At 34.5% G+C, this 115,343-nt stretch carries 130 protein-coding genes, 1 other RNA gene and 2 pseudogenes (2 of these 133 only partly in view); 101 read left to right on the top strand and 32 right to left on the bottom strand.

Annotated features, from left to right (window positions below):
- The 6 genes from O1A01_RS14935 to spoVK all read left to right on the top strand — a co-directional run.
- Positions 1-186, top strand: partial view of an outer spore coat protein CotE gene (locus O1A01_RS14935; RefSeq protein ID WP_066416530.1) — the final stretch only. It extends 354 nt beyond the left edge of the window; 186 of the gene's 540 nt are visible here — the last part of the coding sequence; the start codon falls outside the window, past its left edge; the stop codon is at positions 184-186.
- A gap of 154 nt (positions 187-340) precedes the next feature.
- Complete coding sequence (gene mutS, locus O1A01_RS14930) at positions 341-2,941, top strand: DNA mismatch repair protein MutS (protein WP_270064439.1); 2,601 nt, start codon at positions 341-343, stop codon at positions 2,939-2,941.
- Between the two features lie 12 nt (positions 2,942-2,953).
- Positions 2,954-4,834: a DNA mismatch repair endonuclease MutL gene (gene mutL / locus O1A01_RS14925; protein WP_270064438.1), complete on the top strand. Its 1,881-nt coding sequence runs from the start codon at positions 2,954-2,956 to the stop codon at positions 4,832-4,834.
- A gap of 246 nt (positions 4,835-5,080) precedes the next feature.
- Entirely contained in the window at positions 5,081-6,040 is a 960-nt protein-coding gene (gene miaA, locus O1A01_RS14920) for a tRNA (adenosine(37)-N6)-dimethylallyltransferase MiaA (RefSeq protein WP_270066420.1), read from the top strand.
- A 14-nt stretch (positions 6,041-6,054) separates the two neighbouring features.
- Complete coding sequence (gene hfq, locus O1A01_RS14915; protein ID WP_066416541.1) at positions 6,055-6,279, top strand: RNA chaperone Hfq; 225 nt, start codon at positions 6,055-6,057, stop codon at positions 6,277-6,279.
- 257 nt (positions 6,280-6,536) lie between these two features.
- A complete protein-coding gene (gene spoVK, locus O1A01_RS14910; RefSeq protein ID WP_235858135.1) occupies positions 6,537-7,466 on the top strand; it encodes a stage V sporulation protein K in 930 nt (309 codons plus the stop codon).
- Positions 7,467-7,594: 128 nt separating this feature from the next.
- On the opposite strand, the gene O1A01_RS14905 is transcribed toward spoVK, so the two are convergent.
- Positions 7,595-8,206 carry a trimeric intracellular cation channel family protein gene (locus O1A01_RS14905; RefSeq protein WP_066416543.1) on the bottom strand — a complete coding sequence of 204 codons (612 nt, stop codon included), beginning with the start codon at positions 8,204-8,206 and terminating at the stop codon, positions 7,595-7,597.
- A 262-nt stretch (positions 8,207-8,468) separates the two neighbouring features.
- Here O1A01_RS14905 and hflX point away from each other — a divergent pair, with 262 nt between their 5' ends.
- From hflX to O1A01_RS14880, 5 genes are all read left to right on the top strand, one after another.
- Entirely contained in the window at positions 8,469-9,713 is a 1,245-nt protein-coding gene (gene hflX, locus O1A01_RS14900; RefSeq protein WP_270066419.1) for a GTPase HflX, read from the top strand.
- 20 nt (positions 9,714-9,733) lie between these two features.
- Complete coding sequence (locus tag O1A01_RS14895; RefSeq protein ID WP_270064437.1) at positions 9,734-11,002, top strand: methionine gamma-lyase family protein; 1,269 nt, start codon at positions 9,734-9,736, stop codon at positions 11,000-11,002.
- 156 nt (positions 11,003-11,158) lie between these two features.
- Positions 11,159-11,563, top strand: coding sequence for a MerR family transcriptional regulator (locus O1A01_RS14890; protein ID WP_066416547.1), 405 nt, complete (start codon positions 11,159-11,161; stop codon positions 11,561-11,563).
- Between the two features lie 71 nt (positions 11,564-11,634).
- Positions 11,635-12,969 carry a type I glutamate--ammonia ligase gene (gene glnA, locus O1A01_RS14885; protein WP_270064436.1) on the top strand — a complete coding sequence of 445 codons (1,335 nt, stop codon included), beginning with the start codon at positions 11,635-11,637 and terminating at the stop codon, positions 12,967-12,969.
- Positions 12,970-13,099: 130 nt separating this feature from the next.
- The gene (locus tag O1A01_RS14880) at positions 13,100-13,720 is read left to right on the top strand and encodes a hypothetical protein (protein WP_270064435.1); all 621 of its coding nucleotides are present in this window, start codon (positions 13,100-13,102) and stop codon (positions 13,718-13,720) included.
- 207 nt (positions 13,721-13,927) lie between these two features.
- On the opposite strand, the gene lexA is transcribed toward O1A01_RS14880, so the two are convergent.
- Complete coding sequence (gene lexA / locus O1A01_RS14875) at positions 13,928-14,545, bottom strand: transcriptional repressor LexA (RefSeq protein WP_270064434.1); 618 nt, start codon at positions 14,543-14,545, stop codon at positions 13,928-13,930.
- Between the two features lie 136 nt (positions 14,546-14,681).
- Here lexA and O1A01_RS14870 point away from each other — a divergent pair, with 136 nt between their 5' ends.
- The 7 genes from O1A01_RS14870 to O1A01_RS14840 all read left to right on the top strand — a co-directional run bounded on the left by O1A01_RS14870 (position 14,682) and on the right by O1A01_RS14840 (position 22,424).
- Positions 14,682-15,356, top strand: coding sequence for a YneB family resolvase-like protein (locus O1A01_RS14870; protein WP_270064433.1), 675 nt, complete (start codon positions 14,682-14,684; stop codon positions 15,354-15,356).
- Positions 15,357-15,473: 117 nt separating this feature from the next.
- A complete protein-coding gene (locus O1A01_RS14865) occupies positions 15,474-15,704 on the top strand; it encodes a DUF896 domain-containing protein (RefSeq protein WP_066416558.1) in 231 nt (76 codons plus the stop codon).
- A 70-nt stretch (positions 15,705-15,774) separates the two neighbouring features.
- Positions 15,775-17,778 (top strand): transketolase, encoded by a 2,004-nt coding sequence (gene tkt, locus O1A01_RS14860; RefSeq protein WP_066416561.1) that lies wholly within the window; start codon positions 15,775-15,777, stop codon positions 17,776-17,778.
- Between the two features lie 152 nt (positions 17,779-17,930).
- Positions 17,931-18,368 (top strand): sporulation inhibitor of replication protein SirA, encoded by a 438-nt coding sequence (gene sirA / locus O1A01_RS14855; RefSeq protein ID WP_066416563.1) that lies wholly within the window; start codon positions 17,931-17,933, stop codon positions 18,366-18,368.
- Between the two features lie 146 nt (positions 18,369-18,514).
- Complete coding sequence (locus tag O1A01_RS14850) at positions 18,515-18,733, top strand: YneF family protein (protein ID WP_066416564.1); 219 nt, start codon at positions 18,515-18,517, stop codon at positions 18,731-18,733.
- A gap of 141 nt (positions 18,734-18,874) precedes the next feature.
- Positions 18,875-20,623, top strand: coding sequence for an ABC transporter transmembrane domain-containing protein (locus O1A01_RS14845; protein WP_270064432.1), 1,749 nt, complete (start codon positions 18,875-18,877; stop codon positions 20,621-20,623).
- A gap of 4 nt (positions 20,624-20,627) precedes the next feature.
- Positions 20,628-22,424, top strand: a complete 1,797-nt coding sequence (locus O1A01_RS14840; protein ID WP_270064431.1) for an ABC transporter ATP-binding protein — start codon at positions 20,628-20,630, stop codon at positions 22,422-22,424.
- 124 nt (positions 22,425-22,548) lie between these two features.
- Here the strand turns inward: O1A01_RS14840 and O1A01_RS14835 are convergent, their stop codons facing one another.
- The gene (locus O1A01_RS14835) at positions 22,549-22,713 is read right to left on the bottom strand and encodes an aspartyl-phosphate phosphatase Spo0E family protein (RefSeq protein WP_270064430.1); all 165 of its coding nucleotides are present in this window, start codon (positions 22,711-22,713) and stop codon (positions 22,549-22,551) included.
- Positions 22,714-22,908: 195 nt separating this feature from the next.
- Between O1A01_RS14835 and O1A01_RS14830 the strand changes: the two genes are divergently transcribed.
- The 3 genes from O1A01_RS14830 to O1A01_RS14820 all read left to right on the top strand — a co-directional run bounded on the left by O1A01_RS14830 (position 22,909) and on the right by O1A01_RS14820 (position 24,604).
- Positions 22,909-23,631 carry a cytochrome c biogenesis CcdA family protein gene (locus O1A01_RS14830; protein WP_066416571.1) on the top strand — a complete coding sequence of 241 codons (723 nt, stop codon included), beginning with the start codon at positions 22,909-22,911 and terminating at the stop codon, positions 23,629-23,631.
- Between the two features lie 32 nt (positions 23,632-23,663).
- Complete coding sequence (locus O1A01_RS14825; protein ID WP_066416574.1) at positions 23,664-24,026, top strand: response regulator; 363 nt, start codon at positions 23,664-23,666, stop codon at positions 24,024-24,026.
- A gap of 104 nt (positions 24,027-24,130) precedes the next feature.
- Positions 24,131-24,604: a CcdC family protein gene (locus tag O1A01_RS14820; RefSeq protein WP_270064429.1), complete on the top strand. Its 474-nt coding sequence runs from the start codon at positions 24,131-24,133 to the stop codon at positions 24,602-24,604.
- A 42-nt stretch (positions 24,605-24,646) separates the two neighbouring features.
- Here O1A01_RS14820 and O1A01_RS14815 read toward each other — a convergent pair whose 3' ends face one another.
- Positions 24,647-25,078, bottom strand: a complete 432-nt coding sequence (locus O1A01_RS14815) for a DUF2621 family protein (RefSeq protein WP_066416576.1) — start codon at positions 25,076-25,078, stop codon at positions 24,647-24,649.
- A 128-nt stretch (positions 25,079-25,206) separates the two neighbouring features.
- Between O1A01_RS14815 and O1A01_RS14810 the strand changes: the two genes are divergently transcribed.
- The 3 genes from O1A01_RS14810 to O1A01_RS14800 all read left to right on the top strand — a co-directional run bounded on the left by O1A01_RS14810 (position 25,207) and on the right by O1A01_RS14800 (position 27,337).
- The gene (locus O1A01_RS14810) at positions 25,207-25,998 is read left to right on the top strand and encodes an ATP-binding protein (protein ID WP_270064428.1); all 792 of its coding nucleotides are present in this window, start codon (positions 25,207-25,209) and stop codon (positions 25,996-25,998) included.
- Positions 25,999-26,549: 551 nt separating this feature from the next.
- Positions 26,550-27,038, top strand: coding sequence for a hypothetical protein (locus O1A01_RS14805; RefSeq protein ID WP_066416580.1), 489 nt, complete (start codon positions 26,550-26,552; stop codon positions 27,036-27,038).
- A gap of 59 nt (positions 27,039-27,097) precedes the next feature.
- Complete coding sequence (locus O1A01_RS14800; protein ID WP_270064427.1) at positions 27,098-27,337, top strand: spore germination protein; 240 nt, start codon at positions 27,098-27,100, stop codon at positions 27,335-27,337.
- Positions 27,338-27,415: 78 nt separating this feature from the next.
- Here the strand turns inward: O1A01_RS14800 and O1A01_RS14795 are convergent, their stop codons facing one another.
- A complete protein-coding gene (locus O1A01_RS14795) occupies positions 27,416-27,559 on the bottom strand; it encodes a small acid-soluble spore protein P (RefSeq protein ID WP_066416584.1) in 144 nt (47 codons plus the stop codon).
- A gap of 122 nt (positions 27,560-27,681) precedes the next feature.
- Between O1A01_RS14795 and O1A01_RS14790 the strand changes: the two genes are divergently transcribed.
- Positions 27,682-27,936, top strand: coding sequence for a DUF2524 family protein (locus tag O1A01_RS14790; protein WP_066416587.1), 255 nt, complete (start codon positions 27,682-27,684; stop codon positions 27,934-27,936).
- A 62-nt stretch (positions 27,937-27,998) separates the two neighbouring features.
- Here O1A01_RS14790 and sspO read toward each other — a convergent pair whose 3' ends face one another.
- Complete coding sequence (gene sspO / locus O1A01_RS14785) at positions 27,999-28,148, bottom strand: small acid-soluble spore protein SspO (protein WP_066416589.1); 150 nt, start codon at positions 28,146-28,148, stop codon at positions 27,999-28,001.
- A 259-nt stretch (positions 28,149-28,407) separates the two neighbouring features.
- Here sspO and acnA point away from each other — a divergent pair, with 259 nt between their 5' ends.
- From acnA to O1A01_RS14750, 7 genes are all read left to right on the top strand, one after another.
- Positions 28,408-31,113, top strand: a complete 2,706-nt coding sequence (acnA, locus tag O1A01_RS14780; RefSeq protein ID WP_270064426.1) for an aconitate hydratase AcnA — start codon at positions 28,408-28,410, stop codon at positions 31,111-31,113.
- A gap of 196 nt (positions 31,114-31,309) precedes the next feature.
- Complete coding sequence (locus tag O1A01_RS14775) at positions 31,310-31,819, top strand: redoxin domain-containing protein (RefSeq protein ID WP_066416593.1); 510 nt, start codon at positions 31,310-31,312, stop codon at positions 31,817-31,819.
- A gap of 177 nt (positions 31,820-31,996) precedes the next feature.
- Positions 31,997-32,128: an FbpB family small basic protein gene (locus tag O1A01_RS14770; protein WP_270064425.1), complete on the top strand. Its 132-nt coding sequence runs from the start codon at positions 31,997-31,999 to the stop codon at positions 32,126-32,128.
- Positions 32,129-32,196: 68 nt separating this feature from the next.
- Positions 32,197-32,349: an acid-soluble spore protein N gene (locus tag O1A01_RS14765; protein WP_066416596.1), complete on the top strand. Its 153-nt coding sequence runs from the start codon at positions 32,197-32,199 to the stop codon at positions 32,347-32,349.
- 150 nt (positions 32,350-32,499) lie between these two features.
- On the top strand, positions 32,500-32,739 hold the full coding sequence (gene tlp, locus O1A01_RS14760) for a small acid-soluble spore protein Tlp (protein ID WP_270064424.1): 240 nt from the start codon (positions 32,500-32,502) through the stop codon (positions 32,737-32,739).
- Between the two features lie 343 nt (positions 32,740-33,082).
- Positions 33,083-33,499 carry an acyl-CoA thioesterase gene (locus O1A01_RS14755; RefSeq protein ID WP_066411101.1) on the top strand — a complete coding sequence of 139 codons (417 nt, stop codon included), beginning with the start codon at positions 33,083-33,085 and terminating at the stop codon, positions 33,497-33,499.
- Positions 33,500-33,512: 13 nt separating this feature from the next.
- Positions 33,513-33,821 (top strand): hypothetical protein, encoded by a 309-nt coding sequence (locus O1A01_RS14750; protein ID WP_066411100.1) that lies wholly within the window; start codon positions 33,513-33,515, stop codon positions 33,819-33,821.
- A 29-nt stretch (positions 33,822-33,850) separates the two neighbouring features.
- Here the strand turns inward: O1A01_RS14750 and O1A01_RS14745 are convergent, their stop codons facing one another.
- Positions 33,851-34,138, bottom strand: coding sequence for a HesB/YadR/YfhF family protein (locus O1A01_RS14745; protein ID WP_066411099.1), 288 nt, complete (start codon positions 34,136-34,138; stop codon positions 33,851-33,853).
- A 97-nt stretch (positions 34,139-34,235) separates the two neighbouring features.
- Between O1A01_RS14745 and O1A01_RS14740 the strand changes: the two genes are divergently transcribed.
- Positions 34,236-34,730, top strand: coding sequence for an NUDIX hydrolase (locus O1A01_RS14740; protein WP_066411098.1), 495 nt, complete (start codon positions 34,236-34,238; stop codon positions 34,728-34,730).
- 70 nt (positions 34,731-34,800) lie between these two features.
- Here O1A01_RS14740 and O1A01_RS14735 read toward each other — a convergent pair whose 3' ends face one another.
- Entirely contained in the window at positions 34,801-35,973 is a 1,173-nt protein-coding gene (locus tag O1A01_RS14735; RefSeq protein WP_270064423.1) for a CapA family protein, read from the bottom strand.
- 169 nt (positions 35,974-36,142) lie between these two features.
- On the opposite strand from O1A01_RS14735, the gene O1A01_RS14730 reads away from it, so the two are divergent.
- Entirely contained in the window at positions 36,143-37,930 is a 1,788-nt protein-coding gene (locus O1A01_RS14730) for a S9 family peptidase (RefSeq protein WP_270064422.1), read from the top strand.
- Between the two features lie 75 nt (positions 37,931-38,005).
- On the opposite strand, the gene plsY is transcribed toward O1A01_RS14730, so the two are convergent.
- Positions 38,006-38,590, bottom strand: a complete 585-nt coding sequence (plsY, locus tag O1A01_RS14725) for a glycerol-3-phosphate 1-O-acyltransferase PlsY (protein ID WP_443081787.1) — start codon at positions 38,588-38,590, stop codon at positions 38,006-38,008.
- 160 nt (positions 38,591-38,750) lie between these two features.
- Here plsY and O1A01_RS14720 point away from each other — a divergent pair, with 160 nt between their 5' ends.
- The 17 genes and pseudogenes from O1A01_RS14720 (at position 38,751) to O1A01_RS14635 (ending at position 57,152) form a co-directional block, all read left to right on the top strand.
- Entirely contained in the window at positions 38,751-40,502 is a 1,752-nt protein-coding gene (locus O1A01_RS14720) for a glycosyl hydrolase family 18 protein (RefSeq protein ID WP_270064421.1), read from the top strand.
- A gap of 74 nt (positions 40,503-40,576) precedes the next feature.
- A complete protein-coding gene (locus O1A01_RS14715; protein ID WP_066411091.1) occupies positions 40,577-40,990 on the top strand; it encodes a CoA-binding protein in 414 nt (137 codons plus the stop codon).
- A gap of 252 nt (positions 40,991-41,242) precedes the next feature.
- A complete protein-coding gene (gene parE / locus O1A01_RS14710; protein WP_169714885.1) occupies positions 41,243-43,213 on the top strand; it encodes a DNA topoisomerase IV subunit B in 1,971 nt (656 codons plus the stop codon).
- A 3-nt stretch (positions 43,214-43,216) separates the two neighbouring features.
- Positions 43,217-45,652, top strand: a complete 2,436-nt coding sequence (parC, locus tag O1A01_RS14705) for a DNA topoisomerase IV subunit A (RefSeq protein WP_270064420.1) — start codon at positions 43,217-43,219, stop codon at positions 45,650-45,652.
- A gap of 230 nt (positions 45,653-45,882) precedes the next feature.
- Positions 45,883-46,488: a phosphatase PAP2 family protein gene (locus O1A01_RS14700; RefSeq protein ID WP_270064419.1), complete on the top strand. Its 606-nt coding sequence runs from the start codon at positions 45,883-45,885 to the stop codon at positions 46,486-46,488.
- A gap of 268 nt (positions 46,489-46,756) precedes the next feature.
- Complete coding sequence (locus tag O1A01_RS14695) at positions 46,757-48,373, top strand: ABC1 kinase family protein (RefSeq protein WP_270064418.1); 1,617 nt, start codon at positions 46,757-46,759, stop codon at positions 48,371-48,373.
- Positions 48,374-48,521: 148 nt separating this feature from the next.
- Positions 48,522-48,980, top strand: coding sequence for a hypothetical protein (locus O1A01_RS14690; protein ID WP_270064417.1), 459 nt, complete (start codon positions 48,522-48,524; stop codon positions 48,978-48,980).
- A gap of 203 nt (positions 48,981-49,183) precedes the next feature.
- On the top strand, positions 49,184-50,227 hold the full coding sequence (locus O1A01_RS14685; RefSeq protein ID WP_270064416.1) for an ArsR/SmtB family transcription factor: 1,044 nt from the start codon (positions 49,184-49,186) through the stop codon (positions 50,225-50,227).
- A 14-nt stretch (positions 50,228-50,241) separates the two neighbouring features.
- On the top strand, positions 50,242-51,465 hold the full coding sequence (locus O1A01_RS14680; protein ID WP_270064415.1) for an MFS transporter: 1,224 nt from the start codon (positions 50,242-50,244) through the stop codon (positions 51,463-51,465).
- Between the two features lie 72 nt (positions 51,466-51,537).
- A pseudogene (locus O1A01_RS14675) lies at positions 51,538-51,885 on the top strand (DNA topology modulation protein FlaR); the annotation flags it as partial.
- A 125-nt stretch (positions 51,886-52,010) separates the two neighbouring features.
- On the top strand, positions 52,011-52,541 hold the full coding sequence (locus O1A01_RS14670) for a transposase (RefSeq protein ID WP_270064414.1): 531 nt from the start codon (positions 52,011-52,013) through the stop codon (positions 52,539-52,541).
- Between the two features lie 133 nt (positions 52,542-52,674).
- Positions 52,675-53,928 (top strand): DDE-type integrase/transposase/recombinase, encoded by a 1,254-nt coding sequence (locus O1A01_RS14665; protein ID WP_270064413.1) that lies wholly within the window; start codon positions 52,675-52,677, stop codon positions 53,926-53,928.
- On the top strand, positions 53,921-54,721 hold the full coding sequence (locus tag O1A01_RS14660; protein WP_270064412.1) for an ExeA family protein: 801 nt from the start codon (positions 53,921-53,923) through the stop codon (positions 54,719-54,721). The genes O1A01_RS14665 and O1A01_RS14660 overlap by 8 nt, the downstream gene beginning before the upstream one ends.
- Entirely contained in the window at positions 54,718-54,978 is a 261-nt protein-coding gene (locus O1A01_RS14655; RefSeq protein ID WP_270064411.1) for a DUF5348 domain-containing protein, read from the top strand. Before O1A01_RS14660 ends, O1A01_RS14655 begins: the two co-directional genes overlap by 4 nt.
- A gap of 420 nt (positions 54,979-55,398) precedes the next feature.
- On the top strand, positions 55,399-55,794 hold the full coding sequence (locus O1A01_RS14645) for a DUF4304 domain-containing protein (protein WP_270064410.1): 396 nt from the start codon (positions 55,399-55,401) through the stop codon (positions 55,792-55,794).
- A 561-nt stretch (positions 55,795-56,355) separates the two neighbouring features.
- Positions 56,356-56,721: a MerR family transcriptional regulator gene (locus O1A01_RS14640; protein ID WP_066411074.1), complete on the top strand. Its 366-nt coding sequence runs from the start codon at positions 56,356-56,358 to the stop codon at positions 56,719-56,721.
- Complete coding sequence (locus tag O1A01_RS14635; protein WP_333482912.1) at positions 56,700-57,152, top strand: SRPBCC family protein; 453 nt, start codon at positions 56,700-56,702, stop codon at positions 57,150-57,152. Before O1A01_RS14640 ends, O1A01_RS14635 begins: the two co-directional genes overlap by 22 nt.
- Positions 57,153-57,297: 145 nt before the next feature.
- Here O1A01_RS14635 and O1A01_RS14630 read toward each other — a convergent pair whose 3' ends face one another.
- The gene (locus tag O1A01_RS14630; protein WP_066411071.1) at positions 57,298-57,693 is read right to left on the bottom strand and encodes a VOC family protein; all 396 of its coding nucleotides are present in this window, start codon (positions 57,691-57,693) and stop codon (positions 57,298-57,300) included.
- Between the two features lie 447 nt (positions 57,694-58,140).
- Between O1A01_RS14630 and O1A01_RS14625 the strand changes: the two genes are divergently transcribed.
- The 12 genes from O1A01_RS14625 to O1A01_RS14570 all read left to right on the top strand — a co-directional run bounded on the left by O1A01_RS14625 (position 58,141) and on the right by O1A01_RS14570 (position 69,978).
- A complete protein-coding gene (locus O1A01_RS14625; protein WP_066411070.1) occupies positions 58,141-58,920 on the top strand; it encodes a nitroreductase family protein in 780 nt (259 codons plus the stop codon).
- Between the two features lie 147 nt (positions 58,921-59,067).
- The gene (locus O1A01_RS14620) at positions 59,068-59,952 is read left to right on the top strand and encodes a TIGR01777 family oxidoreductase (protein ID WP_270064409.1); all 885 of its coding nucleotides are present in this window, start codon (positions 59,068-59,070) and stop codon (positions 59,950-59,952) included.
- Between the two features lie 149 nt (positions 59,953-60,101).
- Positions 60,102-60,524 carry a DUF1801 domain-containing protein gene (locus O1A01_RS14615; RefSeq protein WP_066411068.1) on the top strand — a complete coding sequence of 141 codons (423 nt, stop codon included), beginning with the start codon at positions 60,102-60,104 and terminating at the stop codon, positions 60,522-60,524.
- A gap of 168 nt (positions 60,525-60,692) precedes the next feature.
- The gene (locus tag O1A01_RS14610; protein WP_270064408.1) at positions 60,693-61,571 is read left to right on the top strand and encodes a PhzF family phenazine biosynthesis protein; all 879 of its coding nucleotides are present in this window, start codon (positions 60,693-60,695) and stop codon (positions 61,569-61,571) included.
- 175 nt (positions 61,572-61,746) lie between these two features.
- Entirely contained in the window at positions 61,747-62,631 is an 885-nt protein-coding gene (locus O1A01_RS14605; protein ID WP_270064407.1) for an AraC family transcriptional regulator, read from the top strand.
- A 496-nt stretch (positions 62,632-63,127) separates the two neighbouring features.
- The gene (locus O1A01_RS14600; RefSeq protein ID WP_270064406.1) at positions 63,128-64,288 is read left to right on the top strand and encodes an acyltransferase family protein; all 1,161 of its coding nucleotides are present in this window, start codon (positions 63,128-63,130) and stop codon (positions 64,286-64,288) included.
- 146 nt (positions 64,289-64,434) lie between these two features.
- Positions 64,435-64,893, top strand: a complete 459-nt coding sequence (locus O1A01_RS14595; RefSeq protein WP_270064405.1) for an NUDIX hydrolase — start codon at positions 64,435-64,437, stop codon at positions 64,891-64,893.
- A gap of 84 nt (positions 64,894-64,977) precedes the next feature.
- On the top strand, positions 64,978-65,448 hold the full coding sequence (locus tag O1A01_RS14590) for a GNAT family N-acetyltransferase (protein ID WP_066411058.1): 471 nt from the start codon (positions 64,978-64,980) through the stop codon (positions 65,446-65,448).
- A 280-nt stretch (positions 65,449-65,728) separates the two neighbouring features.
- Positions 65,729-66,748, top strand: a complete 1,020-nt coding sequence (gene spoIID / locus O1A01_RS14585) for a stage II sporulation protein D (protein WP_270064404.1) — start codon at positions 65,729-65,731, stop codon at positions 66,746-66,748.
- A gap of 278 nt (positions 66,749-67,026) precedes the next feature.
- On the top strand, positions 67,027-67,605 hold the full coding sequence (locus O1A01_RS14580) for an alpha/beta fold hydrolase (protein ID WP_270064403.1): 579 nt from the start codon (positions 67,027-67,029) through the stop codon (positions 67,603-67,605).
- A 370-nt stretch (positions 67,606-67,975) separates the two neighbouring features.
- Entirely contained in the window at positions 67,976-68,995 is a 1,020-nt protein-coding gene (locus tag O1A01_RS14575; protein WP_235858031.1) for a serine hydrolase domain-containing protein, read from the top strand.
- Positions 68,996-69,141: 146 nt separating this feature from the next.
- Positions 69,142-69,978, top strand: coding sequence for an MBL fold metallo-hydrolase (locus O1A01_RS14570; RefSeq protein ID WP_270064402.1), 837 nt, complete (start codon positions 69,142-69,144; stop codon positions 69,976-69,978).
- 88 nt (positions 69,979-70,066) lie between these two features.
- Here O1A01_RS14570 and O1A01_RS14565 read toward each other — a convergent pair whose 3' ends face one another.
- Entirely contained in the window at positions 70,067-70,489 is a 423-nt protein-coding gene (locus O1A01_RS14565) for a hypothetical protein (protein ID WP_066411052.1), read from the bottom strand.
- 279 nt (positions 70,490-70,768) lie between these two features.
- On the opposite strand from O1A01_RS14565, the gene O1A01_RS14560 reads away from it, so the two are divergent.
- The 6 genes from O1A01_RS14560 to O1A01_RS14535 all read left to right on the top strand — a co-directional run bounded on the left by O1A01_RS14560 (position 70,769) and on the right by O1A01_RS14535 (position 74,360).
- Complete coding sequence (locus O1A01_RS14560; RefSeq protein ID WP_270064401.1) at positions 70,769-71,185, top strand: hypothetical protein; 417 nt, start codon at positions 70,769-70,771, stop codon at positions 71,183-71,185.
- Between the two features lie 170 nt (positions 71,186-71,355).
- Positions 71,356-71,883, top strand: coding sequence for a histidine phosphatase family protein (locus tag O1A01_RS14555; RefSeq protein WP_270064400.1), 528 nt, complete (start codon positions 71,356-71,358; stop codon positions 71,881-71,883).
- Positions 71,884-71,970: 87 nt separating this feature from the next.
- Complete coding sequence (locus O1A01_RS14550) at positions 71,971-72,285, top strand: hypothetical protein (RefSeq protein WP_270064399.1); 315 nt, start codon at positions 71,971-71,973, stop codon at positions 72,283-72,285.
- Between the two features lie 123 nt (positions 72,286-72,408).
- Complete coding sequence (locus O1A01_RS14545) at positions 72,409-72,627, top strand: hypothetical protein (protein ID WP_157076570.1); 219 nt, start codon at positions 72,409-72,411, stop codon at positions 72,625-72,627.
- Positions 72,628-72,805: 178 nt separating this feature from the next.
- Positions 72,806-73,177: a DUF3221 domain-containing protein gene (locus O1A01_RS14540; protein ID WP_066411044.1), complete on the top strand. Its 372-nt coding sequence runs from the start codon at positions 72,806-72,808 to the stop codon at positions 73,175-73,177.
- Positions 73,178-73,451: 274 nt separating this feature from the next.
- Positions 73,452-74,360 (top strand): hypothetical protein, encoded by a 909-nt coding sequence (locus O1A01_RS14535; protein WP_443081813.1) that lies wholly within the window; start codon positions 73,452-73,454, stop codon positions 74,358-74,360.
- Positions 74,361-74,538: 178 nt separating this feature from the next.
- Here O1A01_RS14535 and O1A01_RS14530 read toward each other — a convergent pair whose 3' ends face one another.
- Together O1A01_RS14530 and O1A01_RS14525 are read right to left on the bottom strand one after the other, a co-directional pair.
- Positions 74,539-75,045: a GrpB family protein gene (locus O1A01_RS14530; RefSeq protein ID WP_066411042.1), complete on the bottom strand. Its 507-nt coding sequence runs from the start codon at positions 75,043-75,045 to the stop codon at positions 74,539-74,541.
- A gap of 29 nt (positions 75,046-75,074) precedes the next feature.
- Positions 75,075-75,534 (bottom strand): annotated as a pseudogene (locus O1A01_RS14525) (IS1595 family transposase); the annotation flags it as partial.
- Between the two features lie 405 nt (positions 75,535-75,939).
- Between O1A01_RS14525 and O1A01_RS14520 the strand changes: the two are divergent.
- The 6 genes from O1A01_RS14520 (at position 75,940) to O1A01_RS14495 (ending at position 79,565) form a co-directional block, all read left to right on the top strand.
- Positions 75,940-76,086, top strand: coding sequence for a hypothetical protein (locus tag O1A01_RS14520; protein ID WP_169714884.1), 147 nt, complete (start codon positions 75,940-75,942; stop codon positions 76,084-76,086).
- A 248-nt stretch (positions 76,087-76,334) separates the two neighbouring features.
- The gene (locus O1A01_RS14515; RefSeq protein ID WP_066411039.1) at positions 76,335-76,796 is read left to right on the top strand and encodes a GNAT family N-acetyltransferase; all 462 of its coding nucleotides are present in this window, start codon (positions 76,335-76,337) and stop codon (positions 76,794-76,796) included.
- A gap of 157 nt (positions 76,797-76,953) precedes the next feature.
- Complete coding sequence (locus O1A01_RS14510) at positions 76,954-77,358, top strand: hypothetical protein (protein ID WP_270064397.1); 405 nt, start codon at positions 76,954-76,956, stop codon at positions 77,356-77,358.
- Positions 77,359-77,470: 112 nt separating this feature from the next.
- Positions 77,471-77,920, top strand: coding sequence for a hypothetical protein (locus O1A01_RS14505; RefSeq protein WP_270064396.1), 450 nt, complete (start codon positions 77,471-77,473; stop codon positions 77,918-77,920).
- Positions 77,921-78,341: 421 nt separating this feature from the next.
- On the top strand, positions 78,342-78,878 hold the full coding sequence (locus tag O1A01_RS14500) for a nucleotidyltransferase domain-containing protein (RefSeq protein ID WP_270064395.1): 537 nt from the start codon (positions 78,342-78,344) through the stop codon (positions 78,876-78,878).
- 240 nt (positions 78,879-79,118) lie between these two features.
- Positions 79,119-79,565, top strand: a complete 447-nt coding sequence (locus O1A01_RS14495; protein ID WP_270064394.1) for an OsmC family protein — start codon at positions 79,119-79,121, stop codon at positions 79,563-79,565.
- A gap of 214 nt (positions 79,566-79,779) precedes the next feature.
- On the opposite strand, the gene cydC is transcribed toward O1A01_RS14495, so the two are convergent.
- The 4 genes from cydC to O1A01_RS14475 are packed head-to-tail and all read right to left on the bottom strand — an operon-like array spanning position 79,780 to position 85,647.
- Positions 79,780-81,504 carry a thiol reductant ABC exporter subunit CydC gene (cydC, locus tag O1A01_RS14490; protein ID WP_270064393.1) on the bottom strand — a complete coding sequence of 575 codons (1,725 nt, stop codon included), beginning with the start codon at positions 81,502-81,504 and terminating at the stop codon, positions 79,780-79,782.
- The gene (cydD, locus tag O1A01_RS14485) at positions 81,501-83,234 is read right to left on the bottom strand and encodes a thiol reductant ABC exporter subunit CydD (protein ID WP_270066417.1); all 1,734 of its coding nucleotides are present in this window, start codon (positions 83,232-83,234) and stop codon (positions 81,501-81,503) included. Before cydD ends, cydC begins: the two co-directional genes overlap by 4 nt.
- A gap of 17 nt (positions 83,235-83,251) precedes the next feature.
- Positions 83,252-84,295 carry a cytochrome d ubiquinol oxidase subunit II gene (locus O1A01_RS14480; RefSeq protein WP_270066416.1) on the bottom strand — a complete coding sequence of 348 codons (1,044 nt, stop codon included), beginning with the start codon at positions 84,293-84,295 and terminating at the stop codon, positions 83,252-83,254.
- Between the two features lie 14 nt (positions 84,296-84,309).
- Positions 84,310-85,647, bottom strand: coding sequence for a cytochrome ubiquinol oxidase subunit I (locus O1A01_RS14475; RefSeq protein WP_270064392.1), 1,338 nt, complete (start codon positions 85,645-85,647; stop codon positions 84,310-84,312).
- 241 nt (positions 85,648-85,888) lie between these two features.
- Between O1A01_RS14475 and O1A01_RS14470 the strand changes: the two genes are divergently transcribed.
- The gene (locus O1A01_RS14470; RefSeq protein ID WP_270064391.1) at positions 85,889-86,359 is read left to right on the top strand and encodes a helix-hairpin-helix domain-containing protein; all 471 of its coding nucleotides are present in this window, start codon (positions 85,889-85,891) and stop codon (positions 86,357-86,359) included.
- Positions 86,360-86,829: 470 nt separating this feature from the next.
- Here O1A01_RS14470 and O1A01_RS14465 read toward each other — a convergent pair whose 3' ends face one another.
- A complete protein-coding gene (locus O1A01_RS14465; protein ID WP_270064390.1) occupies positions 86,830-88,014 on the bottom strand; it encodes an ABC transporter permease in 1,185 nt (394 codons plus the stop codon).
- A 312-nt stretch (positions 88,015-88,326) separates the two neighbouring features.
- Here O1A01_RS14465 and O1A01_RS14460 point away from each other — a divergent pair, with 312 nt between their 5' ends.
- From O1A01_RS14460 to fosM, 13 genes are all read left to right on the top strand, one after another.
- Complete coding sequence (locus O1A01_RS14460; protein WP_066411027.1) at positions 88,327-88,668, top strand: hypothetical protein; 342 nt, start codon at positions 88,327-88,329, stop codon at positions 88,666-88,668.
- Between the two features lie 54 nt (positions 88,669-88,722).
- A complete protein-coding gene (locus O1A01_RS14455; protein WP_066411026.1) occupies positions 88,723-89,109 on the top strand; it encodes a VOC family protein in 387 nt (128 codons plus the stop codon).
- Between the two features lie 252 nt (positions 89,110-89,361).
- Positions 89,362-89,907, top strand: coding sequence for a hypothetical protein (locus O1A01_RS14450; protein ID WP_066411022.1), 546 nt, complete (start codon positions 89,362-89,364; stop codon positions 89,905-89,907).
- Positions 89,908-89,942: 35 nt separating this feature from the next.
- Positions 89,943-90,389: an LptM family lipoprotein gene (locus O1A01_RS14445; RefSeq protein WP_270064389.1), complete on the top strand. Its 447-nt coding sequence runs from the start codon at positions 89,943-89,945 to the stop codon at positions 90,387-90,389.
- Positions 90,390-90,446: 57 nt separating this feature from the next.
- Positions 90,447-90,662, top strand: a complete 216-nt coding sequence (locus tag O1A01_RS14440) for a hypothetical protein (RefSeq protein ID WP_066411020.1) — start codon at positions 90,447-90,449, stop codon at positions 90,660-90,662.
- 189 nt (positions 90,663-90,851) lie between these two features.
- Positions 90,852-91,526, top strand: a complete 675-nt coding sequence (locus O1A01_RS14435; protein WP_270064388.1) for a hypothetical protein — start codon at positions 90,852-90,854, stop codon at positions 91,524-91,526.
- 31 nt (positions 91,527-91,557) lie between these two features.
- Positions 91,558-92,208, top strand: a complete 651-nt coding sequence (locus tag O1A01_RS14430) for a Type 1 glutamine amidotransferase-like domain-containing protein (RefSeq protein WP_066411018.1) — start codon at positions 91,558-91,560, stop codon at positions 92,206-92,208.
- Positions 92,209-92,823 carry an HAD family hydrolase gene (locus O1A01_RS14425; RefSeq protein WP_270064387.1) on the top strand — a complete coding sequence of 205 codons (615 nt, stop codon included), beginning with the start codon at positions 92,209-92,211 and terminating at the stop codon, positions 92,821-92,823.
- Positions 92,824-92,847: 24 nt separating this feature from the next.
- Complete coding sequence (locus tag O1A01_RS14420; RefSeq protein WP_270064386.1) at positions 92,848-93,210, top strand: hypothetical protein; 363 nt, start codon at positions 92,848-92,850, stop codon at positions 93,208-93,210.
- 98 nt (positions 93,211-93,308) lie between these two features.
- Positions 93,309-94,118 (top strand): aminoglycoside adenylyltransferase domain-containing protein, encoded by an 810-nt coding sequence (locus tag O1A01_RS14415; protein ID WP_066411015.1) that lies wholly within the window; start codon positions 93,309-93,311, stop codon positions 94,116-94,118.
- Positions 94,119-94,958: 840 nt separating this feature from the next.
- Entirely contained in the window at positions 94,959-95,522 is a 564-nt protein-coding gene (locus tag O1A01_RS14410; protein ID WP_270064385.1) for a nucleoside/nucleotide kinase family protein, read from the top strand.
- A gap of 1 nt (position 95,523) precedes the next feature.
- Positions 95,524-96,297 carry an arylamine N-acetyltransferase family protein gene (locus O1A01_RS14405; protein ID WP_270064384.1) on the top strand — a complete coding sequence of 258 codons (774 nt, stop codon included), beginning with the start codon at positions 95,524-95,526 and terminating at the stop codon, positions 96,295-96,297.
- A 16-nt stretch (positions 96,298-96,313) separates the two neighbouring features.
- Positions 96,314-96,733 (top strand): FosM family fosfomycin resistance protein, encoded by a 420-nt coding sequence (gene fosM / locus O1A01_RS14400; RefSeq protein WP_066411011.1) that lies wholly within the window; start codon positions 96,314-96,316, stop codon positions 96,731-96,733.
- 5 nt (positions 96,734-96,738) lie between these two features.
- Here the strand turns inward: fosM and O1A01_RS14395 are convergent, their stop codons facing one another.
- Genes O1A01_RS14395 through O1A01_RS14385 form a run of 3 tightly spaced genes read right to left on the bottom strand, consistent with a single transcriptional unit; the run spans position 96,739 to position 98,426 of the window.
- Positions 96,739-97,329 carry a hypothetical protein gene (locus O1A01_RS14395; protein ID WP_066411010.1) on the bottom strand — a complete coding sequence of 197 codons (591 nt, stop codon included), beginning with the start codon at positions 97,327-97,329 and terminating at the stop codon, positions 96,739-96,741.
- A gap of 50 nt (positions 97,330-97,379) precedes the next feature.
- Positions 97,380-97,952 (bottom strand): hypothetical protein, encoded by a 573-nt coding sequence (locus O1A01_RS14390; protein ID WP_066411009.1) that lies wholly within the window; start codon positions 97,950-97,952, stop codon positions 97,380-97,382.
- A 33-nt stretch (positions 97,953-97,985) separates the two neighbouring features.
- A complete protein-coding gene (locus O1A01_RS14385; protein WP_066411008.1) occupies positions 97,986-98,426 on the bottom strand; it encodes a PH domain-containing protein in 441 nt (146 codons plus the stop codon).
- A gap of 291 nt (positions 98,427-98,717) precedes the next feature.
- Here O1A01_RS14385 and O1A01_RS14380 point away from each other — a divergent pair, with 291 nt between their 5' ends.
- The 10 genes from O1A01_RS14380 (at position 98,718) to O1A01_RS14335 (ending at position 106,171) form a co-directional block, all read left to right on the top strand.
- Positions 98,718-99,212, top strand: a complete 495-nt coding sequence (locus tag O1A01_RS14380; RefSeq protein WP_066411007.1) for an immunoglobulin-like domain-containing protein — start codon at positions 98,718-98,720, stop codon at positions 99,210-99,212.
- A gap of 126 nt (positions 99,213-99,338) precedes the next feature.
- Positions 99,339-99,731 (top strand): hypothetical protein, encoded by a 393-nt coding sequence (locus O1A01_RS14375; protein WP_066411006.1) that lies wholly within the window; start codon positions 99,339-99,341, stop codon positions 99,729-99,731.
- 72 nt (positions 99,732-99,803) lie between these two features.
- On the top strand, positions 99,804-100,328 hold the full coding sequence (locus O1A01_RS14370) for a GNAT family N-acetyltransferase (RefSeq protein WP_270064383.1): 525 nt from the start codon (positions 99,804-99,806) through the stop codon (positions 100,326-100,328).
- Positions 100,329-100,409: 81 nt separating this feature from the next.
- The gene (locus tag O1A01_RS14365; RefSeq protein WP_270064382.1) at positions 100,410-100,550 is read left to right on the top strand and encodes a hypothetical protein; all 141 of its coding nucleotides are present in this window, start codon (positions 100,410-100,412) and stop codon (positions 100,548-100,550) included.
- A gap of 55 nt (positions 100,551-100,605) precedes the next feature.
- Entirely contained in the window at positions 100,606-101,088 is a 483-nt protein-coding gene (locus O1A01_RS14360; RefSeq protein WP_270064381.1) for a DUF2975 domain-containing protein, read from the top strand.
- Between the two features lie 10 nt (positions 101,089-101,098).
- Entirely contained in the window at positions 101,099-101,323 is a 225-nt protein-coding gene (locus O1A01_RS14355; RefSeq protein WP_270064380.1) for a helix-turn-helix domain-containing protein, read from the top strand.
- A gap of 26 nt (positions 101,324-101,349) precedes the next feature.
- Positions 101,350-102,168, top strand: coding sequence for a DUF817 domain-containing protein (locus tag O1A01_RS14350; protein WP_270064379.1), 819 nt, complete (start codon positions 101,350-101,352; stop codon positions 102,166-102,168).
- Between the two features lie 12 nt (positions 102,169-102,180).
- Positions 102,181-102,873 (top strand): undecaprenyl pyrophosphate synthase, encoded by a 693-nt coding sequence (locus O1A01_RS14345; RefSeq protein WP_066410997.1) that lies wholly within the window; start codon positions 102,181-102,183, stop codon positions 102,871-102,873.
- A gap of 67 nt (positions 102,874-102,940) precedes the next feature.
- Positions 102,941-103,429 carry a hypothetical protein gene (locus O1A01_RS14340; RefSeq protein ID WP_270064378.1) on the top strand — a complete coding sequence of 163 codons (489 nt, stop codon included), beginning with the start codon at positions 102,941-102,943 and terminating at the stop codon, positions 103,427-103,429.
- A 345-nt stretch (positions 103,430-103,774) separates the two neighbouring features.
- A complete protein-coding gene (locus O1A01_RS14335) occupies positions 103,775-106,171 on the top strand; it encodes a S8 family serine peptidase (RefSeq protein ID WP_270064377.1) in 2,397 nt (798 codons plus the stop codon).
- Between the two features lie 473 nt (positions 106,172-106,644).
- On the opposite strand, the gene O1A01_RS14330 is transcribed toward O1A01_RS14335, so the two are convergent.
- Both O1A01_RS14330 and pheA read right to left on the bottom strand, forming a co-directional pair.
- On the bottom strand, positions 106,645-106,800 hold the full coding sequence (locus O1A01_RS14330) for a hypothetical protein (protein WP_157076569.1): 156 nt from the start codon (positions 106,798-106,800) through the stop codon (positions 106,645-106,647).
- A 107-nt stretch (positions 106,801-106,907) separates the two neighbouring features.
- The gene (gene pheA / locus O1A01_RS14325; protein ID WP_270064376.1) at positions 106,908-107,780 is read right to left on the bottom strand and encodes a prephenate dehydratase; all 873 of its coding nucleotides are present in this window, start codon (positions 107,778-107,780) and stop codon (positions 106,908-106,910) included.
- A 182-nt stretch (positions 107,781-107,962) separates the two neighbouring features.
- On the opposite strand from pheA, the gene O1A01_RS14320 reads away from it, so the two are divergent.
- The gene (locus tag O1A01_RS14320) at positions 107,963-108,943 is read left to right on the top strand and encodes a DMT family transporter (RefSeq protein WP_066410990.1); all 981 of its coding nucleotides are present in this window, start codon (positions 107,963-107,965) and stop codon (positions 108,941-108,943) included.
- Between the two features lie 33 nt (positions 108,944-108,976).
- On the opposite strand, the gene trhO is transcribed toward O1A01_RS14320, so the two are convergent.
- Complete coding sequence (gene trhO / locus O1A01_RS14315; protein ID WP_270064375.1) at positions 108,977-109,936, bottom strand: oxygen-dependent tRNA uridine(34) hydroxylase TrhO; 960 nt, start codon at positions 109,934-109,936, stop codon at positions 108,977-108,979.
- 303 nt (positions 109,937-110,239) lie between these two features.
- Here trhO and O1A01_RS14310 point away from each other — a divergent pair, with 303 nt between their 5' ends.
- Entirely contained in the window at positions 110,240-111,160 is a 921-nt protein-coding gene (locus tag O1A01_RS14310; protein WP_443081812.1) for a DMT family transporter, read from the top strand.
- A gap of 43 nt (positions 111,161-111,203) precedes the next feature.
- On the opposite strand, the gene O1A01_RS14305 is transcribed toward O1A01_RS14310, so the two are convergent.
- The 8 genes from O1A01_RS14305 to O1A01_RS14270 form a co-directional block, all read right to left on the bottom strand.
- Positions 111,204-111,674, bottom strand: coding sequence for a hypothetical protein (locus O1A01_RS14305; protein ID WP_066410988.1), 471 nt, complete (start codon positions 111,672-111,674; stop codon positions 111,204-111,206).
- Positions 111,675-111,886: 212 nt separating this feature from the next.
- Positions 111,887-112,071, bottom strand: a non-coding RNA gene (gene ssrS / locus O1A01_RS14300) — 6S RNA.
- A gap of 41 nt (positions 112,072-112,112) precedes the next feature.
- Positions 112,113-112,391 (bottom strand): DUF6509 family protein, encoded by a 279-nt coding sequence (locus O1A01_RS14295; protein ID WP_066410987.1) that lies wholly within the window; start codon positions 112,389-112,391, stop codon positions 112,113-112,115.
- A 19-nt stretch (positions 112,392-112,410) separates the two neighbouring features.
- Positions 112,411-112,875, bottom strand: coding sequence for a branched-chain amino acid aminotransferase (locus O1A01_RS14290; protein WP_270064373.1), 465 nt, complete (start codon positions 112,873-112,875; stop codon positions 112,411-112,413).
- A 38-nt stretch (positions 112,876-112,913) separates the two neighbouring features.
- A complete protein-coding gene (locus tag O1A01_RS14285) occupies positions 112,914-113,183 on the bottom strand; it encodes a DUF1292 domain-containing protein (protein WP_270064372.1) in 270 nt (89 codons plus the stop codon).
- 101 nt (positions 113,184-113,284) lie between these two features.
- Entirely contained in the window at positions 113,285-114,235 is a 951-nt protein-coding gene (locus O1A01_RS14280) for an ArsA family ATPase (RefSeq protein WP_412766332.1), read from the bottom strand.
- A gap of 13 nt (positions 114,236-114,248) precedes the next feature.
- Positions 114,249-114,512: a cory-CC-star protein gene (locus O1A01_RS14275; protein ID WP_066410982.1), complete on the bottom strand. Its 264-nt coding sequence runs from the start codon at positions 114,510-114,512 to the stop codon at positions 114,249-114,251.
- 64 nt (positions 114,513-114,576) lie between these two features.
- Positions 114,577-115,343: the final stretch of a carbon starvation CstA family protein gene (locus O1A01_RS14270; RefSeq protein WP_270064371.1), read on the bottom strand. Its footprint extends 982 nt past the window's final position; 767 of the gene's 1,749 nt are visible here — the last part of the coding sequence; the start codon falls outside the window, past its right edge; the stop codon is at positions 114,577-114,579.

Genomic DNA, 115,343 nt, shown 5'->3' with positions numbered 1-115,343 from the left:
GCTGATAACGGTGATAGCGTAACAGTACAAGTAGAGAGAGAATTTTTAGCAGAAGTAATAGGTGAAACAAAAGTATGTGTAGAAGTTCATCCAGACGCTTTATCAGAAGAAACTGATTGGGATGTTGACGATGAAGAATTTGAAGAATTAAATCCAGACTTTATTGTGGATGGGTATGAAGAATAGTCAAAAAGCTAGGGAGATTACTTCCTAGTTTTTTTCTTTTGTTAAGGATGCGATATTGTTCAGGAAGTACATGACTATTTAAGTAATTCGTCGAAATATGTTATAATTGATTAGAATAACAGAACGAATATTTATTATTAGTTGGGGGTTTACGATGGCAGCTTATACGCCAATGATTCAACAATACTTAAAGGTAAAGGCAGACTATGAAGATGCCTTTTTATTTTTTCGACTTGGTGATTTTTATGAAATGTTCTTTGAAGATGCTATAAAAGCATCTCAAGAATTGGAAATTACGTTAACAAGTAGAGAAGGTGGCGGAGATGAGAAAATTCCGATGTGTGGGGTTCCTTATCATTCTGCACCTAACTATATTGAACAATTAATTGAAAAAGGATATAAAGTAGCAATTTGTGAACAAGTAGAAGATCCTAAACAGGCGAAAGGAGTAGTAAAGAGAGAAGTAGTTCAGCTTATTACTCCTGGTACTGTTATGGATGGAAAAGGACTAACGGATAAGCAAAATAACTTTTTATTGTCTACAACACAGTTTGAAGATAATACACTTGGTTTTACTTATGCAGATTTATCAACTGGTGAAATTTATGTAACAGTATTAACGGGTGGTATGAATCAATTATCGAATGAGGTTTATTCAATCGGTGGGAAAGAAATAGTTGTTGCACCAAATTTTAATACAGAATCTTTACTACCTTTACAGGAACGAATGTCTTTAACTATTTCTTATGAGGAAAACTGTGAACCTTTAAACAATATGCTTCCTATTACAGAAGTACTAGAACAAGAAAAACTAAAAGTTACAGTAAATAGACTTCTTCATTATTTAGTAAAAACGCAAAAAAGAAGTTTGGATCATTTACAACCAGCTCAATTTTTTCAAATAGACGAGTTTATGAAAATGGATTTATATTCTAAGCGTAACTTAGAACTTACAGAAACAATTCGTTCGAAAGGTAAAAAAGGATCGTTATTATGGTTGTTAGACCAAACGGTTACAGCAATGGGTGGAAGGTTATTAAAACAATGGATTGACCGACCACTTATAGACTTAAAAGTAATTACGTACCGCCAGGAAATGGTTGAGGTACTAATAGAACAATTTTTTGCTAGAGAAGAAATTAGAGAACTATTAAAACAAGTTTACGATTTAGAAAGGCTAGCTGGAAGAGTGGCTTTTGGTAACGTGAATGGTAGAGATTTAGTTCAATTAAGAAAATCTCTTCAACAAATACCAATTTTGAAAGAAAAGTTAACGGAACTACCGGCTAATATGGACGAGCTCCTTCAAAAGATGGATGATTGTGAAGATTTAGCCAATCTCCTGCAAAATAGTTTACTAGAACAACCTTCTATCTCAGTTAAAGAAGGAAACATTATTAAAGATGGGTATAATGAGGATTTAGACCGATACCGTGATGCTAGAAGAAACGGGAAAACTTGGATAGCAGAGTTAGAGAAAAGAGAACGAGAAGTTACTGGCATTAAATCATTAAAAATCGGATACAACCGAATTTTTGGTTACTACATTGAGGTCACTAGAGCTAACATTCACTTATTAGAAGAAGGCAGATATGAACGAAAACAGACATTAGCGAATGCTGAACGGTATATAACAGAAGAACTGAAGGAAAAAGAAACATTAATTTTAGAAGCAGAAGAAAAAATAATTCAGCTGGAATATGATTTATTTGTAAGTTTAAGAGAAAAAGTAAAAACATTTATTCCGAGAGTACAGCTTCTAGCAAAAGCAGTTAGTGAATTAGATGTACTGCAATGTTTTGCGACAATAAGTGAAGAGCGTCAATATGTTCGTCCTCAGTTTAGCCCGGAAAGAGTTTTAGCGATAACGGACGGCAGACATCCAGTCGTTGAAAAAGTATTAAATTCGAACGAATATGTTCCGAACGATTGTTTCATGAACAACGAACGAGAAATATTACTTATTACTGGACCGAATATGTCTGGTAAAAGTACGTTTATGCGTCAAATTGCTTTAACAGCTATTTTGGCACAAATAGGTTGCTTTGTACCTGCGAAATCAGCAGTGTTACCTATTTTCGACCAAATTTTCACGAGGATTGGAGCAGCGGACGATTTAATATCTGGACAAAGTACGTTCATGGTAGAAATGTTGGAGGCGCGCAATGCGATTGTTCATGCAACGCAAAATAGTTTAATTTTATTTGATGAAATTGGCCGAGGTACATCTACGTATGATGGAATGGCGTTAGCGCAATCTTTAATCGAATATATACACAATAAAATAGGGGCAAAAACGTTATTTTCGACCCACTACCATGAGTTAACGTCACTAGAAACTGCTTTAGGGAAGCTGCTCAATATTCATGTGAGTGTCGTAGAGAAAAATGGAAAAGTAGTATTCCTTCATAAGATGAAAGAAGGGCCTGCTGATAAAAGTTACGGTATTCATGTAGCGGAATTAGCTAACTTACCAAAAGAAGTAATTGTTAGAGCTGCGGAAATATTAAAAGCATTGGAAACGCCAAGTAGCGAGAAAAGTCCAAAAATACAAGAGGGAACGAAAGTTTTTGAAGATGATAGCCAACTATCCTTTTTTGAAATGAATGATAGTAAGTCTAAAACAAGTACACCAACTATCGCGAAAAAAGAGCAAGAAATTATTCAAACAATAAAAAATATAGATATATTAGACATGACACCTATGCAAGCACTAAATCAACTATACGAATTGCATAAGGTGCTAAAAAAGTAGGAGGGAAAAGTAGTGGGGAAAATCATCCAGCTCAACGAACAGTTATCAAATAAAATAGCAGCTGGAGAAGTAGTCGAACGTCCGGCCTCTGTTGTAAAGGAACTAGTAGAAAATGCAATTGATGCAAATTCAACCATTATTCAAATTGAATTAGAAGAAGCTGGACTAACGAAGATTCGCATATTAGATAATGGAGATGGAATGGAAGAGGACGATGTTGCTAAAGCATTTTATCGTCATGCTACTAGTAAAATAAAAGATGAAAATGATCTTTTTCGTATTAGAACACTAGGATTCCGTGGAGAAGCATTGCCAAGTATTGCTTCTGTTTCAATATTTGAGCTAACGACGAGCACTGGTGAAGAAGCTGGAACTTATGTGAAATTAAAAGGCGGTATAGTTGAACTTACCGAGCCTTCTAATGCTCGTAAAGGTACAGATATTACAGTATCTCACTTATTTTACAATACACCTGCTCGTTTAAAGTATATGAAAACAATAAATACAGAGCTCGGTAATATTACAGATATCGTGTACAGGTTGGCGTTGGCTCATCCGGAAATTGCATTTCGTTTGTCACATAATGGGAAAAAAATATTCTCCACGAACGGAAATGGACAAACATTGCATGTATTAGCTTCCATTTATGGAATGTCTATTGCGAAAAAAATGATTCCGATCGACATATCATCACTAGATTTTAAAGTTACTGGTTTTTTAGCGCTTCCTGAAATAACGAGAGCGTCTAAAAATTATATATCTACTATTATTAATGGTCGTTTTGTGAAAAATTTCGTCCTAAATCGTGCAATACAAGCTGGTTATCATACGTTACTTCCGATTGGTCGTCACCCAATTGTGTTTTTACAAATTGAAATGGATCCATTATTAGTGGATGTGAATGTACATCCTGCAAAACTAGAAGTGAGAATAAGTAAAGAGGATGAACTTTACGAACTTGTTGTTGAAGGTATTAAACGAACATTTCAATCAAAAGAGCTAATTCCAACTGTAACTCCTTCTAAATCTTTTAGTACTGTAAAAAGCGAAACAGAGCAACATTCCTTTAATTTTGATGCAGCACCAGCAGTAAAGAAGGAAATCCATTTAACATCACAAATTAAAGAAGATGGTAACGAGAACTTTTTGCCAGACTATGATCAACCTTCACAGTTTCATAGTGATAGCACGATTAAAGAAGAGATAAAATGGACAACAAATGAAGAAACGGATATTATAAACGAAATAGAAGTTGAAACATTTTCCGATGATAGACTTCCTGCTTATGTTCAAGAAGAGGAACGTTTAAGTAGAGTACCGACGATGTATCCAATTGGGCAAATGCACGGGACTTATATTATTGCTCAAAATGAAAAAGGGCTATATTTAATTGACCAGCACGCAGCTCAAGAACGTATTAATTATGAATACTTCTATGATAAATTAGGTGATGTTGACCGTTCTGTACAACATTTATTAGTACCGATAACGATTGAGTGTTCGCCTGAAGAATATATGTTTCTAGAAGATAATCTACACTTATTTTCCGAATGTGGTGTTTTCTTAGAGTCTTTTGGTCATCAAACATTTATTATTCGATCACATCCTGTTTGGTTTCCAAAGGGTGAGGAAAAAGAAATAATTGAAGATATGATGGAACAAATCTTAAAAACAAAAAAAATTAATGTGGCAAAACTTAGAGAAGAAGCAGCAATTATGATGAGCTGTAAAGCGGCAATTAAAGCAAACCATCATTTAAGGGAAGATGAAATATTTTCCTTGCTAGAAACATTAAGAAAAGTAAAGGATCCTTTTACTTGCCCGCATGGTAGACCAATTATTATACATTATAGTACGTATGAATTAGAAAAAATGTTTAAACGTGTAATGTAATATGACTTTATTCACACATAAATATCGAAATAGAAGATTAATAAAATGAGCTAAAAGAAAAAGATAATAAATAAGACAACCTATTTTGAAAAAAATAATAAATCAAGTAAAATATATATTAATAAAAGTGCTATAAAAGTATGTAATTATGGGAATAATAAGTTCTTGTTACAACTAATTATGCACTTTTTGTTTTACCATTATTAATGACGTATGTTTAAAGAGAGAAAAGAGTGATATATGGGAATGGGAGAAAAGGTAATTGTTATTATAGGACCAACCGCTGTAGGTAAAACAAAACTTAGTGTAGAACTAGCAAAAATCTTAAATGGTGAAATAATTAGTGGAGATTCGATGCAAATTTATAAAGGAATGGACATCGGTACCGCAAAAATAAAAGAGGAAGAGAAAGATGGCATAACACATCATTTAATTGATATTATCGAGCCTGATGAGTCATACTCTGTAGCCCAATTTCAAAAAAGTGTTAGAGAGTTAATATCTAAAATACACAAAAGAGGTAAAATGCCTATCATTGTAGGTGGTACAGGCCTCTACATACAATCAGTACTTTATGATTATCAGTTTTCCGAGAAGGGCCAAAATGAACAAATAAGAATAAAATTAGAACGTGAGGTTCAACAACTTGGGAATGACTACTTATATCAAAAACTCAAAGAAGTGGATCCAAAGAGTGCCGAACTAATACACCCTAACAATGTGAGGCGGGTTATTAGAGCGTTAGAAGTATACGAGAGTACAGGAATAAAATTTACTGAAGCTACTAATGAGCGTGAAGAGAAATTATTGTATGATGTCGCATTAATTGGTTTGACAATGGATAGAGATAAATTGTATGAACGGATTAATATGCGTGTCGATATAATGCTAGAAGAAGGCTTACTACAAGAAGTAAAGGGTTTATATAATATAGGTATTAACGATTGTCAATCAATCCAAGCGATTGGCTATAAAGAATTATATTCCTACCTTGATGGGAATATCTCTTTTGAGGAAGCTATTCAACAATTAAAACAAAATTCACGTCGCTATGCTAAACGACAATTAACATGGTTTAGAAATAAAATGGAAGTAACGTGGTTTGATATGACGGAACATAGTGTAGATGAAAAATTATCGGAAATTTTGACATTTGTGGCAGGAAAGCTGCAACTTGAAGCGAATATAAAGCATTATAGAGATTAGAGGAGGACAAAGATATGAAACAATCTATTAACATTCAGGATCAATTTTTAAATCAATTACGGAAAGATGGAACTAACGTTACCGTATTTTTATTAAATGGCTTTCAGTTACGTGGGCTAGTTAAAGGATTTGATAATTTCACAGTTTTACTGGAAACGGAAGGTAAGCAACAACTTATTTATAAACATGCTATTTCAACTTTTTCCCCACAAAAAAATGTTCAGTTTGATATGGAATAAAAACCAGCGACTTCGCTGGTTTTTTTATTTAGTTTGTTCATATATACAAGCTCCATCATCATATATATGTGAAATAGGTGAATCATTAAAATGACCAAAGTATTATTTCCAATATTTCTTGGGAAAGCGCATAATATGACAAGTGTGAGCAAATATTGTAGAAATGTCCGTTAATTGCGCGAAAATTCAGAAGTTATGACATTTAACTTCCTTTAAATGATATCATCAGTGCGAGGTGAACACTGTTGGATCCGTCAATGAGAACAGAGAACGGAAAGATAAATATAGTTTTAAATGGACAAAAAAAGCATTTAAAAGTAAAACACGTAAATCCTCCTATTGTAGAAAGAAAAGAACCAAGCTCTCAACATAAGGTGTTATTAGATATTGAAAAAGAGTTAGGTACACTAGTAGGCTTATCAGAAATGAAAAAAATCGTGCAAGAAATTTATGCGTGGATCTACGTAAATAAAAAAAGAGAAGAACAAGGTTTGAAAGCGGAGAAGCAAGTTTTGCATATGATGTTTAAAGGAAACCCAGGGACAGGCAAAACAACTGTTGCTCGATTAATTGGTAAACTATTTGTAGATATGAACGTCTTATCAAAAGGGCATTTGATTGAAGCAGAAAGAGCGGACCTTGTTGGAGAATATATCGGTCATACCGCTCAAAAAACGAGAGATTTAATAAAAAAAGCACTTGGTGGTATTTTGTTTGTTGACGAGGCATACTCACTAGCCCGAGGTGGAGAAAAAGACTTTGGTAAAGAAGCAATTGATACGATGGTAAAACATATGGAAGACAAACAGCATGAATTTATTTTAATTTTAGCTGGGTATAAAAATGAGATGGAAGAATTTTTACGAACTAATCCAGGCTTAGTTTCAAGGTTTCCGATAATAATTGATTTTCCTGATTATACAGTAGACGAATTAATGGAAATAACAATTCGTATGCTAAAGGAAAGAGAATATACATTGAGTAAAGAAGCGGAATGGAAATTAAGAAATCATTTAATCCAACTAAAAACAACCCTATTTCCTTCTGCATTTAGTAATGGTCGGTATGTTAGAAATATTATCGAAAAATCAATTAGGTCCCAAGCGATGAGGTTATTAAAAGAAGATATATTTCGCAGAGAAGACTTAATCACGCTCGAGAGTAAGGATATTGTAATAAATAGTTAAGTAAGCAAAAGAGCGTTAATCGGTTGAAATGAATTAACTGAACATAAAAACTATCCAACATCTATAATGGATAGTTTTTTGTTTACGACATATAGAATAATAGAATAATAACAAAATAGTTTGATCTATTAATAGCTACGTGCTTTAAGTGTTCGATTTGGTAATCTCCATTTATATGTGTATGACAACACTCTAAATGTAACGATGATTGCAAACAGGACGTATAACTGTATAGGTGACTTTGCAATTCCAAGCCCTATTGCCAGCCCAGCAAGTATAGCCCATGCTGCATAGATTTCAGATCTTAGTACGAGTGGTTTTCTTCCGGCTAAAACATCTCTAATAATTCCTCCACCACTACCAGTAAGTACTGCCGCAACAATTACCGCGCTTAGTGGATGGTTCATATTAGTGGCATACAATGCCCCTTGAATAGCGAATGCTGCTAATCCGATAGCATCTGTAAAGTTACCCCATTTTGTCCAATGTTTTAATACATTATTAGGGAAAAGGAACACTGCTGTCATGACAAATAAAGCAAGTTGGAATAATACACCTTGCTCCCATATTGCAGAAACAGGGACTCCTATTAACAAATTACGAACTACTCCGCCACCGAACGCTGTTACGATTCCTAATATATATACACCTAATATATCGTACTCTTCTTCCATTGCTACAATTGCCCCACTTATCGCAAATGCAATCGTACCAATAACATTAAATACTTCCCATGTCAAAATAACCACTCCGTTTAATCATTCAATAAAAAATATAAACATAACTGATTTTATAGTGGTTTATCAAATAAATCAATACATTTTTAGCACTTTAATGTATTAATGTTATACTTCAGTTTATAAAATGAATCTTCAATAAAAAGTTTGGTAAATGGAAAAAATGATATGAAGAAAGTAGTACTTTATTTACTTTTTTTGATATGATGTACGTATTGACTAAAAACGTAAAAGTAAAGGAGTTTACCGATTGAACGATATACATATTAATGATAAAGAAAGAGTTTTATTACTCGGTTGTCAGTTACCATATATAGATGATGAGCATTTTCAATATTCTATGGAGGAACTCTCTTCCTTGACGAAGACTGCAAATGGTGAAGTTGTCATGGTAGTAACACAGAAGCGAGATAAAGTACACTCCGCCACTTACATAGGGAAAGGGAAAGTAGAAGAATTAATTACATTGGAAGAAGAGTTAGAGTTTGACGTGATAATCGTCAACGATGAGCTTTCTCCAAGTCAAAACCGAAATTTATCTTCTATGTTGAATGCTCGTGTTATTGATCGAACTCAACTTATATTAGACATTTTCGCACAAAGAGCACGTTCTAAGGAAGGGAAGCTACAAGTTGAACTCGCCCAATTGCAATATTTACTACCAAGGTTAGGTGGAAAAGGGATTGAACTATCACGACTAGGTGGTGGGATCGGTACGAGAGGACCTGGTGAAACCAAATTAGAATCGGATCGCCGTCACATTAATAGAAGAATTGATGATATTAAAAGGCAATTGCAAAATATCGTAAAGCATCGTGGACAATACCGCGAAAGACGAAAAAGGAATCAAGTGTACCAAATTGCGCTCGTTGGTTATACGAATGCTGGTAAGTCCACCATTTTTAATCGATTGACAGAAGCCAATACATTTGAAGAAAACCTTTTATTTGCTACACTGGATCCGACGACTAGACAGTTAACACTCTCCAATGGATATCAAGCATTACTTACCGATACAGTAGGGTTTATACAAGATTTACCTACTTCATTAGTGGCTGCGTTTCGCTCGACATTAGAGGAAGTGGTGGAAGCTGATTTTATTCTACATGTTGTAGATAGTTCGGACCCGGATTATATGAATCATCAAAAAACAGTACATTCCTTATTAAATGAGCTTGGCGTTAAGGATGTACCATCGTTAACTGTTTATAATAAAAAGGATAGAATGCCGGATTCATTTATTCCTTCTACTAATGAAGAGAGTATAGTAATTAGTGCTCTAAATAAAGAAGATCAACTCCTGTTAGTTAGGAAGATTGAAGAAGTAATGAAACAGAAAATGGAACCATATAATATTTCTTTACCATCTGACTCAGGGAAGTTATTAGCAGAACTAAAAAAAGAAACGATACTTGAAAAAACGACGTTTAATGAAGAAAAAGAAGCTTATGAATGTAAAGGGTTCTATTTTAAGGATTCTCGACTTTCAGAGACAATAGAAAAACTATAGAAACATTAAAGGAGAAACATATGTTAGAAAATTTGCAACATGGGGATACGTTAAAACCGATTGTACAAAAAATTGAAAGAAAGATTCAAGATGTTTTAAAAGAAGCAGATCAAGTTAGTGAATCGAACCAATTTCGTGTTCTTCAAAGTTTCCAGCAACATAGAATTAGCGATGCCCACTTTATGCCAACTACTGGCTACGGTTACGATGATATGGGGCGAGATGCATTAGAAAAAGTATATGCGGATGTTTTGGGTGGAGAAAGTGCACTAGTTCGTCCTCAAATAATTTCTGGAACACATGCCATTTCCATTGCTCTATTTGGTATTTTGCGACCTGGGGATGAATTGTTATATATTACAGGAAAGCCTTATGACACGTTAGAAGAAATTGTAGGTATACGTGGTTCTGGAGTAGGTTCTTTGAAAGATTTCCATATTAATTATAAAGCGATTGAATTGAAAAATAATAAAAGTATTGATTGGGAAGCTGTCAGTAACGCAATTACACCGAAAACAAAAATGATTGGGATACAGCGTTCCAAAGGTTATGCTACCCGACCGTCGTATACGATTGAAGAAATTGAAGAAATGATAAACTTTGTTAAGGAAATTAAATCAGATGTTATCGTTTTTGTCGATAATTGCTATGGTGAATTTATTGAATTTAAGGAACCTTGTCATGTTGGTGCTGATTTAATGGCTGGTTCATTAATCAAAAATCCAGGTGGAGGATTGGCGAAAACAGGAGGTTACATTGTAGGGAAACAAGAACTAGTAGAAGCATGCTCATACAGAATGACTTCACCAGGGATTGGTGCAGAAGCTGGTGCCTCTCTATATTCTTTACAAGAAATGTATCAAGGCTTTTTCCTTGCGCCTCATGTTGTTGCACAAGCTTTAAAAGGAGCGGTATTTACCGCGGCATTTTTAGAGGAGTTAGGTATGAATACATCTCCAAGCTGGGATAGTAAAAGGACCGATTTAATACAATCTGTACAATTTGATGACCGAGATAAAATGGTAGCATTTTGCCAAGCAATCCAATTTGCGTCCCCGATTAATTCTCACGTAACTCCATATCCAAACTATATGCCTGGATACGAGGATGACGTTATAATGGCTGCCGGCACATTCGTCCAAGGGGCAAGCATTGAATTAACGGCAGACGGTCCGATTAGACCTCCATACGTTGCCTATGTTCAAGGTGGCTTAACGTATTCCCATGTAAAGATTGCTGTTTGTACTGCAATAGACACGTTACTAACAAAAAACTTAATAAAGATTTAACAAAAGACAGTCAATAGACTGTCTTTTGTTATGTAAAAATATTATTTTACTATTTAATAAAAACGATGTTAGAAAACCTAACATTTAGTTGACAGTTAATCTAACATCGTTTAAGATAAAAATATCTTAAAGAATATTTTTATTGGAGGGTTTGTAATGAGTGATCAGATGAGAAGGTCGATGCCATTGTTCCCAATGAGTATTGTAATGAAATTAACTGAACTATCAGCTCGACAAATCCGATATTATGAAGAACATGGATTAATTACACCTGAAAGATCAGAAGGAAACAGAAGATTATTTTCATTTAATGATGTGGATCGTTTGTTAGAGATTAAAAGTTTACTAGAGCAAAAAATAAACATTGCTGGAATTAAACAAATTATGCAACTAAAAGAACAAGCGGCGATCATGACCGTTAAAGAAAAAATGAAAACAAAAGAAAAACGAGATTTATCGAATGAGGAGTTACGAAAAGTACTTCGAGCCGAAATGTTACAAGCTGGTAGATTCAATAAAACTAGTTTAAACCAAGGAGACATGTCTCGATTTTTCCATTAATTAGTTAGCTTAAAAATTAATATAAAACACCAAGATTAAATCTGAGAGAAAAAATTAGGGAGGAAATAAAAATGGCAAAATACGTGAAAGAAGATATTGTGCGCATCGTACAGGAGGAAAATGTAAAATATATTCGTCTTCAATTTACAGATATTTTAGGCACAATTAAAAATGTGGAAATCCCTGTAAGTCAATTAGAAAAAGCGTTAGATAATAAAATGATGTTTGATGGGTCTTCTATCGAAGGATTTGTACGTATTGAAGAGTCTGATATGTATTTATTCCCTGACCTAAATACATTTGTAGTATTCCCTTGGACATCGGAAAAAGGGAAGGTTGCGAGATTCATCTGTGACGTTCATAAAGCAGACGGTACGCCATTTGAAGGTGATCCTAGAACGAACTTAAAGCGTATATTGAAAGAAATGGAAGATTTAGGATTCACAGATTTTAATCTTGGACCAGAACCGGAATTCTTCTTATTTAAGTTAGATGAAAAAGGAGAACCAACTTTAGAATTAAATGATAAAGGCGGTTACTTTGACTTAGCTCCAACAGACTTAGGGGAAAACTGTAGACGTGATATCGTATTAGAACTAGAGGAAATGGGCTTTGAAATTGAAGCATCTCATCATGAAGTAGCACCAGGACAACATGAAATTGATTTTAAATATGCTGATGCTCTTACAGCTTGTGACGAAATTCAAACGTTTAAACTTGTTGTAAAAACAATTGCGCGTAAACACGGTTTACATGCAACGTTTATGCCAAAACCTCTATTTGGGGTGAATGGATCTGGAATGCACTGTAACGTATCTTTATTTAAAAATGGAGTAAATGCGTTCTTTGATGAAAAAGCGGAACAACAACTTAGTGAAACGGCAAAACAATTTATTGCTGGAATCATCAAGCATGCGCCGCATTTTACAGCTGTTACAAACCCAACGGTAAACTCATATAAACGTTTAGTGCCAGGTTACGAGGCTCCTTGTTATGTAGCGTGGTCAGCGCAAAATCGTAGTCCTTTAGTTCGTATTCCTGCATCTCGTGGCATAAGTACACGTGTGGAAGTGCGTAGTGTAGACCCAGCGGCTAATCCATATTTAGCAATGGCTGTTCTATTAAAGGCAGGACTAGATGGTATCAAAAATGGTTTAACTCCACCTGCGCCAGTAGATCGTAACATTTATGTAATGAACAAAGAAGAGCGTTTGGCAGAAGGTATTGTAGATTTACCGGCAACATTAGCGCAAGCTCTTGAATTATTAAAAGAAAATGATGTTATTCAATCAGCATTAGGTGATCATTTATTGGAGCACTTTATTGAAGCTAAAGAGATTGAATGGGATATGTTTAGAAGTCAAGTTCACCCATGGGAACGTGACCAATATTTAACTCAATATTAATTAGTTTAACCCCTTGATACCTATGGTGTTGAGGGGTTTCTATTTTGTGTATTGAAAAAGTAGGTAAGTTTCTTTACCAAGTTTGTCGAATGCAGTATAATCAATCATATAAATAAGGGGGACAACTATAATGAAAATTATCAAAACATTGTCAATTGCATTATTTTTAAGTTTACTTATTACGGCATGTTCTAACGATAATGCAGATGTGGCGAACACAGAAGATGAACAGCAAAAGCAAGATCAACAAGTAGCTGATGAAGAAGAACAACAATGGCAATCTAAGCCTGGTGATGTAATGGATACAGAAGGTGGTAAATTTACACTTGTTGCTCGCAACTATAAAGTAGGTAATGTTGAGGTTGGACCGTTATCCTTTCACATCCCACAAGTAGCAACATTAAGCGGGGAACTTTATGACGATTTTAAAGAATTTGTTGGTGAAGATTATATTGAATATGTGCAAATAGATATGGAAGTAGTGAATTCCTCTGAACAAGATGTTGTTATTCAAGCAGGTGATATAAAAATAACAACGAGTAATGGAGAAAAAGTCTCACCTAGTGAAAAATTGAGTGTTATAATCGATAGTGAATTTGAAAAGAGTGAAACGAAGCAAGGGTCGTTATTCTTCTTATTAGAGACTGGAAACGTCGAAGAATTAGAATGGGTAGAAGTAAAGATTCCTGCTCCAACTGATGGTAGCGGAAATGAAATTGGTGAAGAGAAGTCTTTTAAAGTAGAACTATAATGAAGTATGAAAATCAGTGGGGTGAATATCCTGCTGATTTTTTAGTTTGTATTAGCTACTACAAAATGATGTCGAATTAGCTAATAAAGCAATATCTATGTAAATAAAATATGAGTTTGTCAAAAAAAGACAGTGATAAAAACTAATTGTTTTAGTCACTTAAGAGGGTTCAAAAAGTCGATTGCTATGACTTTTTGAACCCTTTTTTTAATGTATATTTCGATAAACGCCAATAACTTTACCTAGAATGGATACATTTCGCACTATAATAGGCTCTAGAGAGGAGTTCTCTGGTTGTAATCGAATATAATCCTTTTCTTTAAAGAATCGTTTCACAGTTGCTTCGTCGTCTTCTGTCATCGCTACAACAATATCTCCATTATTAGCTGATTGTTGTTGACGAACAATAACTAAGTCTCCATCCAAAATTCCAGCTTCAATCATACTGTCTCCCATAACTTCCAACATAAATACATGCTCGTCAGGAGCAACATATCGATCAGGTAGTGGAAAATAGTCATCGATATTTTCAATTGCTGTTATTGGTTGACCAGCAGTTACTTTACCGACAATCGGAACATTCACTGCATTTACTTTAGGAATTTGCTTGTCATCTAAACTAATCACTTCAATTGCTCTCGGTTTTGTTGGATCTCTTCTAATGTATCCTTTACTTTCGAGTCTAGCTAGGTGACCGTGAACAGTTGAACTGGATGCTAACCCAACAGCTTCTCCAATTTCACGTACAGAAGGTGGATAGCCTTTTGCTTGTACTTCTTGCTTAATGAAATTTAAAATATCTTCTTGTCTTTTAGATAGTTTCATTTCCCCGCACCTCTATATGTATTATTAAGAATATTATAGCATAATTACCTATAGTATACAAACATAAGTTCGAAAAATAGCAGAATATATGTTTGCATGATAGAATAATAATAAATTTATTTGAAATGGTGATAAGATGAAAGGCGTTATTTACTGTAGAGTAAGCACAAATAAGGAAACACAAGAAACTTCTCTTGCTAGACAGAAAGAGGAGTTAAAGTTATTAGCTCAAAACAACAATATAGAAGTAATATCTGTCATTGAGGAACAAGCTAGTGGTTATAGCTTAGAGAGAGAGGGAATATATAATCTAATGGATTTGTTAGCTACCGACCCATTTGATGTACTGTTAGTACAAGATGAAACGAGAATTGGGAGGGGACATGCCAAAATAGCTTTTTTCCATTTACTAAAAAAACATAATGTACTTATTTATTCTATAATCGACAACGGTAAATTAACTTTATCAGAATCAGATTCAATGGTTTTGCAAATTGTTTCTATTGTAGAAGAATACCAAAGAAAACTACATAATTTAAAAATAAAAAGAGGAATGAAAAAAGCAGTAGAAGAAGGATATAATCCGCTGAAAAACTTAAAAAATAATCATTTAAGTCCAGGGAGAGAAAGAAAAGAAGTTCCTGTAGAAGAAATAGTGCGATTACGTCATAACAAATTAACTTTCCAAGAAATCGCCGCTACTCTTAGAGGGCTTGGATTCGATATATCTAAAGCAACGGTTAATAGAAGATATAAAGAGTACATGTTGCAGAAAGAAGATAGTACTCTTGCTAACAAAAGTGAGCTCTAGTAAGATGGAAAAGTAGCAAATTAAGAACTGTTAACTGGGGTTAGAGACATTTAATAAACCCAAAACAAAAAGGAAAATTATTTAAACTATTACGTAAAAGATAAAAGGAGTTTTAATATGCTTTCACAAGATAAAATGAAAAGAATTAATCTACTTGCAAAAAAAGCAAAATCAGAAGGTTTAACAGAAGAAGAGGCTAAAGAACAAAAAGAATTAAGAGCGGAATATGTAAAAACGTTTCGATCTTCTATGGTAGATACATTGAAATCAGTAACAATCGTCGATCCAAACGGAAATGATGTAACCCCTCAAAAATTAAAGGATGAGCAAAATAAAAAATTTCATTAAACATCCGAGTGTATTTTGTACATACTATAAATAGCATGACTAAAGAAAAGAAGAAAGAAGGTATATACGAATGACTTTAAATGTAGATCAATTATCAATTGCAACGATCCGTACATTATCTATTGATGCAATTGAAAAAGCAAAGTCTGGTCACCCAGGAATGCCGATGGGAGCAGCGCCAATGGCTTATACGCTTTGGACTAGTTTTATGAACCATAATCCAAAAAATCCTACATGGTTTAATCGTGATCGTTTTGTTCTATCTGCTGGTCATGGTTCCATGCTATTGTATAGTTTATTACATTTATCAGGATATGACGTAACAATGGACGATTTAAAGCAATTTCGTCAGTGGGGTAGTAAGACTCCTGGTCATCCAGAATTTGGTCATACACCAGGAGTAGATGCGACTACTGGACCGCTCGGACAAGGAATTGCAATGGCAGTTGGTATGGCGATGGCCGAACGCCATTTAGCTCATACATATAATAAAGAAAACTTTGAGCTAATTAATCATTTTACATATAGTATATGTGGTGATGGTGATTTAATGGAAGGTGTATCCGGAGAAGCTGCTTCTTTAGCTGCACATTTAAAACTCGGTAGATTAGTTGTCCTATATGATTCGAATGATATTTCGTTAGATGGAGATTTGAATCGCTCCTTCTCAGAAAGTATAAAGGATCGTTTCAACGCATATGGATGGCAATATGTTCGTGTAGAAGATGGTAATGACCTAAACGAAATCTCTAATGCATTGAAGGAAGCCCAATCAGATCTTAACCGTCCTACATTAATAGAGGTGAAAACGACAATTGGTTACGGGTCTCCAAATATGTCCGGTACTTCTGATGTACACGGAAAGCCACTAGGTGAGGATGAAAGGAAGTTAACAAAAGAAGCTTATAAATGGACGTTTGAAAATGATTTCCACGTGCCTGAAGAAGTATATGAGCACTTCCGAGCTACTGTTGAAGAGAAAGGTAACCAACTTGAAAATGAATGGAATAACCTCTTTGCTCAATACAAGGAGAAATATCCGGAAATCGGTAAACAACTTCAAGGTGCGATAGAGGGTAAACTTCCGGAAGGATGGGACCAAGATATACCTGTATATGAAGAAGGGAAAAGTCTTGCTTCTCGAGCATCTTCGGGTGAAGTAATGAATGCGATAGCAAAGAATATGCCACAATTACTCGGAGGGTCAGCTGATTTAGCAGGATCTAACAATACGATGATTAAAGGCGAAAAAGATTATACACCAGAAGATTATAGCGGTAGAAACATTTGGTTTGGGGTTCGTGAGTTCGGAATGGGCGCTGCTATGAACGGAATTGCGCTTCATGGTGGATTAAGAATATTTGGTGGAACGTTCTTCGTTTTCTCCGATTATTTGCGTCCTGCCATTCGATTAGCAGCCCTTCAACAATTGCCTGTTACGTATGTGTTTACTCATGATAGTATAGCTGTTGGTGAAGATGGTCCAACGCATGAGCCAATTGAGCAACTACCTTCTTTACGCTGTATGCCTAATTTATCTGTCATTAGACCAGCTGACGGAAATGAAACCGCTGCTGCATGGAGAGTTGCGATGGAATCAACACAAACACCTACTGCATTAGTATTAACTCGCCAAAACTTACCGACTATAAAAGATACGGACAAAAATGCATATGAAGGTGTTTCAAAAGGTGCTTACGTGATTTCTCCTGCGCAGAAGGAAACTGCCGATGCGTTACTTCTTGCTACTGGTTCAGAAGTCGGTTTAGCAGTTCAAGCTCAAGAAGCATTACGCCAAGAAGGAATTGAAGTTTCAGTTATTAGTATGCCATCTTGGGATCGATTTGAAAAACAATCAAAAGAGTATAAGGAATCAGTAATACCTAAAAGTGTGAAAAAAAGGTTAGGAATTGAAATGGCAAATCCACTAGGTTGGGAGCGCTATGTAGGTGATGAAGGAGATATTGTAGCCATTCATACGTTTGGCGCATCAGCACCAGGAGAAAAAATAATGGAGGAATACGGCTTTACTGTTCCGAATGTAGTAACAAAAGTAAAACAATTATTGTCTTAACTTTGAAGGTAGCACACAAAAGTGCTACCTTTTTTGTAACTTTTATATTGTTTCGACAAAAATAGTTCTTTCATGCTCCACTAATAGACAAACATTTTTTCTACTATTTTCTATACTTATAATAGAGTGAAATAGAAATAGGAGTGGGCCAAATGAGACAATATACCATTTATTTAATGAAAGAAGAGATTGTGGAATATTACGTTGGACAAGAGTATAAGCTATTTCAACTTTTTCAAGAATATGAGCAAAGCAAAAACTTGCAACCAATAATAAAAAAACAAATCGAATATATAACTTTACCAATCCAAGAATACTCATTATCCCAATTATTGAAACAAACGTTAAGTAAGCGGAAAGACTATGCTTTTAAAGGACATGAGCATACAATATGGATCCCTAAAGTTAAATCAAGCGCAAAATTATCTTTATACGAAAATTATATTGAATTATCCGCAACGGGCTCCTTTGAAGCAGAATCCATTTTATTTGAAGTGATTCGTAAAGATGCCCCATACTATTTAGCGATTGATATAAAGGCGGAGCGTTACGGTTGGCTTCAACCAATTAAACAAAGAAATTTTGTATAAAAGATTATACTATCAATCGCATTATATTACTAATAGAACATAGGAAAAAAATAAATAAATTTAGAAAATGAAAGGGAGATGTTGTATAATATAAATTTGTTTAGTAAACTACATTGGTAGACATGTTTTAAGGAGGAAATAGCAAGATGAACACTTGGATTTGGATACTATTAATTGTTCTTGCACTTATTGCAGGTGTTGCTCTTGGATTTTTCATCGCACGTAAGTATATGATGACTTACTTAAAGAAAAACCCACCAATCAACGAGCAAATGTTAAAAGTAATGATGATGCAAATGGGTATGAAGCCTTCACAGAAGAAAATTACTCAAATGATGAAAGCAATGAACAACCAAATGAAATAATAGAGGACAAGCATCCGTTATGGGTGCTTTTTCTTTTTTTGTAAAAATGATCTCGAATCTTCTAAGAAAAATATTTGTTTCTAAAAATTAGAAAATTTGCTAAAATATTATGAGTGAAAAAGAACATCTGGGGGAGAAATTATGAGCGTTTTTAAAGATTTATGGTGGTTCTTTAAATCAGAGAAAAAAGCGTATGCTTTTGGAGTAATTCTTTTAGCATTTGTAGCTTTATTAGAACTTGTACCGCCGATGATAGTAGGGAAAACAGTTGATTTTATTGCTGACGGGCAAGTTACAACAACTTTACTCGTTCAATTAATGCTAATCTTATTAATTTCTGCATTAGTAGTTTACGGACTACGATATTTATGGAGAATAATGATTTTTGGTGCATCCGTCCGATTAGCGCGGTTATTACGGAACAATTTATATAAACATTTTACAAAAATGTCTCCCAACTTTTATCAACGGAAAAGAGTTGGAGATTTAATGGCGCATTCAACAAATGACATTCAAGCCATTCAACAAACTGCCGGGGCAGGAGTACTAACATTAGTCGATTCTGTTATGACTGGTGGGTTTGTTATTATTGCAATGGCAACAACCATTAGTTGGAAACTCACTTTAATCTGTTTAATACCATTACCATTCATGGCGATATCTACTAATTATTATGGAACACTTTTACATAAAACTTTTCATAAAGCACAGGCTGCATTTTCTAGTTTGAATGATAAAGTTCAAGAAAGTGTAAATGGAATAAAAGTAATTAAAACGTTTGGACAAGAGAAGGAAGATATTGAAGAATTTGAAAAACAGTCTAATGATGTTGTGAAGAAAAATATTACAGTCGCGAAAATTGATTCTTTGTTCGATCCAACAATCGGACTAATCGTTGGAATTTCTTTCTTTTTAGCTGTTTCCTTTGGATCTTATTTTGTAGTAAATGAAGAAATGACAATAGGACAGCTAGTAGCATTTACGACCTATTTAGGACTATTAGTATGGCCAATGTTAGCTTTCGGCTGGCTATTCAATATTGTAGAGCGTGGAAGAGCTTCCTATGATCGAGTAACGGCATTATTAAAAGAAGAAGTAGATATTGAAGACATTAAAGATGCAAAAGCAACTATTCCGACAGGGGATATAGAATACAACCTTAAAGATTTTTATTATCCTACAAAGAAGGAAGTTGTTTTAGAAAATATACATTTCCAACTTCGACAAGGTGAAACGTTAGGTATCGTTGGGAAAACGGGAAGCGGTAAAACAACCCTTTTAAAATTATTAATTAGAGAATTTGATGGATATGATGGAGAAATAACGATCGGCAATCAGTCGATTAAATATTTTCAATTAGATTATTTGAGGCAGGCTATTGGTTATGTACCGCAAGATCATTTCCTTTTTTCTTCTACAGTAAGTGATAATATTTCATTTGCGGTGCCGACTGCATCTTATAACGATATTATCAATGCAGCAAAATTAGCTAATATACATGAAGACATTGTACAGTTTACAGAAGGGTACGAAACGATAGTAGGAGAAAGAGGAGTCTCTTTATCAGGAGGTCAAAAGCAAAGAATTTCTATTGCAAGAGCACTTTTAATGAATCCGGAAATATTAATATTAGATGATTCACTCTCGGCGGTAGATGCAAAAACGGAAGAAACCATCTTAAGTGCATTAAAAAGAGAGCGGCTAGGTAAAACGACTATCATTACTTCTCATCGATTAAGCGCGATACAACATGCGAACATCATTTTAGTTCTAGATGAAGGAAAAATCGTCCAAATAGGTATACATGATGAGTTAATGAAAGAAGAAGGATGGTATAAAGATATGTACCATCGCCAACAGCTAGAATCTCTTGTAGAGCATGGAGGTTAATTCGATGAATAATCAATCTATATCAGCGAAAGAGCAAAGAGCGGTATTAAAGAGGCTTTTGTCGTATGGATCTAATCATAAGAAACAATTTGTTATCGCTTTTTCGTTATTATTATTTGCTACTTTAGGAGAAATTGTAGGACCATTATTAATACAAATCTTTATTGATGATTATTTACAGCCAAGAAATATTGAAACGGGACCAATTGCAACGTTAGCAATTGTTTATATTAGTGTTCATATCGCTAAAGTAGTTTTTCAATATTTCCAACTATTAAAGTTTCAAGAAATCTCCTTGAATATCATTCAAGAGCTACGTATTGATGTTTTTTCAAAAGTACAGAAGCTAGGTTTAAAGTTTTTTGATAAAACACCGGGTGGAAGTATTGTTTCCCGTGTTACGAATGATACAGAAGCAATTAAAGATATGTTTGTAAGTGTTATATCCACTTTTGTACAAAACATTGTATTGCTACTAGGTATTTTCATTGCAATGTTTTACTTGAATGTACAATTAGCGCTGTTTTGTTTATTGATTATTCCGATAATCTTTTCCATCATGGCAACGTATCGTCATTTTAGCTCCCGTTACTATGCAGATTTACGGGAGAGGTTAAGTCAATTGAATGCGAAACTGAATGAAAGTTTACAAGGTATGTCCATCATTCAAGTATTCCGACAAGAGAAACGTTTGAGAAAAGAATTTGAAGATATTAATGAAGGGCATTATCAAGCTGGATTAAAAAATATTAAATTAGACGGATTATTGTTACGTCCTGCAATTGATCTAGTTTACATTTTTGCTCTTATGCTAGTATTAAGTTTCTTTGGTTTTAACTCGTTGAATAGTCCGATAGAATTAGGTGTTTTATATGCTTTTGTTAACTATCTCGGTCGTTTCTTTGAACCAGTAAATGACATGATGATGAGATTGTCCTTATACCAACAAGCAATTGTTTCTGCATCCCGAGTTTTTGAAGTGTTAGATGAAACAGAGCTGGCACCAACTAAAATAGGGACAGAACATAATGGAATAACCGATGGAAAAATTGAGTTTAAAAATGTAACGTTTTCTTATGATGGGAAACGAGATGTGTTAAAAAACATTTCATTTACGGCGAATCCAGGTGAAACGATTGCCCTTGTTGGACATACTGGAAGCGGAAAAAGTTCTATTATAAATCTGTTAATGAGGTTTTATTCGATAGAAAAAGGTGACATCTTAATCGATGGTTCTTCTATTAAAGAAATAAATGATGAAGAGCTTCGTCATAAAATGGGATTAGTTTTACAGGATCCATTTTTATTTTACGGTACGATCAAGCATAATATCCGATTGCATAATTTAAATATAACGGATGAGGAAATGGAGCAAGCAGCTTCTTTTGTGCAAGCAAATCATTTTATAGAAAAATTACCACAAAAATATGAAGAGCTAGTAGTGGAAAGAGGGTCGACATTATCAAGCGGGCAACGTCAACTCATTGCTTTCGCTAGAACTATTGCAACTCAACCTAAAATTCTAGTGCTAGATGAAGCAACAGCTAATATTGATACGGAAACAGAGGATGCAATTCAAGTTGCTCTTGAAAAAATGAGAACAGGAAGAACGACGATCGCCATTGCTCACCGTTTATCTACTATTCAAGATGCAGACCAAATTTTAGTGTTACACCAAGGTGAAATAGTGGAAAGAGGTACACATCAACAATTATTAAGCAAGGAAGGTTTATATTATAAAATGTATTTATTACAAAATGGAAATGCAGAAAATTTAAAAACTGTAGTAGGAAATCAATAAATATCAGTTTATCTACAACTAGATAAAACAATCATTTGTAGATTACTCTGTAAAATAAAGAAGGGAGCTGTATACGAAAAGTAACAGTTCCCTTTTATTTATAATTTGAAACAATTTATCGGTTTTATTTAGTAATAACAAATTGATTGTATTGGTTTAGAAGAGAGTCTAGCTCTTGACTAATTTTTAACGTAGTGGACGAGGACATTCCCTTTTTTTTGACTACTTCTAGCAGCTCGGAACGTTTGTTTTCAATTAAGGTAAGTAGCATTTCATCTTTGTTTGTCAATGTTCTAGTTCCTTTCCCTCTTTAGGTAATATTATTATACTAAATAATTGGAAATAATTAAAACTATTTATTCCATATTTATACCAATTTTTAATAGTATGTCATTAGTTTGTCAAAAAATTTAAATACTTAGTAGGCGATAAAATCTATATAATTTGATAAGATAGTAATAGTTGTTTACAAGGAGGGAAAAAAATGACTGGTGATTCTACTGTTGACATAAATTTATTTCTAGCGTTTGGAGCTGGATTTTTATCGTTTATTTCACCGTGTACGCTTCCTATATATCCTGCATTTTTATCGTACATAACAGGAATGTCAGTTAGTGATATTAAAGAAGAAAAAGGTATGCTTCAAAAAAGGAGTATTTTACATACGTTATTTTTCTTACTAGGATTTTGTTTAATCTTCGTTGCACTAGGATATAGTACTTCATTCTTTGGCCAATTTTTTAGAGAATATAATGCGCTAATTCGCCAAATTGGAGCGATATTAATCATATTCTTAGGATTTGTCATTCTAGGAGTTTTTCAACCGAAATTCCTAATGAAGGATAAAAAGTTTAGTTTCAAAAACCGTCCTTCTGGCTATTTTGGTAGTACATTAATTGGATTAGCGTTTGCAGCTGGTTGGACTCCGTGTACTGGACCAATATTAGTAGCAGTTTTATCACTTGCTGCATCAAATCCAGGGTCTGGTATGATTTACATGATTTTCTATTCACTCGGTTTTGCTATACCTTTCTTTATATTATCTTTCTTTATAGGAAGATTGAATTGGATTCGAAAGCATCATGTGAAAATTATGAAATTCGGTGGAACGATTATGATTATCGTAGGTATTATGCTGTTTTTTGATATGATGACGCAAATCATCGTCTTCTTTACAAGAATTACAGGTGGTTTCACTGGTTTTTAATTTTTTGTTGTTGCATAGGGGGAACTTCTACAGTGTCGAATGTGTTAGTTGTTGATGATGCGAAATTTATGAGATTAACTCTTACTAACATTTTAACGAAAGGGAAATATAATGTTGTGGGTGAAGGTACGGATGGCGAGCAAGCTATTAAACTATATCGAGAGTTAAAGCCGGATCTCGTTACGATGGATATTACAATGCCTCATATGAATGGAATTGAAGCAGTACGTGCTATTATAAAAGAAGATTCAGATGCAAAAATCATTATGTGTTCCGCTTTAGGGCAACAAAAATTAATAGTAGAAGCAATAGAAGCCGGTGCCAAAGATTTCATTGTTAAACCGTTCGATGAATATCGTGTAATAGAAGCTGTGAAGCGTGTACTTGGACAATAACAACACAAACAACTACCATCTATATTTCTAATAGTAGATGGTATCTTTTTTTTCTTTTTTTGTTTATGATAATTGTTACATAACGGAAAGTTTAGGTGAACGACATGACAACGATATTACCAACAACCTTAGCTATATTAATGGCAATAGCCGTTTATTTTTTAAGATTAAAATTAGCTAATAGACCTTCTAGTGTGAAAAAAATTATACTTCCACCTTTATTTATGAGTACAGGCGCACTAATGTTTTTATTTCCCCCATTTCGAGTGGCACCTTTACAAGTAATAGAGGCTTTATTAGTAGGATTCATTTTTTCTATCTTTCTTATTAAAACATCAAATTTTGAAATTAAAAATGATCAAATCTTCATGAAAAGATCGAAGGCTTTTCTTTTTATATTGCTAGGGTTGTTAGCTATTAGGATCGTAGCTAAAATAGTATTTAGTGCCCATTTTGATATTGGAGAATTAGCAGGAATGTTTTGGATACTAGCTTTTGGAATGATTGTCCCATGGAGAATAGCAATGCTTTTAAAATATAAGAAATTAGAAAGCAGCTTACATAATGTTTCTCATTAAGTTGCCCTTATAGAAACACAATAAGGACCTACTATTAGGTCCTTATTGTGGAAAATATTGCTTATACGGTGTAATATCGATGTTTTGTTCGTTTAATTTTTTCACTAAAAATTTGTGATCTCTCTTAGGAGTTGCAATTATGTATCCTTTAATAACATGATCCTTCGTAATCTTTTTGGCCTTTTCATTGTATGCTAATTCGCCAATCTTCCCAGCGATTTTTTGTCTAGCAATATCTCTAAAAAGTTCTGGAACAGGTTCAACTAGTTCTTCAAGTAATAATTTTAAGTCTGTCGGCCATAAATGCTTTGTTTTCTTTATATAATAATCTTGCCAATCTAGTTCTGACATTCCATCCTCTTTTGGCATTCTTTTCAAAAATTTCCGAAACATAAAAAAGCCACCGATTGCTAAAAGGCCAATCATAGTGACGACCCAAAATAAAATAAACCATAAAAACCAACCATTAAGCATTTCTTTTTCCCTCCGTTGATTTTAACATCCTTGTTTTATTATACATAAAAAGTTTATAATTGCACTAGATAACCGTTTTATTTATAATTGGATATCAAATAAAATTAGTTGCCTTGGAGGTGTAAGTCATGCAAAAAATAGGTAACTTAATTGGTAACATGGGGAAAATGGAAGTTTTATCTTCAAAAATATGCCCTAAATGTAATCGAGAAGTTAAAAGAGTGAAAATGCAAATTTTAGGTGGGGAAAATAAAGGGCAATGGCAAGTAATAGAGAATGAGTGTGATTGTAGGCTTGCTAAGGAAACGCTAGAGGCTGAAAAGCAAAAACGATTAAAGTTCTTTGAACAGTTCTGTATTATCCCACATGAATTAGAAAATGCAACACTTGAAAACTTTCAAGTGAATTATGAAAGTCAAGCAGAGGCACTAGAAAGAACGCTTGATTATATTGATCGATTTACTGGAAGTGAAAATTTATACTATTATGGTCGTACTGGAAGAGGTAAAACTCATTTAGCGGTGGGCCTTTATAAATTAATAAAAGACGCTAGCCTTACGGCAATGTTTTTTGACGTTCCTAAATTAATGGATACAATTGTAGCTTCCTGGGAAAAAGATGCAGGATATTCCGAGAGTAAATTTATGAAAGCAGTCGCAGAAGTAGACGTGTTAATACTAGATGATTTAGGAGTGGAACGAATTAGCGAATGGGTTGACCAAACGCTATATTCTATTTTAAATCAACGACAAGGAAAAAGTATTATTTTTACGTCCAATATTCATCCAGCCGACTTAACGAAGCGTTATGGAGAACGTTTAGCTGACCGTATTAAAAATAAAATGACACAAGATCAATTAATTTCTATTAGTACGCCAGAAAGCTATCGTACGAAAGATTTAACGATGTATAAAGATTAAGGCGCATCAATTTAGCGCCCTTTTTCATGTCTTTTTAATAAGACCAAGGAAAGAAGTTGTTATTAACCATGCTTTCAAATTGCCGATATAACCAATAAAACTCATCGAGCTGCAAAGGATAATCCCCGGGCACATCTAGATGATATCTAGAAATAACTCTAGTAAATAATCATTTGTAAATGATGAAGCTTTTTTCCTCCTTTTCTATTATTTTTTTCAAAAAGATCGATAAATATGTAAAGTTAGTTGAAAGTACAAATTTAATAAATTGAGACAAACGTTGTATCAAAATAGAAAAAAATTAATAGATTAATAGAGAAAGGAGGAAGTACCAAGGTTTCCTGCATAACCATTGATTACTCCTTACACATTCCTATTTCCTCTTTCTAATAGGGAACGCCTTTATCCTTTATGGATAGAGGTGTTTTTTGTTTAAAGTTTCATCAATCTTTTCTCGCGTTACTCCTGTTTTAAACGTAGGTAATTTCGTTGTATCGAGCACAGTTTTTCCGTTATAATCAAAATAACCATTTCCTTGGAGGATAGATCATTTGGAATTATATTGTACTAAGCATAAAAAGAAGCTTTCAGAACGGCTAACGGACGGGGAGTATATATCATTATATTGTGTTCATTGTAAAATGGATAAATTATCAAATGAAAAAGAAGCACAACAGCGAATAGTATTAAATAAACTTTCTATTTTCAGTCACATGCTTATCGTTTCTATTACTGTTATAGTTTTTTACTTATTAAACAAAGTTATTTATTTCTTCCTAGCGTTACTATTAATAATTCCGGTATTTAATTTTGTTAGAAGAACAATTAGACAACTAAAGGTTTGGACCTTTCAATCTGATGACCAGTCTAAAATTAACTTATTACGTGCACAAATATTAAATGAAAGTAGCATTCAAGCAAATAAAGTAGAACAGAAGAAGCGCCAATGGAAAAAAGAATATATGCAACATAATTGCTTAAAAAAACTTGATATGGAAAAGTGGGAGATATATTTAAGACGATTTTATGAAATAAGATAGTCACATACCTATACAAGCTTTTGTTCCTTTCATATTTTATCGTAAGGGGTGTGATGAAAATGGCCTGTTTGATAAATCAAATAGTTATTGAAAACGTAGAAGGTGGAATTATTAATTTTGGTAACATTTTTAAAGTTGCACCAATTTCAATAGAGGACGGAATTGTAGGTGCAGGAGGTAGTAACTCTGGAGACTATATAAATACACATACTAAGTGTAGTATGGTCAATGTTTCAAGAAAAAGTAGATCTCTGACGACAAATGAAGATTCCGTGTCAGAAGTTGCGGACCAAGAGTGAGTAATCAACTTTCTTGTTATTTTAAAGTAATTCCTCTTTCATCGCTTATAGAAGGAGGAATTACTTCTTTATTTTATATTACATACCGTGGTGTGGGTTGTTTTTTTGCCTTGTATGGTTTCTATTCTTCACTTTTTTGGAACCACTTAAAGGTTCCGGTTGCCCAGGATTGTTCCCTTTAGGAGCATTTTTACGCATATCTTTTCCATCATTTTTATTCATTTTGTTTCCCTCCTTTGATTCCTATTATCTGATATTAAGCCAAATTTATTCTTTATAGTGGCATAGTTTAATTCTTTATGGGAAGTATAAATGACAGATATTCATTATAAAGGAGAAAAAATATGCCGTATCATAAAGACAAACAACAAGCATTTCAAGCAGCGCAACAAGGTGTAGAACAAGCAAAAGATGTTTATCATGAAATAGTAAAAAATGATCCAGATTATGGTCAGCATTTTAAAAGGTTACAAAACGAAGTGAATGAAGCTATGGAGCAAATTAATAACGCTCTTGAGGTAGCATCTGAAACGCAAAGAGATCAACTAGCACAATTTCAAGAAGACTTACAACAATTAATAAATGAGGCACATGAATAAATGAAAAAAGAGCTGTCCCGATATAGGACAGCCCTTTTTCATGTTATATAATATGGAAAAACTTATTGATTCTTTTTACGCTTTTTATTATTTTGTTTTTGTTCCTCTGTTAGAGGTTCGTTTGAAAATTCTTCGTTATAACCTGCACCTTTGCCTTGTGCAGAAGCAGCATTCATACCAGGAATAACATGATTAGCTTTTCTTTTTCCCATCGTATTCACCTCCACTTTTATTATCTTCTAATGCCTTTCGTACATGTATTGTTTCAAAATTTCGAACTATAAGTGTTTCTTATAGTAATTAATAACTTTATTGTTATTTACTTATGTTAAATGTTGTATTAAGATAATATCGTAAGGTAAATTATTGGGAGAAATAGCTCGAAAAATGAAAGCTATTTCAATGTATAGTTAGATGGAGCATTTCTTTCTACTATACTTACTAATCTATGAACACTAGGGGGTAATACATATGGCGAATCATGATGTTTTTAACGCTCGTGCATCCTTTGATGTGAACGGTAAAACGTACCATTACTACAATTTAAAAGCGTTAGAAGAAGCGAATATCGGTAATGTTTCTCAACTACCATATTCTATTAAAGTTCTTTTAGAATCTGTTTTACGTCAAGTAGATGGTCGTGTTATTACGAAAGAGCATGTAGAAAATTTAGCAAAATGGGGAACGAATGAATTAAAGGAAATCGACGTTCCATTTAAACCATCACGTGTAATTCTTCAAGATTTCACAGGTGTTCCAGCTGTTGTTGATTTAGCTTCTTTACGTAAAGCAATGGCAGATTTAGGTGGAAATCCTGATAAAATTAATCCTGAAATCCCTGTTGATTTAGTTATTGACCACTCTGTTCAAATTGATAGAGCTGGAACTGCTGATGCATTAGATTTCAACATGAAGTTAGAGTTTGAACGTAATGCAGAACGTTATAAATTTTTAAGTTGGGCAAAAAAATCGTTTGATAACTATCGTGCAGTTCCACCTGCAACAGGAATTGTTCACCAAGTCAACTTAGAATATTTAGCGAACGTTGTTCATGCTGTTGAGCAAGACGGCGAATTAGTAGCATTCCCTGACACACTTGTTGGAACAGACTCCCATACTACGATGATTAATGGTATTGGTGTTCTTGGATGGGGTGTAGGTGGTATCGAAGCAGAAGCTGGTATGCTTGGTCAACCTTCTTACTTCCCGGTTCCTGAAGTAATTGGTGTTAAATTGACAGGAGCTTTACCGAACGGTACTACTGCAACTGACTTAGCGTTAAAAGTAACTCAAGTGTTACGTGCACATGGGGTTGTAGGTAAATTTGTTGAGTTCTTCGGTCCTGGTGTTCCAGAACTTCCGTTAGCTGACCGTGCTACAATTGCAAACATGGCACCAGAATATGGAGCAACTTGTGGTTTCTTCCCAGTTGATGAAGAAGCACTAGACTATTTACGTTTAACTGGTCGTGACGAAGAGCAAATCAAAATAGTGGAAGAATATTGTAAAGCAAACGGCTTATTCTTTACAACTGATGCTAATCCAATTTATACAGAAGTGGTAGAAATTAACTTAGCAGAAATCGAGCCTAACCTTTCTGGACCAAAACGTCCACAAGACCTTGTGCCACTATCTATGATGAAGGATACATTCCGTAACGCACTTGTTGCACCTCAAGGTAACCAAGGTTATGGATTAACGGAGACAGACATTAGTAAAGAAGTGGAAATTACATTAGCATCTGGTGATAAAACTACGATGAAGACTGGTTCTATCGCTATTGCTTCTATCACTTCTTGTACAAATACATCGAACCCTTATGTCTTAATTGCAGCTGGTTTAGTTGCGAAAAAAGCAGTAGAGTTAGGTATTGAAGTTCCTTCTTTCGTTAAAACATCTTTAGCACCTGGATCAAAAGTAGTAACTGGTTACTTAGCTGAATCAGGACTTCAACCATATTTAGATCAATTAGGATTTAATATCGTTGGTTACGGTTGTGCGACGTGTATCGGTAACTCTGGTCCGTTAGCAGATGAAATTGAAGAAGCGATTGCTAAAAATGACCTATTAGTTACTTCAGTATTATCTGGAAACCGTAACTTTGAGGGACGTATTCACCCACTTGTAAAAGGAAACTACTTAGCATCACCACCTTTAGTAGTTGCATATGCTTTAGCAGGTACGGTAGATATTGATCTACAAAATGATGTTATTGGTAAAGGAAAAGATGGTCAAGACGTTTTCTTTAAAGATATCTGGCCTTCTATGGACGAAGTTAAAGAACTTGTGAAAACAACTGTTACTCCGGAGTTATTCCGTAAAGAATATGATAAAGTATTTGATGATAATGAGCGTTGGAACGCAATCGAAACGTCTGACGAAGCTTTATATACTTGGGACGATAACTCAACGTACATCCAAAACCCTCCATTCTTTGAAGGGCTATCTCCAGAAGCTGGGACAGTTGAGCCGTTATCTAATTTACGTGTTGTAGGTAAATTTGCGGATTCTGTAACGACAGACCACATTTCACCTGCTGGTTCTATCGGTAAAGATACTCCTGCGGGTCGTTACTTACAAGCTAACGGAGTAGAACCTCGCGACTTTAACTCTTACGGTTCTCGTCGTGGTAACCATGAAGTAATGATGCGTGGTACGTTTGCAAACATTCGTATTCGGAATCAAATTGCTCCAGGAACAGAAGGTGGATGGACTACTTACTTACCAACTGGTGAAGTAATGTCTATTTATGATGCTTGTATGAAATATAAGCAAGATGGTACTGGTCTAATGGTTATCGCTGGTAAAGATTACGGGATGGGAAGTTCTCGTGACTGGGCTGCAAAAGGTACAAACCTACTAGGTATTAAAACAGTTATTGCAGAAAGTTTCGAGCGTATCCACCGCAGTAACTTAGTACTAATGGGTGTTTTACCATTACAGTTTAAAGACGGTGAAAATGCTGAAGTTTTAGGCTTAAATGGTAAAGAAACTTTTGAGGTACATGTAGATGAGTCTGTAAAACCACGTGATATGGTTAAAGTAGTAGCAACAGATGAAGAAGGAAATAAGAAAGAATTTGAAGCATTAGTTCGCTTTGACAGTGAAGTGGAAATTGATTACTACCGTCATGGTGGAATCCTTCAAATGGTACTTCGTGATAAATTAAAAGCATAAGAACAATAGTGCGAGCGCTACACATAAAATGAAAACACGGACAATTCCTAGGAGTTGTTCGTGTTTTTTAGGTTGAAAATGTAAATGTGTAAAGGGAAAATGTTGAAAAATTGACACAAGCAAAATGATAGGAAACGGTGACATTGTATGTTTAAATGGTTATATACAATTACGATTATAAAAGGATGAGAATGTTTTGATTAAAAAATTATTGGCTGTGGGCTTACTTTTATGTTTAGTTGGTGTTGCCTTAGTGCAAGTATTTGCTGAAAAGGATCCTAACGTTGGAGCGTCAGTTGGTGATCAAGCATATGATTTTGATCTCGCAGTCTTGTCTGGGGACCAAGTAAAATTATCTGATTACAGAGGAAAGAAAGTGATTGTAAACTTCTGGGCAACATGGTGTGGTCCTTGTAAAGATGAAATGCCAGAGATGCAGCTTTATTATGAGGATTACAAAGATGAAGTAGAAATTTTAGCTGTAAATATAACATCTTCTGATACGTTAGAAAATGTAGAAAAATTTGTAGAAGCAGGTCAATTCACATATCCAATTCTCTTAGATGAGAATCGAATATTCGCCTATTATGAAGTGCTAAACATGCCAGCTACTTTTTTTATCAATGAAGAGGGTGTAATTTCTGCACGACATGAAGGGCCATTAACGTATAGTATGTTAGATAATTATGTCAATAAAATAAAATAGTGTAAAATACATCTAGTCGGAGGAATGGAAAAAATACCATTCCCCGGCTTTTTTTTGTGTTTTTACGAAGATTTTAAGTTTTCTCATCAAATTTTAATTAATTTTTCGAAAAGTTATCATAATTTTGAAGTTTATTGGACATTAATACTATTACAATAGTAATAAGTAGGTGATATTATGGGAAAATTCAAAAAACGTTCATTTGAGGAGCTAGTTCTTGAAAATAAAAAGCAGTTGTTACAAGATGAAGAAGCTCTTAAAAAAATTGAAGCGCGATTAGAAGAAAAGATTTTGAAGAAGGTAGAATAGTTTTACTAAATTTTTCTTCGTTTACTCTCTCCCCTTATGACGGATGCTACGTATAGGAGGGGATATAAATGAGTAAAAGCAAACACTACAAAAAAAATAGTGAACATTTCGTACCGAATCATTTGGGTACACAACCAAGAAGTGCTGGTGGAAATAAAGGAAAACAAATGCAAGATAAATCTGGCCAGCATGCCCAAGTTATCCAAACAAAAGGAGAATAACATTGTATGAAGTCCTGTTATATGTAGCAGGACTTTTTTCTGTATTAGTTACTAAGTGGAAAAATACAATAGGCAAGTTTTACATGTGATATTGATTTTTATTAGGTAGAAAATATATCTGTAGTACTTATATTTAAGGAGGAATGAAAGATGACACGTCATAACCAACCAAAACCAGATGATCGAAGCGATAATGTAGAAAAGCTGCAAAGCATGGTTCAAAACACAATAGAAAATATTGAAGAATCTCATGAGACTTTAGCATATGCTAGTAGTGAAGAAAGAGCTAATATTGAAGCGAAAAACCATCGACGTGAAGAGAGTATAGCTGCTATGAGGGAAGAAATAAAAGACGAAGCAGCAGCAAGAGAAAACGGATACCAGTCCTAAAACAAAAGCAATCGGTTATGTACCGATTGCTTTTTCCTTGTCGTTTAGGAAATTATAAAAGTGGAAAGTTGTGGATAACTACTAACTTTGTGTTGCTACGTCTAGCTCCGGTGCTTAGGCCCTATCAAACTTCCCTTATCCGAAGTACATAAGTCAACATCGGCTCCTCCGTCGCCGTGTTTCCTTTATCACAACCGTAACAGTCCAGTTTGCACGGGCCTGAACGAAGCGCCTGCGCTTTTGTTCTTTTGCAACATGTTGGATATAGACTTATTTAGTGAAGCTATTTTCCAAAATGTGATATGATAGAAAAATAAAACAATGAAGTTAGGGGTATAAAGTAATGTTAGTTTCTACAAAGGAAATAGAAGTAAGATATGCAGAGACAGATCAAATGGGTGTCGTTTATCACGCGAATTATTTAGTTTGGATGGAGTTAGGAAGAACACAAATAATAAAGGATTTAGGATTTTCGTATGCGGCTATGGAAGAGGATGGAATTATTTCCCCAGTTATCGATATTCAAGTTTCTTATAAAAAACCTTTACGCTACGGAGAAATGGCCACTATTAAAACATGGATTGACCAATATGATGGATTTAGAGTCGTTTATGGTTATGAAATATTTACTCCAACAGGAGAAACTGCGCTAACTGGAACCTCCTCACATGTATGCGTAAAAAAAGATACGTTCAGACCTATCATTATTCGAAAAGTGTATCCAGAGTGGCACGCAGCTTATGAGCAAGCAAAAAAATAAGGGGAAATACTAAATGGCTTTTGGAATAAAAAAAGACGAATTAAATGAGTGGAAATCAAAAGTACGTAATGGAGAGATTGCTTTTTTAACTCATTATTGGATTCACCCAAAGTTTGAAGGAATTACTACTGTAACAAAAGTAGGTTGTTCCAATGTAGAAAAATTAGTTGATTGGGGGAAAAAGTACGATTTGCGAAAAGAATGGATACATAATCGCCAACAATATCCTCATTTTGATCTTATTGGAGAAAAACAACTAGAGATATTACAAGCTGAACATCAATGGGAACAATACAATAAGTTTATTAACAAGGAGAGGTGATGTTGTATCTACAACATCACCTCCATCTATTACTCATAATTAAATACAGGTTCATCTAATTTTGAATCGTAAGAAATAACGAGGTCGTGCCCTTCGAAATACCATGCCTCTTTTTCTTCTACATAAAAAGTAATCCCATCTATTTCTACTTTTGCAATAGGACTTTCAGGTTTTTCTTTCTCAATTCCCAGGGAAAAACCTTTTTGAATGTTACTACAGCCACCATAACGAACGTGAAATCGGAGGGAATCACCTGTATGAAGGTCTAATTCTTCTTTATACCAATCAAAAGCTTCTTTTTCTAATTTAATTTGCATTTTAAATAAACTCCCTTCTTGTACCTAAACAAGGACTTATTATTATTATATATAAATAATAAATAGAAAACCAAAAAAAAGAACCGGAGGAAGTAGAATGATTTTACGTTACACGATTTGCTTTATCGAAAAAAACGGGCAACTCTTACTCTTATACCGAAACAAAGCACCAAATCAATTTAAATGGAATGGTGTAGGGGGAAAAATAGAAAAGGACGAGACACCTTATGAAAGTATTAAACGGGAAATTGTAGAAGAAACCGGATTAGAGGTAAAAAACGTTTCTTTTCGAGGTATCGTGACATGGAATAACGAAGGTGGTATGTATGTATTTGTTGGAAATGGGGTTCATGGTGATTTAATAGAAGGGCCAGAGGGTAAGCTGGCTTGGAAAAGTATAAACTGGCTAAATGAATCAGAAGAAGCTGTATCAAACATAAAATATTTTATTAATGATATTTTACATGGGGACAAAGTTATAGAACATTCATTTCAATATACTTCTGAAGGTGAAATAATACTGTATGAACAAAAGCCACTAACAACCGATTTTACTCAGTCTGTTTATAAGCAAAAACTTGTAAAAAGTTAGTTTACATAATAATTTTATTATTCGTAAACATACCTAAAAAAAGGCAGCTAATTAGCTACCTTTTTTTATTTTATTGTCCATCATTAATCCATTGGAACATATGGTCCATCATTTCGTTATTTTTAGCTGCCGCGTTAGAAAAACCGTAGTCGCCAGCATCTGATAATGGAACAATATGATACTTTGCCGAGCGTAATTGAGACACATACGTAGGAATAAATTGATCCACTTCGATATTAACACTAGAACCGTCCTTATCGATTGTTTTTGCAATACGTAACTGAACAATTCCACCAATGTCTTTATAATTCCCTACTTGTGCAGATAAGAAATTACCTAATGAGTACACAACAAACATTTTTCCGCCATCTTTTTTCTCTATAAATTGCATTGGCTGTAATACATGAGGGTGATGGCCAATGACAATATCTGCACCAGCATCCGCTAAAAATTGGGCAAGACTTTCTTGCTCCTGATTTGGATATAAAACATATTCAACTCCCCAATGCATACTTACAATGACAATGTCGGAATGTTCCCGTGCATGTGCAATATCTCCTTCTATTCTTTCGCGGTCAATAAGATTAACTAAATAGTCTTTTCCTTGTGGTATAGGAATTCCATTTGTTCCATATGTATAGGAAAGAAATGAAAAGACTAATCCATTTTTAGTTATCGTTCTTAAAGTATCACGATCTTCTTCATCTTTATAACCGCCAGTATATTGCATCCCGATTTTTTCGTAATGCCCTATTGCGTTCATGATAGCACGTTCCCCACGATCTAACGTATGGTTATTAGCAATACTCACTATATCGATACCTGCGTCTAATAAGGCGTCAGCAACTTCAAAAGGGCTATTAAAAGAAGGATAGTTAGAAAGCCCAATTTCCGTTCCTCCGATAATTGTTTCCTGATTCGCGATGGAAATGTCCGTTTCCATCAAATATTGTTTAACAGGGTTTATCATTGGTTTAAAATCATATCCATCTGCTGTTTCGGCAGTATGATAAACAGAATCATGTATAAGTAAGTCTCCTACAGCAGAAAGTGTTACTTCTGTTGTAACAGTTCTATCGAACGATACAACCGATTTAGCACCGTGTGTGTGAACGATTTGAGGTTCGTTCGATGATGGTACTGTACTTGAAGCTGATTGTTGATAAAAAATATAAGATAATAAAGCGCTACCTAATAATAAAAAAATAAGAACAGGTAAAATGAATCTCCAATTGTTCTTCAAGATGTATTTCCCCTTTTTTAGCTAATATGTTACATATATCTCACTATAATACATTTTACCTATAAATGGTGAACCTTTTGAAAAAAAAGTCGAAAAATTTTAAATAGTAGAAGGTGATAATAATTCGAATATCGAAATAAGAAATGGAACGAAAAAGGAGGATGAAACAATGAAATTTAACAAGCCTAGTGTTGAGCAGTTTTTTCGTGTATATTTTATTCAAAACTTTGCAGTAAGTCCAGACGAATCACAGTTAGTGTTTAGTAGTAATTTTACAGGTCATTACAACTTATGGGCAATGGATTTACCGAGTCAATTCCCGTATCAATTAACATTTCATAACCAAAGCTGTCATAGCCTTCAGTATAGCAAAGATGGATCTTATATTATGGCAAGCTTCGATGATGACGGAAATGAATTAACCCAATTATATGCGCTACCGAACAATGGAGGCGAGCTAAAAAAAGTTCGTTATGAGGCGGAAAGTAGACATATGAATCCTATTTTTTCTGAGGATGGTAAGACGCTATACTATACAAGCACAAAAAATAACCCAACATACTTAAATGCCTACAAATATGATGTTGATACGGAAGAAGAATCGTTGCTTTTAGAAGGAGAAATTGCTCCTACGTATTTAGCAGACGTTTCAAAAGATGGCCAAAAAAAATTAGTAATTAAACATTTTGCTAATACATATACGTTAGCGTATTTAGTAGATGGGGAATCAGTAAAGCAAATAACACCTCAAACAGAAAAACAACATACCGTTAGTGACATCGTTTTTGCTTCTAATAACACTATCTATTTAACAACTAACTATGATGACGATTTTAGTTATTTAGCTAAGTATGATATGGAAACAGGAATTTTTACACGTCTAACGCATGAAGATCATCTAGATTTTGAGGCAATAAAGTTAGATAAGGATAGAAACTTATTATACTTAACTTCAACAGTAGGTGTAGAAGACGAGCTATACAGTTACGACCTCGAGTCTGAAATGCTAGCAAAAGTGGACATACCAGTAGACATCGTTGATAAAGTAGTCGTAGCAAAGAGTGGGACTGTTTATTTATTAGGACGTACGGCTATTAAACCATTTAATATATTTAGAAAAAAATTAAATGCTAGTGAATGGGAGCGGTTGACAAATTTAAATGTTCCTGGAGTTACAGAAGAGGAGTTATGTGATCCAGAAGTATTAAAGTATCCTTCCTATGATGGATTGGAAATAGAATCATTGTTTTTCCGTGCAAGAGAAGAGGTCTCCAATGGTCATGTTATCCTATGGCCACACGGTGGTCCACAAGCGTCGGAACGTAAATTTTTCCGATCTTATTTCCAATACTTAATACACCGTGGGTACAGTATATTTGCACCAAACTTCAGAGGATCATCTGGCTACGGCCTATCGTTTATGAAAATGGTAGAAGGAGATTGGGGACATGGGCCAAGACTAGATAACATTCAAGGATTAGAGTGGTTAATTGAAAATGGATATGCACAACGAGATAAAATCCTATTAATGGGTGGAAGCTATGGTGGTTACATGGCACTATTATTACACGGGCGACACCCAGAATACTTTAAAGCAGTTATTGATATCTTTGGTGTAAGTAATTTATTTTCATTTATTGAGTCAGTACCAGAACATTGGAAGCCTGCAATGAAGCAATGGGTCGGTGATCCGGTAGAAGATAAAGAGCGCTTAACCGTTGATTCTCCAATTACGTATTTAGATACAATGACACAACCGATGCTTATTATTCAAGGAGCAAACGATCCACGGGTAGTAAAGGCAGAGTCAGATCAAATTGTGGAAGCATTAAAAGAAAAAGGTAGAGATGTTCAATATTTAGTATTAGACGATGAAGGGCATGGTTTCACAAAAAAGGAAAATGAAATAACAGTGTATAAAACAATACTAGAGTTTTTAGATAATTATATTAAATAAAACACGAAAAAAGGCTTCCCGTAAAGGAAGCCTTTTTAGCATAATAATTTGCGCTACAAGCTTATTTACTTTAGGTTAAAGCCATTTTATTTTAGGTTCTGTCTTATTCGCTATTCTTTTAATGTTTGCCCTATGCTTAAAAATGACGAATGCTGAAAGAATGGACACAACTATAATTAAGGCACCATCTCCTTGAAACAAGCTGTATAGGGTTGCAACAACTGCTGTAATCATAGAAGATAATGAAACGTATTTCGTTAAATAAAGACATAAGAAAAAGCAAGCAAGCATAATGACGAATAATAATGGTGAGTAAAAGAGTAATACACCACCTGAAGTTGCTACTGCTTTCCCACCCTTAAATTTTGCGAAAATAGGATATACATGTCCAACAACAGCGAACGAACCTACTAGTAAAGGATGTACGTCAGCAGCAAAAATGATAGGGAGTGCAGTTGCTACCGTACCTTTTAAAATATCTGCAATGGTAACAATTAATCCTGCTTTGACTCCGAGTGTTCTAAAAGTATTAGTTCCACCTAAATTTCCGCTTCCGTGTTCTCGAATATCGATGCCATAACCAACTTTACCGACAATTAAGGCGGATGGAATGGAACCAAGTAAATAAGCAAGTATTATAACAATAATAATTTCAATCATTCCAAAACTCCTTTATGTATAGCTTAATTTTAATATATGTCAAATTTGAAAAAAAGCAAAGAAGTTTTTGCAATCTAAACTACCGATTTTATACAATTTCGAGAAAGTTATACTAATTTTGTGGAACCTCCTTTAAAATGTAATAGGGGAGGAATCTAACATGATGCATGATGTAAAAACAAAAGAAAAAAACAAAAGTTTAAAAACAATAGGTATAGTAGGAATCTTATTTGCTTGTACTGTTATTATTACAATTATTTCTCTTTTTCCTTTTCCATCTAATGAAAAGCTGCAATATACCGACTTAACAAATCCAATTATTTATAAAGGGAAAATATATGAAAAAGAAGCATTAATTCAAGAAGACGTAATCTACTTTCCTCTCTCTTTTTTTATGGAACACATTGATAGAACGTCTGTTTATGATGAGCAAAGTAAATCAGTAATTATTACAACGAAAGACAAAGTTTTTCAGTTTCCAATAAACTCTTTAAACTATTTTTTAAACGAAGAATCATTTTCATTTCAAGTCCCTACAATTATTAGTGAAGATAATGAAATATATGTGACTGTTGAACCTCTATTAGATCTTTATGACAAAGAAATTAATAGAAATACATCTACAGGAATTATTATGGTGAGAGATACGAGTGATATACTTGTTTTAGGTAAAACATTACCGAGTAAAGAGCACTTAAAATATTTAAGAAATGAACCTTCCTTACAATCACCATATACAAGTGAATTACAACAAGGAGAAGAAGTAATTATAGAAAGTGAAAAAGATGGTTATTATTTCGTTCGGCAATCAAATGGAATTGCTGGTTATGTTAAAAAAGAAGTTATTGAAATAACGTATCAACAATATGTAGCAGAGCAAAAAGAGGAAAAAATTGATACGAATCGAGTTCAATTACCATGGCCTATTCAATTAACTTGGGAGGCTGTTTATAGTTATAACCCAGACACATCAAAACTTCCTAACATGCCTGGGGTCAATATAGTTTCTCCAACTTGGTTTCATATTCAAAATGAAGAAGGCGATATTTCTAATTTAGGTTCTTTAGAATATGTGAATTGGGCAAAGGAAGAAGGATATCAAATATGGGCTTTGTTTGCTAATGATTTTCAAGATTTAGATATGACTCATGAAGTATTCAGTAGTTTCGAAAAGAGACAAAAAATGATTCGCCAATTACTACAGTATAGTGATATGTATGACTTGGATGGAATTAATTTGGACATAGAAAACGTTCGCTTAGAGGACGGACCATTCATTACGCAATTTGTTCGTGAAGCAGTTCCTTATTTTCATAGAGCAGGGCTAGTTGTGTCTATGGACATAACGTTTATTTCTACTAGTCCTACTTGGTCCCTATTTTATGAACGGGAGGAGCTTGCAGAACTAGTCGATTATTTAATTGTAATGGCTTACGATGAACATTGGGGTACTTCCCCAGTTGCAGGAAGCGTAGCAAGCTTACCGTGGGTGGAAAGCAATTTAAAAACTTTATTAAAGGTCGTACCACATGATCGCCTTATTTTAGGTATTCCACTGTATACGAGACTTTGGAAAGAGGAAGTAACGGAAAATGGGAACATTCAAGTTACATCACGTGCTCTTAGTATGGATGCTGCAAATGAGTGGATAGAGGAAAATGAATTAACTCCTAATTATGAAGAGAAAACAAAACAAAATTATGTAGAATTTGTAAATGAAGAAGAAAATGCAACGTATAAAATGTGGCTAGAAGATGAAACGTCGTTAGCGAAAAGAGTTCAGCTTGTTCATCAATACCAATTAGCAGGAATGGCTACTTGGAGTAGGGTATTTGCAAACGATTCTGCATGGGAAGTAATGTCTAAAAATAGTCAGCACATTGAAGTTGTTTCAGATTCAAATGGAGATTAGACTTTTATCTTGAATATATTTATGAGACAATAACAAGTATATATAAGTAAGATGGTTTAAAAGGAGCGATTTTCATGAGCATTGAAATCCCTAGTAGAGAAGAAATTGGACAACTATTAAAAAAGAGTAAAAGAATAGCGGTAGTTGGCTTATCTAACAATCCAGAGAGAACTTCTTACATGGTATCAAAAGCGATGCAGGACGCAGGTTACGAAATAATCCCTGTTAATCCTACTGTTGACGAAGTGCTCGGAGTGAAGGCAGTTTCCTCACTTGCTGAAATCGAAGGACATGTGGATATCGTTAACGTGTTCAGACGATCAGAGCATTTAATGGATGTCGCGAAAGAATTTGTTAACATTGATGCAGACATTTTTTGGGCACAATTAGGTTTAGTAAATGAAGAAGCGTACCACTTCTTAAAAGAAGCAGGTTATACAGTCATTATGGACCGTTGTATAAAAGTAGAGCATGCTTTAACCAAATAAAAGTCTCTCACGTCCTTGTTTACAAAACAAGGGCTTTTCTATCTCTTTTATTAGAAGAAAACAAGCGAATGTTTTGCTAGTCAGTACGTATGTCTGTAGGGAAGAAGAACAGACTAATTTTAATCCTTCGTCTATTTTCTTGCTAGACAAGCAATAAATGTGTGTTAATATAAATACGAATATTTGTATAAATGAAATATCTACCGATACATATAGGTAGATGGTTGTTAGATTGAAAGGGGTATGTTTTTTGTGGCAAACAATAACAAGTTTGAATATAACGACGATGCCATACAGGTACTAGAAGGTTTAGAAGCTGTTAGGAAACGTCCAGGAATGTACATCGGTAGTACCGATAGCCGAGGGTTACATCATTTAGTCTATGAAATTGTAGATAACTCCGTAGATGAGGCTTTAGCAGGTCACGGTAATCAAATTACTGTTACAATACATAAAGATAATAGCATTAGTGTTGCGGATAAAGGTAGAGGTATGCCTACTGGAATGCATAAAATGGGAAAACCGACCCCGGAAGTTATTCTAACGGTTTTACACGCTGGGGGTAAATTTGGTCAAGGCGGATATAAAACGAGCGGAGGTCTACATGGTGTAGGTGCTTCCGTTGTTAATGCGCTTTCAGAATGGTTAAAGGTTACCATTAAGCGTGACGGGTATATATACGAACAAACATTCGAAGGTGGCGGAAAGCCAACATCGACACTTGAAAAGATAGGAACTACGAAACAAACAGGGACTACTATTCACTTCAAGCCAGACACAACTATCTTTAGCACGACTACTTATAATTACGAAACATTAAGCGAGCGTTTAAGAGAATCAGCTTTTTTACTAAAAGGCTTAAAGATTGAACTTATTGACAAACGTCATGATCAACAAGAAGTTTTTCATTATGAAAATGGAATTGAGGCATTTGTTGAATATTTAAATGAGGAAAAAGATAGTTTACATCCGGTCGTTTATTTTGAAGGTCAACAAAATGGGATTGAAGCGGAATTTGCTTTTCAGTTTAATGATGGCTATTCCGAAACGATTTTATCTTTTGTTAACAATGTTCGTACTAAAGATGGTGGTACGCATGAAGTTGGAGCCAAAACGGCAATGACACGTATTATAAACGAATATGCCAGAAAAGTAGGCTTGTTAAAAGAAAAAGATAAAAATCTAGATGGCACGGACATTCGCGAAGGATTAAGTGCAATCGTTTCTGTCCGTATACCGGAAGAAATACTTCAGTTTGAAGGGCAAACGAAAGGTAAACTAGGGACAAGTGAAGCTAGATCAGCCGTAGATGCCATTGTATCTGAACATTTAGCTTACTTTTTAGAAGAAAACCCTGAGACAAGTACGATGCTTGTTAAAAAATCAGTAAAAGCATACCAAGCGAGAGAAGCTGCTAGAAAAGCTCGTGAAGACGCTAGAAGCGGGAAAAAGCGTAAACGTTCTGAAACATTGTTAAGTGGAAAACTAACACCAGCTCAGTCTCGTAATCCGCAAAAAAATGAACTTTATTTAGTAGAGGGAGATTCTGCCGGAGGATCTGCAAAACAAGGGCGTGACCGAAAATTCCAAGCAGTTTTACCACTAAGAGGTAAAGTTATAAATACAGAAAAAGCTAAATTAGCAGATATTTTCAAAAACGAGGAAATAAATACGATTATTCATGCAATTGGTGGTGGAGTCGGAGCTGATTTTACAATCGATGATATTAATTACGATAAAATTGTTATTATGACGGATGCTGATACAGACGGAGCTCACATTCAAGTTCTTCTGTTAACATTCTTTTATCGCTATATGAAACCGTTAATAGAGGCAGGAAAAGTATTTATTGCGCTTCCACCACTATATAAAGTTAGTAAGGGCACTGGAAAAAAATCGGTCATTGAATATGCTTGGTCAGAAAAAGAATTGCAAGCAACAATCGATAAGGTTGGCCGTGGCTACACGTTACAACGTTATAAAGGATTAGGTGAGATGAACGCAGATCAATTATGGGATACGACGATGAATCCTGAAACTAGAACGTTAGTTCGCGTTCGTATCGATGATGCTGCAAGAGCAGAACGCCGTGTTACAACACTAATGGGTGATAAAGTAGAACCGCGTAGAAAATGGATAGAAATGAACGTAGCATTTGGATTAGAAGATGACCCTAATATTTTGGAAAATGATAATGTGTTGGTCGCAGCAGAGGAGGTATAACGAATGACAGAGATAGAGAAGTTTCATGATTTACCGTTAGAAGAAGTGTTAGGTGATCGCTTCGGCCGATATAGTAAATACATCATTCAAGAACGTGCACTTCCAGATGCACGTGATGGTTTAAAACCAGTACAACGCCGTATTTTATATGCAATGTATGCGGAAGGTAATATTGCAGACAAGCCGTTTCGTAAATCTGCTAAAACAGTCGGTAACGTAATAGGTAACTATCACCCGCACGGGGATTCATCCGTTTATGAAGCGATGGTTCGTATGAGTCAAGATTGGAAAGTCCGTAATGTATTAGTAGAAATGCACGGTAATAACGGTAGTGTGGATGGAGACCCACCTGCAGCGATGCGTTATACCGAGGCGAGACTTTCTGCCATATCTTCAGAATTACTACGTGATATCGATAAAAACACGGTAGAATTTATTCCGAACTTTGATGATACGAGCGAAGAGCCAGTTGTATTACCAGCAATGTTTCCTAACCTTTTAGTCAATGGATCAACAGGAATTTCTGCAGGTTATGCAACAGACATTCCTCCTCATCATCTAGGAGAAGTGATTGATGCCACGATAATGCGAATAGACAAGCCTAGCTGTACAGTCGACGAGCTTATGCAAGTAATAAAAGGTCCAGATTTCCCTACTGGCGGAATTATTCAAGGGGTAGACGGAATAAAGAAAGCTTATGAAACTGGTAAAGGGAAAATAATCGTTCGCGGTAAGGCGGACATTGAATCGGTTCGCGGTGGAAAGCAACAAATCGTAATTACCGAAATTCCTTACGAAGTGAATAAAGCAAATCTAGTGAAAAAGATGGACGAGCTTCGATTAGATAGAAAAGTAGAAGGGATTTCAGAAGTACGGGACGAAACAGATCGTACAGGACTTCGAATCGTTATTGAACTAAAAAAAGAGGCCGATGCGAACGGGATACTTCACTTCTTATACAAAAATACAGATCTTCAAATTCCGTATAATTTCAATATGGTAGGTATTTTAAATAGACGTCCTACACTAATGGGATTACATCATATGTTGGATGCGTATATTAACCATCAAAAAGAAGTGGTTACGAATCGCTCCAAATATGAGTTGGAAAAAGCAAAAGAACGCCAGCATGTTGTAGAAGGATTAATGAAGGCTCTATCTATTTTAGATGAAGTGATCGCAACAATCCGTGCTTCAAAAGATAAAAGAGATGCAAAAGATAATTTAATAAAGGAATTCGATTTTACGGAAGCTCAATCGGAAGCAATCGTATCGTTACAACTTTATCGTTTAACAAACACGGATATAACGGCATTACAAGCAGAAGCAGAAGAGCTTCATAAAAAAATTACGGAACTAGAGGCTATTTTAGGTAGTGAGAAAAAGCTTCTTTCTGTTATTAAACAAGAGTTAAAACGCGTGAAAAAGACGTATGCCGATGAACGTCGTACGATTATTGAAGCGGAAATAGAAGAAATTAAAATTAACTTAGAAGTGATGATTCCTTCTGAAGACGTAATTGTTACGGTTACGAAAGATGGTTACGTAAAAAGGACGAGTTTACGATCATACAGTGCATCAAACGGGAAAGATTTCGGTATGAAAGAAACAGACCGAATTCTCCACAAATTAGAAGTAAATACAACGGAAACAGTCCTACTATTTACAAACAAAGGGAATTATTTATTTATTCCTGTTCACGAACTCCCAGATATTCGCTGGAAAGATATGGGGCAGCACGTAGCGAATATTATACCAATTGATCGCGATGAAGAAATAATTAAAGCTATCCCAGTGAGTAATTTTGAGGAAAATAAATATTTATTGTTTATGACGAAGAACGGTATGGTCAAGCGTACGGAGCTCTCTCATTATAAGGCACAACGATATTCGAAATCGTTAGTTGCTATTAATTTAAAGGGAGACGATTCGGTCGTAGCTGTATATTTAACAGACGGGCATTTTGATATTTTCTTAGCAACACGTACTGGTTATGGTTTATGGTTTGGTGAAGAAGAGGTAAATATTGTTGGTGCAAGAGCTGCAGGTGTGAAAGGTATTAATCTTAAAGATAACGATTATGTCGTTAGTGGACTAGCTTTCGAGCCGAATAAACATCAGCAATTAATGATTACAACCCACCGTGGTTCGGTGAAAAAGGTGAAAATTACAGAGTTTGAAAGAGCGTCACGAGCAAAACGAGGCTTAGTAATGCTACGGGAAGTAAAAACAAATCCACATGAAATAGCCTCTGTTGTTGCCGTTTCGGACGAAGTAATTGTACACATAGAAACAAGTAAAGGCATTGTAGAAGAAATCGATCCAATTAATTATAGAAATAACGATCGGTACAGTAACGGATCTTTTGTTCTGGACCAACAAGAAGCAGGAGAAGTAGTGACTGCTTGGACGGTACGAAAAGAAGAAGAGAGTAAGTAGTTCTAGTCTAGTGGCAGAAAAAAACAAATAAACTGTTTTAACAAGCGAATTAGTATTCTAATTCGCTTGTTTTTTGTTAGGAGAAGTTTAAAAAGTTTCTGTATAAAATACACCCTATAATAAATACTTAAATTAACATGATGCAATGGAAATCTGTAGAGAAAAATAATAAAGTTGGTGGAAAATTGAGTACTAAATACAACTACCTAATAATACTAAGTGTTCTCAGTTTGACTTTTTTTATCTTTTTAGCTAATACATATGATTCAAATATTGTAGAAAAAATGGATATACAAACAATAAAATATATTCAAGGTTTAGAGCATCCAAACATCACCTCCGTAATGAAGTTTTTTAGTTATATCGGCGATACAATCCGAGTAATAATTATTTCCATCATTATATTATTTGTTCTATACAAGGTCTTTCGCCAACGAGTGGAATTAATTCTCTATATTATTGTGTTAATTGGTTCCACAACGATTAATGTGTTGTTAAAGAATTTTTTCCATAGAGAACGCCCAAATTTTTATAGAATGCTTATAGAAGAGGGGTACAGTTTTCCTAGTGGGCATTCAATGGCAGCATTATCTTTGTATGGTATAATTAGTTTTTTGTTGTGGAGACATATACCTAAACACAGTGGACGAATCTTGTTAGTTTGTATAAGCGCATTTTTTATTCTCATTATTGGGGTAAGTAGAATATATTTAGGTGTTCATTTTCCGAGTGATATTATGGGTGCTTATTTAGTAAGTGTGTCTTGGCTTACGTTCACAATATGGGGATTTATAAATGTAAAGGAAAGGATTATAACTAAATATAAAGCAAATTAACAGCGCTTTATTAAAAATTAGTCGAGACAATGAGTTATAAACTCAAAAAAGCAAATCAAAAAAATAAGTGTGGATCCAAGAGAAGGGTTAGCACTTTTTATGTAGAATTTATTAATCGAACGAAGAAGTGTGAAGTTACTCCGTTACCTCATGCTTCTTTTTTTGGGTTACTAAATAAATTTTTACATTATAGGGGCTGGGGCAGACTTAACCAATATGTACAACCCGTGTCACTATTAGGAGGGAAATAAGTAGTATTATGGTATTTATGAGCAATATAAAACGAATGTCAAAAGTACTGTCGATGGCATTTGTCATTTTTATTCAAATTTATTGGTATAAAGTAACTAAAAAAACGGAAGCAGATTGGGAAACACTGTGGGTGAAAATAGGGAGTAGATTTCGGAAAACATTATTTGAATTAGAAGGGTTACTTATTAAAGTTGGACAATTGCTAAGTATTAGAGCGGACTTACTTCCCAATGGATTTATACGACAAATTCAAGGTCTTACAGATCAAGTTCCTCCTTCTAAATGGGAAGAAATTAATAGTATTGTTGAAGCGGAATGGGGAGCTCCGTTAGACAAGTTTTTACTTCACATCGAAAAAAAAGCGATAGCATCTGCTTCCATAGGGGAAGTTTATAAAGGTGTTTTAAAAAATGGTGAATCAGTTGCTATTAAAGTACAACGTCCTAATATTCAATCCATCATACAAACAGACTTCCGTACGTTAAGTATTATAATTTGGTTTGCTCATCATTTTGTTCCAATGCCAAAAGGATTTATAAACTTAAAGGTTTTATTTAAAGAGCTTAAGGAAGTTATTGTACAGGAACTCGATTTTTCGCAGGAAAAAAATAACCTACATCAATGTCAAGAACATTATAAATCTGTTGATGTGGTGAAAATTCCTACCGTGTATTCTGAACTATGTACACCAAATGTCTTGGTTATGGAATGGGTCGATGGAATAAAGTTGACAGATGAAGAAGGGATTAGTCAATTAGAAATTACTAAATTACAATTGGCTGAACGTTTGATGGAAGTTTTTCTTCCCCAGTGGCTAGAACCAGGTATGTTCCATGCAGATCCCCATTCAGGAAACGTTCTTGTATCAAAAGAAGGACAAATCATATTATTAGATTTCGGTATGATAGGGAACATTTCCAAAAAGGATGCTACCAATTTTCAAACATTAATTGAAAGTTTATTATCAAAAAATTACCCTAAAGCTGTAGAGTGCTTAACGAACTTAGGATTTTTACTACCTGAAGCAGATCCAAGAACGATGGAGAAGTTGATGGCTGAATTACTGTCCTATCAATCTACTACACAATTAAAAGAAATCGATCTTATAGCCTTAAAATTGGAGATAAATGACATCATTCAAGCACTTCCAATTCAAGTGCCAACTAAATTTGTTTTCTTAGGTCGATCTTTCATTACAATGGAAGGAATGCTTCGTAGCCTGGCATCAGATGAGGAACTAATGAACGTCTTAAAAACTGTATTTATGAGTTGGTTAAGTAAAAAAGGTAATAACAGTTGGTCGTTTCTTTCGTTTTGGTTACAATCACAGCCTTTATTTAAGACTATCCATTCTTTTACAGAATTTCTAAAACTACCTCAAAAACTAGAGGTTATAAAAGAAACCGAGCAACGTAGACATTTTCAATTTACTATCTATGAAAATAACAAAAAGAAGCTATTTCAAATAGTATTCTTAGGGATTATAGGAATTGGGATAGGTATCCATACGTCCCATCAACTTTTCTTACAGCTTTCAGTCGGAGTATCTATCGTCTCCGGTGTCGGCTACTTTTGGACCAGTTTTAAGTTAAAAAGATGGATGAAATTCATGCATGAAAAACGAAGAGGATAAATTAGATTTTTTTCTATAAGCTTTAGTGGGTGACTATACCAGGCAGCGATGATTCTAGAAGGATTATCGCTTTTATTTGTTGAAGGTAATAAACTTACGTATTAAGTTTAGTTACATTAAGATAAGAATATATGTGGAGGTGCTATATTTGAGACTGTTGATAATTGGATTATTACTATTGACAATAACTGGTTGTGGTAATGTGAAAGAGGAAGAGATGATAGAACATTTAGTTTCTTCGCATTCTGATTTTTATATGCTATATGCCATTCCAGGAAAGGATAAAGAGAATTCTGACTCGCGGGAAATACAAGATTATTATAGTGTGAACTTTAATCAATTTTTAAGTAAAGAAAGTTTAGATACCCTTTTATATGGGACATATATTTGGTTAGTACCAGGTGAATATCCTGGTATTGAATCTTTTGAATATGTAGAGAAACTTGAATTTAACGAGTTTCCCTCGTTTGTAATTTTTGATTCAGAGACGTTGGTCTTTAAGTCATCCAACATTGAAGAGGTTGATGAATTCCTGTCAGCAAGGGAGGAAACGCCAGGAATAAAACTAAGAAAAGAGCAAGAAATTGATTACCACACTGGGGAGTAGAGTAATCCAAAAAAACAGGAAAACCAAATTAAAGGTAGTTGAACTGATGGAATGCATTTCATAAAAAATAGAAATGCATCTTTTTATTTTGATTAAGTTACTATATTTGTTCAGAATTTATAGAACAATATATTCAGTATTTATTGAATATAAATTTCAGTTTATGTATAATATAACCAAATTAACATTAAAGAGGTGATCGGATGGAAGTTTTTCACGTAACAAGTAGGAAAAGAGAAACGTATGACGTTCAGGTGGCTTATTCACCGCTATGGGAATGTGCCCTTGGAATTGCAGCAGTAACGAACTCCCGATTAATTGATACTTTGGAAAGACCAAAATCATATTGGGAAGAACTTAGAGGTTCATTGTCCACGACTCTTATAGATCATTTAGATTATGTCGAGGAGCACAATACTTGGAAGGCACTTTTACAACTGCTACATCAATGTAAAAGTAATAACTTGAAAGAATTCTGTTCTAGTATTGAATCGTTACAAAGTTTGAAATTTAAATTTACATGTCTGCCTTATATTGGAGAGAAGTATCAACAATTGAGGGAAGCGGCAGCTGCTGGAGAAGAGAGTGCAGTCATGGAACTGAAAGAGAAAACGAGTGAAAATCCCTTTTTCCCTCAATACATACAATTCATTAGTAACAGCAACACAGATGAACTTAAAGCTCACCTAATAGAAGTTATGACATTATGGTATGAAGCAGTAGTAAGTCCAGAGTTAGAAAAGATAAATCAAATTTTAAAGATAGATTATGAGTCTAAAAACGAAATGAGAGAAAAGCTGTCCCCGGAAGAACTTGTTCAGTGGGCAACTGGTGGAGTTAATTATCTCCCCGAGCCAAGTGTTCATAATGTATTACTCATTCCACAGTATATCTATCGTCCTTGGAATATTGAAGCAGATATAGAAGACACAAAAGTATTTTACTATCCGGTCGCAAATGAAAGCCTTTCACCAAATGACAAATATATGCCAAGTAACTTCCTAGTTCAAAAGCATAAGGCGTTAGGAGATGAAACAAGGCTTCGAATAGTCAAGCTTTTATCGGAATATGACCGATCGCTCCAAGAACTAACAGAAATATTAAATATGGGGAAAACGACGATTCATCACCATCTAAAAATATTACGTGCCGCTAAATTAGTTGAAATGAATGGTGCGAAATATTCCTTGAAAGCGAATGTAGTAAAATTGCTTTTCAAGGAACTAAATCAGTACTTAAAACGGTAAGGATAGGTGACCTTATGAACTCTTCTTTATTAAAGAATCGCTCGTTTGTTAGTACATGGGTAGGAAATGGAATATCAGAGCTTGGTGGCGCGTTCGGAACCTTCTGTAATTCTATATTAATCTATCAACTTACAGGTTCTACTCTAGCACTTGGGAGTATGTGGCTTCTATATTTTTTACCATCTCTAATTCTTCAACTTTTTATAGGCCCCTATATTGACCGTTGGAGCAGAAAATGGATTATGGTACTCTCGCAATGGACAAGGGGAGTCGTATTTCTTATTCCACTAATGGCATTAATAATAGGTAACCTAGAAGTTTGGCACATTTATGCTGTACAGTGTATCGTTGGATTAATCACACCTCTTTATGTACCTGCAAACCATGCGATTATCCCCACTATAGTAGAAGATAAACATCTACAGTCAGCAAATGCATACATTGACGGAACTGCCCGCTTAATGACTTTTTTATCTCCAATCATTGCTGGAATAGTAATTGAGTATACGAGTGTTACAGTTACTCTTACACTTGTGAGTTCTTTTATGATTATTAGTGGATTTACTTTACTTTTTATTCGAGAACAGAGAAATAGACCAGATGTAAGAAAAACATGGTTAGCCGATTTTTCGGAAGGAATTTCTTTTTTCTTCACTCAGAGAGTCATAGTGTGGTTAGGTATTTTTTTAGCATTTGTCCAATTCGGAGTAGGAGTAACGATGGTAACAACTCTTCCATACATTACAGAAGAATTAGGAGGGACTTTTGCTGAATATGGGTATTTTATGGCGGGCTTTCCTATCGGATACATTATCGGTGCTTTACTGGTGTCAAAATTAAAATATAAGAGTCGTAGATTTCTCATGTTGGGATCTCTTTTTATAGGAGGCTTAACATTTATAGCGCTTTGTTTTACCTATAGTATTCCATTAGCAATAACAACCGAGGTAATTGGTGGAATAGTAATGGCTATTTTTAGTGTACATAATACAACGATTTGCCAACAAACGGTCCCTAATCAACTAATGGGGAAAGTGTTCTCAGTGCGTTTACTAATCATAAGAGGTGCAATGCCATTGGGAGTACTTGCTGGTGGTGTATTAAGTGAAATGTTAGGGGTAAGACCGTTATACCTTTTTATTGGTTTCATCATTAGTTTAGTTTCACTACTAGGAATGTGTTTACCATATTTTAAGTTTATTGATGAAAGAAACAGTCAAGAAAGAGTTGCTTCGTAATATTAAGAGGAAATTCATTACCTTAAATAGAATATTTTTAGGGAGTAAAATTATTATGAATTAGGTGGTATTATGAACAAAATTATTCCGAAAAGGATACACATTATTGGCTCTGTTGGAAGTGGTAAAACAACTTTAGCAAAAGAATTATCTTTAAAGTTAGATATACCATATTATGAATTAGATAATGTAGTTTGGATTAGGAAAGAGTCTGGCGATATTAGAAGAACTGAACAAGAAAGAGAAGAGTATTTAAATAGAATAATACAATCAGAAAGTTGGATAATAGAAGGGGTTCACAATGAGGATTGGGTAAGCAACTGTTTTCAAAGTGCAGATTTGATTATTTTTTTAGATACAAAATACTCATTAAGAACCTATCGGATAATAAAGAGGTTTCTCAAACAAAAACTTCGATTAGTGTAAACAGTCACTTTTTCTCCTCCAATATACAACTAAATTTTGCAAATTTCTCCGGAGTAACATCTATACTTCTCTAAAATAATGTGCTAAATTTTTTGCATATTACAAGGGGAGGTTTTTTTATGATCATTTCTTATGATTTTGGCATTGGATTAGTGGAATATGGTGAAAGAGGGATAGAGAACGAGTTTCCTTTATTGGATGAATGCTCAAATTGCCATTGCCCTGCACATGGAAATCTTCATCGTAACGGATATTATTGGCGTTATGGGATAACCGACGATGTTACATTACGAATCCCTATTTGTCGCATTAAATGTTTACAATGTAAAGTGAATATTTCTATTCTACCAGACTTTCTCCTACCATATTTTCAACATACTGTTCATACGGTTTTAGATAGGGTAAAACATGTGCTTCAAAAGAAAAAAGCAAAGGGCAGTCGTCAACTAGTAAGTTTTTACTACAAGCGTTATCTTAAGGGGATAAATTGGATACATAGCTTCTTTATCGATATCGGGCTGGTTAGCGCAATGTCAGGAAACATTATAAAAGAAGCCACAAAATATATGAAAATGATCTCTGATTTTGGCGAATCACCTTTCTTGCGAAGGTCACAAGGTCATTTATCAACATACTTTATGGCAAATTAATTCTATCATATTTGAGTGATTTAGAAAATATTGTTTATCCCACATACCTTTTTCATAGTCAGAAAATATCGAAAAAAGTAGAATAAGAATCATGGATGACCGGTCGTCCTTCTATAAAAAGGAGGAAGATTCCATGAATGAAAAAGAACGTGAACAGGTGGCCTTATTTCGATATGGGTTGATTTCCCCATTATTTAATGAACAAGTTGATCCGAAGGAATATTTTAAAGGCTTGGAGGGTAAGCTTCATTCCATTCCTTATTATGGGGAAAGGAAAGTGGCAGAAAAAACAATAAAAGAGTGGCTGCTTCATTATCGCCGACATGGGTTCGAGGCATTAAAGCCAAAGAAACGGGCAGACCAGGGGAATTCTAGAAGATTATCTCCTGATGATCAAGATCAAATTCTTGAAATACGAAAAAAATTTCTCCATATGCCAGTGAGTGTTTTCTACGAACATCTCATCGAGCTAGGAGAAATCAACAAAAATCAAATATCTTACTCTACTATAAACCGATTACTGAAAAAACACAACTTAGTAGGGAAAAATATTTTGGCTACTCCTGAACGGAAAAGGTTTGCCCATGAACGAGTCAATGTTTTGTGGCAGGCAGATTTGTCTCATGGCCCCTATATACCAATAGATGGCAAGAAGAAAAAGACATTTCTCATTGCCTATATAGATGACTGTTCACGCCTCGTTCCCCACGGTCAATTTTTCTCGTCAGAAAAGTTTGATGGGTTAAGAGTCGTGACAAAAGAGGCACTCCTCAGGAGAGGAAACCCCACCATCATTTATGCGGATAACGGGAAAATTTATCGTTCGGAAACACTTCAATATGCGTGTGCACAATTAGGAATTACGTTAGCCCATACGCAACCGTACGATCCTAGGGCGAAAGGAAAAATAGAAAGGCTTTTCAAAACGATTCAAACAAGGTTTTATCCCCTACTTCAGGCAAAGCCAGTTCATTCCTTAGAAGAACTGAATGAAAGGTTTTGGAGATGGTTAGAGGTAGATTATCACCGAAGAGTTCACGCTTCCCTGGATGGAAAAACGCCACATGAAGTCTATCAATCTCAATTAGAAAATGTGAAATTCCTAGACAACACGTCTATTTTGGACTCCATCTTTTTGAAACGGGAACATCGAAAAGTAAAAGCAGATAGTACCATTACATTAAATAAACAACTTTATGAAGTACCTCCTCGTTTCATTGGTCAATCAATTGATGTCCGATTCGATGAAAAAGGAATATTTATTTTTGAAGATGATAAAAAGGTAGCTGAAGCTATACCAGTATCTATGAGTGATAATGCCCATGTCAAACGGGTTCGGTCTCCTTTTACGTTATCAGCAGGAAAGGGGGAAGTCATAGATGTATAAGTCTTTTTATTCCTTATCCCAAGCTCCCTTTTCAAAGGAATTACGTTCAACAGATGCCTTCGCTTCCACAGACTATCAAGGTGCCATAGGGGCCCTAGATTATCTTAAAAAGTCAAAAGGAATGGGTATTCTCATTGGAGATCCAGGTGCAGGAAAAACTTTTACATTGCGCACCTTTAAAGAATCTTTAAATCCCTCGTTATATCATGTAGTCTATTTTCCACTCTCTACAGGGGGAGTAATGGATTTTTATCGAGGCTTAGTTTATGGCTTAGGAGAAGAACCAAAGTTTCGTAAGGTGGATTTATTTAGGCAAATACAACAAGGTATTGAACGAATGGCTCAAGAGCGTAAAATCACTCCCGTCTTTATATTAGATGAAATGCATATGGCGAAAGATGCCTTTCTACAAGATTTAGCGATTCTCTTTAACTTCCAGATGGATTCAACGAATCCTTATATTCTAGTTTTAGCTGGACTGCCACACTTAAAAACACGAATCGCCCTTAATCATCATCGACCTCTAGCACAACGAATGATTATGAAATACGAGATACAGCCTTTATCAAAAGAAGAAGTAAGAGAGTATATTCAACACCATATGAAGTTAGCAGGAGCGAAAATGCCGATTTTCACGGACGAAGCCATTGAGGCTATCGCTTCCCGTTCACAGGGGTGGCCACGAGTAATTAATTCATTATCGATAAATAGCTTATTATTCGGGTCACAACTAAAAAAAGAACAAGTAGATGAAGAAGTTGTACGTCTGGCAATTGAGGATAGTGGCTTATGATGAAAAAAGGGATACTAATCTATGATCATGAGGTACAGGAATGGAGATTGTGGATTGAACATAAAGCCTATTGGTTACAGCAAGGTGATTCTTTTGAGTTACTCGTTCAAAATCAATATTTTCAAGCATACCTTGAGAAGGACTTTGATTGGTTTGTCACCTTAGAGGGAGAAGTAATGTTTGTATTACATGTTCAACATATATATAAGGTACAAGTGAATCCACAAAATTATTTGGAAGTCGAGGACCCGTTTTAGGGTCTTTTCTTTATCAATAAAATCTGAAATAAAATGAATAAGATTTTGCACATTCCGAAATATAATGGAAAAACGAGCACATTATCTCAGATTATGTTCTGAATTAATTTGAAAAAGAGGTGCTGAAACAATGTGCTCGTTTACACGATTAGAGAAATCAAACTACAAACCAACCTTAAAAATATTTTTCAAAATGTTTAAGTGGAACCGATATTTTGAAGACGTGGGGAAAGTTAATTTTTTCAAAAAATATAGCATGCATAAAAACAAGACAGAAATTATTAAGGACACAAATAGTATTAAGCAATTATTCACTTAGTGGGAATGCTTCTGTAAAGGGGAAATTTGCTATTAGTGATATTAACAGAGTAGTTTAGCTTAAATAGTCAAGTTAAATTAATAGTAGGTGGTAGAATGTCATTGGAGAGAAATAAAATGATTACCGAATTGAAGAAGATAGTTATCCCTGAACTTAGAATAAGAGGATTTAAAGGTTCTTTCCCCCATTTTCGTAGAATTAGCAAGGACAAAATAGACTTGATGACTTTCCAGTTTGACAGGTATGGAGGAGGTTTTGTAATTGAAGTGGGGGTATGTCCATCTGAAGGAATTACTCATTCATGGGGGGAGAAAGTGCTACCCAATAAAGTAACAGCACATGACTTACATAATAAGTTCAGGTTGAAAGAAACGAAGGGTCAATGGTTTAGATACGATGTTGAATATGAATCTAAAAACATTTATGAAGAGGTTGCAAATGAAGTGTTGGAACATCTATACGAGGCTGAAGATTATTGGAATATGTCTATCTTATAATCTGAGAAAGGAATACGTTAACACTTGTTAGGACTATTATTACCAATAATTGTGTGGACGACCATCCTATTGCTTGTGTCAACAAAAATATTATAAATTACAACCAAATGACAAATTTTCAAAAAAGCAAGCGTTAAAAACGATATAACCACGTAAGTATGACATGTTTCAATCTCCAAGAGCTTAACGCTAAACATATAGTAAAGTGCCGATATTAAAGAGAAATTGGCGCTATTTTTTATGTAATTGGAAACTATAAAACCATTATATTAGTAGGTAATTGTTCGGTATAATGTTCGCATAATTTTATAATGGTGATTCAATTGAAACGGATAATACTAGCATCATAAAACCAATATTGGAATATTGAAAGAGATAGTTATGGGAAAATTTATATTAGCTCTTATCCAGAAAGGTATCAAAATGATATAAAAGATGCTGTTATAAAAACTAACTAAAAAAGTAGCTGGAGTTTTTATCACTTTTTGAAATATCTTCCTAAAAAAAGATTGACTATGTGGTGCACAACACAGTTTATTATATATCCGAGGGAGGATAGGAATGTATAAAGTAAGTGAGTTTTCCGAATTAACAGGGTTAAGTAAAGAAACGTTACGATATTATGCAGAGGTGAAATTATTGGAACCAGCTTATATTGACCCTAGTAATAAATATCGTTATTACGATGATGGAAGTTATTTTCTTGCCATATTATTAAGTAAATTAAGGGGATTTGGTTTTACCGTACAAGAAATGATTACTGTAATGGAAGATGAATCCTTCTCTCATTTGGAAGAGTTGCTAATAGAAAAGAAAGAAAAGATAAAGATGCAAATTGAAGAACTTCATCAGAGTGTTGAAGAAATCAATGACTTTCTTGCATCTGGGAAGGAGGAAAGCGAATCATGCAATGGAAAGAAGAAATAGTGATTTCAACGAATATAGAAAAAGTGTGGGATCTTTTCGCCGATAAAAATATAAAAAGAATTATGCCCAAAGTAGAAGAGCATCAATTAGTGGAGAAGAAGGAGGGGGAAGTAGGAGCAAAGCACCAGCAAAAATATCGCGAAGGAAAACGTGTCGAAACGTACATAGTCGAAACATTAGCGTATGAAAATAGTGAGAATAGGAAAATGAAAAAAATCTCATTTGTTTTAGGAAAAGCATTTGAAATTACTCTCACATTTACACTAGTTAAGCTAGACGATACCCACACGAAGTTTATATATGAGGGCCAAAATAAAGGAGTTAATTTTGTTGGTAGAGCGATGTTAAAGCTTAGCGGACAGAAAAATAACCCTTCCGTCGTACAAGAATTTATGCAGAGGGTCGAACAAGAAGCAAGGAAATCCATATAATAGCAGACTGCTAGTGCTATAACAAGAAGACTTTGCAACAAAGACTACTTAGGCAGAATCCAATTATATTGAGAAGATGCACATCGTTCATCAAAAATGTAGAAAAGGCACAATATTAGTGCCTTTTCCAGATCCAGAAAGTATTCTATTTTGCGTATTCATCCGGCTGATGAATACCAAAGATATTTCCTTCTGTATCCTTATAGTAACCTTGCCACGCCATGCCAGGTAGCGCGTATTTCGGTAACGCTACAATGCCACCTTTATCAAGAATTTTTGCTTCAATTGCGTCGTAATCGTCTACTCCTATGGTACATGCATAACCGTTAAGAGGTTGGTTTTGTTCTGGGGGAGGACTCTGACGTTGCATTAACGCACCGTTAATTCCTGGCCATTCTTCACTGCCAGTTACTGCCCCGAAATACGGCATTCCAGCATATTCGCTCCAATCTTCAAATGTCCATCCAAATACTTCCCCATAAAACGTTTTCGCCCGGTCCATATTATCAACGTGAATTTCAAAATGCACTATTCTACTCATGATTCCCTCCTATTTTTTAAGTATTTTGATAATTATTCCTCATTTGTATTTTCTACAAATCTATTGTTACTCCTGCTTCATTAATGATGAAATAAAGAAATAAATATATATATAATTCCATTAATATATGTTCAAGCTTTTTTGTAAACTCCATATTTGGATGATAATCCTACTGGAAAAATGTCTAGAACATTCTCTTATTGAATCTTACGTAATAGTAATCTATCAGTTTCAAAAGTAGGCAAATTCCGAAAAAAATCTTCCATGATAGTACCTTCACATGCAATTTTCCATTATTTTAACATTAAATTTCTGAATATTAGGAGTAATAGTTTATAATATAAACGGTAGGAAGTAAGATTGGATATTAATTACGAACCACTTACGAAGAGATTACTAGCTATTTATAAATGAATGAATCAGGTATAAAAAAAGGAGTTGTTACAATTGGAACTAAATGATGTAATACATGGGCACAAATCAATACGACAATACGAGGATAAAGAAGTAAGCCAAGAACTACTTAACCAAATATTAGATTCGGGCATTCGCGCCTCATCGAGTGGTAATATGCAAACGTACTCAATTATTGTGACAACAGATAAAGAGCTTAAGGAAAAACTGTACAGCGCACATATGGAGCAATCGATGGTAGTTGACGCCCCAGTACTCATAACTTTTTGTGCTGATTTTAACCGGATGAGAAAATGGTTGAAACTGAATGATGCACCTGTTCAGTTTGATAACTTTATGAGCTTTATGATTGGGGCTATCGATGCAACTCTTGCTTCTCAAAATGTTGCATTAGCTGCAGAAAATGCGGGACTAGGCATTTGCTATATGGGCTCTACCTTAGCAAACTGCGATCAAATTGGGAAACTATTAAACTTACCAGCAAATGTTGTGCCAGTAGTAGGTTTTTCGTTAGGTTATCCTGCTGAAAATCCAGCGCCTCGTGATCGTCTGCCGAGACATGGACTAGTTCACTATGACCAGTATCATGATTATTCGGATGAGGATATTGTAGAAATCTATAAAGAGAGAGATGAAAAAGGTTGGCAGCGTTACATGGACGTTCCTAAGCTGAAGGAAATGACAGAACGCCTAGGTTTAAAAAATCTTGCCCAAATTTATACGATTGCAAAATATACGAAAGAGTCTCATCAGGAGTTCTCCCAGACAGTTTTAAACTACTTAGAGAAGCAAAACTTTATGGAAAATGAATGAGGAAAAGAAAAATTTTTAGGCAGGTAAGTGAGAGTGAATTACGTCCTGTTTCAAACGTTATAAAAAAGTACAACATGGACTTTGTTACATTTTATTAGTGGATGAAAAAAGCTGAATTAAGGATCCAAAATAGATTGGAGTTTTTATATGAAAAAAATAGTTTTAGCTGGAGGAACAGGCTTTATCGGTGAATACTTTAAGGAAAAATTCAAGGAGTTAGGATATGAGGTGAAAATAATATCAAGGCAAATGCAACATATTTCTTGGGAAGATAAAGACGGCATTAAAGAGGCATTAGAGGATGCTGAACTTTTAATCAATCTTGCGGGGAAATCTGTGAATTGTCGATACAATGAGACTAATAAGAATGAAATTATGAATTCTAGGATTAGGACAACTACATTGCTTGGAGAGGCTATACAGGCATGTGAAAATCCACCTGAAATTTGGATGAATTCAAGTACAGCAACCATTTATCGCCATGCAGAAGATCGTCCAATGACGGAAGATACAGGAGAGATTGGAACTGGTTTCTCAGTTGATGTTGCAACAAACTGGGAGCAAACCTTCTTTTCCTTTGATTTACCAAATACAAGGCAAATAGCATTACGCATTGCTATTGTATTAGGCAAGGGCGGCGGAGTAATGACTCCTTATCAAAATTTAGTGAAGTTTGGACTTGGAGGTTTTCAGGGAACAGGAAACCAAATGTTTAGTTGGATACATATTGAAGATTTATTCAAAATCGTACTCTTTTTGAAAGAGAAAGAAGAGCTAACGGGTGTGTTTAATTGCTCTTCACCACAACCTGTTAGTAATCGTGAATTAATGAAAGAACTTAGAAAAACGATGAATGTTCCAGTCGGATTACCTTCGCCCAAATGGATCTTGGAGATTGGCTCACTGTTGATCAAAACAGAAACAGAATTAGTGTTAAAAAGTCGGTGGGTTCTTCCGGAACGGTTAGAACGTGAAGGTTACACATTTACTTTTGAAACACTTGAAAAGGCATTGCAAGACATTCTTAACTAATAAATGTTGTAAGTAAGCAAATATATATTACATAGTCAATAAACTTGAGACTTTAAAAAATCCCCTCAAGAAGAGGGCTTGTATCTATAATGAAATACCATTGACAATAATGAAACAAGTATTAACTCAGAGATAAGGAGAGCGTATATATGTCTGAACCGAAAATGAAAGAAAACGACAATAGTGTAATTGAATTCATTGAACGTGTGGAAAATGAGAAGAAGAAGGCAGATGCCTATAAGTTATTAGAGATTTTTGAAGAGGTAACGGGTTATGAAGCGAAAATGTGGGGTTCTAGTATTATAGGTTTTGGTAGCTATCACTATAAATACGCGTCAGGACGTGAAGGGGATGCCCCTTTAGTCGGTTTTTCACCAAGAAAGGCAAAAATTAGTCTTTATTTGGCCTATGAAGGAGAGGAAAGAGAAAAGTTATTAGAAGGCTTTGGTAAACATACGAAGAGTAAGGCTTGTATTTATGTTAATAAACTAGCTGATATCGATACTAATGTTTTAAAGGATTTAATTAAGTATACAGTAGAAACATATCAGAATCTTTATCCAAAGGAATAATGTTATTACTGACGCTTACTGGAGTATTTAAATATTTCAAAACTAAAAAATAAGATTAGGGATAAAGTTTTATAAAACTATTAGATTACCTGCAAGACGATTAATTGTGAGCTAGTGTATTGAAAAACTTAGCGATTAAAGTTACTGCCCAGTCGGAGGAAAGAAATAATGGAGAAAATTAATTATTCAATTGTGGATGTTTTTTCACAAGGGAAATATACGGGAAATCAACTAGCTGTGTTTAAGAATGCTGAAAACCTGTCTGATAATCAAATGCAACAAATAGCGAAGGAAATTAATTTTTCGGAGACTACTTTTATTTTATCAAATACCCCCAAAAATGATGGATATGATGTTCGTATTTTTACACCTAATGAAGAGATTCCTTTTGCTGGACACCCAGCTTTAGGAACTGCCTATATCATTCAAAATGAAATAGAGGAAGAACCAAAAGAGAAACTTATTTTAAATTTTAAAGCTGGACAGACCCCTGTAACGTTCGATCAAGATGAAATCTTTTGGATGAAACAAAATAAACCAACATTTGGACGTGTTTTAGATCTTTATAAGGTTTCTGATGTTTTAAATATAGATAAAGAGTACATAGATAATAGATTTCCTATCCAGGAGGTTTCAACAGGACTCCCGGTTATAATTGTCCCTCTAAAATCTTTAGAAGCAACTAAAAAAGTTAGGATCAATAAAGAAAAATATTTTGAGTTAATTGAACTTACTGATGCAAAAGCAATTATGGTCTTCTCTCCTGAAACATATAATGCCGAGAATGATTTGAATGTTCGAGACTTTGCAGATTATTATGGTATTCCAGAAGATGCTGCCACTGGAAGCTCTAATGGATGTTTAGCAGCTTACATAGTTAACTATCGATATTTTGATAAAAGTGAAATTAATATTCGTGTGGAACAAGGATATGAAATTAAAAGACCATCTTTATTGTTTTTAAGGGTAAGTGAAGTTAACGGTGAAATCAGAGTAAATGTAGGAGGAAAGGTAGAAAAAATTGCTCAGGGCGATTGGTTCTTGTAAGAAACCGTGCACAAAGATGAAGATAGCTACTGGTCTAAACAGGGTTAGTGGCTATTTTTGTTGAAGTAAAGGGCAGTATAATGAAATAAAGAATTAATCATACAAACTGGTGCACAAAATGTCGGATGGCAAGATTAAACTCCTGTTATTCTATTGATGAAAGGAGGTCATATAAATGGATTTGCTAAAAAACATGAATACTGCAATGAAGTATATCGAGGAAAACCTTACTAGTGAAATAGACTTTAAAGTAGTAGCTAGGTTAGCTCTTTGTTCTGAATATCATTTTAAAAGAATGTTTTCTTTCCTTGCAGGTATATCGTTATCAGAATATATACGCCGTAGACGACTTAGTTTAGCTGCGTTTGAGCTTCATAATAGTAATGTAAAGGTAATCGATGTTGCGACGAAGTATGGATATAATTCACCCGACTCATTTACTAGAGCCTTTTTTAATTTGCATGGTGTTACACCAACAGAAGCAAGGAACAATGGTCAGCAATTAAAAGCATATCCTCTCATGACCTTCCAATTATCAATTAGAGGAGGAAATGAAATGAACTACCGAATAGAACAAAAAGAAGGATTTAACATCGTTGGTATTATGAAACGAGTTCCTATTGTTTTTGAAGGAGAAAATCCAGAAATAGCAGCGATGTGGCAATCCTTGACCATGGAAAGAATAGAAGAATTACAAAAACTCTCTAATATAGATCCGAAAGGAATAATTCAAGCTTCTACAAACTTTTCAGAAGGACGTATGGAAGAAAAAGGATATCTTGATCAGTATATAGGAGTGGCTACAACACGAGAGAAGCCTAAATATTTTTCAAAGCTTGAAGTTCCCGCCTTAACGTGGGCAATATTTGAATCAACAGGGCCATTTCCTAATACTCTACAGGAAACTTGGGGAAGGATTTATTCCGAGTGGTTCCCGTCTTCCAACTATCAAGTAAAAGAAGGACCTGAAATCTTGTCGATTAAAAGTAAAGATTTAACTTCACCTTCCGTAAAGTGCGAAATTTGGATTCCAGTTTTGAAAATGTTAAATAGTATTTGAAATAAATCTCTGAGCTGTTGCGGCAGCTCTTTTTTAATTTTCTATTATTTGTAGTTAAGTGAAAAAATTGAGGCTTACTAAACTAACTGGAGCGATAATCATAGAAGGATTATCGTTAATTTTGTTGAAGTTATTGAGGATAGTTTGAAAAGAAGAACAGGCGATGTGAAATTAGAAATGATTTTATAGTCTGCAAAGGAGAAGGAATAAAATGGATGGGGATTTTAGTATAAAAGAAACTAACGGTTAAACCTACTAGAGCTTTACCCGATTCTATAAGCCTTTGCTTCATATACTATATCTCGTCAGATTCATATGTAAAGAGTGTTCCATTATTCCACAAGAAAACACCAGTGTTGTGCTCTTGTTCCCTGGAAAGCTTCTTAAAGTAATTTATAAATCATAATTTGGAGGTTATTTCTTATCGTAAATTTTCAGAATATACTGATATCCAGCTAGTGATATTTGAATAAAATATAGCGGGAGAGATCTTACCATGAAACAAAAGGTTAATCATTTGGTTTTTATTGATAATTTAAAAATTGCTTTAATCATGCTTGTCGTTGTTCACCATGCTGGCCAGGCATATGGCCCAGGGGGATGGTGGTATTTTCAAGAAGGAGAAGTTTTAAATTGGCTAGGTAGATTTTTTGCAGTAAATGCTGCGTTTTTTATGAGTTTATTTTTCTTTTTGTCAGCCTATTTTCTTCCTCAGTCTATCGATAGAAAAGGGTCGAAAACCTTTTTAAAAGAAAGGTTTATAAGAATTGGCGTTCCATTGTTAATCGGCTTTGTAGTGATGATCCCCATTTTAATGTATTTATATTATATTAATTTTAGAGGATATGAAACAATCTCGTTTTTTTCTTACTATGTAAATATATTTTTTGGGTTAGCAGATAAACCAACAGATTGGACTGGACCCGCATGGCCTGATATGCAATTTGGCCATTTGTGGTTTTTAGAGCATCTACTCGTTTATGCGTTTGTTTTTGCAGTTTGGGCATACTTCTTTCCTAAAAATATAGAAAAACAAACTTATAAAAATATTAAAGGTTTTCAAATTCTTCTTTTTATACTAGGAGTATCATTAGCTACTTTTATTATTAGGATTTGGTATCCAATTGATTACTGGACTGGGGTGTTAGGTTTTATCCAAACAGAATTTGCACATGTTCCTCAATATGTAAGTTTTTTCGCATTAGGAATTATTGCATATCGTCGGGCATGGCTATTAAATTTAAATGCAAGATTTGGGTACATCTGCCTTTCTATAGGAGTTGTGTTGACGGCAGTTTTGTATTTTGGAGGAGAAGCAATGTATCCATTTCTTTTGAACGGTGGAGCAAATGTAGGTTCGCTGTCTCGGTCATTTATTGAGACATTACTATGTTTTTCGCTTGTCGTTGGACTACTAATCTTATTTAGAGAAAAAGTGAACGGAACAAATCGTTTAGCTAAGATTCTAGCGAATAATGTTTTTGTCGTTTATTTTATTCATGTTCCTGTAGTTGTATTTCTCCAATATAGTTTGTCAAACCTGCCAGTGCCGGTACTAATTAAATTCTTACTAACTGGATTTTTGGGGATCATTCTTAGCTTCTTTTTCAGTCATTTTGTGTGGAGAAAGATACCCTACATAAAAAAACTAATGTAATGTTGAACATAATGGGTTTAGGTGGGATGGGATTACTTTTTTAGAGATTATATCTAATTATAGATTGTAGTAACGAAGTGGGGTAGTGAATGAAAAAGCCCTGATGTTAAATTATATAATTTTTTAATTGAATTGAGGGAAATTGAATGTCTCAAGATGGAATTGTACTAGTAGCAAGTGTATCAATTTTTTCTGATGATAAAGTATTAATTATAAAAGAGAATAAACCTACTGCACTTGATAAGTGGAACTTTCCGAGTGGACGTATTGAATATGGAGAGGATATTCTTTATGCAGCTCGGAGGGAAGTTAAAGAGGAAACAGGTTTGGAAGTAAACCTTATCGGAACGACTGGTGTATATAATTTTATCAGTAATACAAACGATCAAGTTATTTTATTTCATTTTATCGGTGAGGTAACTGGAGGTTCTTTAAATCTCGCAGAAGGTGAAGTTTCAGACAGCAAGTGGATAAATGTAAATGAGCTAGTAACATTTGAAAACCAAGATTTAAGAGAACCATGTGTAATAAAACAAATAGTAGATAACTTGTTAAAAGAGAATATCCACTCAATTAGTTTGTATAATAAGCAACTTATTAAATAGGTTTCAATAGAACCTATCGTTATTGAGTAGATATTTAAATGGTGAGTAGTATTCTTCATAGTATGAGAAGGGGGTAATACTTAAATGGATTGGAAAGTTCGTACTGCGAACATGAATGATGAAGCTCAAGTTCTTGAAGCAATTCGATTATTTGTTGAAGAATTAAGGGGAAAACATGATATTCCATTGCCTGAAAATGCTAAGAATGTATTTCGTAGAATCATTAATAGCGTTATTCCAGGAACAGTGCTAGTTGCTGAAACAGAAGATAATGAAATTATTGGATGTGCGACCGTCTCCATACAAGAAGTCATATATAAGGGTGGAGCATATGCTTTACTACAAGAACTTTGGGTTCAACCTTCATATAGGAGTCTTTTAGTAGGAAATAGCCTAATTAGTGCTGTGGAAAATTATTGTCGCGATTCCACTATTAAAAGGTTGGAAGTTTGCCTCCCAGATAAAAGTTTTCATGCATTTGATAGTACGTATAATTTTTATCAACGGAATAGATTTATTGATAACGGCCCATATATGGCTAAAAAAATTGAATGAGGTAATACATTTCTTTATTGCTATTAGTGTATTAAAGTAATCCATATAACAGCTTCTTTTTTTATGACGAAGCTGTTTTATTATGCCATTAGATTTACTAGAATTACTGTCTAAAAAAATTAATGAAATATAGGAACGAACCCGCATATTCCAATACTAGTAAGGTTTGATGGTTCTATATGGAGCTAGACTGAATGTTTAATTACAATTTTTGTTATTTAGTGTTCTTATGCTTGTCCGATGCCCATATATATTAGTAAAAAATGTATGGGGGCCCTTAATGAAATCTTTTTATATGATTGTAATTTGTCTTATGATAATAGTCCTTGGTGTACCTTCAGTAATCGTTTTTGCTTTTGGTTCAAATAAAACAAGTCAAAATATAAATGATGTACCTAATACAATGTCCCCTCTTACACCTATCGGAACAAATGCTGAAAATATTACATTATCAGTTTTTAGGATGAATAATAATGATATTGAAAACATGTTTTTAGAAGAATATCTAATAGGTGTAGTTGCTTCTGAAATGCCTGCAAGTTATGAATTAGAAGCATTAAAAGCACAGGCGATTAGTGCTAGAACGTATATTTTGAAATTTTTAATGACTGAAAAAGAAGGATTACCAAAAAGTGCTGATATAACAGATTCCACAATACATCAAGTTTATAAAGACTCAGCTGAGTTAAAAAAGATATGGAAAGAAGATTATTCAAAATATATTAACAAAATTACTCAGGCAGTTAAAGAAACAGAGGGTTTAATTATGACATATAATGGTGAACTCATTGATTCTACTTTCTTTGCAATAAGTAACGGTTATACCGAGAATTCAGAAGATTACTGGAAAGTGGCCCTTCCGTACTTAAGGAGTGTTCCTAGCCCATGGGATAAAAATTCCCCTGACTTTAATGGAATGACAAAAATCACTTCAGGTGAATTTGAGTCAAAACTTGGTGTTAAATTAACAAGTGATATAAAGCTTCATAGAACTTCTACAAACCGAGTATCGATTGTCACAATTAATGGGAAGGAATTCTCAGGTGATGAGTTTAGAACGGCATTAGGCTTAAGGTCAACAGATTTTAGTTTCAAAGTTGTTGATGATTCTATCGAATTTACTACCCAAGGATACGGACATGGTGTTGGAATGAGTCAGTACGGGGCTAATAGTTTGGCAATGATAGGGAACAACCATAAAGAAATTTTAGAATACTATTATAAAGATATCAAAATAGAAAAAATGAAATCTCTTCAAGGGTACAAAGATCTTGTTGTGAAAAGATCAGAAAACCATTAGATAATAGGGTTTAATTATAGTTATGGGCATTTCTTCAAGAAGGAGAAATGCTATTTTTATTGAAGTTATAATTAACTAGGCAGGAGTTAGTTAAAGTAGCTGCTAAAAACACGGTGAGTTTAGATAAAATAGGCTAGGGGTGTTGAGATGAATTTCACTAATAAATACGCAAATTCGGAAGGGGTCACTATCTTGATATTGATATAAATGATAATCTACTAACTCCTTTGGTATATATTCCAGGTGCATTAAATTTCGCTGAGCAGTCTATTGAAATAGTGCAAGAGTTCAAATCTAGAAGATGTCTCTCATTAAGTTTGAGAGGACGTGGTAAAAGTGATGCTCCTAATTCTGGATACTCGTTTGAACACCATGTTAAAGATATAGAAACAGTAATAAACGATAGTAAAGTTAATCGCTTTTGTTTAATGGCATATTCTATGGGAGTTCCATATGCTATCAAATTTGCTTCAACATCACCAGGAATAAAAGGTCTAATAATTTGTGATTATCCAGCTAAATATCCATCTATTCCAAAATCATGGTCAGAAAGAGTGCTTAGTCGCAGCTTTATAAGTAAAGAGAGAAAGCATGTAGTGGAAGGTATTCAGCAAGAGTCAAAAAGTATTGAACTATATAGAGATTTAAATCGAATCCAGGTACCAGTACTAGTAATTAAAGGTGGTACCCAAGAATCACTATTATCAGAGGTAGAGACAGAAAAATTAAGAAGCAATCTTCCCGATGTAGTTATTAAGGAATTAAATGAGTCTGGACATGAACTATGGGAACCTAGTAAAGAACGATTCATTCAATTGATCAATGAGTTTTTAGTTAGGTTGGACGATTCTAGCTAGATGAGCTAAGCTGGAAATGATTAGCCAATTACTATAGTTCGATTAGTTATACCTGTAATTTGGAATTAACTGAATCACCTATTTTACTTGATGAAGAGGTAGACTTAAATAATAATGATAGCGATATTAAAGCTAAAGAAATTAGTGTAATAACCAAGTTAAATTAAAAAAACTTCATATAGACAAATGATGGATTCTCCTTAAAATACATATTATCTCAACTGACTCCATACATATGAGTGCCTTCATACTATATGTAAGTTGTATTTTTCTTTTGACCTAAGACAGCTACTGATCTAAGCAGGATTAGTAGCTATTTTTGTTGAAATAAGAAGTAATAGAGTGCATATAAAAAAGGATGGTAATGACTGTGATAACATTAAACAAGGGTGCTTTTAAAGATCTCACCTTATATACAAAAAAAATTAAAAGTGATATGAACGCATCCGGTTCCGCGTTAGTTATTTTGAAAGACAATAAAATTGTACACGAATGGTATTCTGGGATGCATCATTTTGAGAAAGGTGCCAAACTGATTGATAAGGATTCAAGATTCAACGTATATTCGGTTAGAGTTACATATGTTGGATTAACCATTGCAATAGCTACTCATGAAGGTTTATTAAACTTGGATGATAAAATAAGCGACTATCTAGATGAATATAATAAAGAAATTCTTGGAGATACAACGATTAGACATTTATTAACTAGATGTACGGGTCTAAAGTTTGAGGATAGAAACGTTTACCGTGTAGCGGATTTAGGAACTGCTATTGAGGGAAAGAGACCAGAAATATTAGCGAAAATTTTATACAAAGCAACGGGCAAAACAGTAAATGAAATCCTCTCAAATAGAGTGTTCAAGCCTTTGAATTGGACAAGTACTGGATGGGTTACTGAAGGGAATCAAAGTTTAGTCTGTGATATAGATTCGGTAAAAGGTTATCCTACATTAAGGCTTGGCTCGAATATAGGCGAAGATAGAAACCTATATGTAAGTGCCAGAGAATTAGCATTATGGGGAAATTTACATTTAAACAAAGGGATAGTAGAAGGTAGGTCTATACTTCCACAAGAAATTTTTGAACTTTCTACTACCGTTCAAAGTCCTGCTTCCTTAAGTCGCCAACTACCGAAGTTTGGGTTTTTATGGTGGATTAAAGATGGGGAAGTATCCGTTGATTACAACGAACTAGGTTCGGACCTGCCGGATGGTTCCTATCAAATACTTGGAGCATCAGGATGTTCCTGCACGGTTATTCCCGAATATAATGCAGTAGCTGTTAGAATGTTCAATAGTTTAAATGCTTACGAAAATTTAGGCTTTGATTACATCAAAGACATACAGTTGTTTCACAATATGATAATTTCAAGTTTAAAAAACTTTTAGACTAATATTCTTGATCAAGGGATATGCCATTGCTGATGCAGAAGTCGAGTGACAATTAAGTGTATCAAAAATATTAGCTGCTTTATAAAGGAACGGAAATTAACTCAATTCGTACAAATATAACTAAAAAAGCATAGGAGGATTTTATGTTTCACTTTCAGGAAAATAATATTACTGTTTTTCAAAGCTCATTATATATGACTTCTACAGCTGTTATTCAGTCTAATGAGGCAATTATCATGACGGATCCTAATTGGCTCCCTGATGAAATCAAGAGAATTAGGGCTTTCATAGATAAGCATTTGGGTAATAAGGATCTCTATATCATTTACACTCATAGTGATTTTGATCATATTATTGGTTCTGGTGCATTTCCGGAAGCCAAAGTAATTGCATCGGAGGAATTTGTAAATAATCCAAATAAAGAGGAAATTGTTCAAAGAATTTTTGAGTTTGACCAAGGGTACTACATAGAAAGAGATTATGTTCCTACTTATCCAGAAGTTGATATACCAATTGTTAAAAATGGTCAACATATTAATTTAGGGGAGTTATCCTTAACTTTTTATAAGGCTCCAGGACATACAAATGATAGTTTATTTACGGTAATTGAACCGTATGGAATATTTCTATCTGGCGATTATCTATCTGATGTAGAATTTCCTTTTATATTTAATAGCTACAAGGATTATGTAGATACGATAGAAAGAGCTTCGTACATAATGAATAAATTCAAAATTAAATATCATATACCTGGTCACGGATCGACCACGAAAACAAAGCAGGAAATGTTAGATAGAATTAACTTTTCAAAAAACTATTTACAACAATTAATGAATGATAATGGAGATTTAGAAAACGAATATCGGACTAAATTTCGTTTTTTTGAAGGAATGAAGAGCATTCATGATGATAATAAGAGAATTGCTAAAGAAGAAAATCTATCAAGTATAAATCACAGTATTAAAGAGAGTAACTGTTAAACTATTAAAATATGTTTTAACAACTATTAATAAACAAACGGGAATAGGCCTTAACCATTCCCATTTGTTTATTAAGGCTTTATTTAACTTAATCCTCATTGAGCTCGATAAATTCTTCATGTTTGAACACCATTGACAATGCTTGACGTCCATCGGCTGTATTACCTGACAAAGCAATTACAATTGCTTCTGCATCTTTATCGGTATCACCTTTAATTGCTACACGGAGCATGTTATTACCCCCGAAAGTATCCGGCCCAGCATCTAGTCGTATAACTGCACAATCACCTGCTGGAATAGTGACTTTTTTGCAATATATTTCTTCCTCTGGTGGAGTTGCTGGATATAGAACTGTATCCCTACAATTATAAACAGTTAAACGTACTGTTGAAGTATGGGACGCAATATTTTTAAAACCAATCAATAGAAATTGGACAGCTCCAAAGCGTGTTCCATCAACCGATAGTGGTACAAAAAAAGGACCCGATGTGAGTGCTTTCTTACTACTCATTTTTAATTTCCCCCCTTTACATTTTAATAATTATTCATATGCTAGATTAACTATTATTGAAACGTACAAGTGGTTCAGTAGAAAAGACTATCTTTTATAGCATCGATTTTTTTTTTTCTTCAATGATTACCGGGTGATGTAAAACATACATTAAAATAAATGATGTCAAACAGTATTCATTTTAGTCTCATAGATTAAGAAACTAAAAGTCTTAATAAATATATACCTAAATAAAATTTACTGTTAATGGTAGTTGTTAAAATAAAGGGGGTTATAAAAATGATGGAAAACCTGAAGTTGTGCTTTTTAGCATTTTCTTTGTTTTTATTAGTAGGGTGTAATTCAGATATTGTGGTAAGCCCAAATATTACTGTTGAAGGAGAAACTATTAGTACGATAGGTTATTCAGGTACTTCTGCCGATACAGAAAGTGACAAACCTCCAGAGATATATGAAATGTTAGATATAACAGTCGTCAAGCCTAAGGCGGAAATTTCCATTTCATATAAGGATACACCTAAAAAGGTTTTAGTAAAGTCTTGGTATGGTGCTAAACTTGTTGAAGATGATAGAGAGTTAAAAGAATATAAGATTACAGTACCTAGTGAAGAAGGAATCTACATTTATAGTCTCGCAGCAAGATGGAACTTTAGAACTGCTAGTAATTCAGTTTTTGTAATAGAGGTTAAAAGATAAAATCTATCTACTATATTAAAAATATCTTATTTTGGTAGATGGCTTGCGGTTTCTATTCTTCGAACTGAAATTCTTTAGAAGAAGTTGTGGGAGTTGTTGGACTAACGTTGCATGATTGATTGTTTAACAAGGGGGTCATTTTACTTAGCTTTTGAAAGGGGGATATTAGAATGATATATGTAGTTAGACACGGACAAACAGATTTGAATAAAGATCGGAGAATGCAGGGAAGAATGGGTTTACCATTAAATGAGTATGGGATAGAACAAGCAAATACTTTAAAAGAGAAGTTACAGAATATAAATTTTGATTTGGTCTTTACTTCCCCACAAGAGCGAGCTGTAAAAACAGCGGAAATACTTGCTGGGAAACAAGCTGTTTTGGATGATAGGTTGAATGTTTTTGATTTAGGTGAAGCCGACAGATTACATATTAGCGAAGTAAAGATGTCTGGTCCACTTCCTGACCCTTCTATCTATAAAGGGGTAGAAGAACCTAATAGTTTTGTAAAAAGAGTGTTTAGTTTTATGAAAGAATTAGAAAATCAAAACGGGATGAAAAAATTGAATATTCTTATAGCTGGTCACAGATGTACGACAGGTTGTATAGGTGCTTATTTCGAAGGGATACCTGCTGATGGAAACATATTAAAATTCTCTTCTGATACTGGAGATTATAAAACATATAATTTTATATAAGTTGGATTATGTTTAACGAAATAAAATGTGAAACACTTCATAGTACATAAATGTTTTTAAATCAAGTAATTTCGGATGAGGTGTAGTATGCACTTAGTAAATTATATTGACCAAATAATCCTTATTAAAACGACGATTGATGATCTTTTGATGGTAAAGGTAATAGGTAAAGATAGTATTCGATATAAAGGTTACAAAGTTAAAATTCTCGAAAAAAATGGTCAGAATATGGATTTGGAAACTATTATCTATGATGAAGAAATCAAAAAGATTTGTATTTTACCTAATGAAGTACAACAAGGTATAGAACTAACATTAAACCATTTACCAATAGAAATATTTAAAAATACGGATTTAACATCCCTTGTTGAATTTGGAAAAAGTCAAAAGGTTAAACAATAGGTTTTGTTCATTTTGAACTTTCTGTTGAATTTTTTAAAGATGGTTAATTTAACGAACGTTATTTAACGAACGAAGCAGGATACTTTATTAGAATATTAAAGAAGGCTGTAAATTTAGGAGAAGATGCCAGTGATAAGTAGAATTTTAATTGGAGTAATAGCGGGTTCTATTGGTGGATTAATAACTAGTAATTTCTTAATTAGTGTCTTTTATAATAGTGCTGATGTTAGGACTTCTTTTCAAGATACGGTAATCAGTAGTATTGGATTATATTTTGGAGTTACAATTAGCTTGTTAATTTGTATACTACTTGAAATTAACAAGAATAATAAAAGTCAATAATAAGGATATTGGATATTGAACTAACGTGAGCGATAGCTAAACAAAACTGTCGCTTCTTTAACTATTGGGGCAGGCTAGTGAAAAATGAAATTGAAACTTTTTACAGGGAAACATCGCCTTTATTAAAAGAGAGTGACATAAATCGGAATCTGTATTACCAACTATGGAGGTGAAAGAGTTGAAAAGAGTATTGTATTTATTTTTAATTCTACTTGTTAGTATTATGGGTGCTTGCGGTCAAGAGCAGAGCAGTAACGACACTTCTTTATTGGAACAAGAAGGTATTATTGTAGAAGTAAAGGAACATCAAGGTAGGTGGAACCAAATATTAGTCGTACCAAACATTAGTGAGGACGATATATCCAATAAAACAACTGCTGAGTTAATTGAAATGGCTCAAGAAAACGATGGAGCTTATTATGGTTTTGGACCTGGTGAGTATGAAGAATTTAGAGTAGGGACACATGTAATAGTTTATTGGAATGGCGATCAAGAAGATTCAGACCCTCCTCAGCGTGAAGCCAAAAAAATTGATGTAGTTTCGAAATAGTATCCAAGTATTTTTTCTTTTTCAACAAACGGGTGCGAATGTGAATAAGAGCAATCACTCTTGAGCAACGTGAGCAGATTAGTTTGTTAAGAGTTTTGATTCAAATAGGGTAAGTCGAATTAATAATTTAAAGTTGAATTTTATGGATGTTTATAGAAAAATAGATTGAATTGGAATCTGACGTTTATAAACTACCAGATACATAACTTGTAATGGATAATGAGTTACCTTCCCCTGGTAAAGGAGCAGGATACCACTAAAAGCAATGGGAGGAATGTTTAGGGTGGATAAGTACAAAAAGATGAAAACAAAATCATGGATAAAACGAAATGCACGTCCTCTTGAAATAGCACGCTGGGAATTCTTATTTGAGAATGGATCGAAAGAGAGGGTTATACATTATCTATCTGCATTTCAAAATAGTGATGGAGGGTTCGGGCATGGTCTCGAATCAGACCTATGGTTACCCCAGTCATCGGCGATTGCTACTTGGGCAGCTGCTCAAATTTTAATAGAAGTTCAAGCTGAGCCAAATGAAGAAATTGTTAGATTAATACTCAAATATTTAATCAATTCATATGATGAGGAAATGGGATTATGGAAAACAGTTATCCCAGAGCACAATAATTATCCTCATGCTCCACATTGGCACTTTGAAGAGGGGGTTCAGGATAATTGGATGTTTAATCCAAGTGCTGAGCTTGCTGCTTTCCTTATTTATTGGGCACCCGATGGCAGTGAAGAGGCTAATTTAGGCTGGAAAGTAGTTGAAAAAGCAAAAATGCATTTACTGAATTCTAATGGAATGGATTTTCATGAAATAAATAACTATCAAAATTTAATCCGTATTTTAGGAGACAAACTCAATCCATTACAAGAAATGGAAGAGAAAGTTGATTCTCTTGCTGAAAAAGTAATTGATATTAATCCAGAATCATGGGGAAAGAGTTATAAAGCTCTACCTTTAGATCTAATTCATAGCAAAAAGGACAAGTTATATGAAAAATATAAAGACCTTGTTGATGAAAATATTAGATATTTAGAAAGATCATTAAAGGATGACGGGGTTTGGGATATTACTTGGGATTGGGAGGAAGACCCAGAGCATTTCTTTGTTGCTAAACAACAATGGAAAGGTATTCTTGCAGTTAACAATTATAAAAAATTACGTAATTTTTTATAATGTAATTAATTTAATCCTTATTTCACTAACGGAAGCGATTGTGGAACATAGTAATTGCTCTATTGTTAAAGCTATGTTAAAGAATAATGGTGATTTTATGGCAAGGAAAAGGGACTTCTTTAATTGGAGTTCCTCTGTGTAAAACCTCTTCTATGAACACCTAAAGGGCAAACTTCACCTAAATTTTTTCAAGAATTGACTTAACAAAATCTGTTTTTTCATCTGCGTATTTGTGTTTGTCATTTTTATTTAAACTTGATAGTTTAAGTTTAAGCTGTTGATACTCACTTCTTGCTTGTTTGTTAATTCTCAAATAATCTCTAAAGTTTAACTGTTCGAGTAAATACATATTGTCTCTTTGGTACATATGGATTTGATGTGTTCTTGGTTCGCCTTTATTTAAGTAGTGTCTTTCAGGCAATACATTTGTTCCTCTATATGAGTAACCGAGTCCTTCCAACGCTTTTGCGCATTTTTCTCCATCAAGAAAATTATCTATTTCAATTGCAATATCAATAATTGGCTTAGCACTTAAACCTTTTACTGCGGTACTGCCAATATGGTGTACTTTCACTGTGTATTGACCAATAACACCTACTATCTGTTGCTTCTCTGTTTCAAATTCTTTTGCCCACTCAGTAGACCAAGGGACTAAAAAAACTTCACCTCTTGGTAATCCAAGCATTTACTCATCCCACCTTTTAATTTTGATGTTTATTTGGGAAAATCTAATAAGCTAAGTTTATCATAGGTCTCATAAGTAGAGAACAGACAGATCTCAACAATCATCATATTTACAGTTGTGTCGTCATTACGATGCCTAATTTGGACTAGAAATTGAAACCAACTCAAATAATGGTCAAGATACTTTGTAGCCACACCATTATACCGATTTAACCAGTCTATGACTATGATAACTATTCACATTTTGAATATGGTAAACTCCTCGAACACATTTCTTACGATCCGATTTATATCTATAATGCTCCAGTCTTTTTTCTTTTGCATAAGTCAAAAATGCCCGCCAAGCATCGGTACAAAGAACATTTGAAGTAGTTAGTTTAGACCCAATAGCTTCTTCTAAGCAAGTTTTTACAATACGTCCCTGACCAACGACTTTTGAGTATGTTACTTTTTGTCGGTCTCTTGCCACTCGACACACCAATTTTTTATATACAGCGTAAGCGCCCGCTGGTAAACCTTAGAATATAATCTATTATTAGACTATATTGATCACCACATACCAGTCCTAATGTTGGTCTTTCTCTATCATCTTGATTGGATAAATAATAAATAGTTTCACTTAATTTATTTAACATGTTATTTTTCCTCTTCTATATATATTCATTCTATGAAAGAGAAAATCTACATGGTATTCTAATGTTATTAAAATATTTTGAGATTTTCTCATATTATTTTTTTACCATTGGACTTGTACCTCCTTGTTTCACTAATGAAAAGTATTACATAGCCCAAACTAAACATTGGGAAATTTCAAAATATTAATTTGGTTATATATAGTTAGATTTTCGAAGATTAATTGTATTAGAAGATAAGGAAGTTACGGGAGGGTTTATTAATGGTGAAATTTGTAGATGACTTAGCGGGAGCTATATATGATGTTATTAAATTCATCATAAAGTCCATTGGTTATATACTAGCTGGAGGAATTATTGTTGCAATTCCAATGTACCTTGTAATTTGGCTGTTCGGTATTTTTCAGTAAAAATATACAATTAACCGATGTGATGGTCAAAGTAGGATTTTCACTTATTTATACTTAAGTTTTTAAGATATTAGATCAAATATTCTTTGAAAAAAAATAACTTTACATTATTACATTTATTATTAATTGTGGATTATCGTTTCTATTTTTGAGCTAATAAAGCTAACAGCTGTGGAGTTGAAGAAGAAAAGTCTCCTAAATTAACAAAAAGGCAAATGAAAGAGTCCAAAAGTAATGAGGTGTTTATAATGTTTAAATTGACTAAAGTTTCCCTTGATCATATTGATTCTATAATAAAATTACGGTTAGCCCTTTTAAGGGAATTAGGTGAAATAAATACTCCTAATGAAGAACAACTTTTGGAAGCTTCAACAAGGCAATATTTACTAACTTCCCTTTCAAACAATGAATTTATATCATATACGGCAGAAACAAATGGGGAAATTGTAGGTATAAGTGGTATGGTTCTATTTAAAAGACCACCATATTTAGAGAATTTGGAAGGGCTTGAAGCCTACATTCTTAATATGTACACCGTTCCTAAATATCGTGGAAGGGGTTTAGCAAAAATATTACTTAATCAATGTATTGAAGAGTGTAAAAATAGTGGGGTTAAACGTATATGGCTGCACGCCTCTGAGGACGGGGAACCTCTATACCGAAAAATGGGTTTTACTAAAAAACAAAATGAAATGGAACTTTATTTATAAATCTATTTGTTTATCAACAAACTAGTGCGTTTCTTTAATAATGAGAAATGCTTTTTTTTATGGAATTTAAGCTACTAACAGTATATGGTGAAAAAAGGAATGCAAATACCTTTGCCGAATTTAACAATAAATAAGATTAAAAGGAGAGGTTTGAATTATGCTCGAGTTACGAAAAGACTTATATGAATTTACCAAAATGCATGATGAATTTATCCGAGACTGGAACGATGCAATGAGTTCAGGCGACACATCCTCAGTGGATAGAATGACAGAAGATTATTATGTAGCTTTTTTTAATAGTGGAAATGATAAACCTACTATTTTTACAAAACAAGAGGCTTTAGATGGGATGGAACATTCGGTTAGACATTTTATAGGTGCCAATAAGAGGTTTGAAAATAGAGTTATTCGACTACGGAATAAAGAAGATGCTGTAGTGTTTTATGAACAATTGATTGTTAAAGATGAGGATATATTAGCAAGGTTATTTACCATTGAAAATTGGAGACTGATAAACCAAAAATGGATGATTGTAAGGGAAACTGAAGAACCGATTAGTTAGTTTTTTTCTTCAACTAGAAGCAAGTTAGTTGAAGAAAAAAAACGAATAATTGGTTTTTGACTCATGTAGTGAACTAAAAGGTCATACTAAGGTAAAAAAAGGTGTGACTTTTATGAGACAAGCATTATTTCTTATAATATTAATTTCATTACCATTACTATTGGGATTAGTTAAAGAGAAGGAAGAAGAGTGTTTTCCTTGTAAAGAATGCTACGATATAGCTTGGAATGACGGATGGGGAATAGGATATGCGACAGGTCAAGTAAACCAAAGATATAGCATTGTTAGAACTCTTATACAAATGGGCAAAACAGACCAAGAGATTGTTTATATAGCAACAACCAGCTACGTTGAATTAAAAGACATAAGAAATCAGCTTAATGTATATCGTGGTTATTTTGAGTTTGAAGCATCAAGATATGAACTTATTAGGGCTCTTCTAAAAGAAGGTAAAACTGATGAAGAAATTGTCAAAAGAGCACATTCAAGTTTTTATGAATTGGAACAAGTGAAAAAACAACTTAAACAGTATAATGGAAAATTCAAATGGGAAGTCCAGTAAATAAAGAACTTGATATGTGAAAACGATAAGTCTTGGTGAACCAAATGAAAAAATTGTGAAGAGATGTCCTTAAGCTAACTGGTGGGAGAATTTAAAAGAGCAACACTCCCAAAGTTGTTGCTCAATACTCTTAATATTATTTTTGCGAAAATTATGATACTTATACAGGTCCTCATAATCTTTGAAGAATGTCCAGTTACTATAACTTTAGATGTGAAGTTGGAAGGGGTTAATGTTTACTATTGTCTTCTCAAATAACGAATGCAATAGTTGAATAAGGTGATCCAATTGGGTCGCCTTTTTCTAATGATTACAACTCCGTTTAATTTTGGAATATTATGTTACTGTTTAAGTGACAGATATTATACTATCGGGGCTAATGGAAATTGAGCTATTGAATTAATGGAGGATTGAATATTATATGAACCTAGAAAATGTTGATGAGCAGACCAAAACACAATTAAAGGTATTATATGAAATCAGTAAAACTTTTGATAATCTCGATGCTGACTTTTGGTTACGCGGAGGTTGGGCAATTGATTTCATGCTTGGTAAGGTTACACGACCACATAGTGATATTGATATAAAAACGTGGATAACAAATAGAGAACGATTAGAGGATGCACTTCTACAAGCTGGTTATGTACGAAAACCTGTCGGGGAGGAGTTTCGTAATAGGCAATCTGATTTTCTTAAGAATAATGTAGTTGTTAGTATTGGATACTTGACATACGATGTTGATGGCAACCTTATTATGAATGGTTTACCTGAATGGGTATGGCGAGACGATTCCCTTATGCCGGACTATTTCCAGTTACAAGGAATAAAAGCAAAAGTCTTACATCCAAAACAGTTACTAGAAGAAAAGAAAATCTATGAAGAAATTGGTCGGCCATATAGAATAAAGGATGAAGAAAGTAAAAGGATATTGCACCAAATAATATCCCAATTCAAGTAAGGTGTGAAAAAATGTACTAAAAGTTACGGGTGCAATAATAAAATGTTTTCCTTATTGAAGTTATTGTACGAGGCAATGTAGCTAAACAAGAAATGATATAATTTATGTATCTAAAACTGGTATGGGTAGGTAAAAAAAACTTGGTCAAATATGACAAGGCATGAAATTTTTTCATTTAGAGAATGAGGATTATTGTTATTTATTAACAAAATAAAATGAATGCAAGGAGAAGTGAAAAAAATGGCAGAACATCATTTTCATTTAAAGGCACATTGGCCAGGGCTACGTAATGATGTAGGGAACATCGAAGCCGAGCATTTAAAAACAAAAATTTCTATACCAAAAGAAATGGACGGGCCCGGAATTGGTACAAATCCTGACGAAATGCTCCTTGGAGCAGCGGCGACATGTTACATTATTACACTAGCTGCGATGATGGAACGTAGTCAGATAGAGAAAGATGGGTTAACGATGGAATCAGAAGCAATTGTTGATGTAACCAATGGAGTATTTACATATAAAAAAATTATCCATCGACCAGAAATAGTATTGAAACAAAATGCTTCCGATCGAGACAAAAAAATGGTACAAAAGCTTGCTGAAAAAGCTGAAAAATCTTGTATGATTAGCCGTGCAATACAGGGCAATGTGGATATTCAATTAGAAGTAGCTATAAAAACACCTTAAAGGCAAAAATATCAACAAATGTTAAAAGGGGTCTGCCATCTTAATATTGCAGATTATAAAAGCTTGAAGAAATATCCTATTATAGTTATGTAATTGATACAAACTATATGACCTTCTTATTGAAGCAACCATAATGATAGGTATATTAAACGGTTATATAATAATAAAACGCCTGGATTCAGATCCAAGCGTTTTATTATTTATTTAACATAGCCTAGTTATAAAAAACACTCTTTTCTATCTTCTTCATTTCATAAAAATAGCCTTTTCTTTCCATTAATTCGTGGAATGTGCCACTTTCGATAATCGTTCCCTTGTCCATAACGATGATTTGGTCCATCCGTTCTAACCCGGTTAGTTTGTGGCTGATGAGAACAATCGTGTTCCCTTTTGCTTGGGTAAATAACTTGTTCATCACTCGCTGTTCTGTAATGGGATCAACAGACGAGGTTGGTTCATCAAGTAACAAAAGGCTCCCTTTTTTAAGTATAGCTCTTGCAATAGCAAGCCTCTGTTTTTCGCCACCTGAAAGATTGCCTCCTTTTTCTAAAATGGTCGAGTCTAACGATAGGTGATCTAGTTTTACACATGATAGTATTTCAATCATTTCCTCGTCAGATATATTTTTACCTGCAAGCTTTAAGTTATCTCTAACCGTACCATAAAAGAAATGATTGCTTTGGAGAACAGGGGAGATGTTTTTCCAGAGCTGATCTTCATCTAAATCCGCTAACGATTGCCCCTGTATCGTAATTGTTCCACTAGACGGTTGATAAAGGTTTAGTAATAGATGAAGTAATGTAGATTTTCCAGAACCACTTGGGCCAACGATTGCCGTTTTGGAACCGCTCGGTAACACTAGAGAAACATTACATAGAGTAGGGCGCGATTCTCCTGGAAAATAAAAATTCACGTTTTTGCATTCCATTTCTGGTGCTTTCTTTAGCTCTACTAAACTGTTTTTGCCTTTGAGTTTTTGTTGGTTCTGCGCTTCATCTATGATAGAAAATAGCCGACTTGCAGCATTTCTAGAATCTTCAAAATAATTCGGTGCCTCTGTCATAGGAGTTGCTGTCTCAAATACCGTTAAAGAGATAAGAACAAGCATCGCTAAAAAAACTCCATCAAGCTCTCTCAAAGATACTAGGTAAGCTCCTAAAGCGAGCACAGACCAGGAAGTAACGAGAGAAACCCAGTGATTGATGGCAATGTTTAATTGTTCTTGCTTCCCTCTATTTTCTTGCCCTTCGATGTAAACGTCTGAGGTTTGACTCAGTGCCTGTTCTTTAATAGATAACTTCTGATAAAGCTTTAAATCTAAAAAGCCATATAAAAATTCGGTAGTATCCGTAGATAGCTGAGTGCGAATCTGTCGTATGTTTGATTGGATGCCCCGCTGTTTCATAGCAAAAATCAGCGGAAGACAAAAGCCAGTTATGATTAGTCCAGTTAATAGAATTACTGCAACAGGCAAGGAAAATATGGCCGTAAAAATGATCGTCGTAAGGAAAACAACGAGCATGACAATTGGTGGATAATAAACCCGTAGAAAAAAATTTTGTAAGCTTTCTACATCACCAACAACCCTAGCTAACAAATCACCACTGCGGAATCTTTGAAAAAGGGAGGGCGCAAGCGGTTCTAGTTTTGTAAAGAAATTGGTTCTTAAGTTACTAAGTATTGTAAAGGTAGCCTTGTGTGAGTAATAGCGTTCCGCGTACTTGCTAAAGGCACGAATGACGGTGAATAATTTTAACAGAGCTACAAAAATGACGAGTATATAAAGCGGTGGAAGTAGTGCTGCCTTCGAAACGAGATAGGCACTGTCTGCAAACACGGCAACCGTGGATATTCCAGCAAGCACTCCAAATAGTATTGAAATGTACATATCTTTACGTTCGATGAACATCGTCTTGATTACGAATCTTAATTCTGTCATCCAGCAACATCTCCTTGCTGTTCTTCTATCATCGCCATATAATCCTGCGTATTCTCCAATAGCTCTTTATGAGTTCCTTTTCCAACTAAAGTTCCGTTTTCAAGATACAAAATACAGTCTGCTCGTTTGATCGTATGTAATCGGTGTGCAACAGTAATGATTGTCGCGTTTTGAGACAGCTCTTCTATTGATTTTTGCAGAATGCTTTCTGTATAAAGATCTAATCCGACAGTAGGCTCATCAAACAATATAATCGAAGGCCTTTTTAAAAAGGCACGGGCTAGAGCAATTCGCTGTCTTTCCCCACCAGATAAACCTCTGCCACCTTCCCCGATGAACGTACTCGTACCATTTTCTAATTGGTCTATAAGCTCTGTTAACCCAGCTTTTTCTATTACATAGGTAAGCTCGTCTTGGGAGATATTTTCCCCAGGGCAAGCAATGATGATATTGTCTTTAATAGTGCCTGAAAAAATGTATGGGTCCTGTGATATATAAATGAGCTTGTCGAACCATTCTCTTTCATCATAGTTAAAAAGAGGCTGATTATTAATTAACACTTCTCCAGTGGAAGGTAAGTACATCCCAGCTATTAAGTGAAGTAAGCTCGTTTTGCCAGAACCACTTGGTCCAACAATAGCAATTTGGCTATATGGCTCGAATATGGCATTGATATTCTGTAAAGAAAAAGAATCCTCCCCATACGTAAAAGAAAGATTGTTCAGCTGAATATTTGGAGGGCCAGCTGCATCTGATAACCGTTCGTTTCCCCATTGGATGATCTGATCAGATTCCTCGAGCTCTTGTCCTATTTTGTTCGCAGCAGCAATACTTCCTTTACCTGCATGGAAGGCACTGCCGACATCCTTCAACGTTTTATAAAATTCAGGAGAAATCGCCAGGACAAAAAAGGCTGCAAAAAAAGAGATGTTTTGAAAAATCACAAGACGAAGTCCAACTTCGAAAGCAATTAACGCAATTCCAAGCATCGAAATGAGTTCGAGTACGAGCGATGAAAGGAAAGCGAATTTTAGTACATCCATTGTTGCGGTACGATAATCCATGCTACTCTTTTTTATTATTGCAGCTTCCTCACTCCCTTTTCCGAAAAGCTTCAATGTGATTAAGCCCTGTAAGCTATCGAGAAATTTTCCTGCAAGGGCGGTGAGTTTCTCCAATTGTTCGTTCGCCTTTTTTTCTGTTTTTTTACCAATAATAATCATAAAAATAGGAATGAGGGGAGCCGTCACAACCATAATGACGCCGGAAACCCAGTTTTGCCAAAAAACGGCTGCTAATAGTATGAGTGATACAATGGATGATAAGATTTTTTGCGGATAATATTTACTAAAGTAAGGATCGATTTCGTCTACAACATCGGTAACAAGCGTTACTCGTTTACCTGAATGTCCTTTGATCGATGTTTGAATAGGGTTATTAGTATACTGGGTAATCAATGATTGACGAAACTCCTTTTTTACTTTAGAAGCCATCCCAATTCCGATTTTTCCGTGAAAATAGGTGAATAGCCCCCTTACAGTGAACACTGCTAAAAGAGCTACTAATTGCAAAGTAACAGCTGAAAACGGCTTCCCTTCTAAAAAAATGTGCTTGACGATAGACACAATTAATAAAGCTTGCGTTACCTTCATACCACCAATTACAAACGCAGTAAATGAAAGAGAATATGTGCCCATTTTCTGTTTTTTGGCCATATCTTTTAGTTGCATCACCGTTTGTCCTCCAGTTACCGTACATCATCCACTTTTTTGTTTGTAAGATACCGTTTATCTTTAAGAAACAGGCGCCAAAACCAATAGAATAAAGGCAAAAGAATCGCCATACCGATTGCATATCCCCATAGGAGGGAATAAAACATTTCAATATTTGTAAACGCATCATAAATGGTCAATTTCGGATAGACGATATAGGGCATATGACTCCACCCATATGCAAAGCTTGCTAAGGCTATTTGAACGACCATCATTAGTACAGCAACCCGTGGCTGCCCAACCCGTCCTTTCCTCGAAGGCCACCATAGTGCACTATATCCAATGGAAAAAACAACAAGGCTTAATGCAAATAGGTGCCATTGTCTGGCCATATTTTCAACCATCCACATCGCTTCTGGAATGAGTGTCATCGTTGCAGCAACAGCCATACTAAGCATGATAGGACCAAGGATAATAGCATTTCTTCTATACACTTCATAAGTTCCCATTGCTTTCGCTTCTCTCGCATAATCGCTAAGGAATAGGGAGGATAAAAACAATTCCGCAGCTAAACCAAAGCCGATGTGTGCATAAAGTGTTGGGCTAGTAAGCAGTCTGTCATAAAGAATATAATGACGGTCACCAACTACTTCGACAAACCCACCAATAATAATCGGAAGAATACTAAGCATTAATGCTGGGATTAATAGACCGGTAATTCCTGAAATGTAAGTAAATAGCTTTGTATATTTTTGTACCGAATAGGAATACACCATAAAAGCGCTTCTTATGATAAGTAATATGAGCACAAAGCTTACTGGAACGATCATGATCGACCCTAAAGTAAAGGCAGCGTGCGGAAATAAACCGACAAACGCCACAACAAATAATACTAAGAAGACATTCGTTACTTTCCAGGAAGGATTTAAGTACAAGTTAGCAATGCTTGCTGCTGTTGTATCTTTCCGTCCAATATAAAACATGGACCAAAAGCCGGCACCGAAATCTATCGCTCCACCTAACGCATACAAAAACAAAAACAACCAGATGATGATAATCGCTACATAGGCTTCCATAATAATTTGCCTCCTCTCTATACCGATGTGGTTTGACTGTCAAATTCATTTATAAGTGGATTACGGCGGAAATAGTAGCGCATAATTAGTGCTGTTATTACTAATAAGAAAACGTATAGCGAAATAAATATGACAAAGAATGTACCAAGGTTCGCTGATTTAGTTGCAGCTTCTGCTGTCCGTTGGATGCCATAAATGGTCCAAGGTTGTCTTCCTATACAGGCGAAAATCCAGCCAGTTTCGATACCAAGCATAGCAAGAGGTCCACTTCCTATTAAAGGAATTAGTAGCCAATTCGGATATTCTCGTTTTTTAAAAACAATCCGATAAGCTAACGCTCCAAATGACAGCCCTATTAGTAAACTTCCGATTCCTACCATGATGTTAAATAATGTATGAACAAATAGCGGCGGCCACTCATCCCGTGGAAATTCATTTAGTCCAATCACTACCCCATCAGTTGAGCCGGTTGCTAGAAAGCTGAGCATGCCTGGAATTTCTATACCTCCGACCACCCGATTAGCTTCTGGATCAGGTGTACCAAAAATAGCTAGAGGAGCATTTGACTGTGTTTCAAATAGTCCTTCAGCCGCTGCTAACTTAACTGGTACGTTATGATGTAACCCTACTGCAGATGTATGGCCATTTGTTGCCGTCCAAAGGGATGTAATTGCTCCAAAAACAAGAGCAACCATTAGCCCTTTTCTATGATACGTTTTTTCACTTTCTTTCAAATTAGGTTTTAATAACTGATAAGCAGCAACGGAAGCAACGACAAACGCGGTTGCCATATATGCGCTGCTTGTAACGTGTATAGCTGTATACCCGAAGGCTGGATTTAAGACTGCTTCCCATGGACGCACATCTGTAATTTGTCCATTTACCACATTAAATCCAGTTGGTGTATTCATCCATGACTGTACGTTCGTTATTAATACAGCAGATGCAGTTGCTCCAAGTGCGACGAAAAAGACACTAATAATTCTCATCGCAGAACTTAATCGACTAGCAGCATACACGTAAATTGAAAGGAATAAAGCCTCAATAAAGAATGCGAATATCTCTAACGTAAAAGGTAAAGCAATGACTTGTCCTACTACTTCAATAAACCCTGGCCACAATAATGCAAGCATGACAGCTACAATCGTTCCAGATGGAATGGCCACTCCAAGTAAAATAGCAACAGCTTTTGTCCATCTCTTTGCAAGAATTCCATAATCATTGTCCTTACGAATGACTCTCAATATTTCAGCTATTAGAATCATAAGCGTAAGGCCAACTCCTAATGTCGCAAAAATAATATGGAAAATCAGGGAGGACCCAAACAGCATTCTAGCAAGCAATACATTATCCATCGTTCTCTTCCTTTCAAACATCATTTCCATGGTTATTCTTGTTTAAGGTGGATATTTTATACATTCGTTTTTTATGTAAAGCTTAATAATTATGTTCTTTTAAACACTACTGTTAAAATAATAGAAACAAAGAAATCATTAATAAGTGCATATGATAAATTAAGTGAAGGTGGTAAGTCGGTTATTTGGAATGTAATAAAGTTTTTACGAAGGAGAGTTAAAAAAATAAAGGTGGGTTAATATGAGCGCAAATCCAAAACTTCCATTATCTGTAGATGACAAGAAAAAATTACGAAAAGCAAAAGTGAACTTAGGCCAACTACATACTCTATCTATTTCTCAGCTTATGGAGATATTAGATATACCAATGGTAAGTGCGCAGCAGGTGAAAGCACTTGCACAATTTCAGCAACTACCATCAATAGGATATGAACTTGCAGATAAACTAGTAAATCAACTACATATTTATAGTTTAGAAGAAATAAGGCAAAAAGAAGGAGCTCAGCTGTTTGATGAATTAGAACAAGCGCTAGGTGTTTGGACAGACAGTTGCGTTGAGGACCAAATTCGCTGTGTCATTCATCATGCGAACCATCCAGGCAGTGAAAAGCAATGGTTTGCCTTTACAGAAGAAAGAAAATTATATCGGGAAATGAACGGTTATCCAAAGGATAGGCCGACAACCGCATGGTATGAGGCACAAAACAAATGAGGCAAGTCCTCTTGACCGTTATTCTCTTTTTAAAGTTTTAAAGGAGTGGGGGGACAGTTGCGAAATTGACCCCTATATTATCTTACTGTCTCTTCTAAAAGAAGATGGTATGTAATATATCGGTGACATCGCATTTGGAACAAGGGTGCAGCTAGAAAAATGTTGGGAAGAGAACACCAATCATTGGGATCATGATGAATCTTATTTTGTGTCTAGTGAGATCATTTCCATAGTAAATAATTTAGATAGAGGGTAAATAACATTATCCAAGAACCAATATTGTTGAAAAGTTTCAATTAAACTATCTGGTACTTTTGTACAACACCAACTCGAAGCATTCTTCTAAAACTGCAAGATGAACTAAAAGGAGCATAACTTAGAAATACTTAACATAGTTAAACTCCTTAATCGTTTGGTAAAAAACAAAAAATTTATTGCAAACGATATTTTTGATTGTCTCAATTTTATTCTCAATCATCATACCGTTTTTTAGCAAAAATCAGCACAAACCAACCAATAAACAGAAGTTCTGTAAAAACGCTGATTAATGTTTTACCAGAAATGGAATGGAAGAAAACAGGAACATTCACAACCACTAGCTGGAAAATTAATAGAATATAGAGTAGCTTTAAATACGACTTCATTTTCACCATGTTGGAAACAGGATAGAGAATCACAAAATCATTCTGCTCTCGTTTTAAAGGAAGTAATTGATATCCAGTCATAAATAGTATAATAGGAACAGTTAGCCACCCGTATTCAGGAAAGACCCAAACAAGAATTGTTCCAATTAAAGTTAATCTCAAATAAAGATAAAAATAATCATTGAGCCTTATAAATAGAAGGACATATAAGTAGAAAAATGAATTATAAGGTTGAGGAGGGATCCAATTTTTAATCAACCTAGTAAGGAACAGTCTTGGCTGAAACGATCTTTTTAAATGGCCAACATCTATATAAATGTTTATGAATCTATAATTTTTAGTTAACGCCTTCTCCTCTTGTTTATTTAAATATTCCCAATTTAGTCTCCTAGCCCCAAGTGGAAATATATAAAATGAAAAGCCATAAGTTAATAGAAGTAAAATAAGAGCAATGACCCAGTTACCTTTAAAGAGAAAATAAAATATTAAAGCATAGGATATTAGTAAATTTAGTTTGTGAATGAATCGTCCCCTTAGTGAATCTATCCATTGTTCTATCCAGACTAAATACACATTTATCATAACCAAACCTACAAGAAGTAGAAGAAACTGTACAGTTAAAATAATATTAGATTCGATTAGTGGGAACATGATGGCAATCACAATTGTCATTTTTAGTAGGTGAAGTATTCCGTTATATATTAACGTTTTAAGAAAATAACTAGAGAGATGAGTCTCCATTGGAAGTAAAAAAATAGTGTCTGCCTCTCTAACAAAAGTACGGATAGTAGACTGTAGTAAAATCAAGGCTGTAATAACAGAGGCAATCCATTCGGAAGATAAAAACGGTGGTATCCACTGAATGAATTTCACATAATAATAAACGAAAATGGATCCCAATATGAGGAAAGAATAAAAAACACTCATAAATATTATAGTGTAGTATTTTGTCATTTCTTTATAAAAGCTGCTTACCCTGTTCTTAAACAATTTTTTGATATCTATCCCCATAATAAATACACTCCCAAATTTTATAACATAGAGTATTCGTTATACAATTATCATTTCCTTCTTTTTAATATAGGAAGTAAGTAGTTATACCAGAAGAAGATCTAAACTAATGAGTAACCAAAAAATACGCCCAGTATTTAAAAGGAAATACTATGTCTTATTTGGGAAATTTATTGAAAACACTATTTCAAATATGGTGGATAATAAAGATAGGGTTACTATCGCTTCATTATTTTTTCAAATTGGACTAATAATTACAAATATTCTCATTTTATGGTAAAGTAAAGTATATACAAAAGGGGGAATAGCGACATGTGGAAATATTTTTGGTCAGTTATTACGATAATAGTCATAGTTACTTTAAATTTTGGATTAGCCACTATTTTTGATACGAATTTTATAGATTGGTTATTTCTATCAGGGCTTGCTGTAACGATGGTACTTTTATTCTTCCATTCATCAGGGGGCTTCACATCTGATTTAGCGGATGCAAGATTGCAAGGTGCCAATAATGATGAATTTTGGCCAGCAACAGAAGTATTAACGAAGATTGATAGACAGAAAGTTAGTTTTTCTCCTCGAATTTCATTTTATGTTGCGCTTAGCTACACAGTAGTGGCAGGCATTGTTTCTATTTTTTATTACTTTGTTTAATTTTATAAATGAAATATAGATAAAAATAGCCCTCAATTTAAGGAGTAAAAGTAGATGGAAAATTTATTATTAAAATCCCACTGTATTTTCCCTTCCAATAACATAGAGGAAACTGCTCTGTTCTATGAAGAGAAAATGGGTTTTCAAGCAGTACATTATTTAAACGCAAAAGAACCGCATATATGTTTGTATCGAGATTCAACTGAGATTATCTTAACGAAAACAAATGGTCAACAAGTTTTACCGAATAGATCCCTATATGGCTACGGCTATGATGCATATTTTATAGCGGAAAACCAAGAAGCACTACTAGACGAGTTGATTCGTACAAATGTAAAGGTAGTTCGATCATTAGACGAAACAGATTATAAAAATAAGGAATTTGTAATAGAAGATATTGATGGTAGATGGATAGCTTTTGGAATGAAAATAAAAGACTGAATATAGAATTTAAGAAAGAAGGGTAATTAGTTTAAGAAATTGGGAGCTATCGTCCTTTTATAGTTTCAGTATGTCAATTAGTTTAGTCGGTCTTGTTTTACTATTTTTATAAATTAAGTAGTAAATAGTCAAGTAGAGTGCTTCTTTGCGAGAGTGCTCTAATTTTTTACAATGCAATGAAACATTTTCCAAATTAGTTCGTCTTATATATAAGGTATTGTTGTGAATTTTTAGAATGCAGGTGATTTTCTATTGAAAAAGTTGCATATAATTGTTAGCTTAACCCTTGTCGTACTATCAATTATTCTTTTCATTCAATTAAAGGAAGCTAATAAAAAGATTGAAATACATAAAGCTACGGAACTTGCTATATTTCGTGGTGCCATTCATGATTATACGAATGACCTCTCCTTTATTGGAGAATCACTGTTAGCTTATAGAGACGATTTTACTATTGAAGAAAATGAATTATATAATCAGCTATTGTCTTCCTACAGTCTTAGAATAAATAGAATAGGTACTAGATTAATCTATATAAAACATGTAAACCCAACTGATTCGTTTATCTATGAAGGGTACATACATTTTATAGAAAATCTTCTATCAGATGAAGAGTTTATTAAATATACAGAAGTACAAAAGCATGAGATAGGCAGCATATTGAAAAAATACGGCATGGAAATATCTAACCAATTCTCAGGACAAATAGATTATGAGGATGAAACAAAAATGAAATTTCTATTAGAAATTATTAGTAATATGAACGAAGAAATTTCAAAGGTTCTAAATGAAGCATGATTTTAATTTTATTTGTTAAGAGGAGGGTATGAAGAATGATGAAGAAGATGAAGAGCTTGTTAATATTAATGTTTATAGTGGTTGGACTAAGTGGGTGCAAAAATATTGTAGAGGCTACAACGACTGGTACTTTTGATAGTATAGAAGAATATCTTAAAGTTGGAGAAATTGTCCTTGACATAAAAGAGTTAAACGGGGAATCCGTGTATACATTCGGTGCGAAAAAGGGCATTTCGTATAGTTTTGACTATGAAATAGACGTAGAAGAAGGAGATTTCCAACTAGAAATACTTTCTGGTGAACAAACATTAGATTCCACACATTGGACGAGTGATACAGAGGCAGGTTTAAAAGTGACAGAGGGGAATAGTGCTGCTTTGCAAAATGTTGGTGGGACTTTGACTATCGAAAATGCACAAGAGAAAGTTTCTATAATAGTCAAAGGGAAAGAGGCAACTGGTAAACTTAAAATAAAATGGTAGTACGAATAAGATAGTAAATGGTTGAACATTGATTAGTAGTCAAGGTGGGTGGATCTTATGAAGAATACAAAACTGAGGATAATGTGGATTATTCCTAACGTTTTTTGTTATGTAATGTTCATTGGTTTCTCGAGTTTTGTCATAATAAATGCAGATGGCTTATACGAAATTGCTAGACTGTCCATATGGGTACTCACAATGATTTTTCTCTTTATCGTTTCTATTATAGGTAGCTACCGAATATGGTCGTGGATAAAGCAAGGGAAAATTTGAATTGTTTCTGAATTGTGATATGTTTTTTATTTCAGCTCGGTTCTAAGGTAGGCTCTTTAATCACTTTTGTTTGTAAGGGTTAGAAAGGTATTTTTTCGATAAAAAGAGCGTTGACCAAAAAAAGGTTAAACGCTCTTTTCGTCGAATTAACCTTTAGCAATCAACGAATCTATTAGAGGTGAGCATAAGTTGACAATCGTTCTTTCAGCAATTTTATTTTATTTTCTAAATGTTTTATTCTTTCTTTTCGTTGTATCGTTATTAAGTTTTATTTCTGTATCGATATTACTATTATTGAAAATAGAGATAAGACAATGGCTCGTACTTTTAGTAGCTCTTCCTATCATAATTGGATTTCAATTTTTTCTAGATAAACAAATGGATGCAATTGAACTTAGAGAAACAGATATAGTTATAAAAGGAAACGGAGAAATAGTCAAAAACACAGCGAATAAACATTTAGTTACAACGGACAAAGATTTATTTATCGCGATTGATGGGATAAAGCCATATGAGGAAAAGTTTTCTTATACCTTTCAAACAGAAGATGGACAACAGCAAGCAATAGATATATTAATATCTTTCCATGAAACAGATATGGAAACAATCCGAAACAATTTTCAAGTTTTCAAAGAAGTACTACAATCTATCGATAACGATCCTGTGCGTTACTTTTCGAGATATAGTTACTACACAGATGTGGTTGAAAGTAGGTTACAATCAGAAATTAGTGAAAAAGTCGCTAGTTTGAAAAAAGAAGAACTGACTACGGCAATAATGGTAAATATAATTGAAACGGTAGGGGCGCAGCTATTGAATGATGAGGAGAGAAAATTGTTTTCTATTGAGTTAATAAGTGAGTGATGTTTAAATGAAAATAAATGGGGTGTGCAGAGTGGGGAGATTGTTTTTTTATAGTGATCAAGTGTTGGATTCTCTACACAATCGTTGCTTGGACGATGTATTGTTTGAAGGTAAAAGCCCTAGAGAAATAAAAATAGGCTACATCCCCTCGACGGAAGATAAAGAAAAAAAGTATTTTCATATAAAAAAGCAATATTATCATATGTACGGGGTTGAAAACATTTTGTTTTTTGATTTGTATAGTGAATTTGATCCTACAAAAATAGATGAACTAGTTAGTTGTGATATTATACATCTCTCTGCCGGTGATCCAATTGCATTTAGAATGGCGTTAAAAGAACGGAGCATCGATCAGGTATTAAAAGATTACTATACAAATGGAGGAACGATTGTAGGAGTAAGTGGCGGAGCAGTTCAACTCGGCAAAAGTACAAAATTATTTCATCTGTTTATCGGAAGTAATGAACAAAGTGACATCGATGCCCTCGGACTAGTAGATTTCGAATATTTACCACACTACAACCGGTGGGATGATGCATTTAAAGAGAAAGTAAAAGACTATGTTCAGACAACTGGTACAATTGTGTATGCAGGAAACGACGGAGATGGAATAATAGTAGAAAACGGGGAAATCCGATTGATTGGTGACATCGTGAAAATAACGAAAACAGGAGGCGCCTAAATGGATAGCATCATTTTTGACCTGGATGGAACGTTGTGGGATTCGAGTAAAACGGTACTAACTGCTTGGAATGAAATTTTAAGGAAAAAAGATGGTATCAATGAGCTCACAGTAGAAGACTTGCAAGGAACGATGGGACTACAAATGCACGAGATTGGCAAAAAGTTGTTTCCTTCCCTAGATGATCAAGCTAGGGAACAACTTTTACAAGAATGCGGAGATTTGGAAAATGTATATTTAGAAAATAGTGGCGGTATTTTATACGATAGTGTGGAGGAAACGTTAGAAGCGTTATCGGAAAAATATAAACTATACATCGTAAGTAACTGCCAAGAAGGTTACATAGAGACTTTTTATAAGTACCATCAACTAGAAAAATATTTCTTAGACTTTGAAAACCCGGGTAGAACTGGTTTATCAAAGGGTGAGAATATTAAGTTGATTATGGAGAGAAATTCACTATCTAACCCAGTGTACGTTGGTGATACGGAAGGTGACTTAAAGGCAGCGCGATATGCTGGCATTCCGTTCGTCTATGCCACATATGGTTTTGGAAAAGTAGAAGACTATGATTTTGCAATAACATCATTTGCAGAATTGAAACAATTATTTTAATGGAAGAATACAAGAGGTGGCATTTTGCAAAAATTATGGATTAGTATATCAATTATTTTATTTTATTGTGTCCCATTTGCCTACGTAGGAGTGCAACAAGATTTTACGAATGGATCACTTTTTGGTTACCTTGTCATGGTAGCTACGACTTCTGCACTCGCGTTTGCTAGTAAATATTTTAGTAATTACATTCCGTTTATAATAGGAAATATCCTATCAATGGCGGTTTCGTATTATTTTTTCACTGGGATGGAAAGTAATGGTAGGTGGGAAAGTTTTTTCAAACCATTTACTCCTAACCAATTTTTAATTTTTGTCGCTGTTTTAAATTTGATTCCACAGTTTATTGCTATGAGGTACGCTAGTAAATATAAAAACGGAGGTTAATAATATGTGTGTCCGTTATCCCCTGTTCACAACGTTTGAACTACAAGAATTATCAAAAAAGCATTGAAATAGGTTAGTAGAAAGTATGGTGAAAGATAGTGGGCTTTAATTGGCAAACGTGCCCTATGAATGTAAAAGAGTTCGTACTCTATCTTAATGAGAAAATAGGGGACATTTTACAAGGTAATTTAGTTGGTTTTTACGTCCATGGATCTTTAGCGATGGGAGGGTTTAACCCTTATCATAGTGATATTGATATTCTAGTTGTAACGGAGGTGTCTATATCAGTAGACGTAAAAAGACAATTAACTGAAGTTTGCTTAGTCGGCTCTAACAATCCTTTTCCAGTGGAAGTAAGTGTCCTTACGAAACACCAATTGGATAATTGGCAGCATCCTTCTCCTTTTGAATTCCATTATAGTGAGTTTTGGAGAGAGCGGTACGAACAAGAGTTGGCAAACGGCACGAATAATTATATAAATGAACATGTGCATACAGATCCAGATTTAGCAGCGCATCTAACCATTACGTTTCACCGTGGTATTTGTATTGAAGGTAAACCAATCCATGATGTGTTTCCGAACGTGCCAAGGGAAGATTATGTATCTTCTATTATAGGAGATTATGAAGACTGTTTAGAGAATGTGGAACAGGATCCTGTTTATTGTATATTAAATATGTTGCGCGTGTTTATGTATGTAAAGGATGGAATTATTTCTTCAAAGGAAGAGGCTGGTAGGTGGGGGATGACTATATTGCCTGAAGGTTTAATACCAACTGTAGAAAAAGCCGCCGCTAATTATGCGAATGACACGGAAATGTATTCTTTTAATAGAGAAGAACTCATTATAATTAGAGATTATATAAAGGATTGTGTTACGCAATACCGCAAAGGAGGGGTGAAATGAGAGGGGGTACTCGTCCGGAGCAGCCGTCAAGGCTGAGAATCTAATGGAGTGAAAGTCTCCTGTCACCAATTGACCAGTTCGGGTGACTAGTATATCCAATGCGTAGGGAGGTAACGAACTACGTTCTGCTTGGAAGTAAAAGCCACTGCGGCTTAACTCTACTCAGAGAGAGTAAGAGTCGGAACAGTTAGAGTGGCGAGCAAATCCAGAGGCCAAAAGGCTTTAACGAATACTGCAGCTCCGAAAATCCTGCCCTTATGAAAACTGTTTTTAAGGGATGTTGTAAAGCGCTGACCTAGTGGACGAGTGGGGAAAGCCGATGTTCTATGGGAAGAAATGGTCACATGCACCATAGAAGCGACCGGAGTATGGGATTTAGCATCTGGAGAAAGGTTCTCAGAGATAACGACGGGAAGGTCCTACTTCCAGCAGGGACTAGCAACAACCTGCAAAGACTTAGCCTTATAAGTTAAATAAAAACGAAATAGGTTGAGAGGATTTAGGATTGGCGCATGAGTTCGTAGTAGCGATGAGTGGAGGGTAATGCCTTCATAAATAGAAGGAAATTCTATTTCTATCAATGTAACACATTGGATAGAGCGAAGGGACTCTGGGTACTTGACGGTTCTAACTAACATATGGTTGAACACAGAGTTAACTTAGTTAAACAAGAACGAGCGGATAAGTAAACCTAATCAGTAATGGGCGTATGTTGGCTAGAACTTAAACCTAGACTCAATAGGGAAGGCTTATCTGTGGCAGGTCAAGGCCGAAACCGGACTCGGGAAATCCGACCGTCCGGGATTGAAGGGGGGCTACAGGAAACGTGGTTCATAATGAATGCGCGCGCCTGTCTTCTACCCGACAATTGTCATTTCTATTGCAGCAGTTTCAGGTGGTGGGAAAACAACCATTACTAAGCAGCTGAAGGAAAGGTTGAATAAAAGTATCGTACTCTCCTTCGACGATTACGATTTTGATGGACCGAAAAATATAATAGATTGGGTGGACAAAGGGGCAAATTATAACGAATGGGATTTATCACCACTCATTGCCGATTTAGAAAAATTATTTATGGAGCAGTATGAGTCCATTCTATTAGATTATCCTTTCGCATATGAACAATCTAACATGAGTAAATACATAGATATAGCTATCTTTATCGACACTCCTTTAGATGTAGCGATGGTGCGTCGAATGTCGAGAGACTTTCAAGGTAGCCCAAGTCATACGATCCTGCAAGAAATGGAAAACTATCTTTCATTTGGGAGAAAAGGTTATCTTGAAATGCTTAAAACAATTAAACCTAGTTCGGACTTAATCGTCGATGGTACAATGTCTATCGAGCATATCGTGGAAACTATTTTGGAGAAAGTGCCTACATATAAAAAAGAAAGTGTTTAACATGAGTCATGTGAACGAGCTATTGCGAAAAAGAATCAGTTTTTCAAAGAGTGAAAAGATCACTTTACAAACGTTGCCTACTGTTTTAGAAAAGATAGCGAAAGAAATCCCGTTTGAAAACGTTTGTATTATCGAAGAAAAGACAACGGAGATTACAGATGCCTATGTGAAACATAAAATTTTGAACAAAGGTGAAGGTGGCCTTTGTTACGAATTGAACTATCTTTTATATTTGTTTTTAACCGAAAATGGTTTTCATACGAAGATAGTTCGCGGGGTCGTTTTTGACCAGGTGAACCAAAAGTGGGGGTCTACCGGAAGAACGCACGTTGCAAATGTAATTACGGTGAATGGCAAAAAGTACATTGTAGACACTGGTTTCGGTGTAAACTTACCGTTAAAGCCAGTTCCGTTAACAGGTGATATTGTTACATCCAGCAATGGGGAGTTTCGTGTAGAAAAGAAGGAGACGGAATTCGGAGACTACATTTTTTATATGAAATTAAAACATAAACACGATGAATGGAAAATGGGTTACTCCTTTCATTCCGAAAAGGATGCCGGTGTAACGGATTTAAATGAAGTACAAAAAATCATTATCGAGCACCCAGAATCTCCGTTTAATAAGAAACCTTTGCTTACGAAGATTACTGACAGAGGAAGTATCGTACTAACAGAAGATTCTTTTACAGTGTGGATTAATGGTGAGGTTCGGAAAGAAGAAATAGATTCGGAGGAGTTTTTTCGACTGAGAAAATGTTATTTTGGTTTTTAAAAAGGAGGAAGACCTAATGATAAAAGGTATAAATCATTTTTTGTTTTCGGTTTCGGACTTAGATAGCTCTATTCATTTTTATGAAAAAGTATTTGATGCAAAATTGTTAGTAAAAGGTCGTAGTACAGCTTACTTTGACCTCCAAGGCATATGGTTAGCGTTAAATGAAGAAAAGGACATACCACGAAACGAGATTCAACATTCGTATACACATGTAGCTTTTACAATCGATGAGGCTGACTTCGAGCAAATGTATGATAAGTTAGAGAAACTAAACGTAAACATCCTTAGTGGTAGACCGAGAGACGAAAAAGATAAAAAATCGATTTATTTCACTGATCCGGATGGACATAAGTTTGAGTTTCATACAGGTACGTTAGAAGATCGATTGGAGTATTATAAAACGGAAAAGCTTCATATGGAGTTTTATGATTAGCTAACTTACTCATCTAGTTTTTCCGCTTCTATTATTTCATGCCATTTAATATCTTCAGGTGTGTAAGTAGGTGCATTTTTAGGAATACCGTAATAAAATAATGGTTTTCCATCCTTATTATAGGCGGTTGGATAAAGGAAATTAATTACCTCAAATGAGGATAAATAAAAGGACACACTTTCTCCTGCCCTAATTTCCTTTCTAATAACGTCAGGGTCAATCCCAACTTCTATATAGAAAACTTCCTCATCGGTTGATAAAACACTAAAATAGGTACCTTCACCATCCTTATTCCGAAAATTCATTAAGCCGACTGTTTGAAGCGAGTCTGTACGGATAGGGACAAAGGTAGATTGGGTACTACGATAAAAAACACCATTTTTTTCAGATGTTACGGATACATATTGATTCTCTTCCTCACTTTTATATACGAAAATAGGAGTAGTACTTATTTTCATTTCCTCTACTAATTCAGCATCTTTTGGTAGAAGTGGAAAGGCATTGGCGGCACTAAGTGGTGTTATTCTATAACCGCTAAAAAATAAATAGATAATGACGACAATGAATAGTGGTATAAGTACTTTGAAACGTCTCAACTTTTTCCCCTCCTTGATAAACAGTACTTTTCTATCTTTGTACTCGTGTATTAATCGTCTATTCGATGCCACTTAAAATCATCAGTACTGAAGGTAGTCGAATTTTTTGGATAACCATAATAATATAAGGCATTGCCATCTTTATCGTACGCAGTTGGATGAATAAAATCTATTTGATGACTGAATGGAAAATAGAAAGAAACCATCTCATCTGCGCGAATCTCTCTTCTAATTACATCAGGTTCAATCCCAACCTCAATATAAGCAACTTCATCATTGGTAGACAAAACACTTAAGTAAGTAGTAGCTTCACGGTCATTCCAAAAACTAATAACGCCTACAGTTTGCAGTGTATCTGAAACAAAGGGTGTATAAGTAGAGGTGCCACTCCGATATAAAAATCCTGTCTTTTCAGAAAGTACCGTTAAGTATCGTTTCTCTTTATCACTTTTGTAAACAAAGATAGTGGAAGACTCAATAGGGACTTGCTCTATTAGTATTGCATCTTTCGGAAGAAAACTGTGGCTATTGGCAGCATTTTCTGGAGTAAGCCTGTAACCATTTATATAGAGGAACAATGCCCCAATGAGTAGTAGGGGTATAACGATTAACCATCTTTTCATATTTATACACAACCTTCTATCAAGTAATTTGGACTATAAATCTATTGTTAAATGAGGGCAATGTTTTTGTAGCTCCTTCAGAAATTCTCTTTCATCCTTTGGAGAAATTTTCACACTGCCTAACATAGAAGTTTTATAGCTAATTTCTAATGCGTCTCGCGAAGATAAAATACGATAACCTGTAAATATGTCTCTCGTCCTCGAAACCTTCGTCATATCCTCATAAACAATTTTACTTCTAAACGGTCCGCCTCTTACTAATAGATAGTCTTCGGTAAACATATATTTAATGTAGAATATTGGCCAAAGAATTAGTCCCACTGAAAAGAAGAAGGACGAAATTAAAATAATTACCGCTGCTTTTGGAATTTCTTCATCAAGAAATATAGGTAAAATGGTTACCGCCCCAATAATAGCAATCGCTATGAAAATAAACACACCAAAAAAAGTATCTACTTTCGAACGAAACAACATTTCTAACACCTCCATTACTCTCTACGTATAGCTTACAATAAAAGGTTCATTCGAAGCAGAAGTAATTAGTAAAAATGGAAGGTTTTTTTAATTAACTAACGAATAATACCCTAAACCATTTTTAAGTGCACTTGACGATAAATGGCGGATGGGGAAGTAGTTAGGAAGTGTTCATTTTATGGAGACACCGAGGATTGAAGCGCGGTACAATTAATTTTCAAAGGACTATTTAGGCAATAAAAGAAACATATTTAGGTTTTATTCGTCTGATATTTAAAAGGGGGTGTTTTTATGAGGAGATATATTTGTTTACTTTTTTGTATAGCAATGAGTTTACTACTTTTAGCAGGTTGTAAAAGTTCTAGTAATAGTCATTCATCTAAAGTATTAGACTGGGAACCTACAATATATAAAACTGTCAACAATCTTGAAGGAGTTACGATGACAGTTAAGGAAGGAACAGTAACCTCGACTGGATTGACTGTAATATTTGAAAATAGCTCTGACAAGCAATGTATCTTTGGTGAATATTTTCATTTGGAAAAGAAAATCGACACTAATTGGTATCAAGTACCAGTTACCCTAGATGATAACTACGGATTTAATGATATTGGCTATGACTTGGATCCATCAGGTGTGGAGGAATGGACTGTTAATTGGGATTGGCTCTATGGAAGGTTGGATTCTGGTGAATACCGTATAGTAAAAAATATCCTCGATTTTAGAAAACCAGGTGACTTTGAAGAGCACTATTTGGCAGCGGAGTTTACTGTTAATGAAAATTAGTATTGTTTTAAAGAAATGAAAGGTTGTATTAAAAGTAAATGAGTACGTTGGCTTATTTTTGTTGAACTAATTTAATAACTAGGCGGCCTAGTTTAATAATTTTTATAAGTATAGGAGGTTTATGTGTTGAAAAAAGTGTTATTGTTAACTCTACTTGCTTGTATATTGGGTGCTTGTGGTCAACAAGTGAATGAAAACAGCAATAATACTTCTTATGAAGGAAAACATGAAGGAATCATTGTAAAAATAGAAAAACCAGATGGAGAAGGCAATCCTTATAAAGGGTCATACTATATGTTAGTTGTATCAGATGTTGAGAACATTAACATTACAGATAAATCAGAAGAAGAATTGATTACATTAGCTCAAGAAAATGATGGCGCATTCTACATTGTGAATCCAGATATGTATGAAGACTTGGACTTAGACATAGGCACACAAATTGTCCTTTATTATAATGGTCAAGGAGATTCGGACCCTCCTGTACGTGAAGCTGGAAAGATAGATGTGGTCCATTAATCAAAGAAGGATTCTCGCTTACTTTTGTTGAAGTAATTGTATATATGATATTGATATCTAGGAGATGGAACAATGAATAAAGGTGTATTCAAAATTAGAAGAGCAAATATGGACGATGCGAAAGGAATTTCAAAAGTGCACGTCGACAGTTGGAAGACAACATACGCAAATATTGTTCCTAAAGAATACTTAAAAAATTTATCTTATGAAAGTAGAGAACAGTTATGGTTAAATAATATTCCAAATGGTGGTGTATACGTAGCAGAAAACAGTGAAGGAGACATTGTAGGTTTTTCTTCAGGAGGTAAAGAAAGAAGTGGTAAATATAATGGCTTCAATGGGGAGTTATATGCAATTTATATCCTAAAAGAGTATCAAGGACAAGGAGTCGGAAAAGCTCTCATTACCCCAATCATAGATGAAATTATTGGAATGGGATTACATTCAATGCTAGTTCTCGTTTTAAACGATAATTCATCTCGTCTTTTTTACGAAAGGCTTGGTGGTAAATTACTAGATGTTGTAGAAGTCGAGATTGCAGGGAAGAAACTTTCCGAACTTGTATATGGTTGGGAAGATATACGGAATATAGTTTAATTTTTACTACAACAACTATCGGGTGCTACTAAGAAAGAATATTTGTTTTTTAAATAGGAAAATAATTAGGGAGATATAAAGATGAGAACTGTGGCATTACCGAAAGTTTATTTAAGAGAATTAACACTTGAAGACGCAGAGGATACTAAACCTTCTGCGTTTTTTGTTTTATTACGCTTGAACAACAAAAATATTATTATAAATAATAAATATTTATTGTAAAACAATAAATCGTGTGATAGATTGATACATATAAAATGTAAATGAGGTGCAACAAATGAAACAAGTTTCAACCCTGTTTTTAAAAATAGCTGTTATTTTTATTGGAATGCCAATTCTTGCGCTATGTATTTTTTTAGTACCTGAAATAGCAAAATTCGCGGCAGAGCTGTATCCAACTATTACGTATATGAACTATCTAGTTTTTATCTTTTTTTACGTAACAGCGATTCCTTTTTATTTTGCTTTATATCAAGCCTTTAAGCTTTTGATCTGTATTGACAACAATCAAGCTTTCTCAGAAGTTTCCGTAAGAGGCTTAAAAAATATTAAAAACTGTGCAATTATGATCAGTTTTTTGTATGTGGTTGGGTTACCACTCTTTTATTTAGTGGCGGAGAAAGATGATGCCCCAGGAATTATATTAATTGGATTAGTCATTAGTTTTGCTTCCTTGGTAATTGCAGTGTTTGCAGCTGTTCTTCAAAAACTGTTAAAAGAAGCAATTGATATAAAATCTGAAAATGATTTAACGGTCTGAGGTGATGAACATGGCAATTATAATCAATATTGATGTGATGTTGGCAAAAAGGAAAATGAGTGTAACAGAGCTTTCAGAGAGGGTCGGTATTACGATGGCGAATCTTTCTATATTAAAAAATGGCAAGGCAAAGGCTATTCGCTTATCAACGTTAGAGGCTATTTGTAAAGCTTTAGATTGTCAACCAGGTGATATTTTAGAATACAGAAGTGATGAAGATATAGATGATAAATAATAGGGAAATGCAAAGGGGAGTTATAGATGAGTTTACCTATTGCTAATACGCAAAGTAAAGCTTTTAGTTTAGTAAGAGCAACAAAGCAACTCTTTTCTTTTGGTTGGGAGCAAGCGTTATCCTGTTTGTTTCCTGTCGTTATATTTGCTTCTTTAGCGCTAACTCAAATAATTCCGCTTCCTTTCTTTGCAAGATATGATTGGCTACTTATCATATGCATATTGATGCAGTGGTGGATGGTACGATCAGGGCTTGAAACGAAAGATGAACTTAAAGTGATTACTTTGTTTCACCTCATCGGTCTTGCGCTCGAAATTTTTAAAGTACATATGGGATCTTGGTCTTATCCAGAGGAAGGTTATTTTAAAATCTTAGGAGTCCCTTTATATAGTGGCTTCATGTACGCTAGCGTGGCCAGTTATCTTTGCCAAGCGTGGAGAAGGTTAAATGTTAATCTAGTGAAGTGGCCCCCGTTCTTAGTAGTGGTACCGCTTGCTACCGCAATATATTTGAATTTTTTCACTCATCATTATTGGATAGACATTCGATGGTGGTTATCCGGGCTTGTCATTATCGTCTTCTGGAAATCATGGGTCACGTATGAAGTTAGAGGAACTCTTTACCGTATGCCAATAGCACTTTCTTTCGTATTAATAGGATTTTTTATTTGGATAGCGGAAAATATCGCAACGTTCTTCGGAGCTTGGGAATATCCAAACCAAACCGGGTCTTGGAGTCTCGTCCATCTAGGCAAAGTAAGTTCCTGGCTATTATTAGTAATTGTTAGCTTTCTTATTGTAGCGACATTAAAGCTAGTTAAAAATAAAATACCAAATTTAAAGTAAAGGGGTACTGTTATGGAAAGAATTCCAGCTCATATCGCAATTATGATGGATGGAAACGGGAGATGGGGGAAAAGGCGTGGACTAACGAGAAGCCAAGGTCATTATGCTGGTTCCAAAGCAATGGAAAGAATTATCGATGCTTCATTAGAATTAGGTATAAAAGTGTTGACGTTATATGCGTTTTCTACAGAAAATTGGAAAAGACCAAAGGATGAAGTGAACTATCTAATGGATTTACCTGCACGTTATTTAACGGAGAAACTACCAGAGTTTATGGAGAAGGATATTAAAGTGTGGATATCTGGTAATATTGAAGGTTTGCCTAGCCACACGCGAAATGCGGTAGAAACAGCTATGAGAAAAACTTCTAATAACCGAGCATTAGTCGTCAATTTTGCTTTAAATTATGGTGGAAGAAATGAATTAATACATGCAGCAAAGTCTTTGATTCAAGATATAAACATCTCTAAAATATCAACCAATGATATTAGTAAAGAAATGATAGAAAATTATCTATATACGAAAGGGCTACCTGATCCAGAAATACTAATTCGCACAGGGGGAGAAAAGCGGTTAAGTAACTTTTTATTATGGCAAAGTTCCAGCGCTGAAATGTGGTTCACAGATACATTATTTCCTGATTTTAATAAAGAGTTGCTATTACAGGCTATTAATGATGTGAGTAAAAGAAAAGTGGAAGCATAAATACTTAACTTCTAAATAACAATAATAATTAAGTTTAATAATAGCTTTGAAGGGGTGTAATGCTGTTGTGAATTTTACTCATTGTCTAGACTTATCTAACCGGTATGTTGGTACAGCTAAAGGAGAAGTAAGAAATAAAGAAAACAAACAAAACTTTAATAGAGTTGTCATGTACTTTTTAGATCAAGCAGATAGCGTTGCATGGAAGTATTGGCCAGGGGATTTACAAGTGGCAGAAGAGAGCAACGTTAGTACAAAGGGTTATAATCTGCTACTTCCTAATAGAATAAAAGACATGCCAATAGAAGAAGGCATGCAAATAAGCTATTTTTCAATCGAATCCACTACAAAAGAAGTTTTATTAAAAAATAGCTCCCCTGATATACCTACAGATGTATTTGACTTTCAACTTTTAAACAATGGTAACGTTTTGTTGCATTCATTTGATAATGGTTCTACCTTATTATTTTGTGCATCAACAGAAGTTTATCATGACCTAGTAAAATTAACTTCGCCTAATTCGATTCTTCCAATTTTGAATAAGAGACCCAACTAAACGCCTGGAAAAAAATCAGGCGTTATTTTTTTGTACTTGTGATGAAAAATGCCGAAAAATATAGTGCTATATTCATAGACTCCTGTAATTTATAACTCGAATTATGACGCATTTTCGATTACGAAGAAATTATGTGTCAAAAAACACACTATATATTTCGATTTTTATGTCGTAATGATAGAGCGAAAGTCTGAGAGGGATATAGAATGTGTATCTATAATTAGTTACATTGTAAGGATTTTTAGAATATAATTCCCCGTTCTATTCAAGGGGGTGACTTTGTACATAGGGGAAAATTCTTAGAAATTCCTTACAGTATCGAAAATAAGGGGTGTATGTAAAAAAATGGGGAAAAGATTACCAAAAATATTTATTAATTTAATGGTACTTTCATTAATTATCTCTATGTTTGCGTTTGGGGCTAGTGCAAATGGAGGTAAGCAGGTTGAAGTAAAAGAATTACCTTTAGCAGAACTGTTTGGTGAAATTGAACTTTCGTCAAGTAAACCAACTACAGTTATTGTTGAGTTACAAGCGGAATCTATTGTAGAAGCAAAACATAAAGGGAAGAGCCAATCAAAAGGAAAATTAAAAGCAGAAAGAGATAAAGTAATCTCTTCTTTACAAGGAAAAGTTAGCAACGCAAAAGTAAATCGTGAATATGATCACGTATTTTCTGGTTTCTCTGTGGAATTACCTGCAAATGAAATCATTCAATTATTGGCAACTCCAGGAGTGAAAGCGGTTTATCCGAACGTACATTATACTGCTGATGTAATCTCCGCGGAGGAAATTTCTGCTGAAGCATTCAGTCCTGAGATGATGGAAAGTGCACCATTTATCGGGTCAGATCTAGCTTGGGATGCAGGGTTTACTGGTGAAGGTGTAACTGTAGCAATCATTGATACTGGGGTAGATTACACTCATCCCGATTTAGCTCACGCTTTCGGTGACTATAAAGGATTTGACTTTGTTGATGACGATAATGACCCTCAAGAAGGGCCAGGTCAATACCATGGTACCCACGTAGCTGGTACAGTTGCAGCAAATGGAGGAATTAAAGGTGTTGCTCCAGAAGCTAGTCTAATAGCCTATCGAGTATTAGGTCCTAATGGTGGAACGACAGAAGACGTTGTAGCTAGTGTTGAGCTTGCTGTTCAAGACGGCGTTGACGTTATGAATTTATCTTTAGGTAATACACTAAATAACCCTGATTGGGCTACTTCGATTGCACTTGATTGGGCGATGGCAGAAGGAGTAGTTGCTGTTACTTCTAATGGTAACGCTGGTCCTAATAACTGGACTGTAGGTTCCCCAGGAACATCTCGTGATGCTATTTCTGTTGGTGCAACTCAATTACCTTATAACGTATATACTTCGGTAATTTCTACATCCGAAGGTGTTTCATATCCGAGTGCAAAAGTAATGGGATTCCCGTCTGATGAGGAGTTACTTAGCCTAAATGATGGTGAATATGAGTTTGTATTTGTTGGCTTAGGTGCAGAAGAAGATTTCGAAGAAAAAGACCTAGAAGGGAAGATAGCATTAATTAGCCGTGGAGAATTTGCATTTGTTGATAAAGCTACAAATGCTAAGAATGCAGGTGCTGTAGGTGCGATTATTTTCAATAACGTAGCTGGAGAGCAGCCAGATGTACCAGGTATGGCTGTACCAACGATTAAAACTACGTTAGCTGACGGTCAAAAGTTACTCGCAGAGCTAGAAGCTGGAAATAACACAGTTTCATTCGATATTGAGTTTGATAAAGCAGTAGGAGAAACAATGGCTGACTTCTCATCCCGTGGTCCGGTAACACTTACTTGGATGATCAAGCCAGATGTATCTGCACCTGGTGTTAATATCGTAAGTACGTTCCCGGGTGAAGGTTATGCTGCACTTCAAGGAACTAGTATGGCATCACCACACGTAGCTGGGGCAGCAGCACTACTTCTTCAGGCTCATCCTAATTGGGGTACAGAAGATGTAAAAGCAGCATTAATGAATACAGCTGAGGATATGATTAATCCAGCAACAGGTAAAGTATACCCACACAATACGCAAGGTGCTGGAAGTATTCGTGTATTAGATGCTATTAATACTAAAACGTTAGTAGCACCTGGAAGCCATTCTTTCGGTAAATTTGTAAAAGAAAGTGGCAAACAAGTGGAAAAACAAAGTTTTGAAATTAAAAACCTATCCAACGAAAGAAAAGCATATAGCTTTGATGTAGAATTTGCTGGTAATCCAGAAGGTATTAAAGTAATGACAAGTAATAATTTACAAGTTCAACCTGGTAAAACACAGCAAGTTAACTTTAATGTTCAAGTGGATACTTCAAAATTAGAACCAGGGTATTATGAAGGATCAATTACTGTAAGTGATGGCACTCAATCTATTGAAGTACCAACAATCTTATTTGTAGGAGAGCCAGATTATCCTCGTGTGACTGGTGCATTTATGGGGAAAGAGGCTGACGGTTCTTATTATGTAGGATCATATTTACCTGGTGGAGCAGAAGTAATCGAGTATGATATTTATGTATTAGGACCTGGTAATACAATTGGTGGGTTTGTTGATACAATTGGATCATTTGAAAACGTATCAGCGCCAATTCATGAATTTAATTGGGATGGAACAGTTCAAAACGGAATTGACCTTGCAAATGGCGATTGGGTACTTGGAGTGTATGTAGAAAAAGCAGGTGTAACGGAATATAAAGCATATTTAGTTACGAAAAACTAATGTAAAAGAAAATCTCAGTTAGCTAAAGTTTAACTGAGATTTTCTTTCTTTTTTTTATTCTGTCTCAATATCAAAAGTATACTTTGTTAATGAGATAGAATTACAGTTAAATATTTAACTTCCTATAATTTATATTATGTAAACTAATAAAAAAAAGGGAGAGAGGTACAGTTGGATTTCTATCATTTTTTATTAGTGACTTTACTTCCCCTTTTTACTACAAGTTCTATTAGAAGAGTTTTATTGTTAAGTTCATTTCATAAGTTAATTATTTTAACCTTTTTTTATTATTTCTTTCGTTGATAATGTATTTAACAATTCTATGTGATTTAATTATTATTTAGTTAATTATTATTGTAGTTCTGTAAAATTTATATAGTTCAACAATATTCATCTCATCTGTATAAGACTATTTTATCTTTTATAAAAAACCACCCTGCTATGTAAAATTACAAATTAGGGTGGTTTTTTGTTTATTTTATTGAACTGTTCTTTTCAATATTATTTTTTACTGGTGTAACAACAGCATAAAGAGAATCTGTTGCATCTGACACGTTCATCTCAACTACTTTATAGCCTGAGACATTATTCCAACTGCTTTCAATAAATAACTTCTGATTATTTTGCATCATAACTCATCCTTCTTTACTATTTTTTAACTCACACAGAAGTTAGTATATTCAGCAGTTGTTAAAATGTGATATTTATTTTAAGTAATAGTTTATCTATACGAAGTTTATTTTGCAATAATGTTCATATTTATAGAATAGCAAGGATAGCTGCCTAACACTCGTACGGAACATTGTAGTGCTTCTAATTCTGCTATTACTCCTGGTATGAGAATGTCATCCATTCCGTGATCTACATCAATAACAAAAAAGTAATTTCCTAAACCTGTTTTCGTTGGCCTTGACTCGATCTTTGATAAATTTAATTTCCTCCATGAGAAAGCCGATAGTACTTGATGCAATGCTCCGGAATAATCGGAAGGTAAAGTGATCATTAATGTTGTTTTATGTTTCGTATAAAGTGGTGAATGATCTTTCGTTAAAACAGTATTGTTGCTAACTATAATGAACCGAGTATGGTTATTTTCGAAATCATGAATATTATGTTTTAATATTTGAAGCCCATACTCTTCAGCCGCTAATTCGTTACCAATCGCTACGGATAGCTCGTTAGGATGTTCCATTATATATCGAGCGGCCTCTCCAGTAGAATTTGTATACTCAATCTCTGCATGAGGAAATTGTTCTCTTAGAAAATTATGACATTGTGCAATCGCGTGAGGATGTGAATAAACTTTTCTCACAGCCTCCAAGTCGCCACTGTTTTTTTGTAATCCGAGTAAATGTTGCCTAATTGGTACAATAACCTCTCCGATAATTGGTAAATGGACGTTATGAAGCAAATAATCCATCGTTAAATTAACCGAACCCTCTATTGCATTTTCTAATGGAACAACTGCAATGTCTACCTCTTCATTGACAACTCCATCAATTGATGAAGGTATAGTTTTATATTGATGTCCTTCTGCATTTGGAAAAACTGCTTTAGCAGCCATTTCTGTAAATGTGCCTTTTGGACCTAAGTATCCTACTTTTTTCATTCTTCACATGCCCTTCTGCTTTAAAACGTTATTTTATAATAGTATAATACCTTTTAACATTTTAGCAAATTAAATTATAAATATTCATTCATTTCATTTTATTTAAAATAATTGTAGTAGCCTTATCTTTTAATCGACTATAATGGATATAAATATTTATTTTTAGGAAAGGTTGCTAAATAATGAGAGAGATATTACTCGGTATTTTAGCTTCGATGTTTTTTGCGGTTACTTTTATTTTGAACCGTTCTATGGAACTTGCGGGAGGTAGTTGGTTATGGAGCTCTTCCCTTCGCTTTTTATTTATGGTCCCATTTTTAATAGTTATTGTTCTTTGGAGAAAAAATTTAATGCAATTACTTCAGGAAATGCGCAAAAATCTAGTACCGTGGCTACTATGGAGCTTTATCGGTTTTGTTCTATTTTATGGACCAATTACATTCGCTGCAGCTTATGGACCCGGATGGTTAGTTGCTGGAACTTGGCAAATAACAATTGTAGCTGGTGTGTTGCTTGGTCCACTCTTTTATGAATTTATTCAAACTAATAATGGGCCGGTTAAAATACGAAATAAAATACCAGTAAAGGCATTGTGTATTTCATTTTTAATTTTTATCGGTGTTGTTTTTATTCAATTTCAAAATGCAGCAAATTTCACTCTTTCGTTATTGCTGTTAAGTGTATTACCGGTGTTAATTGCCGCATTTTCCTACCCGTTAGGCAATAGAAAAATGATGGAGTTGTGTAAAGGTAAATTAGATACGTATCAACGAGTACTCGGAATGACATTGGCTAGCCTCCCCTTTTGGTTTCTAATAGGAGGATATGCCTTCGTTACAATAGGTGCTCCTTCGAATGATCAAATTGTTCAATCATTTATCGTTGCAGTTAGTTCTGGTGTCATTGCGACAACGTTATTTTTTATTGCAACAGATCGTGTTAAGCATGATCAGACAAAACTAGCAGCGGTAGAAGCTACCCAATCTACCCAAGTTTTTTTTGTGATCGTTGGTGAAGTTCTTTTACTTTCAAGCCCTTTTCCGAACAACATTGCTATTATTGGTTTATTTATCATTATGATTGGAATGTTATTGCATAGTTATTTTTCAAAGAAAGGTACGACTAACGTAACTGTTATGAAACACAAAGAAAATAACATTTAAAAAGACCCCTCAATTTAATTTGAGGGGTTTAACTTATGCATTAATTTCTTCTGCTATTACGTTTAGTCTTTTTTGCACTTCTTCTTCTGGTAAGTCGTGTTGTGCAATGTAACGATTTCTTGGGTGTACACGACATTCATGCGAGCAACTACGCATATATTTATGCTCATTTTCTTCTGAGCTTAATATTTTTTTATTACATTCTGGGTTAGCACAGTTTACATAACGTTCACATGGTTCACCTGTATAATGATCTTTACCGATAATTACGTGCTCTTTTGGGTTAACGGGAACGCTTATACGCTCATCAAATACATAGCATAGCCCGTCCCATAGTTGTCCTTGTACTTCAGGATCCTTTCCGTACGTAACAATTCCGCCATCTAATTGAGCTACATCTTCAAAGCCTTCTTCTAATAGCCAACCGGAGAATTTTTCACAACGAACTCCACCTGTGCAATAAGTTAGTATTTTCTTACCTTCAAATTGCTGTTTGTTTTCTTTAATCCATTGTGGCAATTCACGGAATGAATTAATATCTGGTCGTACAGAGCCACGGAAATGACCTAAGTCATACTCATAGTCATTTCTAGCATCAATTACTACCGTATCTTCGCTTTTCATAGCTTCGAAGAATTCTTTAGGTTTTAAATGTTTTCCTGTTGTTTTATTAGGGTCCACATCATTTTCTAAACGAAGAGTTACTAGTTCTGGTCTATAACGAACACGCATCTTTTTGAAAGCATGGCCTGTTGCTTCGTCAATTTTATAGATCATATCAGCAAAACGAGCATCTTGTTTCATATGATTTATATAGGCATCTGTTTGCTCTACGTTTCCAGAAACCGTCCCGTTAATGCCTTCATCCGCAATAATGATACGACCCTTTAAACCTAGCTCGTTACAAAAGTTTAAATGTTCCTCTTTGAATTGTTCAGCATTTTCTATATGAACATATTTATAATAAAGTAAAACTCTATATGGTTGATTCATTACTAGTCACCTACTACTTTCTAAAAAATCTTTTAAATGATGTATAATTTATTACATTATAATAATATACCAAAAAAAATGTCTGATTAGCAACTTTTTATATTTAGGCAAATAAGCTCGAAGTCCCTTTTCAAACATAGAAATCACAACTATATACTTAATGTTCCTATAAAGGAGAAATTATTTCAGGTTATTTTTTTGAAAATATATTTCGTTTTACGAAAAACATGTTAAAATACGTTTAAATACTTTAGAAGATTGAAGGGAAAAAGATTGGATAAAAAAACTTGGCTAATTTATGGAATGCTCACGTTAGCAACAGCAACGTGGGGTAGTGCGTTTATTGCAGGTAAGTATGCAGTAGTTAGTTTTGAACCGGCAACAGTCGCTTTTTTACGGTTTTTAGGAGCAGCAATCATTCTTTTTCCTATTATGTGGACTGTAGAAAAAAATCGCCCAAAACGAACGAAAAAGGATTATTTGTTATTTGCTATTTTAGGATTAACGGGAATTGCCATTTATAACATTTGTTTTTTCTTAGCAAGTAAGCATGCTCCAGTAATAAAAAGTTCTTTATTTATAGCGGCTAACCCTATTTTAATTGTGTTATTATCTAGCATATTTTTAAAAGAAAAACTAACTAAGAACCATATTATCGGGATGGTAATTGCTCTAACTGGGGTATCTTTTATCATTACAGAAGGTGACTTTGCTTCCCTTATACAATTAGGATTTGAGCCGATTGATTTGATTCTTTTAGGGGCTGTTATTAGTTGGGCACTCTATAGCGTGGTTGGTAAAGTCGTATTATCGAAATTTAGTTCTATTTCTTCGACGACCTATGCTGTTGGGTTTGGTACTTTATTTTTACTCCCATTTGCTATTTATGAAACATCGTGGGCGGATATCCAGTCTGCATCGTTAACTGCTTGGCTTTCTATTGGCCACATGAGCGTTTTTGTTACAGTTATTTCCTTTGTTATGTATTACTACGGAATTAAAGAAGTAGGGGCTGCCAAATCTTCTATCTTTATCAACGTTATGCCACTTTCTGCTGTGATTATGGCAACTATAATATTAGGTGAAACGTTCACACTGTTTCATGCCATTGGTGCTACTTTCGTCATTATAGGGGTGTATGTAGCAATGAGAGTGAAAAAAGATAAAACAAATAAAGGCAATCGTTTATCTACAAAAAAATTGGCGCATAACACATATATCTAAGAAAAACCGCTTACCTTCTGATTGAGGTTAGCGGTTTTTTCTCTTAATACATTTCAACTTCATAATCTACTTCCATTTCGAGTTCATACTCTTCAATCAACGCATCAAGCTTAATTTGAAATTCTCTAATTATCGTTCGACCTTCTGCTAACCGTAAATTTGCCTCTTCAATAATAGAAACGTCTTGAAACTCAATACCGTCTAAAATAAGCATCATCGCTTCATATTGTTTTTTTGCGCCACTAACGTATATGTCATGTACTTGTTGTACCTCTTCTGTATTTGGCTTTAATTTCTCCAATTCATTTAATAGCTTTTGATATCTAGGTATTACTTCTAAGTTTAATGTGTCATATAAAGTGTAATCATCTGTATAATTATATCCAACAACACTATCAAACAAGTCTATTGCTTCTTCCTCGAGATCTGCTAATGGTAATAGTCCTTCGTTAACATATTCTGTAATATCCTTTTCGACTGACGCGGAAAAACAACCGGAAACAAGTAGACACATGGAAAGAAATAATGCAAAACGCAGCTTCTTAATCGTAAGTCACTCCCACATTTATATTTACTCTTTTTACATATGAATAAAAATAAATATGGTGCCTGTATACGTATTTTTTTAATGTGCTTTCTCTTCGTTTTGTAGTAGAATCTTCGGAAATTCGGAAACAATAAAAAGACCCAATTACAAAGGTAATTGGGTCGAAAAAAATAATTTTTTCATAAGCCACCATTGCCGTAACTTAAAATAAGAAAGTTTTAAACCACACTCCTCAAAGTGGGTGTTCGCAAAAGTGTTCATGTAGTCCTCAATCGAGGAGGCATTACATTCCAACTATAATTAAAACTCCCTATTACAGCATAAAGGTTAAAACTTTTTATTATTACGTACAGAGTAGCTTGTACAATTATATTACATGATTTTAGTATGGAAATCAAGTGCACCTTAAAGATGCTCTACGCAATATGAAAGAATAACTGCTAGTTCATCCTCTTCTAATTCAAAATCTAAATACTTGTTTGTAGCTTCTTCATATAAATGATGACTTAATAGTCGGGGACCATTATCATCCATCGCAATCAGGACTTTTACATATACTCCACTTTCAGAATATAGTTCGTCCTCCTCTTCAACATCCAAGTGCAAAATACACTCATATCTTTTTCCGGTTAATATTCCTGTTGGATCGACTATTTCTTCTATTTCATGTTTGATTATATTCATTGAATTCAACCTCGTAACATTACTTTTCATTTATTAATTGTATTAAGTTATTTATAACATTGTAGATAACAGTTAATGCTTCCTTTACCGTCATATTGTCGTCGAAAGCTTCTACATAATTTAGTGTGAAATTAATATCCCATAGCCCATCATTTTGATTAAACATGGCAGCAAACTTTAGTTCATCACTATGTAATATGTCGTTGAAATAACTTTTTATTTTGTCTTCATGTTTCTTTTGGACTGGTAATCCTATCATAACGTTATACGTTCTGAATATGTCATCGAGTTCGATGCATACCCCTTCAACTTTCAATTTTGTGAAGGCATCCATTTCGACGTAAATATACTCAACAATATGATTTTTTTCTATTAAGAAAGATATCTTTTCTTCGAGAAAAGCGGAAGTTTCCATTGCAATAACTTCATCTGTTTCTTTATGACTTCTTTCTATGTATACATCTTTAAAGAGTAGATTCTCCATCTTATTGCCATCCTTTATCGTAGTTTCTCTATCTAAGTTTAAGCTTCGTCATCAAAGTTTGTTTCAAAAGCTTTAGATACTTTATCGAACTCTTCATCACTAAGGATAGGGGCGAAATCGCCTTCTTCTTCCACTTTCAAGAAGAAAATATCCATATCTTCTTCCGAATCTGTCTCGATATCGTCTACGAAGGCAACAGCTACATATGTATGACTTTCAACTTCCATTGTTGCTAGTACTTCCATTTCTTGCTCTTCTCCATTATCATCCGTTATGGTAAATACTTCACCAATTTTAACTTCTTCCATTCCAATTCCTCCTTTTATACAGTCTTCATATATTATGACCATACTTTTAACAGAATAGAAGAGTTTTGTTCCACTTTTCATAAAAAATTCCCTAGCCTTTGTCACATGCTAAGGAATAACTGTTCGTTTTGTGAGATTTTTAATGAAAATTGCTCTAACAATGATACGGAATTTATATCCGTATCAAATAACGGAATATAAATTTTATTCTGCTCTAAAAAGCTTTGTTCAATTAATTTTAAATATGCATGTTCATTTTCTTTCCGATTTTTCCAAAATGGATCCTGTACTTCTACTTCTAATACTTTATTTACGATTAATGTCTTTACGAAAATGTTATGCTTTTTTAACTGTTCAATCGCCTTTTTAGTTTCTAGGATTGGCAGTCTTTCTGGATTTAAAGTGAAAATATACCCTGTCAATGATGTATTAAGTAGTATCGACCTTACTTTTGCGAATCGATCTTTTCTATGTTGCAAGACTTGAAAGATTGGATCTTCAATTGGTTCTCCGTCGTTTAATAGTTGACTATAATTTTCATTTGTTTTTTTTCGTCGCTCTAATAAGCCGTCTATCCATACACTCATAAGCTCTGGTAACGTTAATAATCTAATCGTATGTCCAGTAGGAGCGGTATCAAAAATAATAGAATCGTAATGTTCGCCTTCATCTAATATAATGGATACGATTCGGTCAAATAATGCCGCTTCTTCGGCTCCTGGAGTAGAGCTAGCTGCATCTATTTGTTTATTCACTTCATCTTGCATATGAGAAGACACAACGCCGCGAATGTTTTCCTTCACTTGATTGATATATGCTCTTGCTTCTTCTTCTGGGCTAATTTCAATTGCAAATAAGTTTGGGTACACTTCTTTCGCACTGTTTTTTAATTTTTTATGAAATATATCCCCAATATTATGTGCGGGATCGGTTGAAACAAGCAATGTTTTGCGTTTTTCTTTCGCTAACATTAATGCAATACCAGCTGCACTTGTTGATTTTCCAACGCCGCCTTTACCACCAACAAATAGTATTTTTTTATGCTTATTCATATTATTCATCCTTTTAACAACAGCGGAAACCGCTGAGTGGTGATTTTTCCATTCCCATTCGTAAATGCCAGTCATGAAACTTTTCCATCATATAAGGATAGAGCTCAAGCGTGTAATAAAAAGCGGGATTTGGTAATCCTAACGTTTCAGAAAGACAAAGTAGTAAAAATAAATCATCTTCATTTCTAAGTTCTCTAGCAACTTCTGCCCGGTGCTGCACAGATAATATCTCATCATACCATTGAAATATTTTTTTTATGTTGTTTATATAGTCCATCTGTATCACCTATCTTTCTAATGGAAAAGGAGCCTAGCATAAACTAGGTTCCTTTTGAATCATATTATTGCTTAAACGTATTATCGAGCGAATTGTTATCTTTTTTCGAAAGCTCATAAATGGCAGTTAACACGATCCAAATAGCAAATACTAAAATAATCGCACCAAAAATGAATAATAGAAGATTTGCATTTGTTCCTTGTAAACCAGACCACTCAAAGAACACTTGTTGAATCATCGCCCAAGTAGTCATTACTAATAAAAACACCATAGGTATGAACGTTACTAAATAGTTTCTTCCTTGGCGTTTGAGCCATACGGAAATTAATAGTAAACTTATTCCGGCTAAAAGTTGATTTGTAGTTCCGAATAATGGCCATAGTATATAACCACCAGAACCAAACCCATTTGGTCCTTTCGGTAATAATACTAGTGCAGCACTTGATAAAACTGCGATAGATGTAGCTACATGTGTTTTCGTAATAGTAGGAACTTTATACTCTACTCCTAGCTCTGAAATAATGTACCTCATTAAACGTACAGATGAGTCTAAAGTCGTAGCTGCAAAGCTTACTACAATGACGGAAATAATCGTCCGAGCAATGTCAGCTGGAATACCAATTCCGGTAGCTAATTGTGCACCACCGGCGATAAAGTTTCCAAGACCGCCTTGATTTGCTGCTCCAAAACTACTATATGCTTCTTTAAATTCTCCAATATTAGCAAATAACGTTACACAAGCAATAATAGAAATTAATGCTAAGAAGCCTTCTCCTACAGCTCCAAAGTAACCGACAAAACGAGCATCTGTTTCTTTATCTAACTGTTTAG

The sequence above is a fragment of the Sutcliffiella sp. NC1 genome (assembly GCF_027594365.1).
GTDB lineage: Bacteria > Bacillota > Bacilli > Bacillales > Bacillaceae_I > Sutcliffiella > Sutcliffiella cohnii.
Note: the sequence above shows the minus strand (reverse complement) of the source record. Positions and strands in the feature narration are given on the sequence as shown.

Coding starts and splice junctions, on each gene's coding strand:
- mutS (WP_270064439.1), top strand. CDS start 341: ATGGCAGCTTATACGCCAATGATTCAACAATACTTAAAGGTAAAGGCA.
- miaA (WP_270066420.1), top strand. CDS start 5,081: ATGGGAGAAAAGGTAATTGTTATTATAGGACCAACCGCTGTAGGTAAA.
- hfq (WP_066416541.1), top strand. CDS start 6,055: ATGAAACAATCTATTAACATTCAGGATCAATTTTTAAATCAATTACGG.
- spoVK (WP_235858135.1), top strand. CDS start 6,537: ATGAGAACAGAGAACGGAAAGATAAATATAGTTTTAAATGGACAAAAA.
- O1A01_RS14895 (WP_270064437.1), top strand. CDS start 9,734: ATGTTAGAAAATTTGCAACATGGGGATACGTTAAAACCGATTGTACAA.
- O1A01_RS14890 (WP_066416547.1), top strand. CDS start 11,159: ATGAGTGATCAGATGAGAAGGTCGATGCCATTGTTCCCAATGAGTATT.
- glnA (WP_270064436.1), top strand. CDS start 11,635: ATGGCAAAATACGTGAAAGAAGATATTGTGCGCATCGTACAGGAGGAA.
- O1A01_RS14880 (WP_270064435.1), top strand. CDS start 13,100: ATGAAAATTATCAAAACATTGTCAATTGCATTATTTTTAAGTTTACTT.
- lexA (WP_270064434.1), bottom strand. CDS start 14,545: ATGAAACTATCTAAAAGACAAGAAGATATTTTAAATTTCATTAAGCAA.
- O1A01_RS14870 (WP_270064433.1), top strand. CDS start 14,682: ATGAAAGGCGTTATTTACTGTAGAGTAAGCACAAATAAGGAAACACAA.
- O1A01_RS14865 (WP_066416558.1), top strand. CDS start 15,474: ATGCTTTCACAAGATAAAATGAAAAGAATTAATCTACTTGCAAAAAAA.
- tkt (WP_066416561.1), top strand. CDS start 15,775: ATGACTTTAAATGTAGATCAATTATCAATTGCAACGATCCGTACATTA.
- sirA (WP_066416563.1), top strand. CDS start 17,931: ATGAGACAATATACCATTTATTTAATGAAAGAAGAGATTGTGGAATAT.
- O1A01_RS14850 (WP_066416564.1), top strand. CDS start 18,515: ATGAACACTTGGATTTGGATACTATTAATTGTTCTTGCACTTATTGCA.
- O1A01_RS14845 (WP_270064432.1), top strand. CDS start 18,875: ATGAGCGTTTTTAAAGATTTATGGTGGTTCTTTAAATCAGAGAAAAAA.
- O1A01_RS14840 (WP_270064431.1), top strand. CDS start 20,628: ATGAATAATCAATCTATATCAGCGAAAGAGCAAAGAGCGGTATTAAAG.
- O1A01_RS14830 (WP_066416571.1), top strand. CDS start 22,909: ATGACTGGTGATTCTACTGTTGACATAAATTTATTTCTAGCGTTTGGA.
- O1A01_RS14820 (WP_270064429.1), top strand. CDS start 24,131: ATGACAACGATATTACCAACAACCTTAGCTATATTAATGGCAATAGCC.
- O1A01_RS14815 (WP_066416576.1), bottom strand. CDS start 25,078: ATGCTTAATGGTTGGTTTTTATGGTTTATTTTATTTTGGGTCGTCACT.
- O1A01_RS14810 (WP_270064428.1), top strand. CDS start 25,207: ATGCAAAAAATAGGTAACTTAATTGGTAACATGGGGAAAATGGAAGTT.
- O1A01_RS14800 (WP_270064427.1), top strand. CDS start 27,098: ATGGCCTGTTTGATAAATCAAATAGTTATTGAAAACGTAGAAGGTGGA.
- O1A01_RS14795 (WP_066416584.1), bottom strand. CDS start 27,559: ATGAATAAAAATGATGGAAAAGATATGCGTAAAAATGCTCCTAAAGGG.
- O1A01_RS14790 (WP_066416587.1), top strand. CDS start 27,682: ATGCCGTATCATAAAGACAAACAACAAGCATTTCAAGCAGCGCAACAA.
- sspO (WP_066416589.1), bottom strand. CDS start 28,148: ATGGGAAAAAGAAAAGCTAATCATGTTATTCCTGGTATGAATGCTGCT.
- acnA (WP_270064426.1), top strand. CDS start 28,408: ATGGCGAATCATGATGTTTTTAACGCTCGTGCATCCTTTGATGTGAAC.
- O1A01_RS14770 (WP_270064425.1), top strand. CDS start 31,997: ATGGGAAAATTCAAAAAACGTTCATTTGAGGAGCTAGTTCTTGAAAAT.
- O1A01_RS14765 (WP_066416596.1), top strand. CDS start 32,197: ATGAGTAAAAGCAAACACTACAAAAAAAATAGTGAACATTTCGTACCG.
- tlp (WP_270064424.1), top strand. CDS start 32,500: ATGACACGTCATAACCAACCAAAACCAGATGATCGAAGCGATAATGTA.
- O1A01_RS14755 (WP_066411101.1), top strand. CDS start 33,083: ATGTTAGTTTCTACAAAGGAAATAGAAGTAAGATATGCAGAGACAGAT.
- O1A01_RS14750 (WP_066411100.1), top strand. CDS start 33,513: ATGGCTTTTGGAATAAAAAAAGACGAATTAAATGAGTGGAAATCAAAA.
- O1A01_RS14745 (WP_066411099.1), bottom strand. CDS start 34,138: ATGCAAATTAAATTAGAAAAAGAAGCTTTTGATTGGTATAAAGAAGAA.
- O1A01_RS14740 (WP_066411098.1), top strand. CDS start 34,236: ATGATTTTACGTTACACGATTTGCTTTATCGAAAAAAACGGGCAACTC.
- O1A01_RS14730 (WP_270064422.1), top strand. CDS start 36,143: ATGAAATTTAACAAGCCTAGTGTTGAGCAGTTTTTTCGTGTATATTTT.
- plsY (WP_443081787.1), bottom strand. CDS start 38,590: ATGATTGAAATTATTATTGTTATAATACTTGCTTATTTACTTGGTTCC.
- O1A01_RS14720 (WP_270064421.1), top strand. CDS start 38,751: ATGATGCATGATGTAAAAACAAAAGAAAAAAACAAAAGTTTAAAAACA.
- O1A01_RS14715 (WP_066411091.1), top strand. CDS start 40,577: ATGAGCATTGAAATCCCTAGTAGAGAAGAAATTGGACAACTATTAAAA.
- parC (WP_270064420.1), top strand. CDS start 43,217: ATGACAGAGATAGAGAAGTTTCATGATTTACCGTTAGAAGAAGTGTTA.
- O1A01_RS14695 (WP_270064418.1), top strand. CDS start 46,757: ATGAGCAATATAAAACGAATGTCAAAAGTACTGTCGATGGCATTTGTC.
- O1A01_RS14685 (WP_270064416.1), top strand. CDS start 49,184: ATGGAAGTTTTTCACGTAACAAGTAGGAAAAGAGAAACGTATGACGTT.
- O1A01_RS14680 (WP_270064415.1), top strand. CDS start 50,242: ATGAACTCTTCTTTATTAAAGAATCGCTCGTTTGTTAGTACATGGGTA.
- O1A01_RS14670 (WP_270064414.1), top strand. CDS start 52,011: ATGATCATTTCTTATGATTTTGGCATTGGATTAGTGGAATATGGTGAA.
- O1A01_RS14665 (WP_270064413.1), top strand. CDS start 52,675: ATGAATGAAAAAGAACGTGAACAGGTGGCCTTATTTCGATATGGGTTG.
- O1A01_RS14660 (WP_270064412.1), top strand. CDS start 53,921: ATGTATAAGTCTTTTTATTCCTTATCCCAAGCTCCCTTTTCAAAGGAA.
- O1A01_RS14655 (WP_270064411.1), top strand. CDS start 54,718: ATGATGAAAAAAGGGATACTAATCTATGATCATGAGGTACAGGAATGG.
- O1A01_RS14640 (WP_066411074.1), top strand. CDS start 56,356: ATGTATAAAGTAAGTGAGTTTTCCGAATTAACAGGGTTAAGTAAAGAA.
- O1A01_RS14635 (WP_333482912.1), top strand. CDS start 56,700: ATGCAATGGAAAGAAGAAATAGTGATTTCAACGAATATAGAAAAAGTG.
- O1A01_RS14630 (WP_066411071.1), bottom strand. CDS start 57,693: ATGAGTAGAATAGTGCATTTTGAAATTCACGTTGATAATATGGACCGG.
- O1A01_RS14620 (WP_270064409.1), top strand. CDS start 59,068: ATGAAAAAAATAGTTTTAGCTGGAGGAACAGGCTTTATCGGTGAATAC.
- O1A01_RS14615 (WP_066411068.1), top strand. CDS start 60,102: ATGTCTGAACCGAAAATGAAAGAAAACGACAATAGTGTAATTGAATTC.
- O1A01_RS14610 (WP_270064408.1), top strand. CDS start 60,693: ATGGAGAAAATTAATTATTCAATTGTGGATGTTTTTTCACAAGGGAAA.
- O1A01_RS14605 (WP_270064407.1), top strand. CDS start 61,747: ATGGATTTGCTAAAAAACATGAATACTGCAATGAAGTATATCGAGGAA.
- O1A01_RS14600 (WP_270064406.1), top strand. CDS start 63,128: ATGAAACAAAAGGTTAATCATTTGGTTTTTATTGATAATTTAAAAATT.
- O1A01_RS14595 (WP_270064405.1), top strand. CDS start 64,435: ATGTCTCAAGATGGAATTGTACTAGTAGCAAGTGTATCAATTTTTTCT.
- O1A01_RS14590 (WP_066411058.1), top strand. CDS start 64,978: ATGGATTGGAAAGTTCGTACTGCGAACATGAATGATGAAGCTCAAGTT.
- spoIID (WP_270064404.1), top strand. CDS start 65,729: ATGAAATCTTTTTATATGATTGTAATTTGTCTTATGATAATAGTCCTT.
- O1A01_RS14570 (WP_270064402.1), top strand. CDS start 69,142: ATGTTTCACTTTCAGGAAAATAATATTACTGTTTTTCAAAGCTCATTA.
- O1A01_RS14565 (WP_066411052.1), bottom strand. CDS start 70,489: ATGAGTAGTAAGAAAGCACTCACATCGGGTCCTTTTTTTGTACCACTA.
- O1A01_RS14560 (WP_270064401.1), top strand. CDS start 70,769: ATGATGGAAAACCTGAAGTTGTGCTTTTTAGCATTTTCTTTGTTTTTA.
- O1A01_RS14555 (WP_270064400.1), top strand. CDS start 71,356: ATGATATATGTAGTTAGACACGGACAAACAGATTTGAATAAAGATCGG.
- O1A01_RS14550 (WP_270064399.1), top strand. CDS start 71,971: ATGCACTTAGTAAATTATATTGACCAAATAATCCTTATTAAAACGACG.
- O1A01_RS14545 (WP_157076570.1), top strand. CDS start 72,409: ATGCCAGTGATAAGTAGAATTTTAATTGGAGTAATAGCGGGTTCTATT.
- O1A01_RS14535 (WP_443081813.1), top strand. CDS start 73,452: ATGTTTAGGGTGGATAAGTACAAAAAGATGAAAACAAAATCATGGATA.
- O1A01_RS14530 (WP_066411042.1), bottom strand. CDS start 75,045: ATGCTTGGATTACCAAGAGGTGAAGTTTTTTTAGTCCCTTGGTCTACT.
- O1A01_RS14520 (WP_169714884.1), top strand. CDS start 75,940: ATGGTGAAATTTGTAGATGACTTAGCGGGAGCTATATATGATGTTATT.
- O1A01_RS14515 (WP_066411039.1), top strand. CDS start 76,335: ATGTTTAAATTGACTAAAGTTTCCCTTGATCATATTGATTCTATAATA.
- O1A01_RS14510 (WP_270064397.1), top strand. CDS start 76,954: ATGCTCGAGTTACGAAAAGACTTATATGAATTTACCAAAATGCATGAT.
- O1A01_RS14505 (WP_270064396.1), top strand. CDS start 77,471: ATGAGACAAGCATTATTTCTTATAATATTAATTTCATTACCATTACTA.
- O1A01_RS14500 (WP_270064395.1), top strand. CDS start 78,342: ATGAACCTAGAAAATGTTGATGAGCAGACCAAAACACAATTAAAGGTA.
- O1A01_RS14495 (WP_270064394.1), top strand. CDS start 79,119: ATGGCAGAACATCATTTTCATTTAAAGGCACATTGGCCAGGGCTACGT.
- cydC (WP_270064393.1), bottom strand. CDS start 81,504: ATGACAGAATTAAGATTCGTAATCAAGACGATGTTCATCGAACGTAAA.
- cydD (WP_270066417.1), bottom strand. CDS start 83,234: ATGCAACTAAAAGATATGGCCAAAAAACAGAAAATGGGCACATATTCT.
- O1A01_RS14475 (WP_270064392.1), bottom strand. CDS start 85,647: ATGGATAATGTATTGCTTGCTAGAATGCTGTTTGGGTCCTCCCTGATT.
- O1A01_RS14470 (WP_270064391.1), top strand. CDS start 85,889: ATGAGCGCAAATCCAAAACTTCCATTATCTGTAGATGACAAGAAAAAA.
- O1A01_RS14465 (WP_270064390.1), bottom strand. CDS start 88,014: ATGGGGATAGATATCAAAAAATTGTTTAAGAACAGGGTAAGCAGCTTT.
- O1A01_RS14460 (WP_066411027.1), top strand. CDS start 88,327: ATGTGGAAATATTTTTGGTCAGTTATTACGATAATAGTCATAGTTACT.
- O1A01_RS14455 (WP_066411026.1), top strand. CDS start 88,723: ATGGAAAATTTATTATTAAAATCCCACTGTATTTTCCCTTCCAATAAC.
- O1A01_RS14445 (WP_270064389.1), top strand. CDS start 89,943: ATGATGAAGAAGATGAAGAGCTTGTTAATATTAATGTTTATAGTGGTT.
- O1A01_RS14440 (WP_066411020.1), top strand. CDS start 90,447: ATGAAGAATACAAAACTGAGGATAATGTGGATTATTCCTAACGTTTTT.
- O1A01_RS14425 (WP_270064387.1), top strand. CDS start 92,209: ATGGATAGCATCATTTTTGACCTGGATGGAACGTTGTGGGATTCGAGT.
- O1A01_RS14410 (WP_270064385.1), top strand. CDS start 94,959: ATGCGCGCGCCTGTCTTCTACCCGACAATTGTCATTTCTATTGCAGCA.
- O1A01_RS14405 (WP_270064384.1), top strand. CDS start 95,524: ATGAGTCATGTGAACGAGCTATTGCGAAAAAGAATCAGTTTTTCAAAG.
- fosM (WP_066411011.1), top strand. CDS start 96,314: ATGATAAAAGGTATAAATCATTTTTTGTTTTCGGTTTCGGACTTAGAT.
- O1A01_RS14390 (WP_066411009.1), bottom strand. CDS start 97,952: ATGAAAAGATGGTTAATCGTTATACCCCTACTACTCATTGGGGCATTG.
- O1A01_RS14385 (WP_066411008.1), bottom strand. CDS start 98,426: ATGTTGTTTCGTTCGAAAGTAGATACTTTTTTTGGTGTGTTTATTTTC.
- O1A01_RS14380 (WP_066411007.1), top strand. CDS start 98,718: ATGAGGAGATATATTTGTTTACTTTTTTGTATAGCAATGAGTTTACTA.
- O1A01_RS14370 (WP_270064383.1), top strand. CDS start 99,804: ATGAATAAAGGTGTATTCAAAATTAGAAGAGCAAATATGGACGATGCG.
- O1A01_RS14365 (WP_270064382.1), top strand. CDS start 100,410: ATGAGAACTGTGGCATTACCGAAAGTTTATTTAAGAGAATTAACACTT.
- O1A01_RS14360 (WP_270064381.1), top strand. CDS start 100,606: ATGAAACAAGTTTCAACCCTGTTTTTAAAAATAGCTGTTATTTTTATT.
- O1A01_RS14355 (WP_270064380.1), top strand. CDS start 101,099: ATGGCAATTATAATCAATATTGATGTGATGTTGGCAAAAAGGAAAATG.
- O1A01_RS14350 (WP_270064379.1), top strand. CDS start 101,350: ATGAGTTTACCTATTGCTAATACGCAAAGTAAAGCTTTTAGTTTAGTA.
- O1A01_RS14345 (WP_066410997.1), top strand. CDS start 102,181: ATGGAAAGAATTCCAGCTCATATCGCAATTATGATGGATGGAAACGGG.
- O1A01_RS14335 (WP_270064377.1), top strand. CDS start 103,775: ATGGGGAAAAGATTACCAAAAATATTTATTAATTTAATGGTACTTTCA.
- O1A01_RS14330 (WP_157076569.1), bottom strand. CDS start 106,800: ATGCAAAATAATCAGAAGTTATTTATTGAAAGCAGTTGGAATAATGTC.
- pheA (WP_270064376.1), bottom strand. CDS start 107,780: ATGAAAAAAGTAGGATACTTAGGTCCAAAAGGCACATTTACAGAAATG.
- O1A01_RS14320 (WP_066410990.1), top strand. CDS start 107,963: ATGAGAGAGATATTACTCGGTATTTTAGCTTCGATGTTTTTTGCGGTT.
- trhO (WP_270064375.1), bottom strand. CDS start 109,936: ATGAATCAACCATATAGAGTTTTACTTTATTATAAATATGTTCATATA.
- O1A01_RS14310 (WP_443081812.1), top strand. CDS start 110,240: ATGCTCACGTTAGCAACAGCAACGTGGGGTAGTGCGTTTATTGCAGGT.
- O1A01_RS14305 (WP_066410988.1), bottom strand. CDS start 111,674: ATGTGTCTACTTGTTTCCGGTTGTTTTTCCGCGTCAGTCGAAAAGGAT.
- O1A01_RS14295 (WP_066410987.1), bottom strand. CDS start 112,391: ATGAATATAATCAAACATGAAATAGAAGAAATAGTCGATCCAACAGGA.
- O1A01_RS14290 (WP_270064373.1), bottom strand. CDS start 112,875: ATGGAGAATCTACTCTTTAAAGATGTATACATAGAAAGAAGTCATAAA.
- O1A01_RS14285 (WP_270064372.1), bottom strand. CDS start 113,183: ATGGAAGAAGTTAAAATTGGTGAAGTATTTACCATAACGGATGATAAT.
- O1A01_RS14280 (WP_412766332.1), bottom strand. CDS start 114,235: ATGAATAAGCATAAAAAAATACTATTTGTTGGTGGTAAAGGCGGCGTT.
- O1A01_RS14275 (WP_066410982.1), bottom strand. CDS start 114,512: ATGGACTATATAAACAACATAAAAAAAATATTTCAATGGTATGATGAG.